Source organism: Streptacidiphilus sp. EB103A, from assembly GCF_041261405.1.
GTDB lineage: Bacteria > Actinomycetota > Actinomycetes > Streptomycetales > Streptomycetaceae > Streptacidiphilus.
Genome location: NZ_JBGCAQ010000015.1, coordinates 167,381 through 275,028 on the forward strand (window position 1 = coordinate 167,381; position 107,648 = coordinate 275,028).

Consider the following 107,648-nt stretch of genomic DNA (forward strand, 5'->3'; position numbering starts at 1 on the left):
CGCCCCGCCCAAGGTCGACCTGATCGCCGCCGATGTGCTGGCCTTCGGCGCCGACCCGACCGGGCGGCGCGACTCGGCCGACGCCATCGACCGGGCCATCGCCTTCGCCCAGCGGACCCACCTCAAGGTGTACCTCCCGCCGGGCACCTACCAGGTGAACCGCCACATCATCGTCGACAACGTCACCATCGAGGGCGCCGGCAACTGGTACACCGTCATCAAGGGCCACCAGGTCACCCTCAGCACCCCGGCCCCGGACGGTTCGGTCCACACCGGCGTCGGCTTCTACGGCAAGGACGCCTCGGTCGGAGGCAGCAGCAACGTCCATCTCTCTGGTTTCGCGATCGAGGGCGATGTCCGCGAGCGCATCGACACCGACCAGGTGAACGGCATCGGCGGCGCGCTGAGCAACTCCACCATCGACGGCCTCTACATCCAGCACACCAAGGTGGGGATGTGGTTCGACGGCCCGATGACCAACCTCAGGATCAGCGGCAACACGATCGTCGACCAGATCGCCGACGGCATCAACTTCCACACCGGGGTCACCAACTCGGTCGTGTCGAACAACTTCATCCGCAACACCGGTGACGACGGCCTGGCCATGTGGTCCGAGAAGACCGAGGACGCCAACGACACCTTCGACCACAACACCGTCCAGACCCCGGTGCTCGCCAACGGCATCGCGATCTACGGCGGCACCGACAACACCGTGTCCGACAACCTGGTCGCCGACCCGATCCGGGAGGGCAGCGGCATCCAGGTCGGCTCCCGCTTCGGCGCCGAGGCGTTCACCGGACACCTCTGGATCACCGGGAACACCACGGTCAGGGCCGGGACCTTCGAGCTGAACTGGAAGATCGGCCTGGGGGCCATCTGGTTCTACGCGCTGGAGAAGAACATCAACGCGGACATCGAAGTGACCGGGGACAACTTCCTCGACAACACCTATGACGCGATCATGCTGGTCACCGACTTCCCGGTGAAGGACCAGTACTCCATCACCAACGTCCACTTCAAGGACATCAAGGTCGACGGCACCGGCACCGATGTGGTCAGCGCCCGCACGGCCGGGTCCGCGACCTTCCAGAACGTGGTCGCCCGCAATGTCGGCGCGGTCGGCGTCAACAACTGCGGATCGTTCCACTTCACCGCCGCCGGGTCGGAGTTCTCACTGACCGACCTCGGCGGCAACACCGGCGGCGGCACCACCGGGCCCTGGCTGGCCCCCTGGGAACTGCCCAACACCATCACCTGCGACGACCGTCCGACGGTCGTCGTGCCACCGGCGCCGTCACCCTGGTGACGCGGCGTCAGTAGCCATGTGCCGCAAGGGCCCCGACCTGTCGCCGGGCAGGTCGGGGCCCTTGTGTGTGCCGCCGTCGTGTCGTCATGCGTCAGTCGGTCAGTCGGTCAGTCGGTCGGTCAGTCGGTCGGTCAGTCAGTCGGCCGAGCGTCGCAGCCGGGCCTCCAGGCCGTCGAGGATGCAGGCGAGCCCCTCGTCGAAGCTGTCGCCCCGGCTGCTGTCGGCGTCGAAGCCCTGGCGCTGCTCCGCGTAGAGCCTGCGCAGCCGCGGATGCCCCTGGACCGCCTGCTCGGCGGCCGGCCAGAAGCGCTCCACCCACTCCTGCTGACTCTGACCGCTGCGGGCGAGCAGGGTCAGCCAGGCCGCCTCGGTCGAGGCCACGCCGATCACATAGGCGCTGACCGTGTTCATCCCCTGCTCGGCGGCCTGCAGCGGGTAGCCGGCCTCCTCGAACACGCCCAGCAGCGCCTCGGACAGCCGCAGCAGGTTCGGACCGAGGGAGGCCATGCCCACCTGGCCGAGCGCCGAGACGATCCAGGGGTGCCGCAGGAATCCCTCCCGCAGGCCGTGGGCGAGCCGGGTCACGGCCGTGCGCCAGTCGGTGGACCCGTCGAGGCCGGCCAGGCTGATCTCGCCGTAGACCTGGTCCACGACCAGCTCGATCAGTTCGTCCTTGTTGGTCACATGCGAGTACATCGAGGTGGCGCCGGCGTTCAGCCGGGTGCCGAGCTTGCGCATGCTCAGGGCTTCGATGCCCTCGGCGTCCAGTAGTTCCATGGCCGCCGCCACGATCTGGTCCCGGCTGAGCGCCGGCTGGTCCCGGCGTGATCGCTGCGGACGGGTCCATACCGATGGAAGCCCCTGCTGGTCGGCCGACATGCCGCCTCCTCGTCTGTCCGCTTGCTTTCCAACGACTGCTGCCGCACAGCGTACGCCCTTGCGCACACTGTGCGGTGACCGTACAGTGTGCGGAGTAGCGAACAGTGTGCGAAGAACCGCACGCTGTGCGGTCACACTTTCGGAGGGGTTCGGTCATGGAAATGACGAAGGAAGCGCACGGAGCACAGGAAGCGGCGCGCAACCCGCGCCGCTGGGTGATCCTGGCGGTGCTCTGCCTCAGCGCACTGGTGCTGGTCATCGACAACATGGTGCTGACGGTGTCGGTCCCGACCATCGCGGACAGCCTGAAGGCGAGCGCCCAGGACATCCAGTGGATCATCGACTCCTACATCCTGGTCTTCGCCGGGATGCTGCTCACCGCCGGCAGCCTGGCCGACCGCTTCGGCCGCCGGCGGATGCTGATCATCGGGCTCTCGCTCTTCGGGGGCGCCTCGCTGCTGGCGGCCTTCGCCGCGAGCCCGGGTGAACTGATCGCCGGGCGGGTGCTGATGGGAGTCGGCGGTGCCCTGGTGATGCCCAGCACGCTGTCCATCCTGATGACCGTGTTCGACGCCGAGGAACTGCGCAAGGCCTTCGCGATCTGGGGTGGGGCGTCCATGATCGGCCTGATCGGCGGCCCGGTGGTCGGCGGGGTGGTGATCGCCCACTTCTCCTGGGGCGCGATCTTCCTGATGAACGTTCCGGTCGCCGCCGTCGCCATCGTGGCCGCGGTCGTGCTGATGCCCGAGTCCAAGGGACCGTGGCGCAAGGCCGACCCGCTGGGCATGGCGCTGTCGATGGTGGGCATGACCGCGCTGGTCTGGACGATCATCGAGGCGGCGCGGGAGGGGCTGACCCGTCCGGGCATTCTGGCGGGCGTCGGGGTGACGCTGGTGAGCCTGGTCTGCTTCGGGGTCTGGGAGACCCGGGTCGAGTCCCCGATGGCCCCGCTGAGCCTGTTCCGCAACCGGGTGTTCAGCGCCTCCAGCTTCTCGCTGGTCCTGGTGACCTTCGCCAACGGCGGGCTGATGCTGGTGCTGACCCAGTACCTGCAGTTCGTCCTGGGCTACTCGGCCGTGCGGACCGGGGTGGCCTTCGCCCCGCTGGCCGTCGCCGCGCTGGTCTTCAACTCCCTCGGCGCCACCCTGGGCGCGAAGATCGGCAACCGCACCATCACCGTCGCCGGGCTCCTGGTGATCGCCGCCGGTTTCGGCGCGCTGACCACGCTTTCGGCTCACGCCGGCTTCGGGACGGTGGCCCTGGGCATGATGCTGATCGGCGCCGGCGCCGGGCTGGCGATGCCGGCTGCGACCACGGCCCTGATGAGCGCGATCCCCACCGAGCACGCCGGGGTCGGCTCGGCTCTCAACGACACCGTTCAGCAGGCCGGGGCCGCGCTGGGGGTCGCCGTCCTGGGCACCGTCCTCTCCAGCACCTTCACCGGCTCCATGCCCGCCTCGGCCCCCGAGGGCGCACGCCACTCGGTCTCCGTCGCGCTGTCCCTGGCCGCGAGCACGGGGGACAGTGCGCTGGCCACAGCCGCCCGGGAGGCCTTCACCTCCGCGATGTCCGCCGGCTTCGTGGTCGGCGCCTGCGGCGTCCTGGTCGCGGCCGTGCTGGCGCTGGTGCTGATGCGCAACGGCAAGCCCGAGCGCGACGCGGTTGAGCGCGCGGTTGAGCCGGCGGTGGAACCCGCGAGCGTCTGAGCCCGGCTTCGGGGTGGTTCATTCGGGGTGGTTCAGGGCGCGCGGAAGTAGCCGGGGAAGGCGGGGGCGAGCTGCGGCCTGCGTCCCCAGGCGAGGATCCCGCCGCGGGCCATCGCGCCCCAGGGGGAGCACCGCCCCAGGGCGATGAGCAGGAAGGTCACCGGCTCGGTGACGATGGTGCAGTCCCGGCGCGGCGGTGCGCCCTCGGTGACGGTGAGCGCGCCCTCGTCGAAGGCGGCGCTGAACCGGGGGCCGCCGCCGCGCAGCCGCAGCTCGTAGGTGGCGCTCAGTCGGCCGACCGTCCGGTGGTCGAGCACCCGGGGCATCGCCGTGATCAGGAACGGCAGGCACAGCTCCACCCGCTGACGGTCGATCATGTGCGGTCGGCGCAGCGCCCGGGCCAGGTCCCAGCCGTGGCCGAGCATATGGGTCAGCAGGTAGGACCCCAGCGTGTCCAGGTCCAGCGGACCCATGGGTGTCACCAGCGGCAGGTCGCCGGGGCGCTCGGCAGCAGCGGTGGCGGCGGTGGCGGCGGTGACGAAGGCCTGCGCCTGTGCGACCACGGCCCCGGCCAGGACCGCGGGATCGCGTTCCGTGAACTCGGCCAGCGACTCGGCGTTGGCTGCGGCCAGGCTCTCCGGGGTCCCGTCGCCGTAGGGGCGGTCGATGCCCGCCGCCAGCTCCGCCATCAGCTCGTTGGCCAGCGCGAGGTGTGCCGCGGCCTCCCCGACGCTCCAGGTGGAGCGGGGGATGCGGGTCGCCGGGTCGGCGCCGGAGGTCAGCAGCGCGGCGATGTCCGCCGCGGTCGCGCTGATCGACTCGTACAGCTGCCGGGGTGCTGGCGGTGGGGTGGCCGTCGGGGTGGTCATGACGGAGAAGCGTGGACCAGCGGGCGGCGCGCTGTCCAGGGTTTGGTGCTCCAAGGACTTTGCCATCTCTTTACAACCTGTCCCCGGGCTGTGTCGTCTCTCCTCCCGTTCAGCAACGCAGCCCGGCGCACGCCACCACGGCGGGCCGGGCCGACGAGAGAGAAGCCGTTCATGCGTACAGCTCGTTCAACTCGTTCAGCTCGTACCGGTCGTACCGCGGTCCTCACTGCCGCGTTCCTCGCCTGCGCCGCGGTACTGGTCGGCGCGGGGTCCGCGAACGCCGCCGCCGCGACGGCGTCGCCGACCGTCTCGGCGAGCCCGAGTGCCGCCGCCGTTGCGGCTCCGAGCCCCACCCGGGACGCCACCGCCGTCCCGTCGGCCAGGCCGACCCAGCCGCCGAGGGCCGCCGCGTCGGCGGGCCAGGTCCGTACCGTGCCCAAGGGTGCGCCGGACACCGGGGTGGCCCCGGTGGCGTCCCAGGGTGGTGGCGACACGGCCGCGGTCACCGGTGCGGCGGCGGCCGGCGCGATCCTGGTCGGCGGGGCGGGTGTGGTGCTGATGCGCCGTCGGACCAGGGCCCAGGGCTGATCTTGCCGACGAAGAACGTGCGGGTCCTGCTGGCCGCCGTGGTCGCGGCGCTGCTGGTGTCCGGTTGCGGCAGCGGATCGACGGCGGTGCGGACGGCGTCCTCGGGGGGCCCGTCCACGGCCGGGTCCGCTTCGACGGCGTCGAGCGCGATACCGTCCGCCGCACCGTCCTCGACGGCGCCGCAGGCGCTCGCCGCGTCGGTCCCGGTCCGGCTGCAGATCCCCGGCATTGGGGTCGACACCTCGGTGATGCGGCTCGGCCTGGCCTCGGACGGAAGCGTGCAGGTGCCGCCGATCGAGGCGCACGCCCCGGCCGGGTGGTACCAGGGCTCCCCGACGCCGGGCCAGGTCGGCCCCTCGGTGATCCTGGCCCATGTCACGGTCGGTCAGTACGGCGACGGCGTCTTTCTGCACCTCTCCCGGCTCAGGCAGGGCGACCGCGTGGTCGCGCGGCTGCAGGACGGCAAGTCGGCGGTCTTCACCGTGTACCGGGTGCAGACGGTCGCCAAGGCGGATTTCCCGACAGCTGCCGTGTACGGGAACGTCAGCCGCCCGGAACTGCGTCTGATCACCTGCGGCGGCCCGAGGAACAGCGCCGGGAACGGCTACCTCGACAACGTGGTGGTCTACGCCGCGCTGAGCTCCGAGCAGTAACCCGCACCACACGACCCATGGAGAGCGTTGAGCCGGTCACAGGACACCGCGGCGTCCGAGCTGTTCGCTGCCCTCTACCCGGCTCTCGCCGGGTGGTGCCGTCGTCTGACCGACGACGACGGCACCGCCCACGAGATCGCCGCGGAGGCGTTCACCCGGCTGTGGGCGCGCTGGACCAACGTGGACGAGCCGCGCGGCTTCCTCTACGTCACGGCAGCCAATCTGGTCCGCGACCACTGGCGCAGGCTGGAGCGGGAGCGGCGGGCGATGCGCCGGGTGACCGCGGAGGCCGTGGTGAACGGGCAGTCGCGCGAGGGCGCCGACCCCTCGGTCCGGCTGCTGGTCCAGTCGCTCCCGCTGCGGCTGCGCACCCCGGTGCTGCTGTTCTACTACGCTGATCTGCCGATCCGGGAGGTGGCTGTGCTGACGGGGCGCAAGGAAGGGACAGTCAAGGCCGATCTCCACGCGGCACGGGAACTACTGCGCAGCAGGCTGGGGGGACACCTTGATCACACCCATTGAGGAGCCGGACGAGGAGCGTGACGACGATCTGTCGGCGCTGATCGGGTCCGGTCCGGTGGTCCTGCTGCCGCCCCCCGGCGCGTTCGAGCAGATCCGCCGCAGCGCGGCGCGTCGCCGCCGTCGGCGCACGGCGGCCGGCGGCGGGCTGGTGCTGACTGTCGCCGCCGCGGTGGTCACGCCGCTGCTGCTCTCCGGCAACCGGGTCGTCCCGGTGCGGGTGGTCCCGGCCGCGCCACCGGCGGCCGTAACCGGCCCGGCGTCGTCCTCGCCGTCGCCGTCGCCGACCCGGGACCCACGCCAGGAGGCCTCCGTGTCGGCGGCGCCGACCTCGGCGCCGTCGCAGACGCGCCGGCCCATCCGGGCGACCTCGGTGCCGACGTCCCGCACAGGCTCCGGCGCGGCGGCCTCGGCGGCTTCGGGGACGTCCCCGTCGGCGCTGTCCACCGCCTCCGCCACGTCCGCCGGGCACAGCAGTTCACCCTCGCCGAGCGCCAGCCGATAGCGACTCCGGCCGCCGATCGCCGAACAGACCGATGAGTTCCGGGCTCCGGCCCGGTCCCACTCTGCAGAAGCAGTCAGCAGAGAGGTGCAGCACCATGAGTCTGCCGGAGATCGTCACCCGCGAGCAGTGGCTGGACGCCCGCAAGGAACTGCTGGTCAGGGAGAAGGAGTTCACCAGGGCGCGGGACGCGCTGAACGCCGACCGTCGGCGGCTGCCGATGGTCAGGATCGACAAGCAGTACACCTTCGAGTCGGCGCACGGACCGGTCGGACTGGCCGACCTGTTCGGCGACGCCCGTCAACTGATCGTCCAGCATGTGATGTTCGACCCGGCCTGGGAGGACGCCTGCTCCGGCTGCACAGCCGGCGTCGACGAGATCCCCGACGCGCTCCTCGCCCATCTGCGGATCCGCGACACCGAGTTCGCCCTGGTCTCGCGCACTCCGCTGGAGAAGATCGAGAAGTACCGGGCCCGCCGGGGCTGGTCGATGCCCTGGTACTCGTCGTACGGCAGCGACTTCAACTACGACTTCCATGTCTCGCTGGATCCGGCCGTGGCACCGGTGCAGTACAACTATCGCGACGCGGCCGAGTTGGCGCGGGCCGGCGCCGACTGGATGCTGGAGGGTCCATCGGAGCAGCCCGGAATGAGCTGCTTTCTCCGGGACGGCGACGCGATCTTCCACACCTACTCGACCTTCGCCCGCGGCAGCGAGCAACTCGGCGGCTCCTACGCCTTCCTGGACATGACCGCCCTCGGCCGCCAGGAGGTCTGGGAGGAGCCCAAGGGCCGCTCGGACAAGCCGAGGGCTGCCAACCCGACCTTCGCGGAGTAGCGCCCCGCGACGCTAGGCCCGGCCGGCTCCGGCGAGCTGGGCGTCCAGCGCGGCCCGGAGCCAGTCGTGGGCGGAGCCGAGCGTCGGCTCCGCCGGGCCGGACGGCGGGGTGGTGAGTTCGCCGGCCAGCTGCCAGTAGCGGTCGACCAGCGGATCGGCGGTCAGCACCAGCAGGCCGCTGAGCTGCTGCCGGAAGCCGGGGCTGTCCCGCAGACCGCCCGCCGCGGCGTGGGCGGCGACGAAGCAGTCGAGCGACTCGCCCGGCTGCGGCGGCCGTTGGGCCCGCAGGTCCGCGGAGGCCAGGGCGTAGGCCTCGCCGAGTCCGTCGTAGAGGACGACCGGGCGGTAGCTGTCAGCGGCGCAGCGGAACTCCGGGCGGCAGAGGTCGGTGCCCAGGCGGACGTCCGAGGTGAGGGCATGCAGCCGGGCGAAGGCCAGTACCTGTGACGGCGTCGGATCGGCGGGAGGCTGCGGTACCGCCGCCTCGATGATCGCGCCCCGCAGCCGGGCCGGGAGCCGCGCGGGCAGCAGGAAGCGCCAGAAGCGGGCCAGCGGCGCCGTGCTCGGCGGCGTACCGACGGCGCCGATCAGCCGCAGCCGGTCGGCGCGTTCCTCGACGGTGCAGTCCCGCAGCAGGTGCAGGGCGGCCTCGCGCCAGCGCAGGGCCGCCAGCTGCGAGCCGAGCTCCCGCAGCCGCCCGGCGATGGCGTCCTCCAGCGCGTCCTCCCGCTCCAGGATCCGGCCCACCTCGGAGACCGGCAGGTCCAGGCTGCGCAAGGAACGGATCAGCCGGAGCTTGTCCAGGGCCTCGGGTCCGTACCGGCGGTGGCCGCCGGAACTGCGGGCGGCCTCGGGCAGCAGGCCGCGGTCGGAGTAGAAGCGGACGGTCTTGACGGTGACGCTGGCCTGCTCGGCGAGGTCCCCGATACTCCACAGGTCGTCGGGCGACAAGGCTTGAACCTCCCTCAGGGGGAGTTCCTACGGTACCGGTGAACCCAGGGAGCAGGACATCTGAGGAGGCGGTCGTGACGGCGTTTGTGCTGGTGTCGGGCAGTCATGTCGGCGGGTGGGTGTGGCCGGAGGTCGCCGCCCGGCTGCGGGAGTCGGGGGCGGAGGTGTTCCCGGCCACGCTCACCGGGCTGGGGAACCGCCGGCATCTGGCGAACCCCGGAACCGACCTGGACACCCACATCGAGGACCTGGTGCAGCTGATCGACCATGTGGACGCGCCGGAGCTGGTGATCGTCGGCCATGACACCGGCATCCACCCGGTGCTGGGCGCCACCGACCGGCGTCCGGAGCGGATCGCGAGAATCGTCCACCTGGACGCGGGCATCCCCCAGGACGGTGAGTCGGTGCTGGACCTGGTGCCCGACCAGACGGTGCGCGAGCGGCTGCTGCAGCAGGTGGGCGAGGGTGGGGGCGGCTGGCGGGTACCGCCGCCGACGCTGGAGGAGTGGGCGCTGCGCGGCAGCTTGGACGGCGTCCCCGAGGACGCGATGGCCCGGCTGACCTGCCTCGCGGCGCCGCAGCCGCTGGGCACGCTCACCCAGCCGCTTCGGCTCACCGGAGCCGGTGCCAAGCTGCCGACCAGCGGCATCCTCTGTACGTCCAACGGTTCGAGCATTGCCCTGGTGGAGACCGTGATGCAGTTCGGCGACCCGCGCTTCCAGGGGCTCAGCGACCCCAGGGTGGGTTTCTTCGAACTCGCCACCGGCCACTGGCCGATGCTCTCCTGCCCGGACGAGCTGGCCGAGATCCTGCTCCGGGCCGCGGCGGGGGAGGGCCACCGGCTGGCCACGACCGTCCGCGAGCAGTCCGCCCACCTGGGCCGCTTCCTCCTGGACGCGCCGGAGCGACCCCGGGAACGGCCCCGCGAGCGGATGGGCCGGGTCGATCTGCATCTGCCCGACGATCTTCAGGACGGCGAACACCCCCGCTCCGCCGTGGTGTTCGTCCACGGCGGCCCGATCTCCCCCGAACTGCGGCCCACCCCGCGGGACTCGGAGACCTTCCTCGGCTACGCCCGCCAGGTGGCGGCCCTGGGGGCGGTCGGCGCGACGCTGGACCACCGGCTGCACAGCCTCGCCGACTACGGGCAGGCCGCCGAGGACGTCGCCGAGGCGGTGGAGATGGTACGGGCCGATCCGCGGGTGGACGCCGAGCGCATCGCGCTGTGGTTCTTCTCCGGTGGTGGGCTGCTGTCGGCGGACTGGCTGGCGGCGCCCCCGGCCTGGCTGCGGTGCGTGGCGGCGAGCTATCCGATCCTGGCGCCGCTGCCGAACTGGGGACTGGGGCAGCCCCGGTTCCGACCGGCGGCCGCACTGAGCGGGGCAGGACGGCTGCCGATCGTGCTGACCCGGGTGGAGCTGGAGCAGCCGGTGATCGCGGCGACGGTCGCCGAGTTCCTGGCCGCGGCGGACGGCGCCGGTGCCGCCGTCGAGGTGGTGGACGTGCCGCTCGGGCACCACGGGTTCGAGACGATCGACCATACGGCTCCGGCCCGTGACGCGGTGCGCCGGGCGATCGGGTCCGTCCTGACCCATCTGCGGGCCTGACCGGGACGGGAGTCGGTCAGGATGCCTGGTCCAGGACGCCGGTGAGGGTTCCGGCCGAGGGGTCTGTCCAGGTGTGGGTGACGGTGCCGTCGGTGTTTCGGGTGAGGGTCTGCCGGGCTGCCCCGGTGGGGCAGTCGGGCGGGCTGCCTGACAGCGGGCGGCTGCGGAAGGTGAGTTGGTGGGAGTCGGCGCTCAGCAGGGTCCACGCGGTGGGGCAGAGCTCATGGTTGCCGGTCGCGGCGGTGTCCAGCACCACCTCGGTGGTGTACTCGTCGCCGATCGGCCCGGGTCGGACCGTGACCGCGTCCTCCCAGGAGCGGGATCCGTCGGCGTTCGCCAGGGTGCCCGACCAGGTGCCGTGGAAGTCGGCGGGGACGTTGTCCACCAGGGACCCGGTCGCACTGCGACCCGGCGCGGGCGGCTGGGGCGGCAGCAGCCGGGCCGACGCGGAGGGGACGGCCGCCGGGGTCGGCCCCGGCAGGCCGCCGACGACCCCGACCCGCTGGCCCCTGGTGATCAGCATGGCGACGCCGATCGTCATCACCGTGAACACGGTCGCGATGACGACGATCCCGCCGTCACGCAACCGGGCCTGACCCGCCATCACCCGTCGACCTCCCACGACCGCGGGACGGCAGCACCCGCGTCCCCTCCAGGGTGACGCGGTAACCGTCCTACAGCCAGAGGCGGGTGACGGTGGATCAGATGTCGGTGGATCAGATGTCGCGAAAAACCTCGATCTGGGCGCCGACGGAGTTGAGCCGGGCGGCCAGGTCCTCGTAGCCGCGGTTGATGACGTACACATTGCGCAGCACGGAGGTCCCCTCGGCGGCCAGCATGGCCAGCAGCAGGACCATGGCGGGACGCAGCGCCGGCGGGCACATCATCTCCGCGGCGCGCCAGCGGGTGGGGCCCTCGACCAGGACCCGGTGCGGGTCCATCAGCTGGACGTGGGCGCCGACCCGGTTGAGCTCGGTCAGGTAGACCGAACGGTTCTCGTACACCCAGTCGTGGACCAGGGTCGAGCCGTGGGCGCAGGCGGCGATGGCGGCGAAGAAGGGCAGGTTGTCGATGTTGATGCCGGGGAACGGCATCGGGTGGATCTTGTCGACCGGGGCGGTCAGCTTGGACGGGTGCACGGTGAGGTCGGTCAGCCGGGTGCGGCCGTTGTCGGCCGGGTACTCCGGGCTGCGGTCGCAGTCCAGGCCCATCTCGTCCAGGACGGCCAGCTCGATCTCGACGAACTCGATCGGGACCCGGCGGATCGTCAGCTCGGAGTTGGTGACCACCGCCGCGGTGAGCAGGCTCATCGCCTCGACCGGGTCCTCGGAGGGGGCGTAGTCGACGTCGGCGTCGATGACGGCGCGGCCGTGCACGATCAGGGTGGTGGTGCCGATGCCCTCGACATGCACGCCCAGGCGCTCCAGGAAGAAGCAGACGTCCTGCACCATGTAGTTGGCGCTGGCGTTGCGGATCACCGTGGTGCCGGGGTGCCGGGCGGCGGCGAGCAGCACGTTCTCGGTGACGGTGTCGCCGCGCTCGGTCAGCACGATCGCACGCTGCGGTTCGACCTCACGGTCGACGGTGGCCCGGTAGGTGCCGGTGGTGGCGCTGACATGGAGCCCGAAGTGGCGCAGCGCCGACAGGTGCGGCTGGACGGTGCGGGTGCCCAGGTCGCAGCCGCCGGCGTAGGGGATCTCGAAGCGGTCGGCGCGGTGCAGCAGCGGACCGAGGAACATCAGGATGCTTCGGGTGCGCCGGGCGGCTTCCTCGTCCATGGCGGAGAGGTCGAGGGTGGCCGGCGGGGTGATCTCCAGGTCGGTGCCGTCGTTGATCCAGCGGTGCCGCACGCCGATGCTGGCCAGCACCTCCAGCAGGCGGTAGACCTCCTCGATCCGGGCCGCGCCGCGCAGCGTGGTGCGGCCGGTGGTCAGCAGCGAGGCGCAGAGCAGGGCCACGCAGGCGTTCTTGCTGGTCCGTACGTCGATGGCACCGGACAGGGTGCGCCCGCCGACGACCCGCAGGTTCATCGGACCGGCGACGCCCAGCGAGACGATCTCGCTGTCGAGCGCTTCGCCGATCCGGGCGACCAGGTCCAGGCCGATGTTCTGGCCACCGGACTCGATGCGGGCCACGGCGCTCTGGGTGGTGCCGAGGGCGACGGCGAGCTGGGTCTGGGTCCAGCCCTTGTGCGTCCTGGCGGCACGGACGAGCTTGCCGATGCGGGAGAGGTAGTCGTCGGTCACCGCACGAACGTATCTCACGCGTGCGATGCAGTGCATCTCTGCTGGTCGTGCAGGGGGCCGTCCGGGTGAATCCGGCCGGACCGGTGCCTCGGTCACCCGGATGTCGAGCGGTCGCCCCATCGGGCACCTGACCTGGACCACGCCGCTCGACGGCGGCGCGGTGGCCAGGTTGCCCGCGGGCCTCGGCCCGGACGCCGACGACGGCGTGCGTGCTGGGACGATACAGCAGGGGCGCGATGCTGTACCGGTCACTTCCATTCGAACCGGTACGCCCGGTAGCTGTTCACCCCCGTGGGGAACGCGGCGTTGAAGAGCAGTTCGCCGGAACGGCTGAACTCGGAGACGTACGGCAGCGATCCCCAGCCGACGACGAGGTCGCCGTTGCGCAGCGTCTGCGCGTTCCCCTGCGAGGAGGCACTGAGCTTCGCCGGCTGGTCGGTCGAGCGCACCAGGGTCGCCTGGTGGGTCCTGGTGTTCAGGCGCACGGTGACCACGCGGCTGTACGGCAGCTCGGTGACGGCGCCGGTTCCGGTGTTCGCGACACCCGCGGACTCGTTGTCGAAGAAGGTGTACAGGCCGTTGCCGAGCGGCTGCGGGTCGTGCTGCCAGGAGAAGATCGTCCCGGCGCTGTTGAGCTCCTGGCCGGGTGCGGCCGTCAACGTGAACGAGCTCGCCTTGCCGCCGAGCTGCCAGACGATCCGGCCGGTGTGCCGGGACACCTCGTAGCTGGCCCAGGTGTTGCGAGCGTCGAGGAGCAGGTTCCCGTCGGTGTCGAGCTTGACGGCGTTGAGGTGGAACCAGTCCCACGGAGTGCTCGCCGAGGAGGGCAGTGGCTGCTCGCTCTGCGCGTACGGCACATGGTCGGCGCTGTTCCACTGGAACAGGACCTTGCCGGTGCGGATGTCGATCTCCTGCACGATCCCGTCGATCACTTTCTGGTCCGCCGGGCCGCCGATGGAAGTGAGGTCGGCGGTGGCCTCGGTGTAGGAGACGACCAGCCCGGTGTTCTGAGGCGTGATCAGGAACTCGTGGCCGTCGGCGGAGTAGCCGTTGCCGGCGCGGACCTCGGCGATCTTCCGGTAGTGGTCGTTGTAGACGTAGTCCACGCCGCTGGCCAGCCCGCCCAGACCGGTGCCCTGCCACCAGGTCAGCACCGGCTTGCCCTGGTACGTCTGCTTCCGGAAGTCGGCGTCCTGAAGGCCGGCCGGTGCCTTCTGCGACCAGACGGTCCTGGTGCCGGTCGGGTCGAGGATCTCGACGCCGCTGGCGTACTGGCTGTTGTTGGAGGACGGCGACACGAAGATGTCGCCGCTGCCGTCGGTTCCGGATGTGTCGGTCAGGACGGCCAACTTCGGCAGGGGCAGGCTTGCTGCTGCTGCTGTGGCTGAGGCTGAGGCTGAGGCTGAGGCTGTGGCTGCGGCGACCGGCAGCGAGCCGCCGAGGAGTGCGGCGGTGGCCGCGACGGTCAGGGCGGGCGTGGTCCAGGTGTTCTTGCGCATGGTGATCCTTGGGGAGGCGGCGGTACCGGGAGGCAGACTGAGAGGCAGGTGCATGCCAAATGCGCCCCGAGGCGCAGACCCGGGTCGAGTTCGTCAGTGGCCACGCGCCGTCACAGGGCGCGGGGGCGGGCCGACCGGTCAGGTACGGCGGGCATCCTGCGGGATGAGGTCTCTCAGCAGGAGCGACAGGCAGCAGAACAGACCCGCAGAAGGTCGATGTGACCGCGAGTCGTCAGGGCAAGGGAACGCTGCTGCATGCCCGGGAAGCTAGCGGGCGCGCGCCGCGAGAGTCAATGCCCCCGTCCGTATCGTGAACGACAGTTCAGGGCCGCAGAACGAGCTTCTTGCCCGGTGAGGCCGCCTGTGCGGCCCAGGCCTCGGCGACGTCGTCGAGCGGGTGGACGTCGCGGGCCAGGTCGAACCGGCCCGCCGCGGCGTGAGCGGCCACCTCGGCGTACGCGGCCGCGGACTGCTCCGGGGTGAGGGAGCCGCCGCTCAGGCCGAGCACCCTGAGCCTGGAGTGCCGCAGGGCTCCGGCATTCAGCGTGGCCTCGGCGCCGGCGCACTGGCCGACGTTGAGCAGTCGCCCGGCCGGGCGCAGCGCCGCCAGTGCGGGCTGGGCGTACGGGCCCCAGAGCGGGTCGACGACCACGTCCACCGGCCCGCCGGCCTTCTCCACGCGCGCGGCGAATCCGGCGGGGTCGGGGTCGAGCACAACGGTGCCGTCGACCAGGCCGGAGAGGTCCGAGAGCGCCGCGAGCCGGGTCTCGTCGCGTCCGGCGGCGATGATCCGTCCGGCGCCGAGCGCCCGGGCCAGATGCAGGAAGGCCTGGCCGAAGGCGCCGGTCGCGCCGAGGACGAGCACCGACTCGCCGGGGCGCAGTGCGGCCTCGTCCCGCAGACCGATCAGGGCGCTGATGCCCACCACCCCGATCGCGGCGGCCAGTTCGTCGCCGAGTGCGTCCGGGACCGGCGCGCAGGCCGGGTCCGGGACGGCGACGTACTCGGCGAGGGTGCCGTCGACGAAGCCGCCCGGTACCGAGACGCGGACCCGGGTGCCCGGGGTCAGCGTGTCGCTCTCCACCACCGTGCCTACGCCCTCGACCCCGGGAACGTGTGCGGGCTCCGGGCGGCCGAGCGGATGGCCGCCGCCGGAGATGAGCAGGTCGATCGGGTTGAGCGCCGCCGCCGTCACCCGGACCAGAGTCGCCCCCGGCGCCCGCCGCGGCTCGTCCCGTCCGCCGACCACTGGCGCCTGTCCGAGCTCGGCCACTACTGCTGCGCGCATCACGTCACTGCCCCTCACACCCCCGGCGTCGCCGCCGAGGTCGCCGCCCGCAACACCGCCTTCGCCGCCCTGGCCGAGCCGGACCTGCTGGCCATGGGCTGGCCCGAGGCACGCGCCGCAGCGCGCCTGGTGATCGCCATGTCCGCGGAGCTGGCCATGGACGAGATGGCCGACGGAAAGCGCGACGAGCGCGGCCGCGAGACGCTGTGGGCACTGCTGGCCCGGCTGGACCTGAACGCCGACCCGGCGGCCGCGACCGTCAACTGATGGCCCGGAGCCGACCGAGGGGCTGGCGGCGGAGCCGCTCGACAGCCAGGACCGTCTGCTCGTCCGCGGGGAGGAAGACGACCACCTGCTGGTCGTCGGAGGAGAGGTCGAGTGTTTCGCGGAGCAGTCTGAGCTCCTGCCCGGCCGGGTGCTTGAGGCGGAGGACCCCGCGCTGTGGAACCACGTGACGGTTCAGACGGCCGGTGAAGTCGGGACCGGCGACGGAGGCGAGTTCCGCGGTGAGCCATTCGGAGCTCTCGACGGACGGGCCGAGCCACAGGTCGAAGGCCTGCTGGTCCGCGATGTCGTCCCAGTCCGCGAAGAACTCGCGGGCGCGGGGGTCGGTGAAGACATAGCGGGTGAGGTTCGGAAAGTCGGTTTCGGCGTCGAGCAGCCCGGTTCCGCCGGTCACCGACTCGAAGCCGCTGGTGCGGGCGAGGATGTCGCCCAGCCGGTTGGTGACGACGGCGATGCCCGGTTCGAGCAGGCGGAGTGTCTCCAGGACGGAGGGCCGCACGTCCCGGCGGGGTGGTGCGGGCCGGGTCTGGGTGGGGCACTCACCGCCGGTGATCTTCGCCAGGTAGCGCATATGGCTGCGCTCCGTGGGGTCGAGGCTGAGCGCGTCGGCAAGCGCGTTCAGGATCGGCACCGAGGGATTGCGGTCGCGGCCCTGCTCGATGCGGGTCAGGTACTCGACGCTGACGCCGGCCCTCGTGGCGAGGTCCAGCCGCCGCAGACCCGGTGAGCGGCGGCGGCCGCGATCCGGCAGTCCCAGTGACTCCGGCTGGACGCTGTCGCGCTTGGCCCGGATGAAGTCCCCCAGCGGCGTACCCATGGTCCGAGGATATGGCGCTGCCCACGGACCGCGGCGTGCCCAGGCTGGCCCTGCTGGGGCCAGCCTGGGCACGGTCTGGCTGCGGCCGAGGTCCGGCCTGATCGTGAATGGGCATGGAGAACACGAACGAGCACAGGTCCAAGCCCAAGCCCAAGGCCAAGCCCAAGCTGCTGATCGTCGTCGGAAGCGTCCGGGAAGGACGGTTCGGGCCGGTTGTGGCCTCGTGGGTGGCCGAACAGGCGGACACCCACGGTGGCTTCGAGGTGGATGTCGTGGATCTGGCCGAGTACGACATCCCGTTGACGCTGCCTGCGGCGTCGCCGAAGTATGCCGGCGACGCATACCCCCGGCCGGCCGGGATGGCGGCGCTGACCTCGGCCCTGGCAGCGGCCGACGCATTCATCCTGGTGACGCCGGAGTACAACCACAGCTACCCCGCGTCGTTGAAGGCGGCCATCGACTGGCACTTCACCCAGTGGACCGCCAAGCCCGTCGCCTTCGCCAGCTACGGCGGCGCGGCCGGCGGCCGGCACGCCGTGCTGCACCTGGAGAACGTGCTGACCGAGTTGCACGCCGTGACGATCCGCGACGGTCTCACCTTCCCCAACTACTTCACGGCCTGGCAGGACGGCCGTCCGCTCGACCCTGCGGCTCCCGGATACGCCAAGACACTGCTCGACCAACTGCTCTGGTGGGCCGACGCGCTCCGCTCCGCGCGCGAGGCCGTCCCCTATCCGGCCTGACACGGCGACTCAGCGTGACCGTTGCTCCGTGATTAGGTCCGGCGTGTTACACAGGAGTTAATCAAAGGGGTATTTTGCATCGACTCAATCTCGGAATCATGGCGCAGTCGCGTAAGGAAAACGAGCACCGACTGCCGATCCACCCCGCGCATTTCGAGCGGATCGATCTCGACCTCCGTGCCCATATCCACCTTGAGCAGGGTTATGGCAAGCACTTCGGGATCTCCGACGAGCAGCTGGCGCCCTTCGTCGCCGGGCTGCTCCCACGGGCGGAGCTCATCGAGCAGAGCGATGTGGTGCTGCTGGCCAAGCCGATGCTGGAGGATGTCGCCGAACTGCGGGAGGGGCAGGTCCTGTGGGGCTGGCCGCACTGCGTCCAGGACGAGAAGGTCACCCAGACGGCGATCGACCACCACCTGACGCTCATCGCCTTCGAGGCGATGAACCACTGGACCAGCGACGGTTCGTTCAATCTGCATGTCTTCCACAAGAACAACGAGCTGGCCGGGTACTGCTCGGTGCTGCACGCCCTGCAGCTGCGCGGGTCCACCGGCGACTACGGCCGTCGGCTGCGCGCGGTCGTGATCGGCTTCGGCGCGACCGCCCGGGGGGCTGTGACCGCACTGAACTCCCTGGGCGTGCACAACGTCGACGTGCTCACCGCGCGCGGCGTCACCGCGGTCAGCTCACCGATCCACTCCGCGCGCATCGTGCAGTTCGACCACGACGAGGCGGACGACACCGCCGACCCGCGCCGTAGCCACGCCCTCACCGAGGACGGCCGGCAGCCGCTGGCGGACTTCCTCTCCGAGCACGACATCATCGTCAACTGCGTCCTGCAGGACACCAGCGCGCCGCTGACGTTCCTGATCGAGGAGGACCTCGCCCTGCTGGCGCCGGGGACCCTGGTCATCGACGTCTCCTGCGACGAGGGCATGGGATTCAGCTGGGCGCGGCCGACCACCTTCACCGAGCCGATGTTCACCGTCGGCGACAACGTGCACTACTACGGCGTGGACCACAGCCCCTCCTACCTGTGGAATTCCGCCACCTGGGAGAACAGTGAGGCGCTGATCCCATACCTGCGCGCGGTCCTGGACGGCCCCGGCAGCTGGGAGGCGGACGAGACCATCCGCCGCGCCATCGAGATCCGCGAAGGCACCATCCGCAACCCGGCGGTGCTGGCGTTCCAGCACCGGTCACCGGACTACCCCCACGCCAGGGCCTAGCGCATGACGCTTCGTCAGTAGCCGGAGCCGGCGGGGGGACCGGCGCGCCGTGGAGCGGATCCGGAGGACGGGGGCGGTGATCCGAGGGTCCCGCAAGCCGCCGGCCGGGGCGGGGCCGCTGCCAGGGGTGCACTGAGCGGGGGGAGTTCGGCCACAGCTGGGTCAGGGCAACTGGACAGCGGAGATATAGCCTGCTGGGACTGCTGGCTGCCTGCGCGCGGAGTTGAGACTTGAATTCCTCAACCTCCCCGTGCACCAGGAGAGTTCATGCACATACGTGCCCTCAGGACCCCGGCCCGCGCCCTTGCCGCGCTCGCTCTGGCCGCGCTCGGCGCGGTCACCGTCGCCGGCGGCGCCCAGGCCCAGCCGACTCACGGAGCGTCAACTCACTACGGAGTGAAGCCGATCACTTCGACGCACGGCATCCGGACGTTCGCGGCCTCCGCCGCCGCCGCCTCCGCCGACACGCTGAGCGTCGGTTCGTCGGCGAGCCAGGGTGTGGTCTCCCCGCACCCCAAGGTCTACCTGGTCTTCTGGGGCAAGCAGTGGTCCTCCTCCGACCCGGCGGGGGTGGCGACCGACCTGCAGAGCATGTTCAAGGGCCTGTACGGCAGCCAGGACACCTGGGGCACGATCCTCACCCAGTACTGCGAGGGCGTGGCGTCGGGCACCACCAACTGTGCGGGCAAGGGCATCCGCATCGCCCACCCGGCACACGCGCCGCTCGGCGGCACCTGGTTCGACAACGCCACCGCCGAGCCGACCAACGCGACCGCCGCCCAGCTCGCCGCGGAGGCCGTCAAGGCCGCCAAGCACTTCGGCAACACCAGCCAGACGCCCAACCTCAACGCGCAGTACGTCATCGTCTCGCCCACCAGGACCCACCCGGACGGCTTCCCCAGCAGCAATTTCTGTGCCTGGCACGACTTCACCGGCTCCGCGTACGGCAACCTCGCCTACACCAACCTGCCCTACGTCCCCGACCTGGGCGCGGGTTCCTGCACCACCTTCACCGACGGGCGGCTGCTCTCCGGGATCGAGTCCACCGAGACCCACGAGTACGCGGAGACCGTGACCGACTTCTGGCCGAGCAGCGGCTGGAACGGCGGCAACGGTGAGATCGGCGACGAGTGCGAGAACCTCGACGCCTATGTGAAGCTCACCACCGGCACCTTCGACCTCCAGGGTCTGTGGTCCAACCGCGCCAACGCCTGCGTCACCCACGGTTAGTCCGCCGCACCGGGCAATGTCCGGCCTGCCGCGACGTGATCGCCGTCCGGGGTCCTCCTCCTCGGACGACGGACGGCGATCACCCGGACCGCACAGCGGAGATATAGCCTCCTGAGACTGCCGGCGGCCCACGCTCCGCACGGAGACTTCAACTCCAGCGACCCCCATTCCGCAGGAGGAGAACCGGCGTGACGGCATCAGCAGTGAAGAACCGGGTGTTGCCCGTACTGGGCGCGGCGCTGGCCGCCGCGCTGCTCACCAGTGCACCGGTGGCGGCGACACCGCAGGGCCACGTGCACCCCGGCCGGTCGCACCCGGGCGTGATATCCGGCAAGAAACTGCACGAGGACAACATCTGGGGCGGGTATGTGGCCACCGGCACCAACTACCGGACGGTGAGCGCCTCCTGGGTGAACCCGCAGGTCGACTGCAGCGCCCGTGGCATCGCGTCCTGGTGGGTCGGATTCGACGGCTGGTCGACCACGACGGTCGAGCAGATCGGGGTGGACGCCGACTGCTCGAACGGAACCCTGAGCTACAACCCGTGGTGGGAGATGTATCCGCGGGACTCGAAGTACTTCTCCGAGCCGACCGCCGTCGGAGACCACATGACCGCCACCGTCACCCACAACCGGGGGCATTCCTACACCATGACGCTGGCCGACTCGACGGCCGGCTGGACCAGGTCCTTCACCTCGTCGCTGGCGGGCGCGGGCAATGACGGCGCCGAGGCCATCGTGGAACCCATAGGCAGTGCCACGGTCCCGGCGCTGCCGGACTTCGGCTCGCTGTCGTTCACCAAGGTCACCGTGGACCACAAGCCCATGGGCAGTGTCCCCACCGTCGAGAGCACCATCGGCCGTGGCTCGACCGTGCTGGCCACCACCGCGCCGCTGAGCGGCAGCACGTTCCGGATGACCTGGTTGCACAACTGATCGGGCGTGCCAGGGGAATCCGTGGACGAGGCGTTCCCCTGGCGCGGACCCCCTGGCACGGACCCCTGGCACGGACCCCTGGCAGGACGGCTCAGCTCAGCTGTCGACCCGGCCGTCGACGCGCCGGTGGTAGGCACGCACCAGGTGGGCGTGCAGCACGTGGGCGTGTGCGGCGACGGCGGACCGCGCTCGCCAGCAGAGGACGAGGTCCCGGGTCAGCGGAGTGCCGCGGAGCGGCCGGTGCACCACTCCCGTGGACGGCGGCGACAGCGGACCGGCCAGCCCGATGCCGCCGCCGGTGCGGATCAGATGGGCGATCGCCGCCGGTTCGGCCGCCTCGTGCCGGGTGGCGGGGACGAATCCGGCGAGGGTACACGCCGCCCGCAGGGACTCGTACAGTCCTCCCAGTTCACCAGGGCCACTCGGCGCCGTGACGATCCAGTCGGCGCCTGCCAACTCGGCCAGATCCAGCTCGGGTCGACCGGCGAGCGGATGGTTCTCGGGCAGGACGACGAGAACCGGCTCGCCGGTGACGATCGGCCTGGCCTCGACGCCGTCCGGCGGCGCCGCCTCCGCGCCGGGACAGTCGATGACCACGGCAAGATCGGCGCCGTCACCGGAGAGCGCGGAAAGGGCTTCGGCGGGGGAACCCTGACGGACCGACAACCGCTGTCCCGGCCACACCGCCTGGACCGCGTCCATCAGGTCGGTCAGCAACTCGGCGGGCACGGCGGCGATCCGGCAGAGCTCCGGCTCACCGGGGGCCGCCAGTTCCGCTGCCCGCCTGCGCAATGCGTCGAACCGGTCGGTCACATCACGCGCGCCGGTGACGAAATGGCTGCCGAGTTCGGACGGCCACACCGCGTCCCCCGCGCGGGCGAACAGCGGGCCGCCGACGGCCTGTTCGATCCGGCGCAGTCGTGCCTCCAGCGCGATCTGCGAAACCTGGAGCGCTGCCGCGGCCTTGCGCAGGCTGCGCTGCTCGGCCACCACGAGCACCACGGTCAGATGGCGCAACTCGATCTGCATCGTGACCTCCCTGCCGTAGTGACGAATCCTGTCATGCCCGTCACATCTGTGGGGGTTGATCCCGGTCGCTGATCATTCGTAGACTCGCCGGATGACGGCCCCTGGCCTACGCGTCGACCTGCGCCATCTGCGCGTGCTGCTGGAGATCGAACGGTCCGGCAGCATTCGCCGGGCGGCAGCCGTGCTGAGGATCGCCCAACCCGCGCTGACCGCTCAGGTGCGGCGGATCGAACAGGCGCTGGGCGGCCCGGTGTTCACCAGGACCGGTCGTGGCATCCAGCTCACCGAGCTGGGCCGGTACGTCCTCGGCGCGAGCCGCGAGATCGTCGATGCCTTCGACGGCCTGCTCACCGAAACCGCCGCGCTCGCGGACCGGACAGCCGACATCCGGCCGGTCCGGGTGGCCGCCATGCCGGAGCTGGATGTCCACACCATGCTGACCGCGCTGACCGCGCTGCTGCCCGGCGCCGTGATCGCGACCCGGCAACTCGCCACGCTGACCGCGGGCATCGACATGCTGGCCGGCGACGATGCCGATCTGGCTCTGCTGTACGACTTCCCCGGTACCCCGATCGTCCTGCCCGAGCGGGTCGGCCGCATCGATGTCGTACCGGTCGAGCCCGCCCTGCTGGCCCTGCCGAGGCGCCATCCGCTGGCCGCGCTCGATGAAGTGCCGCTGGCCGCGCTGGCCGACGAACCGTGGATCGTCGGCGACGACCCCGACGCCAGCGGCCGTCGGCTGCTGTTCCACCGGGTGTGCCAGCGCGCCGGGTTCACGCCGAGGGTGCGGCACCGGCTGATGAACTGCGAGGTCGTGCTCCCGCTGGTGCGCCGTGGCGACGGCCTCGCGATGGTGCACCCGATGTGCATCCCCCCGGCGGACGTCGTTCTCCGTCCGCTGACCGGCAGCCCGATATTCCGGTCGATCGTGCTCTGCTGGCAACGAAACTCCGTGGTCGACGAGATCGTCGCCGGCGTCGCCGCCCAACTGGTCACGGCGTACCACGCCAGACTCAGTCTCCGCCCGGCCTACCGGCGCTGGTGGCTCACCAACCAGGGCCCGCTGCTGGCCGAGGCCGAGGCGCACACCCCGCGGCCCAAACCGTGCGTGGAGCCGGAACCGGTGCCGTGAGTGACAGGGCATGTGTCGATCCGGTAGCCGCCCGGGGGCATCCGGGCGGCACCCCACCGCTCAGGCGAGCTTCGCCGCGGCCTGCTTGATCAGATCGGCGACGACTCCCGGCTGCGACACGTAGATCGCGTGGCTGCCGGGCGTCTCGGAGACGGTGGCGCCGATGCGCTGTGCCATCGAGGCCTGCGCGGCGGGCGGGATCATCCGGTCCTCGGTGACGTGCAGGTACCAGCTGGGCTTCGCGTGCCAGGCGGCCTTCGTCACCGTGCCGCCGAGCGCGTCCAGCCCCCAGGGCACCTGCGAGTCGGCCATGAACGCCGCCTCCTGGGCGGAGACGTCGCCGGCGAACGAGTCGTGGAACTTGTCGCGGTCCAGGAAGAGGTAGCCGTTGACCGGGGGCAGGATGGGCGGCTGCGGCCCGTCGGTCGGGAACGTGCCCAGCAGCGTGTTGACCGACTCGCCCTGGTCGGGCGCGAAGGCCGTGACGTAGACGAGCGCCGCGACCTTGTCGTGGTTGCCGGCCTCGGTGATCACCGCACCGCCGTACGAGTGGCCGACGAGCACGACCGGGCCGTCGGCGCCGTCGAGCACATCGCGGGTGACCGCGACGTCGTCGGCGAGCGACTTGGTCGGGTTCTGCACGATCCGCACCTCGAAGCCGTCGGCCGTCAGCGCGTCGTGGACTCCGCGCCATCCGGCACCGTCGACAAAACCGCCGTGCACGAGAACGATGGTCGCATTCATGGCGTCTCCTTCCAGATCTGGTGGACGGGAGCGAATCTACGGACGTCACGGAGGCGGCGAATCCGTCAGATGACTGTCTTCGGCGGGCCGCGCAGTAGGGTCTGCACGTGCCGGGTCGGGTGTCGAACGTGTCGAGCGGACGCCTCGTCGGGCGTGCGCGCGAGCTGGGCGTACTTCAGGGCTTCGTCGACGCCGTGGCGGCGGACGGCGGCTCCCTGCTCGTCGTCGGCGAGGCCGGCATGGGCAAGACGTCGCTCCTCGACGCCGCGGCCGCCCACGCCGCTGAGCTCGGCATACGCGTGCTGCGCGCGTCCGGCGTCGAGTTCGAGGCGGAGGTGAGCTTCGCCGGGCTCCATCAGCTGGTCGCTCCGCTGGCCGCCGAGCTGGCCGTGCTCCCACCCGATTCCCGACGCGCGATCGGGGTCGCCGTGGGCCTCGCCGAGGGGCCCGCCCCCGACCAGCTGGCGCTGACGAACGCGCTGCTCGCCCTGCTGTCCGGTGCCGCCGACCAGGCCCCGCTGCTGGTGGTGGTCGACGACCTGCAGTGGCTCGACCGGGCCAGCGCCACCCTGTTCGGCATCCTCGCGCGGCGGCTGGGCGGCACGGGCATCGGCCTGCTCGGCGTCGTGCGCACCGGTGAGGGCAGCGTGTTCGAGGACGCCGGACTCGCCGAGATCGCCATCGGACCGCTCGACGACGACGCCGCGACGGCGGTCCTCGCCGAGGCGTTCCCCGAGCTGCCGCCCCGGGCGGCCCGGCAGGTACTCACCGAGGCTCAGGGCAACCCGCTGGCGCTGATCGAGCTTCCGGCGCACGTCGGCCCGGCCGCCGCCGAATCCCCGCTCGGCCGCACCTCCGTCGGCCGACGGCTGCAGCTGGCCTTCGCCCGGCGGATCGACGGGCTCCCCGCCGGGACGCGGGCCCAACTGCTGCTCGCGGCGCTCGACGGGACCGGCGAGCTGTTCCCGTCGATCTCGGTCGGTGAGCTCGAACCGGCCGAGCGCGCCCGGCTGATCCGCATTCATCCGGTCACCCGCGGCGTCCAGTTCCGGCATCCGCTCACCCGTTCCGCGGTCGTCGAGCTGTCGACCGAGGAAGAACGCCGCGAGGCGCATCGGCGGCTGGCGGGACGGCATCCGGCGGGCTCCGAGCGGCGCGCATGGCATCTCGCGGAGGCCGCGTCGGCGCCCGACGAGCAGATCGCGCAACTGCTGGAGGAGGCCGCGCTGCGGACGAAGGGGCGCGGAGACCCGGTCGGCGCCATCGGACTGCTGCTGCGCGCGGCCGAGCTGAGCCCGGGCCCCGACGACCACTACCGCCGCGCCATGTTCGCGACCTACCTCGGCGCCGACGTCACCGGGGATCTCACCGACCCGCAGGCACTCGTCGCCGAACACGGCGGGGGCGGGCAGGGCGGGCTGGGTCACACGGTGGCGGCCGCCGTCGCCGCCGCTGCCTACATGGTGAACAGTGGGGGCGACGTCGACACCGTCCACCGGGTGCTGCTCGGCGCACTGCGCAACACCGGCCGGCCGACAGCGGCCTGGGACGCGCTGCTCAGCGAGATCGTCTACGTCCTGCAGGCGAACTCCTCCTTCGGTTCCCGCGCCGAGCTGGTGGACGACTACTGGGCCGCCCTCGACCGGCTCGGCCTCGATCCCCCGGAGGGCCTGGCCCTGCTCGGCAACACGTTCCTCGAACCCGCGCGACGGGCCGGACCGTCGCTCCCGCTGCTCGACGAGGCGATCGCCGGCATCGGCGAGCAGGCCGACCACGCCCACGCCGTGCGGCTGGGCATCGCGGCGCTGTACGTGGACCGGATCGCCGGATGCCGCAGCGCCCTCTGGCGGGTGATCGGGCACGGCCGCAGCGGCGGCGCGGTCGCGTCGGCGATCAAGGTGTTCGTGCTGCTGGGGTTCGACGGCGTGCTGAGCGGCGACTGGGACGGCGTACTGGAGCTGGCCGAGGAGGGGCTCGCCCTCACAACCCGGCACCACTACCGGCTGCTCGGCGGCTTCCTGCAGTACGACCGGGCGATGGTCGCCGCCGCCCGCGGCGACCGCGAGACCGTCCGGCAGCTCGCCGACGGCCTGGTGGCCTGGGCGGCGCCGAACCGTATCGGCTTCGTGCTCCAGCTCGCCGCGCACGCGAAGGCCGTCGACGCGCTGAGCAACGGCGAGTTCGAGACCGCCTACCGTCACGCGGTCGAGATCTGCTCGCCCGGGACGGTGCCCGCCCACAAGCCCGCGGCGCTGTGGGTCCTGCTCGACCTCGTCGAGGCGGCCGTCCGGGCCGGGCGGACGGCTGAGGCGAGAGCGCACATCGACGACATCCGTCGATCGGGCGTCGCCGACCTCTCGCCCCGGCTCGCCCTGATCGCGGGCGGCGCGACGGGGATGACCGCCCCGGCCGCGTCGTTCCGCGAAGCGTTCGACACGGCGCTGGCGACCCCGGGTGCGAGCCGCTGGCCGTTCGCCCAGGCGCGGATCCGGCTCGCGTACGCCGAACGCCTCCGCCGGGCGAAGTCCACCACCGAGGCCCGCCACCAGCTGACGAACGCCCTCGATGCCTTCGAGCGACTCGGCGCCGCCCCCTGGGCGGCCCGGGCGCGCGCCGAACTCCGCGCAAGCGGAACACCCATCGCCCACCCCCCATCCGGTCCGGCCGCCCCGCTGACCCCGCAGGAGCGCGAGATCGCCGCCCTCGCCGCCTCAGGCCTGACGAACAAACAGATCGGCGAACGCCTCAACCTCTCCCCCCGCACGGTGAGTTCCCACCTCTACCACCTGTTCCCCAAGCTCGGCATCAGCTCGCGGGCAGCACTACGGGACGCGCTCGGAGAGGCCTGACTACCCCGGTGACTGCGGGTGCCCGCCGCCCGTGCGGCGGTCGGAGGCGTCCGGGGTGACAACCCACCGCTCGCCACACGCCGCCGCCCCGTCGGCCCTGCCGCTCCCCAGCCCCAAGCGCCTCCAGGACCTTTCATGTACATCTGTTACATTGAATACATGAGCGAGCCCGTGATTGAGTCCATGGCGGAGGTCCGCAGCCACCTTGCCGATGTCATCGACCGGGCGCGTCGTGACGAGACTCCGACGATCATCACCCGGCGGGGCAAGCAGGAGGCCGTGGTGATCGACATCGAGGAGTACCAGCGCCTCCGGCGGATAGCGGACGATGCCGAGGAGTCCTGGTTGAACAGACTGGCTGACGAGTCGGAGGCAGAGGGACTGCAGGGCTCCGTCACGCTGGAGGAGATGGCGGCTCTTCTTCGCGGCAAGGAGAGCTGATGTCCGATGGGATACGTCACGCGCTTCACTCCGCATGCCCAGCGTGAGCTGTTGAAGATCGAGCGACCCGACGCCTTGCGCATTCTGCGTCGGCTCGCCGAACTGCAGAAGGCGATGGACGGCGGCGACACTACGGCGTTCGACGTCAAGGCATTGCAGGGGCATGCGGCCCGATGGCGCCTCAGGGTTGGTGACTACCGTGTGGTCTACACCGTCGAAAACGGCCGACTGATCGTCTGGGTCCTGGCCGTGGGCAACCGAGGCGACATCTACCGCCAGATCCCTTAGCAATCCAGGCTGGTTCCCGGACTCGGACGGGTGCCCACACGACGTAGGGCCCGACCGCGGTGCGGTCGGGCCCTACGTCTGCCCTGGTGGGCGGATGCGGAGGATACGAGATTCGAACTCGTGAGGGGTTGCCCCCACCACGCTTTCCTATTCTCCTCAGTGCCGTTCACCCGGATTCGCACCCGTCCTGAACCAGCCCGCCCCGCTCTGGGTTCTTCGTCAGATCCCGAGGTCGCTCAGGAACTTGTCGGTGTATCCCAGTGGTGTCGTGCTGGAGACGGAGTCGCAGGTGGGGGACGCAAAGGTGTCGGAGCAGGGCGTGTCCCGGTCCAATGACCAGTAGTGCAGGCCGGCCAGGCCGTTGCTGACCGCGTACGACGTCAGCGTGTTCACGTCCGCGGTGGTGAAGATCTCGCTGGTGGCGTCGTTCATGCCGATCATCGGCGTCACGGCGATCTTGCTCGCCGGGATTCCGTAGGTGTGTTCCAGGTTCTTCACCGCCTGGATCGCCGACTGCGCCATCTCGCAACTGCCGGAGGTGACGACGCACACGCTGCTGGACGCGTTGCCGTAGTCCATGGTCATCAGGTTGATGACGTAGTTCGTCAGGCTGGAGCCCTTCACCGCCTGGACGACCTCGTTGCCGAGCGAGTTCACCCCGCCGTAGCTCCCGTCGGATGCGCCCAGGGTGGCGAGCGTGAACGAGAACTGCAGCTTCGGATACTGCGCCTGTGCCCCCGCCGCAGCGGCGACCAGGTTCTGAATGTCCGACTGGCTCTGGCCGCCTTCGATGTCGAAGTCGATGCCGACCAGGTTCGGGCTGGCGTAGCGGGCGATGAAGGATTCCATGCCGGCCGTCGAGGCGCAGGTGAAGGTCCCCGCCGCACCGCCGGTCGAAACGACGTAGTTCAGGTTGGCGGCGTGGAGTTGGGGCACGTTCTCCGCGGCCAGGTTGGCACCCGAGACGCCTCCCCAGGTCTCGCTGCCACAGGAGCCGGTGGCGAACGCGAGCGTGAGCGCGGGCAGCTTCGGGACGTACTGCGACACCAGGCTCCCGGAACCCACTACCGGCAGGACGGAGCCGGACGCGGCCGACTGCATCTGGTAGGTGTTCCAGTTCATGTTGATGGTGACGTCCTTGTACGGGCTGAAGAGCAGGCCGCTCACCGAGCCGGTACCGGTGCCGGTCCCCCCGCCCCCTCCGCCGCCCCCTGACGATCCGCCGGTACACGCGCCGTTGGACGTCCACGGCTGCCCGGAACCGCTTCCGCCGTTGTTCGTGGCCGGGTCGTTGCCCTGGGTCCAGTAGTTGGCGGTGTAGTCGATCCCGTTCTCGCTGGCCTGCTGGCCGCCGGTGTAGACGGTGGAGGAGCTCCACGCCGCCGCGCACGTGGCGGCCGCCTGCGCGGCGGGCGCCGTGGCCACCGCGATGACCGATCCACCGACCGCCAGCCCGAAGGCCGAGCCGGCTATGAGTGCTGAGCGAAGAATCCGTCTTCCGACCTGCATGAACCCTCCAAGGGGGAGAGGAGCTATGGCGATCGCACCGTCACCTTGTCGGTGGGCTGACAAGGTGACTCACTTTGTACGTGGGGGTGAACAGATTGGTCAAGACCATTCACCAGATTGGTACAGACCATCTCGCATGCACGGTGGAGCGGGAGCGGCGAGAACGCGCCCAACGGGACGTCAAGGTCGACCGGATCGAGCGAACAGCCCCGCGGCCAGCGGGTTCCCCAAACTGCCACCTTCCATCGGGTCGGCCAGCGGGCGTCCATCGCTTGATTGCGACCGTTGAGCTGCTCTTGTTGCCGGGCCTGATCGCGGCGCACCGGCCCGGCAGCTGAAGATGACGTCGCACCGCCGATTGTGCCCCGTCGGCCCCGCTGCCCGACGAACCCGTAGCGCGGGGCGATGCGGAACGCGGACCGTTGCCCAAATATTACCGTGCGTGTCCGATCTGCACTCTGACGGCTGTCCTGAAAGCGGTGGGCCGGAGTCATTTCAGCGGGTCGGCATCGATTCGGGAAGGTGATCGATATATATGAGACGGGCGGGTTCGAGTAGGGGAATTCTCGCCCGCTAGGGGTGATTCTTTAGCTAGCCGAATATCGGCCAATATCCTGAGGCTGGGTTTTCCCGCCCGATGCTGCGCGCAGGATGGTGAGCGCGTGCCGGCGGTGGGCCGGTCGGACCGAGGGGGTTGGCACTGTGGGGACGGACGGGACCGAGACGGCTTGGTGGGTGCAAGGGGCAGTAGCGGAGTGGTTGGCCAGGGCCGATGCGAAGGCATCCTTCGTGCTGACACTGCAGTCGACGGCATTGGCGGTGCTGGGTCTGCTTGCCAGTTCGAATCACGCGGCTTCCGGGGGTGGGAGTGTTGCCGCGAAGGTCTTGATCGTCATTGGTGTGCTGTGCATGGTGGTTGGTGTGGGATTCGCCACTTCGGCAATTCTGCCGAGTCTCGGAAAAGGCAGGGAGCAGCGGGGAACGCATCGCGACTTCATGTTCTTCGGCCATGCCCGGAACCTGGATTCGGCAGTCCTGGAGCGTGCCTTCCGGGAGAGGGATCCGTTGCCCGCGCTGGCCCGACAGGTGGTGGTGCTGAGCGAACTGGCCTGGGTGAAGCACCGGCGCGTGCAGTGGTCGCTGCTCCACGCAGTCGGCGGATGCGTGGCGTTCGGCCTCGCCGCGATCGTGGGATGACGGCTCCGGTGGGCATGGTGAACTTTCGCTCCCTGGTGCCGCCGGAAGCGTGGCGAGACCTTGTCGACCGCGGGCGGAGGCGGACCTATCAGCGGGGGTCGCTGTTGCTCCGTCAGGGCGAGTCGCCGGATTCGGTTATCGCCCTGGTCGAGGGACAGGTGCGGGTGTCGCAACTCAACGAGCGCGGAGACGAGTTGGTTCTGATGCTGCGCGGGCCGGGCGAGTTGCTCGGAGAGATGGGGATCCTCGTGGGGCGGCCGCGGTCGGCCAGCGTGACGGCGGCGCAGCGCTGTGTGGGCATGGTGCTGCCAGCCCATGCGTTCCGCGGCTACGTCGACCGCCACGGACTCCAAGCGGTGATCTACCAGTTGACCGTAGAGCGGCTGAACAGCCATGAGCGGCTGCGAGTGGGGCTGCTGCACAGCAGCCCGGTGGCCCGGATTGCCAGTGTGGTGAGCTTGCTGGCCGAGGAGTTGGGGAGGCCGGATGGGGACGCGGTGGTAGTGGATCTGGGGGTGGCGCGCGCCGAGCTGGCTGCCATGGCTGCGATGAAGCGGTCCTCGGCTGCAGCGGCGCTGCGCTCCCTTCAGGCGGCCGGAGTCCTCTCGCTGGCCCGGAGGCGTCTGATCGTCACCGACCCTGGGCAGCTGGCAGCGGCTGCCCGAGGGGAGGCGTACGGGAGGGCGCCTGACGTTCTGTGACCCCGCTCACGTCCGTAGCGTCCAGCGCTGGACGTTCTTGCCAGGCCGGCTCCACGAAGGTGGCTGATGCCGCGATACGCGGTGTCAGGCACGACGAGAGGAAAACTTCGTGTTGCCGTCTTGGGAACCGCTGTGGCCCTACCGGGCCGTACTCGCGGTAGACGCAAGGAACTTCGGCACGCTGACCAGCCGGGACATGCAGCGTGTCAACGTGGACATCCCGCAGCTGCTCGCGCAGGCGCTGAGCACCAGCAACGTGAGTGCGCACTGGGAACGCAGGGTCTTTGGCCAGCACACCGGCGACGGCTACGTCGCCGGTGTGGAGCCGGAGGCCCTGCCCGCGCTGGTCGCTTACTTCCCGGGCGCTTTGCGAGACGAGTTGGCGAACCGTCGGGCGGAGCGGCCCCACGAGACGCCGCTGCAGCTGAGGGTCAGCATCCACGTCGGCCCGTTGCCGGCGAGTGGTCTCGGTGAGCCGATGGTACACACCCACCGGTTGCTGGACGACGAGGCGCTGCGGGAGCTGCTGGCGCGCGCCAATCCGGCGATCACCAGTACGGCAGTGATCATCTCGCAGCGGGTCTACGAGGACGTGTTTCAGAGCGGCTGCATCGGCGGCGACGCCCTGGCCGGGCAGTTCGTTCCGCACCTGGTGAAGGTGAAGACCTTTCAGCGCCCGGCTTGGCTGCACATCCCCGGATTTGACTGGAGGCTCGCCGACCCGGCGGTCTTCGAGCGAGGGAACGGACCCGAATCGGACCCGTTGATCGACGGAGCGGGGGAGCGACCGCCGCAGTCGGCACCGCCCGGTTCGGCCGGGGTCGCCTTCACCCAGAGCGGACGGAAGAACGTCCAGGTGCGCGGCGGAATCGAGAGGCTGGAGATTCGGTGAACCGCTTCGGAGTCGGGGTGCCCAGGGAGCCAGGGAAACCGGAGGTGCCGGCCGCGCGGACGATGGTGTCGGCCGACCTGGAACAGGAGGCCGGGGCGGTCACCCCGGGGCCATTGTCCGCGCGGCAGGAGTCGGAGCCGGATGCCCTCGCGCCGTCGTCGTCGCGGACCAGCGAGGACGCCGTCACCTTCAGCCAGAACGGCGACCGGAACGTCCAGGCGTACATCCTGTTCCTGCACGGGGACTTCGTGAATCGGGTGCAAGTGCGTCCGACGGACGCTGAGTTCCTCGCCTCGGAGGAGGGGCGGTTCGTGCCGCCGCGGAACCCGAAGCAGTGGAGGTCTGGCCATGATGCCTGTCGGCGCTTCGGGGTGGTAGTGCTGAACGCCCCGTCGGGAACCGGCAGGCGGACGCAGGCGTTGCGACTGCTTCGCGATCTGGGTCTGCAGCGAATCGACGACCTTGTCCCCGAGTGGTCCAAGGTGTCCACCGGGCCGCTGCCGGACGACCAGGATTGCGGTTTCGTGCTCGACCTCTCCAACCTCCCCGAGGCGCCCGCAGACCGGTTCGGAGCCGACCTGGCAGCCTACGGGGAGAAGCTCCGCGCCAAGGGGTCGTACCTGGTGGTACTGGCCTCACCGGACGACTGGAACGGCCACTTGGCCGACCGGACGGTCGAGTTCACTGCCTGGCCGGAGTCGCCTGACGCGCGGACGCTGGTGGAGGCGGAACTCCGGGCCGGACCGGTGGCCGACCGCATCGACTGGCTTAGCGATCCGGAACTGACCCAGATCTGGTCGGGGAATCCCTCCACCCGAGAGGCCCAGCGACTGGCCGACCTCATTTCCCGAGCGCATAAGCGGGACGAAATCTCCTTGCTGGTAGACGAGTTCAGGAACTGGCCCACCGCTGTGGAAGATCTACTGCAGAAGGGCGGGACGGAAGCCCGGGATACGGTGCTGGCGATCCGTGCGACGGTGTGGGCGGGCGCCCTGCTCGATGGCGGACAGCGCAGTTCGGTGATCCGGGCCAGCGATGCACTGCAGAGGGAACTCGCCCTGGAGCGTTCATCTGCCCACGTACTCTCCGACGCGACCAGCGCGAGCAGGCTCGAGGCCGCCGGTATCAAGCTTGACGGGGAGCGCGCCCACCATGACCGGAGCAAACCGGGTCTGGCGACAGCGATCCTGCGCAGTCTCTGGAGTGAGTTCCCCACACAGAGGGACCTGATCCGGCGTTGGGCCGTCAAAGTCGTCGACGACCGGGGCATTCCCGAGGCCGACGCACGTCTCGCCGCCGAGGCACTGCGCAGCCTGGCCGTGGACCGGCGCGACCGGTCGATCCTGGACGAGCTGGCCGACCTCCAGTCCAGCCGCCGGTCCCTGGCAGTGGAGACACTCACAGAGGCAGCCGGTGCCCCCGAACTCGGCCGCTACGTCCGGGACAGGCTGCTGCAGTGGGTCAGCAACAGCAGAACCGCCGGCCACAGGGTCGACCTGGTCGTCGAGATCTGCGGAGGGAAGTGGGGCGAGGCGAATCCCGTGCTGGCCCTCACCCGGCTCGGGAAGGCCGCGGGCCGCAAGGAACTCGGATCGGAGGTAGTGAGCCGTGCGTTCCGGCAGCTGGTCGTCAAACGTCCGGACGAGGTGCGCAAGGCGGTCGGCCAGTGGCTCGCCGACCCCCGGGTGTGGGCGGACCCGAAGCTGCAGCGGCAGGTGCTTGGCGTCTTCCTAGCCGTCATCAGTAGCGACGAGGGGACCGATCTGGTCCTGGCCGACGCCGACGATCCAGCCATCCGGGAGCAGATCGTCCGAGCGTGGAGGGGCTTGCTGCGCATCGAGGGCGGCGAGGAAGCCGGGGTGGCCCAGATGCAGCGCTGGCGAGCCCGGTTCGACCAGGGCGACGTCCGACGGGAGACGGTGCAGAGCATGCTCGCGGAAGTACTTGGAGCAAGCGGATTCCAGCGGTTCTTCGACATGGTGATGATGGACGACGGTGGAACCGTCAGCCCGTTCTGGCGCGAGACGCTGCGGCGCACCCACTGGATGCCCGAGCCGCCGAGGGAGACCTCCGCACCATGAGAACCGGCGCACCCAGCATTCGGTGGGGGCGAAGGCGGGGGCGAGTGCGCGGCCGGTGGCCGACGAAGCTCCCCGGCATCGGATTCCGAGTGTGCGGGGCCGTCGCCTTCCGGCCCCCGCCCGGACGCCGGGCTGACCGTGCTGCCGCCGAGACCGCCGCTCGGCTGGCTCTGGAACACACGGGGCGGGTGATCGCGGGTGAGCACGCGCCGGACGAGCTGGAGATTGCCCGACAGCGGCTCGCCCAGGAGACCCGGACATGGCGCGAGGCCGAGGATGGCTCGGAGGTCTGCTGGCGGGCGAGGCTCACGCTGACGTTGAGCCAGGAGGACGAGGCCAGGTGCCAAAACTATCTGGATGCCCTTCGCGACGCCCGTCTGACTGCGGAGCGGGAGCAGGTTCGGCAGGACTGGATTCGGAACGTGGTGCTCGCCGCACCGAACACCGCACGTGTTTGGTGGCTGCTCAGTCACACCGGCAGTTCTCCGGCGCCCGAGTGGGAGGAATTCAGGAAGCACATTCTGCCGCTCGTCGGCGGTGTAGACGACGCGCAATCCAAGGCGGAGCGCTTCGCGCACGGGGTAGCCCACCTGTGGGACAAGCTGGGTGACGACCCGGGCAGGCATGCCCGGTTCAGCGCCACTGTGCATGACGTCCTTGACCGGATGGGGTGGACGGATACCGAGACTTGGTGGGAACAGTCGGGACTGGCAGCGAAGACAACCGCTGGCGCTGTCGCTGGTTCCGGGGTACGGCCCCGGGGCGGCGAGTCGGGAGCGGCGACATGAGACCGTCCGTGTGGCGTTGGGTCCTGGATCCGGTGACAAGTCTCTTGGCGCTGCGGATCCGGACCCAGGAGTCGACCCGCATGTCCTTCGACGCGGCCTGGCAGAACGCTCGGCTGATGCTGCACCCCGACGAGATGGTCTATCGGGAGCCGACACTGCAGCCTGCACCTCACAGCGACGACGCTGATTAGGTCCTCAGTGCGCACTGCCCCTGGATCTTGGCGCCGCCTGCCAGGGGGTAACTGCCACCTTCGAACGACGTAGGGCCCGACCGCGGTGCGGTCGGGCCCTACGTCTGCCCTGGTGGGCGGGTGCGGAGGATACGAGATTCGAACTCGTGAGGGGTTGCCCCCAACACGCTTTCCAAGCGTGCGCCCTAGGCCACTAGGCGAATCCTCCGTGGGAGAGCTTACTAGATGTTTGGGGGTGCTCGTGCACACGTTTCGCCGGGCTGACCTGGGGCTCGGTGGTGGGGGTGGCGGGGTGGGGGTGGTCACGGGGTGGGGTCGGGATCCGCTAGGCTGTTGGTCAGCCCCTCGTGTGGCGCTATCTCGCTGAACCCCCCCAGGGCCGGAAGGCAGCAAGGGTAAGTGGGCTCTGGCGGGTGCACGGGGGGTCCTGTCGTTCCCGGGGGACCCTGCGGGAGCCTCCGCCGGAACGGATGGCATCCGTATGTCAGTGGGGACCGTTATGGTCAATGACGTGTCGCTCGCTCTCTATCGCCGCTATCGCCCCGAGACCTTCGCCGAGGTCATCGGTCAGGAGCACGTCACCGGTCCGCTCCAGCAGGCGCTGCGCAACAACCGGGTCAATCACGCGTACCTGTTCAGCGGTCCTCGCGGCTGCGGCAAGACGACCAGTGCGCGCATCCTCGCGCGCTGTCTGAACTGTGAGCAGGGGCCGACGCCCACGCCCTGCGGGGTGTGCCAGTCATGTACGGACCTGGCCCGCGGCGGTCCCGGGTCGATCGACGTCATCGAGATCGACGCCGCCTCGCACGGTGGTGTCGACGACACCCGTGACCTGCGGGAGAAGGCGTTCTTCGCGCCCGCGTCCAGCCGCTACAAGATCTACATCATCGACGAGGCCCATATGGTCTCGACGGCCGGCTTCAACGCGCTGCTGAAGGTGGTGGAGGAGCCGCCGGAGCACCTCAAGTTCATCTTCGCCACCACCGAGCCCGAGAAGGTCATCGGGACGATCCGCTCGCGGACCCACCACTACCCCTTCCGGCTGGTTCCGCCCGGGACCCTGCGCGACTACCTGGCCGAGGTCTGCGGCCGGGAGGACATCCGGGTCGAGGACACCGTCTACCCGCTGGTCGTGCGGGCCGGCGCGGGCTCGGTCCGCGACTCGATGTCGGTGATGGACCAGCTGCTGGCCGGCGCCGCCGACCAGGGTGTGACCTACGCCATGGCGACGGCGCTGCTCGGCTACACCGACGCCGGGCTGCTGGACGAGGTCGTGGACGCTTTCGCCGCACAGGACGGCGCGACGGTCTTCAGCATCGTGGACCGGGTCATCGAGGGCGGTCACGACCCGCGCCGCTTCGTCGCCGACCTGCTGGAGCGGCTGCGCGACCTGGTGATCCTCTCCGCCGTGCCGGACGCGGGGGAGAAGGGCATCATCGACGCGCCCGCCGACCGGATCGCGTTGATGGAACAGCAGGCGGCGAAGTTCGGCGCCGCCGAACTCAGCCGTGCCGCCGACATCGTGAACACCGGCCTGGCCGAGATGCGGGGGGCGACCTCGCCCCGGCTGCAGCTCGAACTGATCTGCGCCCGGGTGATGCTGCCCGGCGCCTACGACGACGAGCGGTCGACCCAGGCGCGGTTGGACCGGCTGGAGCGGCGTGGGGCGTTCGGCAGTGGACATGAGGTGGCCGCACCTCCGGTGACGGCGTCCGCGCCGGTACCGGTTCTGGAGGCGGCTCCGGTACGGCATCAGCCCGTGCAGCAGGTACCTGCGGAGGCACCACCGGCCGCTGCTGCCCCTGCTCAGCCGCCCGCGGCGGCGCCGACGCAGGGCGGTGCGCCTCGCGGGGCCTGGCCGGTGCCGCGCAGCTTCCCCGCGACGGGGGGTGCGCCCAGCGCGGACCCCAGCCCCCCCGCGCCGACGGCTGCTCCCGCGCCTGCCGCCCAGCCCGCGCCGGCGCCCCCGGCCGCCCAGCAGCCGCAGACCCAGCCGCCGACCCCGCAGCAGCAGGGCGGCGCCGGGCAGGTCCGGCAGATGTGGCCGCAGATCCTGGACGCCGTGAAGGGCCGCCGCCGGGTCACCTGGATGTTGGTCCAGCAGGCGCAGGTGGCCGGTTTTGACGGCAGCACCCTCCAACTCTCGTTCGAGCACGCCGGTACCCGCGACGGGTTCGTCAACGGCGGCCATGACGAGATCCTGCGACAGGCGATCTCGGACTCCTTCGGGATGGCCTGGCGGATCGACTGCATCATCGATCCGTCGGTGGGGCGCGGCCCGGGGCCCGGTTCGGGCGGCGGGCAGCCGGCCCAGCAGTCGCAGCCGATGCAGCAGGCCGCGCAACAGCCGCAGCCGCCGCAGCAGCAGTACCAGGCGCCGCCGGCCCAGCAGTTCACGCCGCCGCCGACGCAGTCCGCCCCCCCGGTTCCGCAGCCCGCGGCGCCTGCGCAGCCGTCGCCGGCACCGCCGCCCGCGGCGCCCGTGCCGGATCCGGTCCCGCTTTCACCGGACGACGAGACGATCCCCGAGGAGGAGGCCGGCTACGGCCAAGGCATGGTCTCGGGCCCGGAGTTGATCATGAGGGAGCTGGGTGCGACCGTCATCCAGGAGATCGACCACGACCGGTGAACCCGTCGCGGGCCGAGTGCGAGGGTCGAGTGCGAGGGCGGAATGCAAGGGCCGAGTGCAAGGGTCGGGTGCAAGCGCCAAGCACGTGGGCCGAGCACGTAGGCTCAGCGGTGGAAGCCCCAGCGGATTCAGCGAGGCGAGTCAGCAAGCCGATTCAGCAGGCGGACCCAGCAACACCTCAGACAGGAGCGAACCATGTTCCCCGGTGGTGGACAGCCCGACATGCAGGCCCTGCTCCAGCAGGCCCAGCAGATGCAGCAGCAGCTTGCCCGGACCCAGGCCGAGCTGGCCCAGGCGACGGTGCAGGGTACGGCGGGCGGCGGCCTGGTGCAGGCCACCGTCAGCGGTACCGGTGAGCTGAAAGCCCTGGTTATCGACCCCAAGGCGGTGGACCCCGACGACACCGAGACCCTCGCCGACCTGGTCCTCGCGGCCGTAAGGGACGCCAACGCCGCCGCGCAGAAGCTCGCGGCCGAGCGGCTCGGCCCGCTGGCGCAGGGCCTCGGCGGCGGTGGGATCCCCGGTCTGCCGTTCTGACGCACCCCTGCGCGGACGGTGCGGACGGTGCGGACGGCCGGGTCGACGGCGCAAGGCGGTCCACCGCCTCGGACATCCATGCGCCCCCGGCGTGAATACGCCGGGTGTGTCGTGAGGCTGTGGAGGGGACCTCGGCCAGAGGATGATGGCATCCGCACCGCGCACAGCCAGCACGGCCAGCACGGCCAGTACGAGGACAGCCAGACCGAAAGGACAGGAGCGGAAGCGTGTACGAAGGCGTGGTCCAGGACCTTATCGACGAGTTGGGCAGGCTGCCCGGCGTCGGTCCCAAGAGCGCGCAGCGGATCGCCTTCCACATCCTGCAGTCCGACCCGGTGGACGTGCGCCGGCTCGCGCACGCCCTCAACGAGGTCAAGGAGAAGGTCCGCTTCTGTGCGGTCTGCGGCAATGTCTCCGAGTCGGAGCGCTGCCGGGTCTGCCTGGACCCGCGCCGGGACCCCACCGTGATCTGCGTCGTCGAGGAGCCCAAGGACGTGGTCGCGGTGGAGCGGACCCGCGAGTTCCGCGGCCGGTACCACGTGCTCGGCGGGGCGATCAGCCCGATCGAGGGCGTCGGCCCGGACGACCTGCGGATCAGGGAGCTGATGACCCGTCTCGCCGACGGCGTCGTCACCGAGCTGATCCTGGCGACCGACCCCAACCTGGAGGGGGAGGCGACCGCGACGTACCTGGCCCGGCTGCTCAAGCCGATGGGCCTGCGAGTGACCCGCCTGGCCAGTGGCCTGCCGGTCGGGGGAGACCTGGAGTACGCCGACGAGGTCACCCTCGGACGGGCCTTTGAAGGGAGACGACTTCTCGATGTCTGACACCACCACCGCCGCCATGGCGGCGCAGCGACCCGAGGAACCCGACGACTTCGCGGTGCAGATCGCGGACTCGATCGACAGCTTCGTGCTGTCCGTCCACGAGATCGCCAAGGGCGACGAGCCGGGCAGCGCCATCTCCCTGCTGCTACTGGAGGTCTCGCAGCTGCTGCTGGCCGGCGGCCGCCTCGGCGCGATCGAGGACGTGCTGCCCGAGGACCGCTACGAGCCCGACACCGGCCCGGACGCCGACGAGGACGAGCTGCGCCAGAAGCTGGCCGCGCTGCTCGCGCCGATCGACGTCTACCACGAGGTCTTCGACCCCTACGGCCCCGCGGACAAGCCCGTCCCGTGCCGGATCTCCGACGACGTCGCCGGCGTGGTCACCGACCTCCAGCACGGACTGGTGCACTACCGGGCCGGCCGGGTCTCCGAGGCGCTGTGGTGGTGGCAGTTCTCCTACCTGGCCAACTGGGGCTCCAACACCACCGCCGTGCTGCGCGCGCTGCAGTCCCTGGTCGCCCATGTCCGGCTGGACAGCCCGATCGGCGCTCCGGTCGACGGCGCGGACACCGACGACGACGGTCTGACGGACGAGCAGCTGGAGCAGCAGGCGGGCGAGCTGATGGCCGCCGAGCTGGGGATCAAGGATCTCTCGTAGCCGGATCTGTCGTGGCTGCGGCCCTGTGCCGCAGAAAGCGCGGTGATCTCGGCAGGTGAGCATCATATCCCACCATCTGGAATACCCGGGGAGCTTCCCTGCTGCTCGTTAGACTGAGCTGACCGCGCAGTAGCAGACGTGTGCCACCAGACATGCGTCGCAGTACCGGAAGATTCGAGGAGCGCACGTGGGCCTTGTCGTGCAGAAGTACGGCGGCTCCTCCGTCGCTGATGCCGAGGGCATCAAGCGCGTCGCCAGGCGGATCGTCGACACCAAGAAGGCCGGCCATGAGGTCGTCGTCGTGGTGTCCGCGATGGGTGACACGACGGACGAGCTCATCGATCTCGCGGAGCAGGTGTCGCCCTTCCCTGCGGGCCGCGAGCTCGACATGCTGCTGACCTCCGGAGAGCGCATCTCCATGGCCCTGCTGGCGATGGCGATCAAATCCCTGGGCCACGAGGCCCAGTCGTTCACCGGAAGCCAGGCCGGGGTCATCACCGACTCCGTCCACAACAAGGCGCGCATCATCGATGTGACGCCGGGCCGGATCCGTACCGCCCTGGACGGCGGCAACATCGCGATCGTGGCCGGCTTCCAGGGGGTGTCCCTGGACAGCAAGGACATCACCACGCTGGGCCGCGGCGGGTCCGACACCACGGCCGTCGCCCTCGCGGCCGCGCTGAACGCCGAGGTCTGCGAGATCTACACCGACGTGGACGGCGTCTTCACCGCCGACCCGCGGGTGGTCAGGAAGGCCCGCAAGATCGAGGAGATCGGCTACGAGGACATGCTGGAGCTGGCCTCGTCCGGCTCCAAGGTGCTTCTCGCCCGTTGCGTCGAGTACGCCCGCCGGTACAACATGCCCATCCACGTGCGGTCGTCCTTCTCGGGGCATGTCGGCACGTGGGTCCGTAACCAGCCCACAGAAGGGGGCGAAATGGAGCACGCCATCATCTCCGGGGTCGCCCACGACACGTCGGAGGCCAAGGTCACCGTCGTCGGCGTGCCCGACAAGCCGGGCGAGGCGGCGCGGATCTTCCGTGCCATCGCCGATGCCGAGATCAACATCGACATGGTGGTGCAGAACGTCTCCGCCGCCTCCACCGGGCTGACCGACATCTCCTTCACCGCGCCCAAGACCGAGGGCCGCAAGGCCATCGAGGCGCTGGAGCGGGTGCAGGAGGGCATCGGCTTCGAGTCGCTCCGCTACGACGACCAGATCGGCAAGATCTCGCTGGTCGGCGCCGGGATGCGGTCCAACCCCGGGGTCACCGCGACCTTCTTCGAGGCGCTGTCCGCCGCGAGCGTCAACATCGAGCTGATCTCCACCTCGGAGATCCGCATCTCGGTGGTGACGCGCGCCGACGACGTCAACGAGGCGGTCCGCGCCGTCCACACGGCCTTCGGCCTGGACAGCGAGAGCGACGAGGCGGTCGTCTACGGCGGCACCGGCCGCTGAGCCGGCCCTCGGCTGTATGGCAGTCAGCACTCGGCCCGCCCCTGATCCACGGACCTGATCCACGGACCAGGGGCGGGCTTTGTGTCGGTTGGGAGTAGGCGCTGACGCGGCCGCCACCGCCCCGTACCGTTGGACCGAGCCGTTGGAACGGCATGAGCAGCGAGTCGGGGGAGGGCAGCGGGATGAGGGGGCTGCTGCTCTTTTACAACCAGCACGGCCCGTACAACCATCGCCAGGGGTTGTCCGTCCAACCTTCGTGGCGGAAACGACGGGGAGCGTACTCACGGTCAGGGGCGGCCTCATGACCGCGCCCTTTCCCAATGTCCGCCGCACGGTCGAGCAGGTGGTCGAGAGCGCCGTCGACCGGGCCGGGCAGGCCGCCGCTGCCGTGGCCGCCGAGGGCACCAGCGTCGACCAGCTCACCGAGACCTACCAGGCCCACTACCGCTCGCTGCTGGGTCTGGCCGCGATGCTGCTGGACGACACCGCCTCCTGCGAGGACGTGGTCCAGGAGGCGTTCATCCGGGTCCACGCGGCCCGCCGCCGAGTGCGCGACCCGGAGAAGACCCTGGCCTACCTGCGGCAGACCGTGGTCAACCTGTCCAGGTCCACGCTGCGCCGCCGGATCATGGGGCTGCGGCTGCTGCCGAAGCCCATGCCGGACATGGCCAGCGCGGAGGAGGGCGCCTACGACGCCCTGGAGCGCGACCAGCTGCGGAAGGCGCTGCGGGGACTGCAGCGACGGCAGCGGGAGGTGCTGGTGCTCCGCTACCTGGCCGATATGACGGAGGCTCAGGTCGCGGACAGCCTCGGCATCTCGATCGGATCAGTGAAGGCGTACGGTTCGCGGGGTCTGGCGGCGCTGCGGATCGCGATGGAGAGCACGTCATGAGCACCATCAACAGCGGGGACGGCGACCGCGAGGGCCCGGAGCCCCGCGCGGACAGCGGCCGGGACGCACCCACCGACAGGGCATCCGATGCCGGGACGGGCGGAGCCGGCACGGGCGGCGGGCGGGGACCCGGGCCAGAGCCAGGCCCCGGCCCCGAGCCCCGGGCCCGGGTCCGGGTGGTCCGTCCCGGCGGAGGCAGCGCCGGAGCCCCGCCGATGCCGGTCGCACCCCCGACCGCCCTCCCGCCCTGGCTCGACCCGGCCACCGCGGCCGGACCCCCGGCAGCCGGATCAGGACCTGGATCCAGCTACTCCGAAACGGGCAGCCGCTACCCGGCGGGCCCCCGCGGCGACGCCTTCGACCCGGACCCGTACCTGGGCCCCGACGAGCGCGAGATCCGCGAGCTGCTGCACCGTGCCGTCGGCGGGCTCCAGCCCGCGCCCGGCGCGCTGGAGCAGCTGCGCCGGGCCGTCCCGCAGCGGCGGCAGCGCCGGCGGCGGATCTACGGCTCGGCCGCGCTGACCGCGGCCCTGTGCCTGATCGGCGGCCTCGCCCTGCACTCGGCGGCCGGTGAGGTGCTGTCCGTTTCAGGCCCGCAGACCACCCGGAGCTACGGGGACGCCGCCAGCAACCACTCCGCCTCCGGCGGCGCCGGGATCAGTTCCAGCCCCAGCTACTCGCCCCTGCTGCCCTATCCGAGCCTGGACTCCGGGGGCACCCTCGGCGGAGCGGGGACCTCGGGGGGCGGCAGCACCAACGCCGTCTCACCGGTGCCGGGTTCTCCGGGCAGCGGCCGGCTCCAGCCGACCGGCCAGTCCTCGGGGCAGGGCGGTACCGCCGCGCGGTACACCACGCCGTCCCCCGGCGCCCCGATCGTGCCGACCACGTCCGCGGTCACCGGTTCCTCCTCGGTGGCGAACTCGGCGTCGACCGCCCCGGCCGCGGCCGAGTGCGTCCAGTCCCAACTCGGCGCGGGCACCGCCACCGTCGCCGCCGCGGACTCCGCCGGGATCGTCTACGGCACGTTCCTGGTCACCAATGTCTCCGCGAAGACGTGCGTGGTCTCGCAGCCGGGCACGGTCGCGGTGCTGTCGGTCAACGGCACCGATCCGTCCTGGATCACCATCACCCAGCACACCGCGGGGGACCCGGCCGGCGGCCTCCCGACCCCTGTTGCCACGCCGGCGCCGGTGGTGCTGGCCCCGGGCAAGGCGTACGCGGTCGGCTTCGCCTGGGTGCCGACGACCGGTACCGGTGCGCCGAGCTGCGTCACGACCAGTCCCAGCGCCTCCGCTTCGACCGCCGGGAGCGGCGGAACGTCCGCCGCACTAAGTACGCAGTCGCAGTCGAACGACCCCAGCAGCACCACCGGGCAGCCGTCGGTGGTGCTCGGGCACACGCCGGGCGCCGGGGGCAGCGCGGTGTCGGCGGTCGTGCCGAACGCCTGCGGCGGCACCGTGTACCGTACGGCGCCGCTGGCCACAGTCGGCTGACCAGGGCCTCGACGGCGGCGGGGACAGGCCGGGGGCCCGGTCGGAGCGGCCAGGTCCGCGCTGGTTACCGTGGTGGTGTGTACCGGTTCCTCCTGACCCCCCGCTGGCTCGGCATCAATGTGTTCGCCCTGCTGGCCATCCCGGTGTGCATCTGGCTCGGCGTCTGGCAGCTGAGCCGATTCGAGCAGCGCACCCATGCGGGCGAGCACCGCACCGCCGCCGCGCTCGCCGCGGCGGAGCGGTCCGTGCCGCTGGCCCCGCTGCTCCAGGGCGCGGATCGGGAGACCGTGATCGCCAGCGACGTGGGTCGCGAGATCACCTTCACCGGGACCTATGACACCGCGCACCAACTGCTGGTGCCGCAGCGGACGGTCGACGGCAGGAGCGGCTACTACGTGCTCACGCCGCTGCGTCCGGAGGGCGGGGGCCTGGCCGTCCCGGTCGTCCGGGGCTGGACCGCGAGCCCCGCCTCCGTCCCGGCCGCGCCCGCCGGGCTGGTGGACTTGCGCGGACGGCTGCAGACCTCGGAGGACGCGAGCTCGCCCGAGGTCATCAGCAGCGGCAATCTGCCGACCGGGCAGGTGGGCATGATCAGCCCGTCCACCCTGGTCAACCTGCTGCCCTACTCGGTCTACGACGGCTGGATCGCCCTGGACGCGGGCAAGGGCGGCAACGGCGGCGCGGACGGCCCGGACGGGCTCACGGCCGTGCCGACGTACCAGCCCTCCGGCGGCAACGGGCTGACCCTGCAGGCGTTCCAGAACCTCGGCTACACCTGTCAGTGGTTCGTCTTCGCCGGGTTCGTCGTCTTCATGTGGGCCCGGTTCGCGCGCCGGGAAGTCGAGATGGCCCGGGACCGCGCCCTCGGTCTCGTCGAGGTCTGATTCGCGGTCTGAGGCGCGGTCTGATTCGCGGTCTGAGGCGCGGCCCGACGCAGGATGCGAGCGCCGCCAGCGCGAAGCCCAGCAGCACCAGCACGGCGGCGCGGGTGCCGTCCGGGCCGGGGACCAGGTGCAGGGTCAGCGTGACCGCGGCCACGCCGAGGGCGGTGCCGACGCCCCGGCCCATGTTGACCATCCCGCCGCCGGTGCCCGCCGCGGACGGCGGTACAGCGCGCATCACCAGGGTGTTGTTGGCGGGGGTGAACACCCCGAGGGAGAGTCCGAGCAGGCCCAGCGGCAGCGGGAGGACCGGGGCGGTGGCCGGCAGCACGGCCATCAGCGCCAGCGCGGCCACACAGCCCGCCATGCCGAGCCTGGACCGCACCCCGTCGTCCCAGCCCGACGGCAGCAGCCGTTCGGCCAGCGTGGCGGCGAGCGCGAAGCCCAGCGGGAGGGCCGTCAGCACCAGCCCGGCGAACAGGGCGGATTCGCCCCTGCGGCCGAGCTCCACGGGCACCAGCACCAGCGGGCCGAACAGGATCAGGTAGCCGCAGAGCCCGCTGAACAGGCCGGGGGCGATCCCGCCGGGACGCAGCAGGCTCAGGTCCAGCAGCGGTTCCGCGCGGCCGGACTGCCGTCGGACGAAGGCCCGGCCCGCCGCCACCGCTGCCGCGAGCAGCACGGCGGCGGTCCACAGCGGCAGCCCCAGCCCGGAGCCGACGGACAGGGCGAGCAGCGCGGCGGCACTGGCGGCGGCAAGCAGCAGCACGCTGTACCCGTCCACGCCGGAGCCGCCGCAGCGCTGCCGGGTGCGCGGCAGCAGGAAGTGCCCGGCGAGCAGGGCGAACACCCCGACCGGGACGTTGACGAGGAACACCCAGCGCCAGCCGACGGTGGCGACCAGCGCGCCGCCGACCGTGGGTCCGAGAGCCAGGCCGATGGCCTGTCCCGCGGCCTGCATGCCGAGCGCCGAGCGCATCCGTCCGGGCGGGGCGCTGGTGGTGACCAGGGCCACGCTGTTGGCCTGCATCAGCGCGGCGCCGAGGGCCTGGACCACCCGGAACGCGACCAGCGCGGCGAGGCCGGGCGCCAGTCCGCAGGCCGCGGAGGCGGCGGTGAACACCGCGAAGCCGTACAGGTACATCAGCTTGCGGCCGTGCCCGTCGGAGAACCGTCCGGCCGGGACGAGCAGGGCGACCAGCGCCAGCAGGTAGGCGAGGGAGACCCACTCGACGGCGGCCGGTCCGGCGTGGAACTCGGTGCCCAGCGGCTGGTAGGTGAGCGTGACGATGCTGGCGTCGAGCTGGCCCATGAACGCCCCGAAGCACACCGTCGCCACGGCCAGCCGCCAGGCCCAGGGGCGGTCCCTGAGCCGGCCGGGGCGGGGACGCTCCTGCGTCAGCAGGTCCCAGCCGCGGGGGATCGGCCCCGGCGGCAGCGGGGTGAGGTGGCCGCTGCCGGTCATGGGGTCGCTCCGGGGGGAGTCATGGGTCCATCTTATATCGGTCACAGATATAATCGGAATGCGATGTGTTCGGTAACAGACTCAGGGCCCGGGACGTGCGAAGCCCTCCCACGCGGCCGGGAGCAGATGTGCTGCCGGCCGCAACGCCGCTCTGACCCTGGCTGCCCCGCGAGCTGTCGCGGCCGCGCCTCCGCCGACCGCCACCGCTCGGGCGCCCAGGCCCGCGCAGGCGCGGCAGATTCCCGCCTGGGGGACGGGATCACCGCACTTCCCGCACTCGCGCAGTCGAGCCATGGCCGTGACCGGCGGCAGGACGGGCGGCAGTTTGCGGATCAGCCGATCACGCAGGAGGGCGACGGGGGAGTGCACCTGTGCGGGTAGGCCCGGCAACAGGGCCTGGGCGAGGTCCTGCTGGGTGCATCCTCGCTCCAGCCACTGTGCCACCAGCGGTGCGAGTGACGCCGCCTCGGGAAAGCCGAGCCGTAGTCGGGGCTCGGGGCGGAGCACCCGGAACAGCAGGGCAACGACCGAGGGCTCCCCACCGCTGCTCGGCTGCGGCTGCGGCTGCCGCTTCGTCTCGGCCTCCGGGGGGAGGGTGGGTTCTTTCTCTTGGTTCTTTGGGAGGGCGTCAGGGATTCCGGCGCCTGGCGGACCGGAACCTGGACGGGTGAGCTCCGGTGCGACCTGCTGAGGTGTGTCCCAGACGTGCGACACGCTGAGGATGGTGCCGTTCTCCTGACGGACCTTTTCGACCCGGTAGTAACCGAGCTTCGCCAGTTCCCTGAGTGCCTTGCCGACCGCCCCGCGCCCCTGTGGGCTGCGGTCGGCCATCTGCCGCCCGTCCTCGCGCCAGTCGTCCGGCCGCGACAGCAGGTCGGCGAGCAGGCCCCGGGCGGTGTAGCTCAGCCGCCGGTCCTGAAGAGTCGTGTTGGGCAGAACGGTGAAGTTGTGGGTGTGGCCGCTACGATGGATGTGCATGGGAGTTGCTGCTCCTGGTGCCGGACCCCGGGGTGTTGGTAGCACCGCCGGGGTCACCTTTTTATGGGTGAGATCTCGGACGATAGCCCACAAACCAGGTCGGTCGCCATCGAACAAACGTGGCTTTGACTATGCGTCATATTGACGAATTCAGGCCGGGGTTCACCCAGGAACAACTCCGGTCCGAGGTGTCTTCTCTCCGTGGACAGCGGTGTACTCGGCCGCCAGCCAGGGGCCGAGGTCGTCGATCAGCATGGCGAGCACGGCCGGGTCGGCGGTCGGGGTGCGGGCGGTGGCCGCGGCCAGGCGCATCTGTGCGGCACGTTCGGGGTAGTAGCGGCCGAAGACCTCGGCGGATCGGGTGAGGTCGCTGGTCCACCCACCCCAGCGAGGCATCACCAGGGTGAGCCCGCTCCGGACGATTCGACGGGCCGCGCCACGGCTGAGCGCGCGCAGGCGGTCCTCGTCCAGGTGGTCCGCTTCCCGTCGTTCGCGCCAGCGGGGAAGTGCCAGGCCCAGATCCCCGTTGGTCTCGCGGGCCAGCAGAGGGGTGGGGCGGTAGCGGGGCAGTTCGTCGGCGAGATCGTCCCCGAGCAGGGGTGTGCACAGACAGGCGACGAACCAACCGAGGTCATGGCGTTCGAGTTCGCTCAGCAGCGTGCACGTACTGAAGAGCAGCACGCCGACCCCATTGACCTGCGAAAACTCCTCGTCGATGGCAGCTTCGAGCCTGTCCGCCGCAGCCCGGTCGTCCGGGGTCGGCTCGCGTCGCAGGGCGAGCAGCAGATCGAGGTCGGACACCCCGGGGACTGCGTTGCCACGCGGAATGCTGCCGTAGAGGTAGGCGCTGTGCAGCCGGTGCCCGCGATCGAAGTTTTCCTCGATCAGCTGGCGCGCGAAGTCCACCACCGGCGCGAACTCACCCTGCACACGCCTGAGCGAGCCCTCCCGGGCGATGCATCCGTCGTCGTCCAGCCCTTCACCAGCCATAGTGGTCACTCTGGCCGAGTGGTGTCCACCGGGCGAACCCATTTAACGATCGCGCTCCGCGCCGCCCTGACCGAATGGGCGGAACCGCGGCCGGAACCTGAGCGTCGATCAGCAGCAGCGCCCCCTGGTGATCTGTGCCCGGCTCCCTGAGTATTGTTCAGATCTTCGACCACCGAGGCAGCGGGAACCGGGTCGACGCGTCAACTCCCGTCCCAGCGCAGGAGTACCGCCCGATGTCCGCAGTTCCCGGCCGCCACGCCCGTCCCCGCACGCCCTTCGGGCACCGGACCGCCGCGATCTCGGCGGCCACCTCGCTGGGCGGTCTCACCGCCGCACTGCTCGGCGGCACCGCCGCGCAGGCGGCCACGGTGACCACGGCGGGCACCACCGAGACCCCGGTGAGCAGCTACACCGTGGTCTCCGGCGACACCCTGTCCGGCGTCGCAGCCAAGGAGCCCGTGCCCGGGGGCTGGAGCGCGCTGGCGAAGGACAACAGGATCAGCTCGCCGTATGTGATCCGCCCCGGAGAGAAGCTGGCGCTTCCCGCGGGCTCGTACGTGCTCACCCCGGTCAAGGCCCAGACGTCGCCGTTCCCGGTCGCGGTGACGGTCGGCAGTGCCACCGAGGTGATCACGGTCAAGGCCAGCGGCTCCTATGCGACCGTGACCGCCTGGCAGAAGAGCGGCAGCACCTGGAAGGCCGTCTACAGCACCAGGAGCGCACGGATCGGCGCGAAGGGCATCACCAACGGCGCCACCCGCGTCCAGAACACCAACACCACCCCGACCGGGACCTACTCCATCACCCAGGGCTTCGGCGTCGGAGCCAACCCCGGCACCGCCATGCCCTACCACCAGGTCACCAGCCACGACTGGTGGGTCGAGGACCCGACCTCGTCCTACTACAACCAGATGCGCACCGACACCCAGGGCGGCTTCCACCTCACCCAGTCCGGCGCGGACGGCAGCGAGCACCTGATCGAGTACCCCACGCAGTATCACAACGCCCTGGTCATCAACTTCAACATGAACCCCGCCGTCAAGGGCAGCGGCGCCGGCATCTTCCTGCACGACCTCGGCCCCCAGGCCGGCCCCACCGGCGGCTGCGTCGCCCTGCCCGCCACCGTTATGACTCAGATCATCAAGTGGGTCAAGCCGACGGCCCATCCCGTCATCGCGATCGGCTGAAGCTCTGCGAGGCGTGGCGCGCGCCCGCTGTCGCCACAGGGAGTCGTCGGTCCGGCCGGCCGTAAGAATTCCCTCGTCGCCGACTGGGCGGTCATGGAACCTTGGACGTCATGACTTCTGACGCTGTCGTCCGGGCCCGCCATCTCGTGGCCGAGTATGTCCCCGGTGCGTTGGTCGCGATCCTCGCCGGATCGAGCGCACGAGGGCAGGCGACCAGTACCAGTGACCTGGACATCGCCGTGCTCGTCCCCGACGGTGCCGGGACCAGGCGTGAGACGCTCCGCTACAAGGGTCTACCGGTGGAGCTCTTCGTCCACACCCGGGCAGGGCTCGCGGAGCTCTTCTCCGCGGATGCTGCCTCGCGCCGGGGGACCATGCAGCACATGTACGCCGAAGGCGTCGTCGTCATCGACCAGGACGGAGCGGCGGTGCGGCTGCAGGCATGGGCGCAGGAGCTCCTGGCCGAAGGGCCGGCTGCGCTCGGCCCCGAGGCAGTCGAGACCGCCAGGTACGCCCTGACCGACGCCATCGACGATCTCGCCGACGCAGCGGACCGGTTCGAGCAACTCGCTGTGGCGGCAGTCGTTCTGCAATCCGCTGCCGACCTTCTCCTCGACCACCACCACGCCTGGTACGGAGCAGGAAAATGGTTCCCCCGCCGACTCCTCGCAGTCGACGCCGAGCGAGGAACCGCGCTGCTCGAAGGCCACCTCCGGCTCTGCGAGACCGCCGACCCGACACCTCTCCTCCTTGCCGCCACCCAGGTCCTGAACCTCGTCGGCAGCCCCCTCTCCGAGGGCTACCACCGCACTTGGCCCGGGGCCGGCCAATAACCGACCCTGAAAGCGGTATCGGCATTGCCGGTTCAGAGCCGCCAATCGAAAACGCTCAGGTTCTTGTAACCGACAGCGGACTTGCTCGAGAGCTCCGGATGAAGCGCCGCGATCTGTGGTGCAAGAGCCAACGCATGTGGGGCCACGGCAATCGGGTGCTGCTCCCCGAGAACCACGGCGTCCCAGCCGACACATTCATCGTCGCCGGTCCAGCCACTGCCGGCTGCGTAGCAGCACCGTAGCGTCGGAGGTCCGCTCAGTAGATCGTTTCCTGACAAGTCGTCACCCAGGAGGCTGAACGGCCGGTCGTCGCCTTCATCGTCGGCGCTGGGCTCCGACCTTGGTCGCGGACGTGCGCAGCCGCTTGGCCGGCACCGTGTCCCGGACCTTCAGGAGTCGGCCGGCGGCTTCCAGGACGGCACCGGTGGCGTGGCGGTCGCAGCGCCACAGTTGGGCACGGGCACGGGCACGGGCACGGGCACGGGCACGGGTGCGGGCACGGCGGTCACGGCGAAGGGTTCCCTCGTCGCCCGCGGTGGGTGCCGTTGCCACCTCTCGCACCGCGCCGAGTCCGACTTGGGACGCGGACGCGTCCGCGTGCTGCTTCTCGGCCTTCTCTCCACCCGCGATGGGACCCTCCGCTTCCGCAGCCCGCGGTGCCTGGAACCGTAGCTCACGGCGCTTCCGTCGCACCGGCCCCAGCGGCTGCCATGTAGAGGCCGCACTGCATGGGCGCACCGGGCTCGAGACCGGCTGGCGGCCCGGCCGATCGGTGGCCTGTTCTCGACGACGGACCAGTTGGTGCACGGTCAATTGTCGGTGCCTGGTGCTGTTCTGGTGGACGACACGGAAGCCGTCCGCCAACGCAACACCCTGGGGGTTGCCATGAAGTACACCCGCGTCAGGTCGCACTACCGCAATGGTCGTCGCGTGCGCGCGCACCAGCGCCGGGTCCAGAATGCCGTTCCGGCGATCGGCCTCGGCTGGCTCGCTGTCGCCGTCATAGTCGCCGTCGTGCTGTTCGGACACTGACCGGCCGCCTGCGCCAGCAGGCCCCGCGGCAAAACGGCCTGGCGCTGTTGTCCGTGTTGAGGCGGTGCCCGGCCAGGTTCGGACCCGTCCCATCCACAGGCGCGGGGTGCCGTCATGGACAGGATTGATCGACTGGCAGGGGGATAAGACGTGTTGCTGATACTGGCTGCGCTCTGGGCGCTCGGTGCTTCCCTGACCGCGCGATGCGGCGCACGCACACGCGCCGAGGGAAGCTGCAGGAACCCCGCCAAGGGTTGGTTGGCCCGCTGCCACCTGCACGGTTGGCGGCTGTTCACCGCCGCTGACCTGGGCGGAGCGGCCCGGCATTCCTGGGCTACCTCGTGGTGACCCACCACCACACGGGACGTCACGCATGAGCCCGGCCCAACGCCGCAGGCGCCGCTCACGCGGCAGCGACGAGGCGACGCTCTGGATCGTCGGCCTGATCATCGCGGCGGCACTCGCGGTAACCGTGCTGCACTGGATCGCCGCGAACTGGTGGGTCCTGGTCGTAGTCGCCGCGCTCGGCACCGCAGGTGGCGGCGGCTGGCTCTACTCGGTCCGTGCCAAGGCCCGGCTGCGTGCGGATCACCAGCAGAATCTGCGTCTGACGATGCAGGGCCCCGGCGGCCTGGACGCCATGCACCACCAGCAGTTCGAATACGCGATACGCGACCTGCTGCTACGCGACGGCTTCTCCGGCGCCCGCCGGATCGGCGGAGCCAACGACCAGGCCGTCGACGTCCTGGGCACCGACCCCAACGGCCGCGTGTGGGCCCTTCAGTGCAAGCACAAGGACAACCCGCTGCACGGCAGCAAGGTCGGCGCACCCGTGCTCTACCAACTCGCGGGCACGGCCGGGCGCGCCTACGGAGCCACTGTCCCCGTGGTCGTCACCAACGGGCTGTTCTCCACCCCGGCCAAGGAGTGGGGCCGCCTGCACGGCATCCACCTCGTCGACCGCGACGTCCTCGCCCGATGGGCCGCCGGCCCCTGGCCACTGTGGAACCTGCTCCAACGCCTCCCGCCTCCGGGACGGCTGCCGTAAGCAGACAGCACGACATCGCCGAGCGGATCAGGGCCACGATCCTGCACGCTCCCAGAAGAGTTGACACATTGTCAGTCAGCATACGTCCGCTTCCGCTTCCGGTTACGCTGATGCCTAGCGATCACGGCAACACCGCGAGAGGGAGGTCGGGCCCATCCGTGTCCGAGAACTGGATGACCGAAGTCAGCGGGGGCTTCACGGCGCCGACCAACCTGCACCCCGAGGTGCCGCATCCCGCGCGCGTGTACGACTTCCTGCTCGGCGGCAAAGACCATTTCCCGTCCGACCGCGAGGCCGGTGAGGCGATCCTGGCCATGGGCGAGGGTGGCCGCACCGCAGTGCGCGCCAACCGGGCCTTCCTGCAGCGTGCCGTGCGCACGCTGGCCGAGCTTGGCATCGACCAGTTCCTGGACATAGGAACGGGCATCCCCACTGCGGGCAACACCCACGAGATCGCACAGAAGGCCAACCCCGAGGCCCGGGTGGTCTACGTCGACAACGACCCGATCGTGCTGACCCACGCTCGCGCGCTGATGTCGGGTCCGGGCCATGGCGTCACCAGGGTCCTGCAGGCCGACCTGCGCGAGCCCGAGAAGATCCTGGTCGCACCGGAGGTGACCGAGACCCTTGACTTCTCCCGCCCCGTCGCCCTGCTGCTGGTCGCGGTGCTGCACTTCCTCAAGGACAGCGAACAGCCGGGCGAGATCGTGGCCAGGCTCATCGACGCCCTGCCGTCCGGCAGTTACGTCGTCCTCAGCCACGTCACCGGTGAAGTTCTGACGGACGACGAGGTGGCCGGCGTCGGGGTGGCCTACAGCAAGGTCCCCGCCGGGATGAACCTGCGCACCCGCGAGCAGGTGTCCGAGTTCCTGGCCGGGGTGGACCTGCTGGAACCCGGCCTCGTACTGTGCCCGTTCTGGCGCCCCGAGGGAGACCCCGCACCGGACGGTGACCGCGTCAGCATCCTAGCCGCCGTTGGCAAGAAGTCCTGAGCAGACGTGTGAGCGAGTTCCGTCGGAGGTAGTCGGACTGAGGAAGTCCCCGCGGCGATCCCTGGTCAGCGTCGCGATGAAGGCGCACGCCTGTCATCGTCCGCCGATGCCTGTCGTCGGCCGGCGGACCCGCCCAGTGGCGCCGGTGAACGCGTCGTTCGCAGCGTGCGGGCGTGACTCCGGCTACCGGAGGTACGCGATGGCGGTGATATGTCCCTGGAACCAGCGGCTTGTGCGGAGCCCGCACCCTGTTCCCGGTCCACTGCCTCAACCGTGCAGCGCGCTCCAGCCCGTCCATGGCCGGGGAGCATAGCCCTGAAATCGCTCTGACCACGGATGGTCGGCGAGGCATGCTGTAGCGATGCCCCGGCGGCGGGCGATCCAAGCGACGCGTATGAGTGTCAGGTCTGGTGCACGCAGCAGGTCAGCCAGGAGAACGCACGCAGTCGTGCGCGGTCGACGAGGGCTGCGGTGGCGCCGTAGGTGGTGTTGAGGTGTCTTCCGAGGACCACTGCGACGACCTGGCCGGCCCCTGACGCCTTCAGCGCGGCGACGGCGGACTGTACGTGGCCCCCGTGGTCCAGGTGTCGTCGATCAGCAGGACTGGTTCGCCGGACAACGGCAATGAGATGAATCGCTGTGCCGAGGCGGCCCGCCCCAGCAGGTCGGCGCGGGGAGCAGTGGTCAGTAGGTCGCGGTAACGGTCCCGGGTCACCTCGACCACGCGGGCCACTATGGTGCGTAGGCTGTACGCGGGCGCTGTAGCGCAGTTAGACACTCAACGGCTCAGTGTTCGTTCGACCCGTTACTTCTTCTTCCTCTTCTGCCTGAGCTTGCGGATCTTGTCGGGTTGATGCTGTTCGCATCGCGCCTTGCCGATCATGGCGGGCTTTTGGCAGAGTCTTCCGCTGGTAGTCCTCCAACCACACTTGCGCAGTGCCATGTCATCCCCTTTTGGCGGGCTACGCCTTGCGGCGTTGGCGTTCGCCTCAGCGTGCCCGAAGGCTCTCCACGCAGGGAGGCGCACAACCGGATCAGACGGTGCACGCGGGTGCACAGCTCCGGAGAGCGTCTGCGCTGAGAACGTTGATGCAGGTGAAGGGCTGGTTTCAGGACCAACAGGCTGCGCTTGGCCGCGAATAGGCCGCGCCGCCGCTGGTAAGTCGCATGCCCGGCCCTGGCTCTCGGCCAGCGCTTGCATTTGGACGCCGATGCCGCCACACAGCCGGACAGCCTGTCGAGGGCTCGTCGGGAGTGGGCGCTTCAGAGGAAACCTCGCTGATCTTCTCCAGAGATTCTCCACAGAGCCTCCGGAGAACGAATCAGGGCCGGCACTCCCGCAGGAGTACCGGCCCTGACCTGCTGCTTTACCGTCGGGGTGGCGGGATTTGAACCCACGGCCTCTTCGTCCCGAACGAAGCGCGCTACCAAGCTGCGCCACACCCCGGTGCAACGAGGATTACTCTAGCGGACCCGGGGCGTGGGACGAAATCCGGTTATCTGGGGGGTCCGGCGACGGTGCAGGTCAGGAGGTGACCAGAGGACGGCGTTGCCGCGGATGCGGCGGGTGCCGTGGGCGGTGATGGCGGCGGCGGGGGTGTGGGACTCCAGCACGAGGTCGAAGGGGTCGGCCGTCTTCTCCAGGTCCGTGAGGGCCTCGGTCACGCCGAGCTCCAGGAGGCGTACCCCGCGCTCCTCGGTCGTGCTCACGAGGGGGAACGTTTCGTCGCGGTTGACCGAGGGTCCGGGGCCTCGCCGAATTCCACGGCGTTGGAAATGTCGCCGGTGGGAAGCATGGCTTTCATGTCGGTTTCCTCGTCCCCGTGCGATATGTCAGGCGGCGAAAAGGACGCGGCGGGCGTGGTCGGTGTCGAAGTACTCGCGGACGGCGGTGATGAGGCCGTCGTTCACGATGAAGAAGCCGGCGCACTGCTGGTGGTAGTGGCCGCCGTCGCGGGTGGTGGCGTCCGAGGTCCACTCGACCACCACGGTGTCGCCGGCGGCGACCAGGTTGGTGGTCTTCAGGGCGACGGTGGAGGCGTCGAGGCGGCCGAAGGCGAGTCCGAGGAAGTCCTCGAAGATGCCCTTGCGGCCGTGCCAGGTGCCCGACATCGGCAGGTCGCCGCCGAGCGTCCAGGTGGCGTCCTCGGCGAACATCGCCTTGGCGTCGTCGATACGTCCGGAGCTCAGCGCCTCGATATATGCCTCGACAGCGTTCCGGCTGATTTCGGTGGTGTTCATTTCCGCCCCTTCGCAATTCCTTCTCGCTGCTGTCGACTCGAATCTACTGAGCGGCCTCCGGGGCAGGGAAAGACTTGATTTCCATCGGTCCATGCCGACACGGCATGACCGCACGCCTAGGATGGGTGCATGTCCGAACTGCGTCGCTTGCGTTACTTCCTCGCTGTCGCGGAGGAGCGGAACTTCACCCGCGCCGCCGAGCGGCTGCATATCGCCCAGCCCGCTCTCAGCCGCCAAGTGCGGGAGCTGGAGCGGGAGTTGGGCGTGGAGCTGCTCAGCAGAACCACGCACAAGGTGGAGCCGACCGAGGCCGGTCTGATGCTGCTGGAGCGCGGGCCCGCGCTGCTGGACGCCGCCGACAGTCTCTGGCGCGGGGTCCGCGGCTTCGCCGACGGCAGCCTGGGCAGCATCAGCCTCGGCTACGGCATGAGCGCCGGGTACGAGACCGCGCCGCAGCTGCTGCTCGCGATGAGCGAGGAGGCGCCGGGCATCGAGGTGTCGGCCCGGGTGATGTCCTTCGCGGACATCGTGGCCGGGGTCGCGGCCGGCACTCTGGACGTCGGGCTGGTGCGCTGCGCGCCGCCGCAGCAGGAGCTGGTGCTCACCCTGCTGCGCCTGGAGCGGCAGGGCCTCATCGTCAGCCGTGACCACCCGCTCGCCAAGGGCGGGGCGGCCGTCGGCGTGGACCCGGCCGAGCTGGACGGCGTCAAGCTGCTGCTGCACGCCCGGGACCACAATCCAGGCCACTACGACCAGATCATGGACATCTGCGCCAGGGCCGGGGCCAAGCCCGAGGTGCTGGTGCGGGGCCTGGACTTCGACGCGTCCTACACCCCGGTCGCCTCCGGCGCGGCGGTCACCATCGTCGGCGAGACCGGGCGGGTGGGTCTGCCCGCCGGGCTGCTCTGGCTGCCGCTGCTCCCCGCGACCACGGTGGAGATCCACCTGATCACCCGGGGCCCGAACCGCTCGCCCGCGATCGAGCGGCTGCTGAAGGTGGCCGCGGACACCGCCCGCCAGCAGGGATGGCTGCAGCCGCCGGTTTAGGCCGGTCTAGGTCCTGGCCACAGTGGGGGCCGCGGTAAGGGTCAGCAGGGTGGCCTCGGGCGGGCAGGCGAAGCGCACCGGGGTGTAGCGGTTGGTGCCGCAGCCGGCCGAGACATGGAGGTAGGAGTCGTGGCCGCCGGCGGAGTGCCCGGACAGGCCCTTGACCCGGCCCCGGTCCAGATCGCAGTTGGTGACCAGAGCACCGTAGAAGGGCACGCAGAGCTGCCCGCCGTGGGTGTGCCCGGCCAGCACCAGCGGATAGCCGTCGGCGGTGAAGGCGTCCAGGACCCGCAGGTACGGGGCGTGGACGACGCCGATGGACACGTCGGCGTCGGGATCGGGTCCGCCGGCGACCCGGGCGTAGCGGTCGCGGCGGATGTGCGGGTCGTCCAGGCCGGTGAACTCCAGGTCGAGGCCCTCGATCTTGAGTCGGCCGCGGGTGTTGGTGAGGTCCAGCCAGCCGGCCCCGTCGAAGCCGTCCCGCAGGTCCTCCCACGGATTGTGGATCGCGCCGACGATGCCGCGTCGGGCCGTGCCGTCCGACCGGTTCATGCCGTGGTCGCCGCTGAACATCGCGCCCAGGTAGCGGGTCGGGCTCTTCGGGACCGGGCCGTAGTAGTCGTTGGAGCCGAAGACGTAGACGCCGGGGAAGTCCATCAGCGGGCCGAGGGCGTCCAGGGTCTGCGGGATCGCCTCCGGGTCGGAGAGGTTGTCGCCGGTGTTGACGACCAGGTCCGGCTTGAGCGCGGCCAGCTCGCGCAGCCAGCGCTGCTTCCTGTCCTGGCCGTTGACCATGTGGATGTCCGACAGCTGCAGCACGCGCAGCGGTGGCGCCCCGGCCGGCAGCACGGGCACGGTCACCCGGCGCAGCCGGAACGAGCGCACTTCGTAACCGGCGGCGTAGGCCACGCAGGCCGCGCCGGTGGCGGCGATTCCCAGGGGTACGGCGTAGAGCGGTCGCATCCGTCCATGGTCGCAGAGTGCCCGCGGGAGTCGGGCACCGGTCTTGGCGACAGGCTGCGACCGCTGGTGCTCATTGGCAGGGCGTCGGCTTGTCGGGGATGCGAGACTTGCGTACATGACCACGACGCTCAAGAAGCAGCTGCAGGAGGACCTCACGGCCTCGATCCGGGCCAGGGACGAGCTGCGCTCCGGCACGATCCGGCTCACCCTGTCCGCCATCACCACCGAGGAGGTGGCCGGAAAGGTGGCGCGCGAGCTCTCCGACGAGGAGGTGCTCAAGGTGATCACCCGTGAGGCGAAGAAGCGCCGTGAGGCCGCCGAGGCGTTCGAGGCCGGCGGTCGTTCCGAGTCGGCGGCGCGCGAGCGGGCCGAGGGCGAGCTGCTGGCGGCGTACCTGCCGAAGCAGCTGACGGACGAGGAGCTGACGGAGATCGTTGCCACGGCCGTCGCCGAGGCCCGGGCCGCCGGCGCCGAGGGACCGCGCGCGATGGGTGCGGTGATGAAGCTGGTGAACCCGAAGGTGGCCGGGCTGGCCGAGGGCGGCCGGGTGGCTGCGGCGGTGCGGCAGGCCCTGGCGGGCTGAGGGTCGCGTGAACGCGCCGGAGGGGCGCCCGATGGTATCGGGCGCCCCTCCGGCGTTGCTGCGGGCGTGCGGGTCCGCGGACGGGACTCAGTGGGTGGTGATGCCGGTGGTCCCGGCGGTGAGCCCGATGATGCCCGTGGTTCCGGTGGTCGTGGTCCCCGTGGTCCCCGTGGTGGCCGTCCCGGTGGTCCCCGTGGTCGTGGTCCCGGTGCCCGCCGTGGTCCCGGCGGTGGTGCCCGTGGTGGTCCCGCCGGTCTTGTTCTTGTTCTTGTCCTTGGCCTGCTGGGCCTTGGTCTTGACCGGGGCAGGAAGGCTGACGGTGTGGAAGTACTCGAAGCCGACGCCGCTGAGCGCGTCGTTCATGGCGTCGTGCCAGATCGGGCCGGCGATCGTGCTGCCGAAGACCTCGTTCTTGCCGTAGGCGGTGCCGCCGATGGTCTGGCCGTCGTAGAGCGGGGTGATCGTGCTGCCGGTGTCGCTGACCACGGTGGCGCCGGACAGCTGCGGGGTGAAGCCGACGAACCAGACCTGCTTGTGGTAATCGGTGGTGCCGGTCTTGCCGGCGCTGGGGCGGCCGTCGGTGAAGCCGTCCGCCGCGCCGGTGCCGTCCTCGACCACACCCTTGAGCATGGTGGTGATGGCGTCGGCGGTGCTCTGCTGCATCACCGAGTGGCAGTTGGCGGAGGGGACCGCCAGGCTCTTGTGGTTCACGTCGGTGATCGCGGTGATCGCGGTCGGGGAGCAGTAGACGCCCCGGGCGGCGAAGGTGGCGTAGACGTTGGCCATCTGCAGCGGGGTGAGGCTGTTGGTGCCCAGCGTCAGCGACTGGACCTGCTGGATCGGGGCCAGGGTGTGCGTACCCGTGCTGTAGGTCGCCTGGCTGGTGATGCCCATCTTGGCCATCATCTGCACGACGTTGCAGAGCCCCGCGTCCTTCTCCAGCGGCACGAAGTAGGTGTTGACCGACTTGGCCATCGCGGTCGGCATGTTGAACGGGCCGACCAGGGTGGTGGAGTCGTTCTGGTCCGGCGGGTTGGTCACCGCGCGCAGATTGTTGCCCTTGCAGTCCGTCATCGCCGGGTACGGCTCCTGGAACGGGGCGTCGTAGGTCTGGTCCATGCCGATGCCGTTCTCCAGCGCGGCGGCCGCGGTGATCGGCTTGACGGTCGATCCGGTCGGGAAGCCGCCGCCTCCGCCCATGGTGCGGTCGACGTTGTAGTTCAGCGTGGTGACGCCGGCGCCGGAGCCGTTGCCGTACGGGCGGCTCTGGCCCATGCCCATGATCTTGCCGGTGCCCGGCTGGATGATGGACATCGCCGTCGCGGCCTTCTCGTCGGCGTGGACATGGGAGCTGACCGACCGCTGCAGGGCCGTCTGGACCTTGGGGTCGATCGTGGTGTGGATGTTCAGGCCGCCGCGGTCCCACAGGGCCTGCCGGGCCGACGAGGTCTTGCCGAAGACGGGGTCGCTCAGGAAGATGTGCTCGACGTAGTCGCAGAAGAACTGCTCGCCGTTCTTGGCGGTGATGCAGCCCTCCTTGGGCCGGCTCACCTTGAGCCCCAGCGGCTTGGCCTTGTAGACCGTGGCCTGCGCCGCGGTGATGGAGCCGTACTTCGCCATCGCGTCCAGGACCTCGTTGCGGCGCGTGGTGGCCACGGTCGGGTATTCCATCGGGTCGTAGTTGCTCGGCGACTGCACCATGCCCGCCAGCATGGCGGCCTGGGGGACGGTCAGCTCGCTGGCGTGGACGCTGTAGTAGCGCTCGGACGCGGCCTCGATGCCGTAGGCCTGCTCGCCCCAGAAGGTGATGTTGAGGTAGTCGGCGAGGATCTGGTCCTTGGTGAGGGTCTCCTCCAGCTTGATGGCGACCTTCAGCTCGGAGATCTTGCGCCCGATGGTCTGTGCCTGGGCCTCGCGCACCTTGGTCGGGTCGTTGCCGGCCAGCTCGACGTTCTCGTTCTTCACCAGCTGCTGGGTCAGCGTCGACCCGCCCTGGGAGGCGCCGGAGGAGGCGTTCTTGGTGAGCGCGCGCAGGGTGCCCTTGAGGTCGATCGCGCCGTGCTGGTAGAAGCGGTTGTCCTCGATGTCGATCAGGGCCTGCCGCATCACCGGGGCGATCCTGCTGAGCGGCACCACGGTGCGGTCGCGGGCGTAGACCTTGGCGATCACCCCGCCGTTGGCGTCGTAGATGGTGGACGCCTGGGACAGGGTCGGTGCGGTGAATTCCGCGGGGATCCCGTTGAACGAGGTCGCCGCCGACTTGGCGCTGAACCCGAGGGCCCCCACGGCGGGCAGGGCAAGCCCGGCCACCAGTGTGCCGGCCAGCACACTCGCGCCGACCAGGTTCAGACCGAGACCCACCTTGTACAACGGAGACCGAGAGCGCTTCGCCATGGGGAGCACCTTACGACGCGTTACCCGGACAGGCGGGCATCTGTTCGCCTACTCTTGTCACAAGCTTGCGACAAGTTCCCGAGCGCTCACTCAATTCACTCGTGTGGGTGATGAGATCTGTCCGGATCGCGGTCATATGCCAGGAACTGAGCCAGGAAGGGCAGTGTCGTCCAGGTCCCCGAAGCCTGTACGGCCCTCCAACCTGCACTCACTCCAGTGGGTGATCTATTCCGCACGCATAGTCCGAACGGGCCATACAGGATTGGGCCCCAAGGGGCTGTTGCAACCTGCTCTTCTTCCGTAACGTCCTCAACTGGCAACAGCGAATATGCCGTTGCCGCCGTGGGGGAGCCTCGATTCGGGAGAGGACGGCACCAGCATGGGCTGGGTTGACGACTGGAGTGCGCAGGCAGCCTGCCGCACCAGTGATCCGGACGAACTGTTCGTTCAGGGGGCGGCACAGAACCGCGCCAAGGCGGTGTGCACCGGTTGCCCGGTGCGTACCGAGTGCCTGGCGGATGCCCTCGACAATCGCGTCGAGTTCGGCGTGTGGGGGGGAATGACGGAGCGCGAGCGCAGGGCACTGCTGCGCCGCAGACCAACGGTGATCTCCTGGCGGAGATTGCTGGAGACCGCTCGTACCGAGTACGAGCAGACGTTCTCCATCGGAGATCCGGACTACGCCGAAGCAGGCTGAGCCGCGTTCTGCCGCTCCGGCGGTACGAGCAGGCGCAGTCCCGCACGGCTACTCCACGCCCCGTGTCCGGCCGCAATGGGCCGGGCCACGGGCGGCGTTCGTCCTGCCGGCGTCCGCGTTCTGCCGGCGTTCGTCCTACCGGGGTTCGGCGACGGACCGGCGGCGCGTTCAGCCGCGGTCTCAGCCTGCCGCCAGACGCTCGCCGATTTCCCGCAGACCCTCCAGGTCGTGCACGTCCCCGGCCAGCGCGGGCACCTCCACCAGCGGCACGTCCGGGTAGATCGATACGAAGCGGTCCCGCATCCGGCGTTCGTGGGTGATGGTCCTGACCCGGTCCGCGTGCAGCCTGAGCAGCCCGGCGGCCAGAACCTCCGACTCCTGGGCGGAGGCACTCCCCCCTGCCTCGCCGTCGGTCTCGCCCTCCGTAGCGTCGCCCTCCAGAGTCTCCGCAGCCGCCAGCGCCCGCTCCGCCGTCAGCTGCGGCGCACCGGTACGGTGCACCCGGTTCAGCACCAGGCCGGCCAGCGGCATCCGGTCCGTCTCCAGCCGGTCCACGAAGTACGCCGCCTCGCGCAGCGCGTCCCGCTCGGGTGCGGCCACCACCAGGAACGCCGTGCCCGGCGCCTGGAGCAGCTGGTACGTACGGTCGGCCCGCTCGCGGAAACCGCCGAACATCGAGTCCATCGCCGCGACGAAGGTCGACACGTCCTGCAGCACATTGGCGCCGAGGATCTTGCCCAGCACGCCGGTGAACATGTTCATCCCGACGTTGAGGAACTTCATCGCGCTGCGCCCGCCGACCTTCGCCGGCGCCATCAGCACCCGGATCAGCTTGCCGTCGAGGAAGGAGCCGAGCCGGTTGGGCGCGTCCAGGAAGTCCAGCGCCGAGCGGCTCGGCGGGGTGTCCACGACGATCAGGTCCCAGCTGCCGGCGGCCTGGAGCTGGCCCAGCTTCTCCATGGCCATGTACTCCTGGGTCCCGGCGAAGCCGGAGGAGAGCGACTGGTAGAAGGGGTTCTCCATGATCTGCCGGGCCCGCTCGGGGTCGGCGTGGGCGAGCACGACCTCGTCGAAGGTCCGCTTCATGTCCAGCATCATCGCCTGCAGCTCGCCGGGCCCCGCGACGTCCTTGACGACCCGTGGGGTGTTGTCCAGCTCGGTCAGGCCCATGGACTGGGCAAGCCTGCGGGCCGGGTCGATGGTCAGCACGACGACCTTGCGGCCGCGCTCGGCCGCGCGCAGCCCCAGCGCGGCGGCGGTGGTGGTCTTGCCCACGCCGCCCGAGCCGCAGCACACCACGATCGCCGTCGAGGGGTCGTCGATCAGCGCGTCCACGTCCAGCGCCACACCTGCCAGCGGGTCCGTCTTCTTGGTCGGTGCCGTCATGCCGCCCCCTCCTCCTTCAGCGCCGCCGCGAGCCGGTAGAGCCCGCCCAGGTCCACCCCGCCGCTCAGCAGCGGGAGTTCGTAGGTGGGCAGTTTCAGCGCCTGGACGTCGGCCCGCTGCTCGCGCTCCAGCAGCACCCGGGCCGCGTGCTCGCGGCCCTGCGCCAGCAGCGGCTCCACCAGCTTCCTCGTCGCGGCGGGCACGGTCCTCCTGGCTCCGCCGCCGGGACGGGCGCCGACACCGGCGTCGGCCAGGGCCAGCCCCAGCTCCTCGCGGTGGTCGCCCGCCCGTCGCCCACCACCACCCTTGTCCGAGGCGCTTCGCGCCGCACCTACGTCTGCCGCGAGTATCGCCGCTTCGTCCAGCATCGGGGGCCGGACCATGTTGACGAACACCCCGCCGACCGGCAGTCCGGCGGCACGCAGCTCCGCGACGCCGTCCACGGTCTCCTGGACCGGCATCTCCTCCAGCAGGGTGACCAGGTGGACCGCCGTCTCCGGGGACTGGATCACCCGCATCACTGCCTGCGACTGGGTGAAGACCGGCCCGAACCTGGCCAGCCCCGCGACCTCGGTGTTGATGTTGAGGAAGCGGCTCACCCGCCCGGTCGGCGGCGCGTCCATCACCACCGCGTCGTAGTGCCGCCGCCCGTCCGGCCCCTTGCGGCGAACGGCCTCGCAGGCCTTGCCGGTGAGCAGGACGTCGCGGAGCCCGGGCGCGATGGTGGTGGCGAAGTCGATGAAGCCGACCTTGCGCAGGGCCTTCCCGGCGCGGCCGAGCTTGTAGAACATCTCCAGGTACTCGAGCAGAGCCTGCTCGATGTCGATGGCCAGCGCGAAGACCTCTCCCTCGCGCCCGCCCTCGCGCCCGCCCTTGGCCGTGCCGCCGCGCGCTCCGCTACGGCCGAGGGCGCCAGGGCCGACGCTCGCGACCCTGCGCTCCTCGTAGGGCAGCGCGGAGATGCCGAACAGTTCGGCGATGCCCTGCCGCTCCTCGACCTCGATCAGCAGGGTGCGCTTGCCGTCGGCGGCCAGGGCCATGGCCAGGGCGGCGGCGACGGTGGTCTTCCCCGTCCCGCCCTTCCCGCTGACGACATGCAGCCGTACCCCTTCCCAGTCCGGCATGTGCGTCTCCGTCCGCTGGCTGTTCCCGGGCAAATCGATGGCTCTGGGTCCGTGCGTCTTCTGGCGAGCGTAACCAGGCGCCGTCCCGACCGTCGGGAGACGCCTTGCCACGGTGAGACGTTTGCACCTCTTTGTGTCGCAGATCACAAGGCATGGGCGGGGGCGGCGACCCGTTAGAGTCCCCTCATGACCAAGTGGGAATACGTGACCGTGCCGCTGCTGGTGCATGCGACGAAGCAGATCCTGGACACCTGGGGCGAGGACGGCTACGAGCTCGTCCAGGTCGTGCCCGGGCCCAACCCCGAGCAGCTCGTCGCCTACCTCAAGCGCGAGAAGCCGGAGAAGTCCTGATGGCCGGCCGGGTCGAGGCGAAGCTCGCCGAGCTCGGGCTGGAGCTGCCGCAGGTGGTGCCGCCGCTGGCCGCGTACGTCCCCGCCGTGCAGGCGGGGGAGTTCGTCTTCACCTCGGGCCAGCTGCCCATGGTGGACGGCAAGCTCGCACTGACCGGGAAGGTCGGCGCGGAGGTCACCGCGGAGGAGGCCAAGGCACAGGCGCGGATCTGCGCGCTGAACGCGCTGGCCGCGGTGAAGTCCGTGATCGGTGACCTGGACCGGATCGAGCAGGTCGTCAAGGTCGTCGGCTTCGTGGCCTCGGCAGCGGACTTCACCGGGCAGCCGGGCGTCGTCAACGGGGCGAGCGAGCTGCTCGGCGAGGCGCTGGGTGCCGCCGGGGTGCACGCGCGGTCTGCGGTGGGGGTGGCTGTGCTGCCTCTGGACGCGCCTGTTGAGGTGGAGATTCAGGTTCGGGTTTCGGAGTAGCGCTCACGTTTGTGGTGGGCTGATGTTCGCGCAGTTCCCCGCGCCCCTCAAGAGGGGCCCGTACGATCCCGCCCATGAGTGCTGAGTTGCCTCCGGGCTGGGCCGAGCGGATTGCCGCGTTGGGGCGTGGGGAGCTGGAGCCGGTGCTGCCCAGGCCCGCGGCGACGGTGGTGCTGCTGCGGGCGGGCGCCGCGGGCGCGGAGGGGTACCTGCTGCGGCGCCGGACGTCGATGGCCTTCGCCGGGGGGATGTACGCGTTCCCCGGCGGCGGCGTCGACCTGCATGACGGCACGTCGGACCTGGGCTGGGCCGGTCCGACGGCTGCGGAGTGGGGCGCGCGGCTGGGCTGCGCGCCGGAGCTGGCGCGGGCCGTGGTCTGCGCCGCGGTGCGGGAGACCTTCGAGGAGTCCGGTGTGCTGCTGGCCGGCGCCGACCCGTCGTCCGTGGTCGTCGATGTCAGCGGCGACGAGTGGCGCCGGGACCGGGAGGCGCTGGAGGGACACCGGCTGACCTTCGCCGAGTTCCTCACACGCCGGCGGCTGGTGCTGCGCAGCGATCTGCTGCGCGGCTGGGCTCGCTGGGTGACCCCGGAGTTTGAGGAGCGCCGCTACGACACCTGGTTCTTCGTCGCGGCCGTGCCTCAGGGGCAGCGGACCGCGGAGGTGCCGGGGGAGGCCGACCGGGTGGAGTGGCTGGCCCCCGGCGAGGCGGTGCGGCGGGTGGAGAGCGGCGCCTACCGCATGCTGCCGCCGACCATCACGACGCTGCGCGAGCTGTCCGCGTACGCCGATCCCGGCGCGGCGCTGGCGGCGGCGGACCGGCGGCGGGTCGAGACGGTGATGGCCGAGGCGTCGTTGACGGAGGGCGGACGGGTGACCATCCGCTGGCCGGGGTATCCGGAGCTGACCATGGGAGCGGGGAAATGAGCGGGACCGTAAACGGCGCTTCGGGCGGTGTTTCGGGCGGCATCGCAGGTCAGGCCACGGAGCGGGCGTTCTGCGTGCTGGCCCCCAACGCCTCGCCGATGACCCTGGACGGCACCAACACCTGGATCCTCGCCGAGCCCGGCTCCGAGCTGGCCGTGGTGGTCGATCCGGGGCCGCTGGACGAGGGCCATCTGCGCGCCGTCCTGGACCGGGTCGAGCAGAGCGGTCGCCGGGTGGCGGCCACCCTGCTGACCCACGGCCACCCGGACCACGCCGAGGGCGCCGCGCGCTTCGCCGAGCTGACGGGCACCGGGGTGCGCGCCCTCGACCCCGCGCTGCGGCTCGGCGACGAGGGGTTGCGGGACGGCCAGGTGCTGGAGATCGGCGGCCTGGAGCTGCGGATCGTCGGCACGCCGGGGCACACCTCCGACTCGCTGTGCTTCCAGCTCCCGGCGGACGGGGCGGTGCTGACCGGCGACACCGTCCTGGGCCGCGGGACGACGGTGGTGGCTCACCCGGACGGGCGGCTCGGCGACTACCTGGACTCACTGCGCCGGCTGCGGACGCTCGCGGCCGAGCACGGCGTGGGCACGGTGCTGCCGGGGCACGGACCCGTGCTCGCCGACGCGCTGGCGACCGTCGAGTATTACCTGGCCCACCGGGCGGCGCGGCTGGCCCAGGTGGAGACGGCTGTCGAGGCCGGCCTGCGGACCCCGGCGGAGATCGTCGCCCGGGTGTACGCGGACGTGGACCGGGCGCTGTGGCCTGCGGCGGAGTGGTCGGTGCGGGCGCAGCTGGAGTACCTCAACGAGCACGGGCTGATCTGACCCGGTCCGACAGCCCGGTCCGACAGTACGAGGAACTACTCGAACAGGTGAAGGGGTGCGGCCGAGTGGCCGCACCCCTTCTGCGTTCCTGAGGACTGCGTCGTCAGCGCGAGCGCCGGGCCAGCCGCTCCACGTCCAGCAGGATCACCGCGCGGGCCTCCAGCCGCAGCCAGCCGCGGCCGGCGAAGTCGGCGAGAGCCTTGTTGACGGTCTCCCGGGAGGCGCCGACGAGCTGCGCCAGCTCCTCCTGGGTCAGGTCGTGGACCACGTGGATGCCCTCGTCGGACTGGACGCCGAAGCGGCGCGACAGGTCCAGCAGCGCCTTGGCGACACGCCCGGGGACGTCCGAGAAGACCAGGTCCGACATGACGTCGTTGGTCCGCCGCAGGCGGCGGGCGATGGCCCGGAGCAGCGAGATGGCCACCTCGGGGCGGGTCGTCAGCCAGGGCTGCAGGTCGCCGTGGCCCAGGCCCAGCAGCTTGACCTCGGTCAGCGCGGAGGCCGTGGCCGTGCGCGGTCCGGGGTCGAACAGCGACAGCTCGCCGATCATCTCGCTGGGGCCGACCACGGCCAGCATGTTCTCCCGCCCGTCCGCCGAGGTGCGGTGCAGCTTCACCTTGCCCTCGACGATGACGTACAGCCGGTCGCCCGGGTCGCCCTCGTGGAACAGGGATTCGCCGCGCGCGAGCGTGGTCTCCGTCATGGAGGCGCGCAGTTCGGCAGCCTGCTCGTCGTCCAGAGCAGTGAAGAGCGGGGCGCGCCGCAGAACGTCGTCCACTCGGTCCTCCTTGTCGGCCGTGCAGGCTTGAGGTGCGATCCCCATCATGCCCGACCGGGAAACAGTGCGATCAATCACAACAAGTGTGGCGTATGGACACCGGGGATTTGCACCGGGGTGCTCGTCGGAGCGCCCACGAGTCATGATCGGGCATGGTGGCGCGGTGCGGCGGGACTTTGCCGGGACTCGCGGCGCCGGGGGTCAGAGGCGGTCGTGGACGGGACGGAAGCGCGCCGGGGCGGCCGGGGTGGGGGTGGCGTCGGCGCTGGGGGACGGGGCCGGGGGCCGCGACGGGGACGGGGACGGGGTCGCCGACAGCGCGGGGGGAGTCGGACGGGATGAGGACGGGGACGGAGCAGGTGGCGGGGAGGCGCTGGGGGACGGCGACGGTTTGGGGCTGGGCGAAGGACTCGTGCTCGGGCTCGGGGCGGCGGCGGACGGGCTGGGGCTCGGCGACGGGCTGGGGCTGGGGCTCGGACTCGGACTCGGGCTGGGGCTCGGGCTGGCGATCGCGGAGAGGAAGGAGCGGTATGCCTCGCTCGACCACGGGTTGGAATCGCACTCCCAGACGCCGTGCGGACAGTAGTCCGTGACCGTCTGGTAAAGCGTGTCGTGCGTGGCCATCCAGGCGAGCATCTGCCGCATGTAGTCGGGGTCGTCGCCGTAGTGGTAGAGGCCCCACTCGGGGTACGAGACCGGCTTGTGGTGTGCGGCGGCGAACGTCACCTGCTGCTGGAGCCCGTAAGGCTCCGTCACGAAATCCTGGAAGCTGGAGCCCGGCTCCATGTCGTAGCTGTCCATCCCGATCACGTCGGTGACGTCGTCGCCCGGGTAGCACTCGGTCCAGGGGTTGTCGTCGGGCCCGCGGGTCGGGTCGAAGTCGAAGCGGAACCGCTGGCCGGGGACGCTGCGCATGGCGGTGACGATGCGGCGCCAGTAGGTCCGCCAGTTGGCCGGGTCGGGGTGGCAGCGGCTGCTGTACGTGGTGCCGTTCATCTCCCAGCCGAGGGTGATGACGGTGTCGGGGGCGCCCAGCGCGACCAGGCGCCGGGCCAGCTCCAGGAAGTGCCCGTCGAAGGCGCCTGCCGCACCCTGGGCGAGCAGGTAGCGCACGGTGTCGTCGTCGAGGTCGCCTTCGTTGGCCTGCTGCATGGGGACACCGAGGATGAGCATCCGGTCGGGCGCCGACGTCCGCCATTCCGCCCAGGGCGCGAGCAGGGTGATGCTGCCGTCGATGTCCTGCCAGTGGTTGCCCGGGAGATAGGTGTGGCCGACCTGGACGTGGGCGTGGTTGAGCCAGCTCGAGAACTGGTCGATCCGGTCGTCCGACTGGTCCGAACCGAGGAACGCCCCGAACGGGACGGGATGGGACGGCAGCACGATCGGCTGCGGGGGAGCGGGAGCGGGGGCGCTCGGTGAGGGGGAGGGGGTCGGCGACGGTGAGGGCGACGGCGTTGGTGAGGGCGAGGGGGACGAGGAAGCTGAAGGCGACGGCGATGCGGGTACGGACGGGGGCGATGCCGGCGACGGTGACGGGCTGGCGCTGGTCACCACGCTGGGACTGGCTGCCACGCTCGGGACGGGGACCGGGACCGGGACGGGGATGGGGACCGGGACGGGGACGGGGATGGGGACCGGGACGGGGACGGGGATGGGGATCTGGCTCGGGCTGAGGCTGGATGTCGGGATGAGGCTGAGGGTCGGGATGGGGCTGGGGGGCGGCGTAGGGCTGGGGGTCGGCGTAGGTTCTGTGCTGGCACTGGCTACGGGGTTGGCGCTGAACCCCGCACTCGGCCCGGGCCCCGGGCCGGGCACTGCGCTCGGCACCGGACTGGGGCTCACCCCCGCAACAGGCACAGCGCCCTGACCCCCGCCCGCGCTCGGACTCGCGCTGGCGGCCGCACTCGGACCCGCACTGGCACTCGCGATCGCACTCGGACCGACACCCGGGCTCGCGCTGGCGCTAGCACTAGCGCTGGCCGTCGCCCCCGCCCCGGCGCTCGCACTGCTGCTTGCGCTCCCACTGCTCTCCGCGCTCGCGCTCACACCTCCGCCGGTCCCCCCGCCCGCGCTCACACTGGCCCCCGTGCCGGCCGAGGCCCCCGTGCCGGCCGAGGCCCCCGTGCCGGCCGAGGCCCCCGCGCCGGCCGAGGCCCCCGCGGTGGGGGCCTCTCCCGCCGTGAGCGCGTCGCCGTGCGACGGCCGCCAGGCGCCCACCTCCCGCAGGTACGGGGCGTGCAGCAGTACGGCGATCACCGGCAGGGCGATCGTCAGCATCGCGATCGCGAGACAGGCGAGAGGTGCCAGGCGGCGCTGCGACATAAGACCGAGCCTAAGTTATGACGAATTGTCAGTAATTGCGGCGCGCCGAAACTCTGACGATCACTCTGCCCGACCTCTTCGCCCAGAGCTGACACGCCGTGCCGGGACCCCGGTCCAGGGGGAGGATGGAGCCATGGCCAATCTGCGCGCAGCGCTGACGCGTCCGCACTCCTCCGATTCGCCGCTCTCGCTGTGGTCCAAGGACTCGGTGCTCTCCATCGGCTCGGTCGGATCCGTCCTGTCCATCGGCTCGGTGGGGTCGGTGCTCTCCGTCGGGTCCGTCGGGAGCGCGGTGTCACTGCTCTCGGTGGGCTCCTGGCTCAGCACCGGATCGCTGCTGTCCGCGCAGTCGCGGTGGTCGATCATGTCCTGGCGTTCCACCCTGGGCCTGATGGCGGCCGGGGCCGCCGTGACCGCGGTCAGCCGGCGCGGAGCTGACGCAACGTCCACCCCGACCCGGACGGGTCGAGGGAACGGGTGGCGTCGGTGAACACCTCGGCGGCCCGGCGGTAGGACAGCCTGGCCCGACCGGTGAGCGGGCAGCGGTCCGTCGCGGGGGTGCCGGCCGGGGCGCGGCGGTCGGTGAGGAACACCGGCCCCGCCGTCCGGCTGAGCAGCAACAGCGACAGTAGCCGTCCGGTGCGGGGCCCCCAGCGCAGTTCGGGGCGATCCGCCCTGCCGCGACGACGGTCGAGGTCGAGATTGGCGATGTTCAGGGCGAGCACCCGCTCGATCGGGGCGCCGGTGTCGTGCAGCAAGTGCCACAGGGCCTGCTCGCGCAGCGGTGCGCGGAGCGCGAGCACCGCGCGGATCTCGTCCTCGCTCAGGCGGGCCGGTGCCGCAACAGGCGCGCTGGGGAGGGGTTCGGCCCCGGCGAGCGGATCGGTGGTGATCCACCCCTGCTCGCGCCACCAGCGCAGGGCGCCGCGCAGGATCGACAGCTCGCGGTTCAGCGTGCGCGGATCGGTCACCGCCGCGCGCTCCGCGCAGGCGTCGCGCAGCCGGGCCGCGCAGGCGGGGTCGTCCAGCAGGTTCAGCGGTACGACCGGCGGGCTGGCCTTGCGTCGCGCGGCGCCGGTGGGCGTGGTCCGGCCGACGATCGGCCAGGCCCAGCTGACGAGGGCGATCCGGTAGATCCGGCGGGAGCCCTCGGACAGGCCAGCGGCCTCCAGCCGCCGCTCCACGGCGACGGCGTATTCGACCGGGTGAACCATCAATCCTCCGCAGTAAAAAAGAGTCGCCGATATTCTGCTCCGGCGCAGTAAATACCCAGTTCAGAGCCATATTCCTGGCTATTTACTGCGATAGAGCGCAGCTGCCTCAGAATTGCCTCTACTTGGCTCAACTTTAGACCCGGAAAGCCTTGTGGGACCCGCATCCGCCGAGGCAGTCTGCTGCGTGTGACCACTGACCTCCGGGGCCGTCCTGGCCCTCTCTTCGGGCTGCGCCGACGGCTGCTCGTGCTCGGTGAACGCGGCTTTCGCCGCTTCTTCATCGGCTACACCACCTCGGTCCTCGGCTCGTCCATGGCCGGGGTGGCGGTGGCCTTCGCCGTCCTCGCGACCGGGGGCGGGGGTTCCGCGCTCGGCGCGGTGATGACGGCGAGGATCCTGCCGCTGGTGCTTCTGCTGCTGCTCGGTGGGGTGGCGGCGGACCGGTTCGGCAGCCGGATCGTCATGATCGTCGCGGATGTGCTCCGTTGCGGTGCTCAAGCCGCCTTCGCAGGACTACTGCTGACGGGTCGTCCGGCGCTCTGGACGATGCTGGTGCTGGCCGCGCTGGCCGGGATCGGCGAGGGCCTGTTCGGTCCGGCGCTGTCCGCGCTGATCCCCCGGCTGTCGCCCGAGGAGGGGCTCACCCAGGCCAACTCGCTCCTGCAGATCGCCCGTTCGGGCGCGACCGTGGCCGGACCGGCACTCGCGGGGGTGCTGGTGGCGACGGGAGGGCCCGCCCTGGTGCTGGCGCTGGACGCGGCCAGCTACGCGGTGAGCGTGCTCGTCGTCGTCGGCCTGCCCGCCGCCGGTCCTGCCCTGCGTCGCGACGAGGCGGCGCGCAGCTCGCTGTTGGCCGACCTCAGGGCGGGCTGGTCGCTGTTCCGTTCGCAGACCTGGCTGTGGCTCACCACGCTGCACATCTGCCTTTTCAACTTCCTGCTCTGGGGGCCATTCCTGGTCCTCGGCCCGGTGGTCTCCGCCACCCGCCTCGGCGGAGCGGGCGCCTGGGGCGCGATCATGGCCTGCTACGGCTGCGGTGCCATCGCCGGCGGCTTCGTCCTGCTGGGCCGCCGGCCTTCCCGTCCGCTGCTCGTCGCCGTGGTCGCCTCGCTGGGCTGGTCCTTCCCCAGCGGGGCGCTGGCCGTCGGGCTGCCGCTGCTCTGCGTCTGCGCGGGCGCGCTGGTCGCGGGCGTCGGCTCGTCCCTCTACGGGACCCTGCTCAGCACCTTGCAACAGCAGGCGATCCCGGTCGAGTTCCGGGGCCGCGTCGCCGCCTACGGCACCCTCGGGGCCTTCGGCCTCGGCCCCCTCGGCCTGGCCGCCGCGGGCCCGGTCGCCGCCGCCGTCGGCACCGGTCCGGTCCTCGGCGGCGGATCGCTCTGGCTGATCGCGGCCGTTGCTGTCCTGATCCTGCTGCCGGCGATCCGCCGTCCCGGGTTCTCTACAAGTCGGCAGCGCGGGCCGGTAGTTCGTCACGGCTGATGGCGTCGGTCGCGGTGGCCGGCACCGTGCAGGCGAGGGCGCCGGCGGCGATGACCACCTGGGCCGGCCCCGCTCGACGATCTGCCGCTGGATGAACCGACGGCCGCCGCCCCCAATTGTTTGCTCGACCGTTTATCAATGTTCGTTCAACAGTTGATTGCCTTGGTGAACTTCGTATGCCGATCACCGTGTGCCGGACATCGCATCGAGGAAGATCACGGAGTGGACGGCAGTGTAGACGGTGTCACTTGGCGACGTGAAGTCCTTTCCGTCGTCGTCGGCGAATCTGGAAACTCGCCTAGTCCTGTGACGCCGGCTCGCCCCAGTCTCGAATGTTGAGATGCGCAGTGGCGCGGAGCTCTCTGTGCCGCCTCGTCATTGCGAGAGCCATCCGCTTGCTGTGGTCGTTTTGGCGGCATATGGGTGGGTTTAGAAGCCGGAAAGCAGACCAGGAGTGCAGAATCCGGATATGCCCTGATCAACCACGACTGATCGGGATGGATGGGGCGCAGACGGTCTCGATTTCCTCTTGATGTCCGGCCCATGTCCATGCCAGGATCCTCTGGGCGCAGCCGATCTGACGACAGAGCAGTCGGTATGGGCGCAAAGGTGATTCGCTTGAAGATCATCCATGTGAGTGCGACCGGGGGGATCGGACTGAACAGCGCGCGAGTTGTTGGCCAGAAGCACGACGACAATGGCGATCCTATTCAATTCGGACACAGACGAACGAAGGAAAGCGGTGGTCGCCGGGCCCTGGGCGGGGAGTTCCCGCCCGTACAGCTCGCGAGGTACGCGCCGCGCCTGGTCAAGGCACTTCCACTGGTCGACGTCCAGGGGCGGACGCTGAAGGCGTACGCGATGTTCGCGCAGCCGGAGGGACCGCACACCCCACCGGAGCCGGAGTGGCTGCGGCAGCAGGCCGCCTCGGTGCTGACCGGACCCCCGCAGGAGGGGGACCACCCCGCCGGGTTGCTGATTCTGCATCATGGCGCGGACGGCACCTACCTGTTGGTGAGTCAGTGGTACGGCGGCGACATGCTCAAGCACTGGGTGCGCGGGTCGGTCGTCGACGCCGACGGGAGCACGACGTTCGCCCGCCTGGACCAGCGGGACCTCGTCGCCTGCGTCTGGGAGCTGGAGATCGTCAGGTTCGAGCGTGACGCCTGGGTGAACACCGTGCTGGTGCCCGGCCGACTGGATCAGGACTCGCTCGACGCGTACCTGGCCACGACCTTCTCTGGATGGGTATGAACCGCGACATACGAGTGCAGCCGATCGAGCCGCACCACCTGGACGCGCTGCTGGAGCTGTGCCGCGAGCACGCCGCGTACGAGCAGGCGGACTTCCAGGAGAACGGCCAAGTGGAGCGCTGGCATGCGGCGTTGTTCTCCGAGCAGCCGGCCCTGTACGGCTGGGTTGCGACCGACGCGGGGACGCCCTGTGGCTTCATGACCGCCACCGTCGACTTCGCCACCTGGGGTGCCGAGCCGTTCGCCTACATGGACTGCCTCTATCTCCAGGAGCCGTACCGCGGCCTGGGGATCGGCCGGGTGCTCTTCGAGCGGCTGCGGGAGTTCGCCGCGGCCAAGGGATGCGGCCGGGTCGAGTGGCAGACCCCTCCCCACAACGAGCTCGGCATCGGCTTCTACCGGCGCATGGGTGCCGGCGACAAGTCAAAGGTCCGCTTCCACTTCCAGGTTGAAGGGCAGGGCGTCTCATGACGCGGAGTGCTGGCGCGACAGCGGCCCCGGCCGCGATGCCGCCGTGGTCGATCGACCCGGCCGACCAGGCGTGCCCCGCGCCGGCGCTCGGCGACCTGGTCCGGGCCGCGGCGAGCAACTGGCCGGACCGGCCGGCTCTCCACGACGGGCAGCTCGGCCTCGCCTTTGCCGAGCTGGAACAGCAGGCGGGAGCCTGCGCCGCCTGGCTGCGCGAGCAGGGCGTCGGTGCCGGGGACCGGGTCGCCGTCCTGGCGGAGAAGTCCGCGATCATGCCGGTGCTTGCCATTGGGATCTGGAAGTGCGGCGCCGTCTACGTCCCGCTGGACGCGACGCAGCCCCTCCCGCGCCTGCGGAGCCTGCTCGGCCGGCTGCAGCCGCGCGCCGTGCTCGCCCTGGACGACCGGGAGCCGTCGGTCGACGACGTCCACTGGACAGGCCGCACGGAGCTGGACGCGGTCCTGGCGGGCCCCGCCGGCGACGGACCGTCGGTGCCGCACGGTCCCGAGGACACGGCCTACATCATCTTCACTTCGGGGTCCACCGGAGCCCCCAAGGGCGTCGAGATCAGCGCCGGCAGCCTGGTCGCGTACTTCGGGAACCACAACGAGGTGCTCCGGTTCACGCCCGATTCACGGGTGTTCAGCCTGTCCCCGTTCCATTTCGACGTGTCGATCGAGGACACGCTGCTGCCGCTGTCCCTGGGCGCGTTCGTCTACCAGTTCCGGGGCGTCCACGCCGGCGCCATCATGCGGGCAGTCATCAAGCGCGAGCGGATCACCCATCTGATCGCCGTCTCCACGCTGCTCACCATGATCACCGAAGGCGGTCGTCAGGTCTCCAGGGAGAACTTCCCCTTCCTGGAGATGGTGATGACGGGCGCTGAGGTCTGCGACCCCGGCGTGATCAACGTCTGGAAGGACGCCCTGCCCCAACTGCGAGTCATCAACGTGTACGGGCCGACCGAGGCGACGATCGTCTGTGTCGCGCACGAGATCCTGACGGCGGATCCGGAGCGGCGGAGCTCGTACCCCATCGGTCGGCCGCTTCATGGCGTTGCCGCGCGCCTCGTGGACGACGATGTCGAGGTCCACGAGCCGGGCCGGGTCGGCGAACTGTGGATCGGCGGAGAGCAGGTGATGCGCGGGTACTTCGGTCAGCCGGAGGAGACCGCCCGGCGCATGGTCGAGGTGGACGGGGTCCGCTACTACCGCACGGGCGACCTGTGCAGCTACGACGAGAACGGCGACCTCGTGTTCTGCGGCCGGAACGACGACGAGGTGAAGCTGGCCGGGCGGCGGATCCACCTGGGCGAGATCCGGCAGACCGTGCTGAGCTGCCCGGGCGTCGAGCGGGCGGCTGTGGCACTGGTCCCGCGGCACGGCCACGACGTGATCGCTCTCGTGGTGCTGGCGCCGGACCGGGCCGTGGTGGCGGAGGTGCAGCAGCTCCTCGCGGACCTGCTGCCGGAGTACATGCGCCCAACGGTGGTGGCCTGGTCGCCGGTGCTCGCGGTCGCCTCGACCGGCAAGACGGACGAGGGCCGGCTGATGCGCGCACTCGCCGAGGCCACCGGGCAGTCGAGCGCGACTCACTTCGTGCTCTCGGCCGAGGGGCAGTTCGAGGCCGTCGACGGGGGCGTCCGTGTCTGACCTTGCAGAGCCGCTGCTGAACGTCGAGTTCGGTCGGCTTGCCGCCGCCAGGAAGATCATGGCGGTGCGGTTCTCCACCGGCTCGCCGGCGGAGGACCGGGCCAACGCTGAGCGCTGGATCTCCCGCTTCGGGGGCACGACCCAGCCGGACGACGGCGCGTCGGTCGAGGCCGGCGAGCACTCGGTGACCATCCGACCGGCAGTGGAGGACCCGGACAGCCCGTGGGTCCTCTACATCCACGGCGGCGGGTTGGTCTACTACTCGACGGCCGTCTTCCAGCCCTTCCTGCGCATCCTGGCGAACACCCTGCGGGCTCCGGTGGAGGCGTTCGACTATCTGAAGGCGCCGGAGCACACCGCTGAGCAGTCGGTCGAGCAGCTGCAGCGCCACATCGAGGCACGCTGCCACGCCCTGGCGGGCCGGCCGCTCGTCCTCGCCGGCGACAGCGTCGGCGGACTGCTCGCGCTCTACCTCGGCCTGCGCGCACTGCCCGAGGTCTTCTCCCGCCTCGTGCTGATCTACCCGGTCCTCGACCTGGGGACGGAGCGCGAGTCCTACCGGACCTTCGGCGAGGGCTATTTCCTCGACCAGGACAGCATGCGGCAGTTCCGGTCGGTGCTGCGGCCCTTCTTCTCGGGACGCGGCTTCGACCCGTTCACGCTGACGGACAGTGAGCTGGCCCGGCTGCCGGACTGCTCGGTCGTGACCGCCGGCTGCGACGTGCTCCGTGACGAAGGATTCGCCTGGGTGGAGCAGTTGGCCGACCGGTCGGTCCGGCCGCGCCACCAGCACTTCAGCGATCTGCCGCACGACTTCTGTCTGTACGCCGGAAAGCTCGAATCTGCCAGGAGCGCCGTGCTCCGGATCGCCGCCTCGGCCTTTTCCACGGAGGCGCGCCGCAGTTGACGAACCGCAGGTGACGCTGCGCACGTGCTGATCCGAACACGAGTGAGAGAGTGGAACTGAGAATGGCAGTCACAGCCGAGGCGGCAGCGCTCCCACCGTGGTCCGTCGATCCTGCCGACGCGGACAACCCGTCGCCCGCTCTCGGTGACCTGCTGGCGGTTCCGGCCCGCAGGTGGCCGGACCGGACGGCGGTCAACGACGGGGACGCCGGCTACACGTTCGCCCAACTGGAGGAGGGCGCCCGGACAGTGGCGGCCCGGCTGGCGGTCCGGGGCGTCGGCGCGGGGGACCGCGTCGTGATCCTGGCCCAGAAGCGAGCGGTGATTCCAATGCTCGCCCTCGCGGTCTGGAAGTGCGGCGCCGTCTACGTCCCGCTCGACGCCGCCGAGCCGGAGGCCCGGCTGCGCGGACTGCTCACCCGGCTGCGGCCGGCGCTGGTGGTCGCCCTGGACGACCGGGATCCGCTCGTGCCCGCCGACCGCTGGCTCGGCGGGCCGGAGCTGACCGGGATCCTGTCCGGGCCGGCTGCGACGCATGCCACCGTGCCGCACGAGCCCGGGCAGGCGGCCTACATCATCTTCGCCTCCGGTCCGACGGGTGAGCCCCAGGGGGTCGAGAACAGCGCCGCCGCCCTGCTCGCCTACTTCGGCAACCACAACCAGGTGCTCCGCTTCACTTCGGAGTCCCGGGTGCTGAGCCTGTCGCCGTTCCACGTCGACGTCTCCTTCGAGGACACGCTGCTCCCGCTGTCGCTGGGCGCCTTCGTCTACCAGTTCCGCAATCTCCCGGCCGGCGCCGTGGTGCGCGCCGTGCTCTCCCGGGAGCGGATCACCCATCTGATCGCGGTCTCGATGCTGCTGACCATGATCACGGGTGACGGGCGACAGGTCACCCGGGCGAAGCTGCCCGATCTGGAGCTGGTGATGACCGGCGCCCAGGTCTGCGACCCGGAGGTGCTCGATGTCTGGGTCCGGCAGCTGCCGGACCTTCGCGTCGTCCACGCGTTCGGGCCCCCCGAGGCCACGGTGTTCAGCCTGAGCCTCGAAGTCGGGCAGGACGGGCTCGGGCGGGACAAGCCGGAGCGCGGTGCCACCGGTCCGGTCGGTCGGCCGCTGCGGGGCCTCCGGGCCAGGCTCGTCCAGGACGGAGTGGAGCTCCAGCAGCCAGGCGTCGAGGGCGAGCTGTGGGTCGGCGGCGACCAGGTCATGCGCGGCTACTTCGACCAGCCGGAGGAGACGGCCCGCGTGGTCGTCGAGTCGGACGGGACCAGGTACTTCCGCACCGGGGACATCTGCAGCCTGGACGACGCGGGCAGCCTGGTGCTGCACCGTCACGGTGACACGGACATCCGGTGGTTGGCGGGTCGCCGGACCCACCTGAGCGAGATCCGCCGGGCGGCTCGGGGTTTTCCCGGCGTCGAGCGGACTCTGGTGGCGGTGTTCCCGCGCAACCGTCGGGACACGATCGCACTCGTCATCCTCACGGAGGCGGCGCGGGTACCGCTGGCCCCAGCCGAGTTGGACGCGTACCTGCGCGGCCTGTTGCCCGACTACATGCGGCCGACCGTGCTGGCCTGGGCGCCGGCGGCCGCTGCCCCCTCGACTTCGCCGGACGCCGAACGGCGTCCGGTCGAGCAGAGACTGGTCGAGCAGAGTCTGGTCGAGCAGCGTCTGGTCGAGCAGCTCACCACGGCGGCTCAGCAGTCCAATTCCCCCTACTTCGTACTGTCGGCCGACGGTGCCGTCGAGACCATTGATTGAGGTGGAGCAATGTCTGTTGCAGTGAAGGACAAGGTCGCCGAATACCTGGAGGCGGCGCTGGGCAGCCCGGTGAACCTGGTCCCCCTCCCCGACGACACGGCGCTCAGCAGCCTGGGTCTGGACTCCCTCCTGACCATCAGCGTGCTGGTCACGCTGCTCGAGGACTGCGGCGTCGACCTGGGCGAGCACGCCGACTCCCTGGTGACCCCGAGCACCCTCGAGGATCTGTACGCCATCGCCAACCGGTTCACGGAGCCGGAGGAGCCCGTCGCGAGCGAGAGCGGGCTGTCCCGGGAGCAGCGCTCCCAGCTGGACTTCTACCAGGAGAAGCTGGCCTACGAGATCGACTCGGCGGATCTGCAGGCGGCGCTGGACGACGGCGAGGACCTGGTGGTCGTCGACGGCCGCAGCAGCGAGTCCTACGCGTGGGAGCACATCCCCGGGGCGATCAGCATTCCGCACCGGTCGATCTCCCAGGAGTCGCTGGCCGGTCTCTCCAAGGCGCCGCTGTACGTGGCGTACTGCGACGGCATCGGCTGCAACGCCTCGACCAAGACGGCGATCAAGTTCGCCTCCGCCGGCTTCCGGGTGAAGGAGCTGATCGGCGGACTCGACTGGTGGAAGCGCGACGGCCACGCCACGGCGGGGGAGGCGGGGCAGCACGCCGGCCACGCCCTGGTCGCCTGCGGGTGCGCGGGCTGATCGGCGGCGAACGAGCCGGCACGAGCCCGCGCCGAGAGTTGCCCGAGCAGAGGATGGGAAGTCACACGGTGAGTACGACAGAGATAGACCAGTCGCAGCTGGACGTCGCGGTGGTGGGCGGGAGCATCGCCGGCTGCGCCACCGCGATCCGCTTCAGTCAGATGGGTTACCAGGTCGGCATCTTCGACAAGAAGCCGATGAACGACGAGTTCTACAAGCGGCTCTGCACCCACTTCATCCAGCCTCACTCGGTGCCGCTGCTGGCCGGGCTCGGGCTGGTTCATCTCACCGAGCCCGCCTGGTCGGTGCGGACCAAGGCTGTCTTCGTCACACCCGGCGGCATGATCGACGGTCCCGGCGGCTACGTCGCCGGACCGCCGGACTCCTACGCGCTCAATCTGGAACGGCGTGTGCTCGATCCGGCCCTGCGCGCGTCCGCTCGCGAGCAGGGCGTCCGGTACCTCGACTCCACCATGGTGGAGTCGGCGGTGGAGGACGAGTCCGGCTGGATTCTCGACACCCGCGGCGAAAGCGGATCCCAGCGCTTCCGGGCCCGCATGGTGGTGGCCGCGGACGGCCGCCGGTCGAGCCTGGCCAAGGAGCTGGGCAACCCGACCGAGAGCCACCCGAACGACCGCGCGGCCCTGTTCGGCTACTTCACCGGGATCACGACCCGGGAGGACAACCGCTCGATCTTCATCATGAACGAGCGGGACCTGGCCTGCGTCTACCCACTCGTCGGGGGCCGGACCCAGCTCGTCCTGTTCGCCGAGAAGTCGCGGGTCGAGGGGTGGTCGGGCCAGGACGGCCGGCTCCGGCAGTTCCTGCAGTACTTCGACGACCTGGCGGACGCGCCGTCGATGGCCGACGCGGTCCCTGAGTCCGGCCTGCTGGGCTACACCGACTACCCGAGCCAGGTCCGCCACCCGGTGGCGGGCTCGGTCCCGTTCGTGGGGGACGCCGCCCTCTCGGTGGACGCCATGAGCGGGGTCGGCTGCGGATTCGCGCTGGTCACGGCCGATCTCCTGGCCCAGTCCTTCGCCGACCGCTCGCTGGACAAGGCCGACCTCGCGGACGGTCTGGAGGAGTACCGGCGGCGGTTCGCCGAGGTGGTGCGGCCTCACATCGAAGGCATCTACGGGGACTCCCTCGTGGACAAGAACGAGGCGACCAGGAAGCGGATGTTCCAGACGATCTGCGGCAACGAGGATCTGAGCCAGAAGTACCTGTCCCTCAGCGGACGCCTGCTCATGCCGGCTGAGTTCCAGCGGGACCTCATGCGGGCGCTGATGACCCGGGGCTCCGCCGGGCTCAGGCGCTGAGCGGAGCCGCTGCCGCTGCTGTGCCGGCCGTACCGGTGTCATCCGGACGCCAGGAAGAGGATGGAAACGTATGTCCCGTATCGCGTTCACGACCTTCGCGATCCTTACGAAGCCCTACGGGAACTCCGAGGTACAGGAGTTCGACGACCTGACGCCGCCCACCTTCGAACAGGCGGAGAACAGCGCGGGGTTCGTGGCCCGGGCGAAAGAGGCAGCCGAGCAGGGCCATCTCACCAACTTCGAGCGCGACTGGGGTCAGTGGGGCAGGTTCGAGGTGCCGCGCTTCTACACCGGCGGCCGGACCGGCGACACCGACAGCCGCGCCTCCACCCTGTCGCTCTGGCAGGACCTGGAGTCCGTCTCCGCCTTCGTCTACGCCGGCCTGCACCGCTCGACCCTGAGCCGGCGGCACGAGTGGTTCCTGAAGCCCGAGTGGCCCACCTACGCGGCGTGGTGGGTCGCCGACGACGAGGTCCCGACCTGGTCGGACGCCTGCAGCCGGCTGGAGCACCTGCACGACCACGGTTCCTCGCCGGTCTCGTTCACGTTCCGTCAGCCCTTCGCCGCCGACGGTACTCCGACGCAGCTGCGCCGCCCGGCCGAGCGGCGCGCGGCCCGTTCCTGAACGGCGGTTCGCCGACCGGCGCGGCCGCCCTGCCTGCCCTGTCCATCTCACACCACCTGGGGTTTCTCCGTGATCTCGCGAGCCTTCGACCGATCGGCGATGAGCTGGTCCTACGAGATGCACCTTCAGCCGATGCTGTCCGCAACGGACATCGAGGGCCTGCCCTTCGGCTCTGTCTTCGGCAGCGTGCCCGCGCACACCGTCTCGAAGCGACACGCCCACCACGACGGCGAGATGTTCATCGTGCTGGCAGGCAAGGCCGTCGTCGTACTCGGGGACGAGGAGCGTGAGTTCGGCCCCGGTGAGGTGGTCCACCTGTCGCCCTTCGGCTACCACGAGATCCGCAACGAGTCCGACGAGCCGTTCGACATCGTCTCCGTCTACTGGGAGCACATCCCGAGCGCCGTCGCGGCCCTCGACAAGCTCCCTCCGCACGAGCGGCTCCCCGAGCGGGCGCTGGTCTTCTGCCCGCCGCCCACGCCCAACGGCGGCCTGCACCTGGGCCACCTCTCGGGCCCGTACGTCCGCGCCGACATGCTGGTGCGCGCGCTGCGCAGCATGGGCCGCGACGCCCGGTACGTCACCGGCACCGACGACCACCAGTCGTACGTGGCCGCGGCCGCCCGGTTGCGGGGCACCGACCCGGCCGCCGTCGCGAAGGCTGAGGGCGACGCCATCATCGCCACCCTGCGCGCGGCCGGCGTCGGCTGCGACCGGCTCACCCGGCCCTCGGCCGACCCGGAGCACGCCGACCGGATCCGGGTGCTGCTCGACCGGGTCGTCTCCTCGCCCGCCGTCGCGGAGGAGGAGCGCCCGACGGCCTACTGCCCGACCTGCGACCTCTCGGTGCACCAGGCCTTCGCCCGCGGCTTCTGCGCGCACTGCGGCGCCTCCAGCGACGGTGAGATCTGCGAGGCCTGCGGCCGGCCCAACGAGGCCCGTGAGCTGACCGAACTGCACTGCCGGATCTGCGGCACCCCGGCGGTCACCCGTCCGGAGCGGGCGCTGTGGCTGGACCTCAACGCCTACACCGAGCAGCTGCGCGAGTACCTGCGCGGCGCGTACACCTCGCCCGACCTGCAGGCGCTGGTGGAGCGGCTGCTGGACGAGGGGCTGCCCGGCTACCGGCTGGGGCGCACCACCGAGTGGGGCGTCGCCCTGGGCGACGGCCAGGCCCTCGACGCCTGGGCGGATCTCGCGCTGACCTTCCTGGACGCGGCCCGGTCCGAGTCCGAGCAGGGGGGGCCGGCGAAGATCACGCTCCTCCTCGGCTACGACAACAGCTTCTACTACGCGGTCCTGCTGCCGATCCTGGCCTTCGCGGCCGGACTGGCCGAGTACCTGCCCGCCTCGTTCGTCACCAACCAGTTCCTGCACCTGGAGGGCGAGAAGTTCTCGACCAGCCGCGGCCACGCGGTCTGGGCCGACGACGCCCTCGCCGCGGCCGGACCGGACGCGGTGCGGCTGGCCCTGCTCAGGAACGCCCCCGAGGGCCGCGTCACGCAGCTCAGCCACGAGAGCGCCGGGCACCTGGCGGAGGACCCGTTGTACCGCGGCGCCCAGGAGTGGCTGGGAGGCTTCGCTGCTCTGGACGAGGAGTGCGCCGGCAAGGTGCCGGGCACCGGCGCCTGGACCGACGCGCACCGCGAGTTCTACCGGCACCTCAACCTGATCACCCGGCAGCTCGACGGCCTGCTGCTGCCGGAGTCGTTCAGCGCGCGCGGCTACGTCCGGCTGCTGGAGTCCTTCGTGGCCCGCGCCGCCGAGTTCCGGGCGACGGACACGCCGACGCGCCGGGTCCCCTCGCTGGCGGAGGAGGCGCGCACGAGCCTGGCCCTCGAGTACCTGGCGGCCAAGGCGTTCGCGGCGCTGGCCTGGCCGGTCACCCCGGATCTTGCCCAGCAGGTCTGGGACTGGCTGGGCCTGTCCGGCCACCCGGTGCGCGAGGCCGACTGGTCCTTCCTGCCCACCGGCGCCGCCTGCCTGTCGCCCGCGCCCGAGCTCACCACGGTCGCGCTCGCCGCTGCCGGCGACCGGTCGTGAGCCCGGACCGCATCCTGTCCTCCGGTGGCGGGGAGCTCCCCGCCCGCGTGGACGTCGTGGTGGTGGGCGCCGGAATCACCGGCGCCTCCGTCGCACACCAGCTGGCCCGCCGCGGGGTCTCCGTCGTCGTGCTCGAGCAGGCCCGGCGGCCGGGCGCCGGGGCCACCGGCGCCTCCGGCGGCATGGTGCGCGCCTACGACCAGGACCCGGTGGTCGCCGAGCTGGCACTGCCGAGCCTGGCCGTCTACCGGGATCCCGCGTGCTGGGCGTCCGGACGGGCCCCACTGCACGCCGTCGGCGCGGTGAGCGTCGCCGATCCCGGCCAGGCGCTCGCCCTCGGGGAGGCCGCCGTGCGGATCAACGGTGCGCTGGGCACCTCGGCGCGGCTGGTCGCCGACCGGGCCGAGGTCTGCGGGATCCGGCTGGCCGGCGGTGTCGCCCTGGTCGAGCCGGAGGCGGGCTGGGTGGCGCCGACCGAGGTCACTGGGGACTGGCTGCTCCAGGCAGGCGCCGACGGCGCGGTGGTCCGCCACGGCGTCCGGGTGCACGAGGTCGCGGCACGCGGCGGACGCCCGGTGGTGGTCACGGACGCGGGCGAGGTCAGCGCCGGGGCCGTGGTCGCGGCGGTCGGGCCCTGGGCGGCCGACCCGGTGCCCGGCCTGCGGTCGGTCACACCGGTTCGGTCGCGCTCCATCCAGGTGACCATCGTCGAGCGGCGTCCGCCCGCACCGCATCACGCGACCTTCGTCGACCTGCGCACCGGGCTCTACGCCAAGCCGGTCGGCGCGGACCGGACGCTCATCGGCATGCCGCACCTCGTCTGGGGCTCCCCGGTCGACGCCGAGCCGGACCCGGTGCACGCGCGCGCCACCGTCTCCGCGCTCACCGCCCACCTCCCGTGGCTCGCCACGGCGGCGCAGCTCACCGCGGTCCGCGCCGCCGACGCCTACGGCGGGCCCGCAGCCCACGGTCGAGCAGCGGCGCTGCTGGAGCCCACCGGAGTGCCGCACACCTGGTCGGTGCGGGGCTGGAACGGCGGCGGTGTCAAGACGGCACCGGAGGCCGGCCGTCGCATCGCGGACGCATGCCTGGCCGACGCGCTCACCGAGCTCGCCTGACCGACCTCACGCGGCGGACGCATCCGCCCCACGATCCATGCCCGCTCTTCGTCAAGGGGGAACAATGACCCACGTCCACGATGTCATCGGCATCGGCTTCGGCCCGGCCAACCTCGCGCTTGCCATCGCCCTGGAGGAAGAGGGCTACGACCTCGACGCGCGCTTCCTCGAAGCCAGGCCGGGCCCGTCCTGGCAGAGCGCCATGATGCTCGACGGGTCGGACATCCAGAACCACCCCGTGCGGGACCTGGTGTCCCTGCGCAATCCGCGCAGCCGCTACAGCTTCATCAACTTCCTCTTCGAGACCGGGCGCCTGCTCGAACACCTCAACGTCCCGATGGAGTTCCCGCTGCGCAAGGAGTACGCGCAGTACGTCACCTGGGCCGCCGGCCACTTCGGCCGACTGGTCGACTACGGCGTGCACGCCACCGGCGTCACCGTCGACCGTGACGCCGGGGGAAACCCGCTCCACACCGTCACCACCTCGGCCGGGGAGACCCTCCAGGGCCGCGCGCTCGTGATCGGCACCGGGCGCACCCCCTTCATCCCCGAACCGTTCGACGCGGTCGACTCCCCCCGGGTCTTCCACCTGACCCGCTACCTGCCCGCACTGCGCGAGCTGGAGGAACTGAGCCTGGCCGCGCGGGGCGAGAGGTCGCCCCGCGCCGTGACGGTCGTCGGCGGCAGCCAGAGCGCCGTCGAGCTCACCCTCGACCTCGCCCGGCGCTACCCCGAGGCCCAGGTGACCACCCTCGCCCGGTCGCTGACGCTGCGCCAGAAGGACACCAGCCCGTTCAGCGAGGAGGGCTACTTCCCCGAATTCACCGACTACTACTACCGGGCGCCCCGCGACCGCAAGAACGCCATCGACGCGTTCATGCGGCTGACCAACTACTCGTCGGCCGACGGCGACGTGCTCCGCGAGCTGTACCGGCTCGTCTACGAGCAGCGCCTGGACGGGGACCAGAAGGTGTTCGTCAGCGGCAGCCGCCAGGTGCGCGGCATCGAGGCGGGCGAGGACGGCGTCCGGCTCGGCGTCGAGGAGCTCAACACCGGAGCGGTGGAGGAAAGCCGGGCCGACTTCGTCGTCCTCGCCACCGGATTCCGCGACCTCGGCCCGGCGGCCCATCAGGAGCGGGTCCCCGCGCTCATGCGCGGCATCGCCGACGAGTTCGCCTTCGACAGCGACGGCTACCTGTCCGTCGCTGCGGACTACGAGGTGCAGCCGCTGGGCGCCGGCACGCCTGCGCTCTACCTCAACGGCCTGTGCGAGTCGAGCCACGGGATCGGCGACGCCGGTTCGTTCAGCCTGCTGTCGCTGCGGGCCAAGACCATCGCCGAGGGCCTGCGGAAGCGTCTCAGCTGATGGAACCGGACGGAACGGCCGACGTCAGGGTGGCCGTCGCGTCGCGCGGACCAGGGTCGACGGCAGGCGACCTGACGACGCGGAAGCCGGAGCTGAGCATCGCCGCCGGTCTGGCCGGCGGTGTCCTCGGCGCCGGGATGCTGGTCATGCCGCCCGTGGTCGCGGCCCTGGCGGGCGGCGACAGTCTCCCGGTCTGGGCGGCCCACATCCTGCTCGGCGGATCGGTCAGCCTGCTGCTGTCCGTGCTGGTCCGTGCGCGGCTGCGGCCGGCCTCGCTGGCGGGGGCCGTCGGGGCCCTGCTGGGCCCGTGGGCCGAACGGGCGGTGGACGGCGTCTTCGCGGTCGCCTTCACCGCCGGGCAGGCGGCGATCGCCTGGTTCGCCGCCACCTGCCTGCTGACGGCTGCCGACGGTACGGTGCCGCGTCCGGGGACGGCCGGTCTCCTGCTCGCGCTCGGCATGCTGGCGGTGGCGGTGGTCGCGGCACTCGGTCCGCTGTCCCTCTCCCCCTCCGTGCTCCGGCTCCGTCCCTGGGCGGCCGGGGCGCTGGCGCTGCTCGACGCCGTGTGGGTGTGGCCGGCCGGGCCCGCGGTGGGCCCGCCCACGCCGCTGGCCGTGACCGGACTGTCCCCCGGAGGGGCCCGGTGGCTGGCCTTCGCGGCACTGTTCTTCGCCGGCGTGGGCTGGGAGGCGGTCACCCACGTCGTGCCGACGGCCGCTGCCGGAGCGCGCCGCACGGCCGCCGGCGTGGCCCTGGGCACGGCCGCGGTGGCCGTCGTCTACCTGGGCCTGGCCGAGGTCGAATGGCTGGCGGCCAGGGCGCCGACGGCTCAGGGCTCGGCGTCCGTGCCGCTGCGCTGGGTGCTCGCCGGTGCGACGGCTGCCGTGCTGACCTCCTACTGCCTCACCAATGTGCGCACCGCCGCCCGGATCGCCACCCGGCTGCGCCGCACCGGGCCGGACCGCGCCGGACAGGACCGCGCCGGACAGGATCGCGCCGGACAGGACCGCCGAGGACCGGGCAAGGCGGTCATCGGCTCCGTAGGCGCCGCGTGCTGCGCCTTCGCCTGTGCCGGAGCGCGGGACGGCGCGGTGCCGTTGCTGCTGCTGGGCCCGGCCGCGGCCGCGCTGACCGGCTACGCCCTGGCGGCGGTCGCAGCCGTACGCCGCGGGGGGCCGCTGCTGCGCGGCGCCGCGGCCGCGGTCCTGCTCGTGCTCGTGACCACGGCGGCCCTCGCCGTGCCCGCCCTGTTCGGTGGTTGACCGGAGGGCAGCCCGCCCGTACCACTCCCCGCCCTGTCCTTCCCCTACGCATAACTGATCCAGCCCCAGCTCGGAGGAGAGACCATGAACGTCCCTACCATCGAATCCGAAGTCCGCTCCTACTGCAGGAACTGGCCGGTGGAGTTCGAACGGGCGGCCGGGAGCCGCATGTTCGACCGCGACGGTCGCGCCTACCTGGACTTCTTCGCCGGCGCCGGCGCCCTGAACTACGGCCACAACCACCCTGTGCTCAAGCGGGCGCTGATCTCGTACCTGGAGCAGGACGGGGTCACCCACAGCCTGGACATGCTGACCCTCGCCAAGCAGGATTTCCTTGCCGAGTTCGCGGGCCGGGTGCTCGGCCCGCGCCGGCTCGACTACCGGGTGCAGTTCCCCGGCCCCACCGGGACCAACAGTGTGGAGGCCGCGCTGAAGCTGGCCCGCAAGGTGACGGGCCGTCAGACCGTGGTCGCCTTCACCGGCGGATTCCACGGCATGTCGCTGGGGTCGCTGGCCGTCACGGGCAACGCGTCCAAGCGGGGCGGAGCCGGCGTCCCGCTCGGACACACCTGGCGCCTCCCCTACGACGGGTTCGCCGGGGGCGAGGTGTCCGGGCTCAAGCTGCTGGACGCGATGCTGGCCGACAGCAGTAGCGGCATGGACCTCCCGGCGGCCGTCATCGTGGAGACGGTCCAGGGCGAGGGCGGCGTCAACGCGGCCGGCCCGGTCTGGCTCGCCGACCTCGCTGAGATCTGCCGGCGCCGGGGGATCCTCCTGATCATCGACGACATCCAGATGGGCTGCGGTCGCACCGGGCCCTTCTTCAGCTTCGAGTCCGCCGGGATCATCCCGGACATCGTCTGCCTGTCCAAGTCCATCAGCGGCTACGGCCTCCCGATGGCCCTCACGCTCTTCCGTACCGAGCTGGACGTGTGGGAGCCGGGCGAGCACAACGGCACTTTCCGCGGCAACAACCCGGCGTTCGTGACGGCAGCCGCCGCACTGCGCGAGTTCTGGGCCGACAGCACTCTGGAGAAGCAGACCGCGGGACGGGGCCTGCTGTTCGAGGAGACGTTGCGGGAGCTCGCCGATCAGTACCCGGCGCACGTGTCGGAGCTGCGTGGCCGCGGCCTCGTCTGGGGCCTGGCCTTCCGGGAGCCGGACCTGGCCGGGCGGGTCGCCGAGGCGGCGTTCGCCGCCGGGCTGCTGGTGGAGACGGCGGGTTCCAGCGACGAGGTGGTCAAGCTCCTGCCGCCGCTGACCTCGACGGACGCGGAGCTCGCCGAGGGGCTCGGCATTCTGCGGGAGTCCGTACGGTCCGCCGTGAACGCTTCTTGATCGGTACTGGTACCGCCCGTATGCTGCGTCGTGCACGGACCGACGCGTATGAAATGTCCAGTAGGAAAGCCGAATTGACCTTTGGAGGGGTTCTGTTGGACCGTCAGTCCGGGCGCACGCCCGCCGTTGTCGTGATGAGCGACCTGGCCGCGCTGGCCCGCCAGCACCGTCTGATCGTCGACATCGCCGAACGCGGGTTGACGCCGCTGGTCGTTGTCGGACCGTCGACCGACCTGGTGAAGCTGACCGGGCACATCGAGGACAGCGGGCACCCGCTGTCCCGGATAGCGGCCGTCCTGCAGCTCCCCGACGCCGCGATCGGCGCTGTGCTGGCCTCGGTGCAGGACTGGATCACGGACTACGACGTGCGCGGCGTGATCTGCGCCGGCGAGGTCTTCGTCGACGCGACGGCGGTCCTGGCCGAGGTGCTGGGTCTGCCGAGCACCGGTACCTGGGCGGCCCGGGTGTGCCGGGACAAGGTCATGCAGCGCGTCATCCTGCGCGAACACGGACCCAGGTGGCGTGCCTACGCTCCCCATGACCGGCACCGCGCGGCCTCCGAGGCGTACCCGTGCGTCGTCAAGCCGGCCGGGCGGATGTTCAGTTCGGGTGTCGTCCGGGTCGACGACGCCGCGCAGCTGCAGGACTCGCTGGCCCAGTACGGGCCGGACGAGACGATCCTCGTGGAGGAGCTCGTCACGGGTCCGGAGTTCTCGGTCGAGGCCCTGGTCCACCGCGGTGAACTGCTGTGGAGCGGTGTCACCGGCAAGACCACGAACGAGGACAGCGGCCGCTTCTTCACGGAGATCGGCCACACCAGCCCGGCCAAGCTGCCGCCGGCCGAGTCGGAGGCGCTCCTCGCGGCGAACGCGGCCATCCTGAAGGCGCTGCGCTTCGAGAGCGGCATCACCCACGCGGAGTTCCGACTGCGCGACGGGCAGCCGGTGTTGATGGAGATCGCCGCTCGACTGCCCGGCGACGCGATCACCATGCTCTGGAACCTCGCCACTGGTCTGCCCCTGGAGCCGGCCATCGTCGACCTCGCCCTCGGGGTGCGGCCGGAGTACCCGGCGCCGACGCGGCGGGCGGTGCAGCGCTTCGCCGAGCACCGTCCCGGCCGATTGGTGGACGTCCGGTGCACGGAGGCGCCGGTGTCCTGGATCGCGGAGGACGCCTACTGGCCGACCGCGGAGCCGTCCACGGACGCGCAGGCTCCCGCCCGGTGCGTGTCGGTCATGGTCGGCCTTCCGCGTGGCGCCGAGCTCGGGCCGCTGAACGACTCCTACGGGCGCTCGGCGTCCGTGGTCGTCGACCTCCCCTGGGAGGCGGATCCGGACAGCGAGGCGCTCGCCTACGCGGGCCAGGTCGACCTGGTGATCGAGGGGGTGTGACCCTCCGTTCGGCTGCGCAGGTGCGGCCCGGCGTCAGCGCTGTTAGCTGACGCCGGGCCGCACCTGTTCTCGGCGTGGTTTCGGTCGGCGCAGTGTCAGACAGCAGCCGACTCGGACTCCGGGTGGATCGGTGCCGCGGCCGCGATCCGCCGGTCCAGACTCGTGCCGATGCGCAGTTGGGCCGCGGCGGCGACCAGGCCGGCGATGAGGCAGCCGCTCCAGAGCGGCGCCGCGCCCCAGGCATGGATCACCCATCCGCCGAGCAGTGGTGCCAGCACCGCGGAGCCCGTCCAGGCGACCTGGTAGAGGCCCTGGTAGCGGCCGCGCAGGTGGTCGGGGGAGAGGCGCGCCACGAGCGCGAAGCCGGTCGGCGTGTTGCCGATCTCGCCCAGCGTCCACACCACGACGGAGAGTGCGTAGACCCCGGCCGAGTGGCCGAGCAGCAGCACGGAGTAGCCGATCCCGATCACCGCCGACGAGGCGGCGAGCACGCGCGACTCGGGGAACTTCTGGTAGAGCCGGGTGAGCGGAAGCTGTGCGAGGGCGACCACGATCCCGTTGAGCGCGACCACGCGTCCGAACGCGCTCGGCGAGAAGCCGTCGACGCCCATGGAGATCGGCAGACCGCTGTCGGCCTGCGCCAGGATCGTGAGGACCAGGAAGCCGGCGACGACGAACGCCACGAAGGTCCGGTCGCGCAGCACGGCCCCCATGCCGCGGCCGTCCGCGGCGTCGCCGGCCGCGGCTGCGGCCCGGGGCGGTATGGCGACCAGGGTCGCGATCAGCAGGGCGCTGAGCACGGTGGTGCCGGCGTCCAGCCAGAACAGCGCGGTGTAGCCGATGACGGTGACCAGACCGACCGAGAACATGGCCACCGAGTAACCGATGTTGATCGCCCAGAAGTTGAGCGAGTAGGCCCTGGTCCGGTCCGGCTCCGGGATGACCTCGGCGATGAGCGCGTTGTTCGCGGGCCGCGTCGCGTTGTTGGCCAGGCCGACGGCGAAGCCGCCGAGCAGCAGCGCCGAGGGTGAACGGGCGTAGGCGAGGGTCACCATACAGGCCGCGGTGGCGAGTTGTGCGCCCACCAGCGTCGGCTTGTGCCCGAGACGGTCGGCCAGCACCCCGCCGAAGGGCCCTGAGACGAGCGATCCGATGCCGATCGCCGAGACGACGGCGCCGGCGAGGACCGTGCCGCGGTGCAGCTCGCCGGTGACGTAGTAGGCGAGCAGCGGCATCACGAAACCGCCCGCGCGGTTCACCAGTTGAGCGGTCCAGAGCCACCAGAAGTCGCCGGGCAGCCCGCCGAAGGTCGCAGCGGCCGCGGACCGTGCTCGTGTCACTGCGCTCGACTGCATGAATTCCACCCCGTCAGAACCATGTTGCAGGTGATTGGATCTTACGAGACCACCGGTCCGGTGAACCAGTGCTGGCGGACCGCTTCGGTCGGACGCGGCTCCCCCAGGGTGTCCAGGCCCCAGGCGGCGAGGGCCTCGACGACCTGGCGCAGTCCCCGCCCGCGTGCGGTCAGCTCGTAGACCGTCGCGCTCGCGGGCGGCTCCAGCCGACGGCGCGCGACCACGCCCTCGGCCTCCAGCTGCTTGAGCCGGGCGGCCAGGATGTCGGTGGAGACGCCGGGCAGGTCGGCGTGCAGATCAGTGTAGCGCCGGGCCCCGTGGAGCAGTTCACGGACGATCAGGAGGCTCCAGCGCTCTCCCACCGCATCCAGGGCGCGGGCGACGGCGCAGTACTGATCGTAGCTTCGGCGTGACATGGCGGCCAGCATAGCCAAAAGGTTGGACTTTCCAAGTGCGAACTTGGTAGAACAAAGCAATCACGACGGTTCGGGTCGGCAGCAGCAGTGACGGTCGGGAGGCCGCTGATGGAGTTTCGACAGTCCAGCAAGCTGAAGGACGTGTGCTACGAGATACGTGGCCCGGTCGTGGATCAGGCCAATGCCCTTGAGGAGGCAGGCCACAGTGTCCTGCGTCTGAACACCGGCAATCCGGCGCCGTTCGGCTTCGAGGCGCCGGAGGAGATCATCCAGGACATCATCCGCAATCTCCCCAACGCGCACGGCTACAGCGACGCTCGCGGCATCCTGCCCGCCCGGCGCGCGGTGGTTCAGTACTACCAGCAGCGCGGCGTCACCGGCGTGGCCGTCGACGACGTCTACCTCGGCAACGGCGCCTCCGAGTTGATCCAGATGGCCGTTCAGGCGCTGGTGGACGACGGCGACGAGGTGCTGGTGCCCGCTCCCGACTTCCCGCTGTGGACGGCCGTGGTCCGCTTCGCCGGCGGCAAGGCCGTGCACTACCTGTGCGACGAGGAGGCCGACTGGTTCCCCGACCTCGACGACATCGCCGCGAAGATCACCGATCGCACCAAGGCGATCGTCGTCATCAACCCCAACAACCCGACCGGCGCGGTGTACTCACGGGAGCTGCTCGAAGGCATCCTGCAACTCGCCCGCCGGCACGACCTGATGGTGTTCGCCGACGAGATCTACGACAAGATCCTTTATGACGGCGTCGAGCACCACTGCCTGGCCGCGCTGGCCGACGACGTGGTGACGCTGACCTTCAACGGTCTGTCCAAGGCCTACCGGGTGGCTGGTTTCCGCAGCGGCTGGCTGGTCGTCTCCGGGCCCAAGGAACAGGCCAGGGACTACCTGGAGGGCCTCACCATGCTGGCCGCCATGCGGCTGTGCCCGAACGTCCCGGCGCAGTACGCCGTCCAGGCCGCGCTCGGCGGGCGCCAGTCGATCTACGACCTCACCCTGCCGAACGGCAGGCTCACCGAGCAGCGCGACATCGCCTGGCGGACCCTGAACGACATCCCGGGGGTGAGCTGCGTCAAACCCAAGGGTGCGCTCTACGCCTTCGCCAGGATCGATCCGGCCGTGCACAAGATCGTCGACGACGAGCGCTTCGTGCTGGACCTGCTACTGCGCGAGAAGATCCACGTCGTCCAGGGCACCGGTTTCAACTGGCCGACCCCGGACCACTTCCGCTTCGTCACCCTGCCCCGGGCCGACGAGCTGGAGACCGCCGTCAACCGCATCGGCCGCTTCCTCGCCACGTACCGTCAGTAGCCGGGGCCCGCCCCTGGCCGGCCGTGGCGGCCCGCCCTGGCCGGATCTGCGGTCCGGTGTCGGTGTCGAGCCGTAGGCTGATCGGTATGGCAGAGAGTGATGGGGCTGCGGTCGTGGGTGGGCCGGGCTTCAAGAAGGCGAAGGTCCCGACGACGCATACCGGCCTGGTGCGGCAGGCGCGGAAGATCAACAGGGCGCTGGCGGAGGTCTACCCGTACGCGCACCCGGAGCTGGACTTCAGGAACCCGTTCGAGCTGCTGGTCGCGACCGTGCTGTCGGCCCAGACCACCGACCTGCGGGTGAACCAGACCACACCGGCGCTGTTCGCGAAGTTCCCCACGCCGGAGGCGATGGCGGCGGCGGACCCCGAGGAACTGGAGGAGATCCTGCGGCCGACGGGCTTCTTCCGGGCCAAGGCGAAGTCGGTGCTGGGCCTGTCCGCGGCGCTGCGGGACCGGTTCGACGGTGAGGTGCCGGGGCGGCTGGAGGATCTGGTGACGCTGCCGGGGGTGGGCCGGAAGACCGCCAACGTTGTCCTCGGCAACGCTTTCGGGGTGCCCGGGATCACGGTGGACACGCACTTCGGGCGGCTGGCCCGCCGGTTCGGGTGGACCGAGTCGGACGATCCGGTGAAGGTCGAGCACGAGGTCGGCGAGCTGATCCCGAAGAGCGAGTGGACCATGCTGTCGCACCGGGTGGTGTTCCACGGGCGGCGGATCTGCCATGCCCGCCGTCCCGCCTGCGGGGCCTGCCCGATCGCCGAGCTGTGCCCCTCCTACGGGGAGGGCGAGATCGACCCGGTGAAGGCCGAGAAGCTGCTCAAGTACGAGAAGGGCGGCCAGCCGGGACAGCGGCTGAGCCCGCCGCCGGACTACCCCGGCAAGCCTGCCCCGGCGGCGGGCGGGGCGGCCTGATGGCAGAGGAGGGAAGAGGGGAGCAGGCGACAGGGGAGCAGGGGACCGCCGAACGGCTCCGGTTCGAGCCGGTACTGCGGCGGGACGGTCTGCCGGAGTGGCTGCTGCCGGTGCGGGACGCCGCCGAGCAGATCGAACCCAGGCAGCTCAGCCGGTTCCTGCCGCCGGCCGAGGGCGGCCGGCGCTCCGCGGTGCTGGTGCTCTTCGGCACCGGCGCCGACGGCCGTCCCGACCTGCTGCTGATCGAGCGGGCCCGCTCGCTGCGCTCGCACGCGGGACAGCCGTCCTTCCCCGGCGGCGCGCTGGACCCGGAGGACGGCGACCCGCGCGGTCCGGGGCCGGTCAACGCCGCCCTGCGCGAGGCCTGGGAGGAGACCGGTCTCGACCCGTCCGGGGTTCAGGTGTTCGGGGTGCTGCCCGACCTCTACATCCCGGTCAGCGACTTCGTGGTCACCCCGGTGCTGGGCTGGTGGCGTACCCCGAGCCCGGTGGGGCCGGTGGACCCGGCCGAGGTCGCGGCGGTGTTCCGGGTTCCGGTCGACGAGCTGGTCGACCCCGACCGCCGGGCCAGGCTGCGCCACCCCAGCGGCTTCCGCGGGCCCGCCTTCCTGGTCGAGGGCCGTCTGGTCTGGGGCTTCACCGCCGGAGTGATCGACCGGCTGCTGCACCACTCGGGGCTGGAGCGGCCCTGGGACACCAGCCGGGAGATCGAGCTGTCGGACGACGCGGTGGTGGTCGCCGCGGAGGACCGCGCCCGGGCACGGCAGCGTACCGGCGTGGACCCCGCAGGAGCGGACGAAGGAACCATTTCGGGCCACCCCGCGTGAGAAGGAGACAAGGTCCTCCCTAGGAGTCACGTTCCTGCAGCGCCCACGTGGGAAGGTTGACCGTCACTGTTCACCCCCACCAGGAAGCCGCTGTGAACGTCCTCGACATCCTGCTCGTCGCTGCCGCTGTCGGATTCGCCGTCTCCGGCTACCGGCAGGGTTTCGTCGTCGGTGCGCTCTCCCTGGTCGGCTTCCTCGGCGGGGGCCTGATCGCGGTCCAGGTGCTGCCGCTGCTGCTGCAGCACCTCTCCCCGGGAACGATGTCCTCGGTCATAGCCGTGGTCGTCGTGATCGTCTTCGCCTCGGTGGGACAGGCCGTCACCACGCACTGGGGGTGGAAGCTGCGCGGCCCGATCGACCGCAGTCGCGCCCGGATCTGGGACGCGGCGGGCGGCGCGGTCGTCAACGTGGTGTCGATGCTGCTGGTCGCCTGGCTGATCGGGACGGCCCTGGCGGGCACCTCGCTGCCCACCATCGCCCATGAGGTCCGCACCTCGAAGGTGCTCGGCGATGTGCAGAAGGCGCTGCCGGCCGACGCGCCCGAGTGGTTCTCCGACTTCACCTCGGTCCTGGCCCGCAACGGCTTCCCGCAGGTGTTCAACCCGTTCCAGAGCGAGCCGATCACCGACGTCCCGGCCCCGGACCCGGCGCTGGCGAGCAGCGACGCGGTGGTGCGGGCCCACCGGAGCATCGTCAAGGTGGTCGGCACCGCCCCCAGCTGCGGCAAGGTCATCGAGGGCAGCGGCTTCGTCTACGCGCCGCAGCGGGTGATGACCAACGCCCATGTCGTCGGCGGCGTCTCCGCGCCCACGGTGAACCTCGGCGGGAAGATCTACGGCGCCAAGGTGGTGCTGTACGACTGGAAGCGGGACATCGCGGTGCTGGACGTCCCCGGTCTGAACGCCACCCCGCTGGTGTTCGGCGGTGAGGCCAGGACCAGCGCGGACGCCATCGTGGCCGGCTTCCCGGAGAACGGCCCCTTCAACGTCCAGGCGGCCCGGGTCCGCGGCCGGATCCAGGCCAGCGGCCCGGACATCTACCACCGGGGCACGGTCAGCCGGGACGTCTACTCGCTGCGTTCGACGGTGCGTCAGGGCAACTCCGGCGGCCCGCTGCTCACCCCTGACGGTGACGTGTACGGAGTGGTCTTCGCCAAGTCACTTGACGACGCCCAGACCGGGTATGCGCTCACTGCCGACGAGGTCCGCTCGGACGCCCAGCAGGGCGCGGCCGCGACCCAGAAGGTGGACAGCGAGTCCTGCGCGCTCTGAGCGCGGGTGCACCGAGCACCGCCGTCACCCTCTCCAGCAGTTGATCCTCCGTCGGGTGGTGTCGGTGTCTGCTGGTACCGTCTGGGACGTTTCAGTCGGACGGATCTTGACGGCCGTCATCACGCGTCATCGCGCGTCATCAAGAGGGGGAGGACGTCCACGCCATGATGGGTCACTCGCACGCGGTCAGTGGGGCGCTGCTCTTCGCAGCCACCGCGCCGTATCTGCCACCGCTGGTGATGCACCATCACCTCAGCCCGCAGGAGATCCTGATGGGCACGGTGCTGACCGCGGGCGCCGCGCTGCTGCCCGACCTGGACCACCACGACGGCACGATCGCCAACTTCCTGGGCCCGGTCTCCAAGCTGCTGTGCCGCTTCGTCGCCTGGATCTCCGGCGGGCACCGGCACGCCACCCACTCGATCTTCTTCATCGCCTTCATGACGGCGGGGACCTGGGCGGGGGTGACCTACGTCGGCCGCTGGTTCACCCTGGGCATGACCTTCTTCCTGCTGGCCATGGCCGTGCGGGCGCTCAACGTCTGTCCGCCCGGGCACGGCTTCTCGGCCTGGGGCACCATCGTGGCGCTGGCCCTGCTCGGGACAGGCGTCATCGCCAAGTTCATCCCCTCGGCGCCGGGCTGGCTGCCGTACGCGGTCGGCCTGGGCTGCCTGGCGCACCTGCTCGGCGACTCGATCACCAAGCAGGGCGCGCCGTGGCTGTGGCCGATCAAGACCCGCTACGAGATCGTGCTGATCCAGAGCAGCGGCAACAAGCTGGAGACGGAGATACTGGTCCCGATCATGGGAATAGCGACCGTCGTCCTGCTGTGGTTCACCGCGCTCTCGCCGCACACGCTCTGACCGGCGGGCCGGGGGGCCGCAGACTCAGCGCTGGCGGAGTCTGGACGTGACCCAGCGCGCCCGGCGGGTGATGATGTGCGGGATCCCCACATGGACGAGGAAGTCGCCGCTGTCCGCGGGGGCTTCGGGGGCGGCGCCCGTGATGCCGTTGAACGAGCTTGTGGCCGCTGTCCGCTGAGGCGAGCGGCGACGGGTACGTGGCGCGAAAGCGCGGTCGTGCATCCAGCTCATAGGTAGAGGACTGCCCGCACGGGACGCGGTGTAATCCCGTGCGGGGCGGGCAATCGGCCCGTTTCTGGCATATTTTCACTTCATCGGATTCCGCTTATGACGCCGTCATGACGACGGGTCAGCGGCGGTCCGGCTCCGGGTCGCGGAGCCAGTTCACCAGCTCCCGGGAGAACCCCTCCGGGTCCTCCTCCTGGGGGTAGTGCCCGATCCCGTCCAGCAGCCGCCAGCGGTACGGCGCCTCCACGTACTCGCCGGACCCGGCGGCCGTCCTGGCGAGCAGCACCGGGTCCGCGGCGCCGTGCAGATGCAGCGTGGGCACCCGTACCGGCCTGCGCATCCGGCGCGCGTACTGGAGTCCGTCCGGGCGGCCCATGGAGCGCATCAGCCAGCGGTACGGCTCGATCGAGCAGTGCCTGGTGTTGGACAGCTGCATGGCGTGACGGTAGGTCAGCAGCGCCTTCTCGTCCGGCTGGTGCCCGGGGGCGGTCCAGTCCGTCAGGTACTCGCCGACCAGGGCCGCGTCGTCGGCGACCAGCTGCCGCTCGGGCACCCAGGGGCGCTGCAGGCCGAGCAGGTGGTCCGCCGCGGCGATCTGCTTGCGGTCGGTCATCAGCGCCCGGCGGTAGCGGCGCGGGTGCGCGCTGGAGGCCACGGCCAGTCGGCGGACCAGGGCCGGGCGCATCACGGCGGCCGTCCAGGCGAGGAAGCCGCCGAGGTCGTGCCCGACCAGGACCGCGTTCGGGGCGCCGAGCGAGCGGATGATCCCGGTCAGGTCCAGGGCCATGTTGGAGGGCTCGTACCCGCGCGGGGTGCGGTCGCTGCCGCCGACGCCGCGAAGGTCGACGGCGACGGCGCGGAAACCGGCGTCGGCGAGGGCGGTCAGCTGGTGCCGCCAGGTCCACCAGAACTGCGGCCAGCCGTGCACCAGCAGCACCAGCGGTCCCTCGCCCAGCTCGGCGATGTGGAAGCGGCCGCCGTTGGCGGACACGTCGCGGTGGCTCCAGGGGCCCTCGATGCGCGGATCGAAGGAGTCGGTGGATCTGTGGGCCCCACCGGGGGTTCTGTCAGACGACATGAGGAGAGCGTGTCACATCCGAGCCTTGATCAGGTTTCCGCCACTGGTCAGCGGTCCGGCCGGTCAGCGGGTCAGCACCTTGTGACCGTCGGCGGTGATCGGCGCGGCCGCGTGCGGCTTGGTGTTCTTCAGCACGTCGACGGTGGCCTTGGTGGAGGCGATGGTCCGCTCCGGCGGCGAGATCTTCTTGAACGCGCGCACCGCCAGCAGCGCGGCCAGGAGGGCGATCGCCACGAAGGCCCAGCCGACGATGAAGAAGCACCAGACGAGCCCGAGCCCGGTGGAGTGGATGCCGTAGGCCGCGGCGAAGCTGAACATGGGGATCGAGGCCAGGGCGATCACCGCGGCGACCGCGCCGGCGCCGCCGCCGGTCGCCCCCCGGATGACGTCCTTCTTGATCTCCCGCTTCGCCAGCGCGATCTCGTCGTGCACCAGTGCGGACAGGTCGGCGGTGGCGGCGGCGAACAGCTGGCCCACCGTACGGTCGGCTCCGCCGTTCGGGGGGCTGTCCTCGTACCTGTCAGCAGCTGACATCGGGGGTCTCCTCGCGTGTGTGGGTCCACGGCATCATGTCACTGTCTCAGATCATGCCTCGTGCCTGCGGTAGCGCACCACTCGGCTTCGCCGGGCGGGTTGGGGCCGACGCAGGCTGGGCCGTCGCCGGGTTTCGCAGGGGTACGGGGAGTCGCGCCCCGGAACATTGGAGTACTCGGCTTCTGCCGGGGCGTCATACCGCCACTGCCTGCTCCTCGGCCAGCTCCTCCTCGCGCAGCTTCCGGTACGTGCGGTTGCGCCCTCGCAGCAGCACCGCGGCCACCACCGCGCAGATCACCGAGCCGGCCAGCACCGCGGCCTTGTCGCGTTCGGACAGTCCGTGGTCGTCGGCGAAGGCCAGCTCGGCGATCAGCAGCGAGACGGTGAAGCCGATCCCGGCCAGCACCGAGACGGCGAAGAGGTCGCCCCACTCCAGGTCCGGATTGAGCTCGGCCCTGGTGAACCGCGCCGCCAGCCAGGTGCCGCCGAAGATCCCCAGGCATTTGCCGACGACCAGGCCGAGCACCACGCCCAGCGGCGAGGCCTGGGTGAACACTTCGCCGAGGGCCCGGGGGCTCACCGAGACCCCGGCCGCGAACAGGGCGAACACCGGGACGCAGAACCCGGCCGAGAACGGCCGCACCAGGTGCTCGATGTGCTCGGCGGGGGAGTGCTCCTCGCCGGGGTCCTTGGTGCAGCGCAGCAGCAGGCCCATGGCGACGCCGGCCACCGTCGCGTGGATGCCGCTCTCGTGCATCAGCGCCCAGACGACCACGGCCAGCGGGACGTAGAGGTACCAGCCGCGCACCCGCATCCGGTGCAGCGCGTAGAACAGGACCAGCCCCAGCAGGGAGAGGCCCAGCGCCCAGAGCTTGACCCCGCTGCTGTAGAAGATCGCGATGATCAGGATCGCGATCAGGTCGTCCACCACCGCCAGGGTGAGCAGGAAGGCCCGCAGCGCCGAGGGCAGGTGCGAGCCGACGACGGCCAGCACGCCCAGGGCGAAGGCGATGTCGGTGGCGGTGGGGATGGCCCAGCCGGCGGGGTGGCCCCCAGGACCGCTGTTGACGATCGCGTAGACGGCGGCGGGCACGGCGACCCCGCAGACGGCGGCGACCACCGGCAGCGCCGCGGCCCTCGGGTCGCGCAGCTCTCCGGCGACCAGCTCGCGTTTGAGCTCGATCCCGGCCACGAAGAAGAAGACCGCGAGCAGCCCGTCCTTGGCCCAGGCGTCCAGCGGGAGGTCCAGGTGCAGCGGCGAGGAGGGGCCGACGGTGGTGTCCAGCACGCTCCGGTACGCGGCCGGCCAGGCGTTCGCCCAGACGAGTGCCACCACGGCCGCGCCGAGCAGCAGGATGCCGCCGACGGTCTCGGCGCGCAGCGCGTCCGCGAGGAACTTCCGTTCGGGGAGCGGGAGCCGGCCCAGGAACGGGCGGCGGGGCGTGGGGCTGTCACTCACGCGCTGGCTCCTCCGGAAGCTGACGGACGGATTGTCACATTTGTCCGATGCTAGCCGGTGGACGGACGAGAGGCCGTCCCCGCGCCTGTGCGGGAACGGCCTCGCCTGCCTGACTGCCGGAGGGTCAGTCCTCCTCGCCCGCCGAGGGCAGCTGGCTCTGGATCAGGTCCATCACCGTGGAGTCGGCCAGGGTGGTGGTGTCGCCCACCGCCCGGCCCTCGGCGATGTCGCGCAGCAGCCGGCGCATGATCTTGCCGGAGCGGGTCTTCGGCAGCTCGCTGACCACCTTGATCATCTTGGGCTTGGCGATCGGGCCGAGCACCTTGGCGACATGGTTGCGCAGCTCGGCGACCAGCTCGGAGTCGTCATGGGCGGTGCCGCGCAGGATCACGAAGGCCGCGATGGCCTGCCCGGTGGTGGCGTCGGTCGCGCCGACCACGGCCGCCTCGGCGACCTTGGGGTGCGACACCAGCGCCGACTCGACCTCGGTGGTCGAGATGTTGTGCCCGGACACCAGCATCACGTCGTCGACTCGGCCGAGCAGCCAGAGGTCGCCGTCGTCGTCCTTCTTGGCGCCGTCGCCGGCGAAGTAGCGCCAGTCGGTCTCGGAGGGGTCATGTCCGGCGCCGAAGCGGGACCAGTAGGTGTCCAGGTAGCGCTGGTCGTCGCCCCAGATGGTGCGCAGCATCGACGGCCACGGCTCGGTGAGGATGAGGTAGCCGCCCCCGCCGTCGGGCACCTCGTTGGCCTCGTCGTCGACCACGGTGGCGGCGATGCCGGGCAGCGGGGTCTGCGCCGAGCCCGGCTTGGTGGCGGTGACCCCGGGCAGCGGGCTGATCATCATGGCGCCGGTCTCGGTCTGCCACCAGGTGTCCACGATCGGGCAGTGGTCGCCGCCGATGTGCTCGCGGTACCACATCCACGCCTCGGGGTTGATCGGCTCGCCGACGCTGCCCAGGATCCGCAGCGAGGACAGGTCGAACTTGGCGGGGATGTCGTCGCCCCACTTCATGAACGTGCGGATGGCGGTGGGCGCGGTGTAGAGGATGGTCACCCCGTACTTCTGGATGATCTCCCAGAACCGGCCCTGGTGCGGGGTGTCCGGGGTGCCCTCGTACATGACCTGGGTGGCGCCGTTGGCCAGCGGCCCGTAGACGATGTAGGAGTGCCCGGTGACCCAGCCGATGTCGGCGGTGCACCAGTAGACGTCGGTCTCCGGCTTGAGGTCGAAGACCGCGTGGTGGGTGTAGCTGGCCTGGGTGAGGTAGCCGCCGGTGGTGTGCAGGATGCCCTTGGGCTTACCCGTGGTCCCCGAGGTGTAGAGGATGAACAGCGGGTGCTCGGCGTTCATCGGCTGCGGGACGTGCTCGGTGGACTGACGGTCCGTGATCTCGTGCCACCAGACGTCCTTGGCGTCGTCCCAGGCGGTGTCCTGGCCGGTGCGGCGGACCACCAGGACGTGCTCGACGGTGGGACAGCTGAGCACGGCCTCGTCGATGGCCGGCTTGAGCGCGGTGGGCTTGCCGCGGCGGTAGCCGCCGTCCGCGGTGATGATCAGCTTGGCGTCGGCGTCCTGCACCCGGGAGGCGACGGCCTCGGCGGAGAAGCCGCCGAAGACCACGGAGTGCGCGGCGCCGATCCGGGCGCAGGCGAGCATCGCCACCGCCGCCTCGGGGATCATCGGCAGGTAGACGGCGACCCGGTCGCCCTTCTGCACGCCCAGCTCGGTAAGGGCGTTGGCGGCCTTGGCGACCTCGTCCTTGAGCTCGGCGTAGGTGATGGCGCGGCTGTCGCCGGGCTCGCCCTCGAAGTGGATGGCGACCCGGTCGCCGTGGCCGGCCTCGACATGGCGGTCGACGCAGTTGTAGGCGACGTTGAGCTCGCCGTCGGCGAACCACGTGGCGAACGGCGGGTTGGACCAGTCGAGGGTCTCGGTGGGCTCGGTGGCCCAGCTCAGTCGGCGGGCCTGCTTCGCCCAGAAGGCGAGCCGGTCCTCCTTGGCCTCGGCATAGGCCTCGGCGGTCACGTTCGCGGCGGCGGCGAGCTCAGCAGGCGGGGCGAATCGACGCTCTTCCTTGAGCAGGTTGGCCAGGCTCTCATTGCTGCTCAACGCGCACTCCTCATCAAGATCTGGGTGCGGGCGTCCCGATCATCCCCGCCGACCCGTTATGTCGGGACCTAGCTCACCAGGATGCGGGCGTGCTGACAAGGGGCCTCGGGAAATTGGTGTAGACCTATTTGGATGCCGCCCGGCGGCCGACATTCGGGCAGGTCAAGCCGCTGAGGCCAGGCGCGGTCGGACGGGGCTGAAGGTACGACCGTTGCGAGCGAGTCGGTACGCCTGTGCCGTGGCGAAGTCGAAGTAGAGCCCGGTCAGCCGGAGCCTGCCGGAGTCCATCGCGCGGCGCACCGAGGGGTGCGCCCGCAGGTTGTCCAGCTGCTGCGCCACATTGGTGAGGCAGAGTCGCTCCAGCGGGTCCTCGGACAGGGCGGAGCCGCGGATCCGGGCCGGCGCGTGGCGCACCCGCTGCAGCGAGTCCTGGCCGTGGCGTAGCCAGCGGGTGAGCGGCGTGCCCGCCTGGCCCTCGCGCCGGTGCGCCCCGCGCAGCAACGACTGCATCGCCCCGCAGCCGGAATGCCCGCACACCACGACGGTGCTCACCTCCAGGATGTCCACGGCGTACTCGATGGCGGCGGCCGCCGAGTCGTCGGGCCGCGAGGCATCGGGCTGCGAGACGTTCGGCTGCGGGACCAAGTTGCCGATGTTGCGGACCGTGAACAGGTCACCGGGCCCGCTGCTGGTGATCACGTTGGGCACCAGGCGCGAGTCGGCGCAGGTGATGAAGAGCTGCGAGGGCGACTGCCCCTCCCGGGCCAGCCGGGCCAGTTCGGGGCGCAGTCCGGGAGCGGTGTGCTGCTGGAAGTCCCGCACCCCGCGCAGGTGGTCATGGATCATCGCGCCTCCCAAGATCAGGTAAATGAAGAGTAATGAATCCTTTACCTGAAGCAGAGACGTAAACCTCGAACTTCACCCGACCGAGTGTCAGAGCGAGTGTCAGACGGTCATCGCCACGGCCTCCCCGAGCACGAAGTCGGGGTCGACCTGCCCGGCGAGGTCGGTCCCGGTCCTGGCGTTCCCCCAGCTCTCGGCGTTGCGCAGATGGAAGTGCACCATCTGCCGGGTGTAGCGGTCCCAGTCCCGCAGCCGGTACGAGGCGTCCACGGCCGCCAGCAGGGTGTCCAGCGCGGCCAGGTTCTCCGGCTCCAGGGCGTCCAGCCGGGGCGCGCGGCCCTGCTCGGTGCGCCGCACCCAGTCCGACTGGCCGAAGACCGTGAGCAGGTCCTCGCCGACGGCCCCGCGCAGGTAGTCCACGTCGTCCTGGCTCTGCACCTTGTTGCCGACCACCCGCAGGTTCACGCCGAAGTCGGCGGCGTAGTCCTTGTACTGCCGGTAGACCGAGATGCCCTTGCGGGTCGGCTCGGCGACCAGGAAGGTGATGTCGAAGCGGGTGAACAGGCCGGAGGCGAAGGAGTCGGAGCCGGCCGTCATGTCGACGGCCAGGTACTCGCCGGGGCCGTCGGCCAGATGGTTGAGGCAGAGCTCCACCGCGCCGACCTTGGAGTGATAGCAGGCCACCCCGAGGTCCTCCTCGGTGAACGCGCCGGTGGCCATCAGCCGCAGCGGCGCCCCGTCCACCTGGAACTCCCGGGCGCACAGCGCGTACACCGGGTTGTCCTCGGCGATCCGCAGCAGCCGCGAACCGCTGCCGGGGGGAGTGGTCTTGATCATTGACTGGGCGTCGGCGATCCGCGGATTGGCGCCGCGCAGGTACTCCTTGATCTCCGGCAGGTGCGCCCCCATCGACGGCATGGCCGCCGCCTCCTGCTCGCTCAGCCCGATCGCCGTGCCCAGGTGCTGGTTGATGTCGGCGTCGACTGCCAGTACCGGGGCGCCGGTCCGGGCGAGGTGTCGGACGAAGAGGGAGGACAGGGTGGTCTTGCCGCTGCCTCCCTTGCCGACGAAGGCGATCTTCATGTCGTGCTCCATGCGAAGGGGCGCACCGGGCGGCGCGCTTATTGGTAATCGTTATCGTCACCGATATGTGGTCATGCTAGCGACTCGCGACCCTCGCGTGATCGGGTTTGGTGCACTGTTGACTCTTTCGGGTGAGAGCGCCCCGGGGCGCACCCTCACTCATGTGTTACGTACGCTCGGTCCCGTGAGCACACCAACCCCGGCCCAGCCGTCCGACGACCCGCTGGCCCCGCTCGGGCTGCTGCCCGGCGTGCCCGAGGCGGTCGCCGACGCCCGCCGTGCCGTCGACCGCCTCTACGGACACCGGGTCATGCGCCGCCGTGCCGCCGAGGTCACCTCGGAGTCCGCGCTGCGCGGGGCCCGCGCCTCCGCCGCGCTGGAGGACGCGGACTGGCCGCTGGAGGAGGTCCGCCGGCGCACCGACTTCGGCACCGATCCGGAGGCCCGCACCGTCGGCGGGGCGCTGCGGGTCAACGCCGAGGCCGGGCAGCTGCTCGGCACCTGGCGGCACTCGCCGCTCCAGGTCCTGGCCCGGCTGCACCTGCTGGCCTGCGGTGACGACGACGCCGCGGCGGGCCGCCCGCGCCGGTCGGGCGAGCCGCCGGCCGAGCGCTTCGGCAAGGTGCTGCCGACCGCCCTGACCGACGAGCCGACCGACCCCTCCGCCCAACCCCCGGCCCCGGTCCCGGTCTTCGACCTGGTCCCGCCGCCGGCGGCCGACGAGGCCGTCGCGCGGCTGGAGGGGCTCGCCCACCTGCTGGCCGGCCGGGGCGGCAAGAAGAACCCCAATGAGCGCACCGCCCCGGCGCTGGTCGTCGCCGCCGTGGTGCACGGCGAACTGATGACCCTGCAGCCCTTCGCCCGGCACAGCGGCCTGGTCGCCCGCGCGGCCCAGCGCATCGTGCTGATCGCCGAGGGCATGGACCCGCAGGCGATCTGCCCGGTCGAGGTCGGACTGGCCGAGCTGGGCACCGACGCCTACCGCAACGCCCTCGGCGGCTACGCCTCGGGCACGGCGGAGGGGATGGCGCTGTGGATCACCCACTGCGGCGCGGCGCTGCGGCTCGGCGTGCGGGAGAGCACGGCGGTGTGCGAGGCGATGCAGCGCGGGATGGCCTGACGGCTGAGGGCTCTCGTTCCGAGCGGCCCGGGCACAGTAGTGCGGCGGCACCTGCGTACCGGTGCCGCCGCTGGCACAGCTTCCCAGTGACCATGCATGCGCCATTTCTTTGCGCATCCGGCTGGAACCATGTCCGTGGGCCGGGTGCGGCGGCCCGATCGCGGGTCGGCTGCATGTGGGTGCTGAGTTGTTGTGCTCGGTCCGTGGGGCCTGATACTCCGATGGATCCTGGCTGCTGATCCACCCGGTCTCGCGGGCCGTCTCCTACCTTTGTAGTCCTGTTTCGGGAAAAGCGGAACTCGGGGGCTCATTTTTGTTGGGAACGGCCAGGTCAGGCGGGAGCGTTCCGGCGCCGTGCCGCGTACCAGACGATCCCCGCCGCGGTGGCCGCCGCGCCCACCGCGGCCGCGGCGAGCACCGGTCGACTGCTGACCCGCAGCGCGGGGCTTCGCTGCTTCAGCTGGACCGGGCGGTCGAACACCAGCACCGGCCACTCCCGTGCCGCCGCCTCTCGTCGTAGCGCCCGGTCCGGGTTGACCGCGAAGGGGTGGCCCACGGCCTCCAGCAGCGGCAGGTCGGTGACCGAGTCGCTGTAGGCGTAGCTGTGTTCCAGGTCGTAGCCCTCGGCGGCGGCCAGCTCGCGGATCGCGGTCGCCTTGTTCCCGGCGTAGGCGTAGAAGTCGATCTCGCCGGTGTAGCAGCCGTCGGCCTCGGCCATCCGGGTCGCGATGACATGGTCGGCGCCGAGCATCTCCCCGATGGGCTCGACCAGTTCGGAGCCCGAGCTGCTGACGATCACCACGTCCCGACCGGCCAGGTGGTGCTCCTCGATGAGCGAGGCCGCCTCGTCGTAGATCAGCGGGTCGATGAGGTCGTGCAGGGTCTCCGCGACGATCTCCCGGACCAGTTGCACGTTCCAGCCGCGGCTGAGCGAGGAGAGGTACTCACGCATCTTCTCCATCTGGTCGTGGTCGGCGCCGCCGGCCAGGAACACGAACTGCGCATAGGCGCTCTTGAGCACGGCGCGACGGTTGATCAGGCCGCCCCGGTACAGCGGGCGGCTGAATGCGAGCGCGCTGGACTTGGCGATCACGGTCTTGTCGAGGTCGAAGAACGCGGCGGTCCGCAGCGGCCTGGGCGGCTGGAACGAGGGCGTGGGGGAGGGCTGCCGGTGGTTGTCCACAAGGACGAGGATATGCGCCCACCATTCGGCCCAAGGGCAGGCGCGTGGGTTTGCTTGAGAAGGGGCTCGGGTACACCATGGAAGTCACGGCTCGTTCGCGACCGTGCTGCCCCGGTCTGGCTCCTCCCCCCCGAGTCAGGCTGTGGAGGACGACCCCCGCTCTCCCCCCCGGCGGGGGTCGTCGCATGTCCGGGTGCATTTCTCCCGATGGCGGTACCGGTCTCCCCCGATGGCGGTCGTAGCGGGTCCCCTTTTCGCTGTTGCGTCAATCTGACGCCGCATAAGTCATTCCCCGGAGTGGCCGGATTTTCCACACCCTCCGAGTTCTCCACAGTTCACGGCACTTTGCGCTGCCCCCTGCCGCAAAAGCGGCACCGTTGCTGCCACGAAGCAATCAGCGCGGCCCGACGCACCGCGCGCCGCACCGCTCGAAAACGGGGAGGCAGTCATGGCCGGGACGTCGTCCGCGGAACCGCCGACGGGGGAGGCAGGGCCCGCGAGCCGGGTCGAGGGGCTCACCCCCGGACCGCTGCTGGTCACCGAGAACGAGCGCCTGATCGAGCAGCTGCTGCGGATCTGCGCGGCCGCGGGAGCCGAGCCAGAGCTGGTCTGCGGTGCCCCACCGCCCCGTCAGCTGTGGGAGTCGGCGCCGCTGGTGGTGGTCGGCGACGACGTCGCGGACCGGATGGCCGGGCTCAGCCGCCGGTCCGACGTCCTGCTGGTCGGCGACGACCTGGACGATGTCGACGTCTGGCGGCGGGCCGTGGTGATCGGCGCCCGGCAGGTGGTCTTCCTGCCGGACGCCGAGTCCTGGCTGCTGGACCGGATCGCCGACGCCGCCGAGGGGGTCGGGGTGCAGGCGCTCACCGTCGCGGTGCTGGGCGGCCGGGGCGGCGCCGGCGCCTCCACCCTGGCCTGTGCGCTGGCGGTCACCGCAGCCCGGGAGGGGATGCGGGCCGTGCTCATCGACGGCGACCCGCTGGGCGGCGGCCTCGACGTGCTGCTCGGCGGGGAGGCGGCGGCCGGGCTCCGCTGGCCGGATCTGGCCGGCTCCCGGGGCCGGGTGAACGCGGTGGAGCTGGAGCGTTCGCTGCCGAGGCTGCACGCCCTCTCCGCGCTCAGCTGGGACCGCGGCGACGCGCTCACCATCCCGCCCGAGGCGATGCGGACGGTCCTCGGCGCGGCCCGCAGACGCGGCGGGGTGGTGGTGCTGGATCTTCCCCGCCGGATCGACGACTCGGCCGGCGAGGCCCTGGACCAGAGCGATCTCGGGCTGCTGGTGATCCCGGCCGAGCTGCGGGCGATGGCGGCGTCGGGGCGGGTCGCGGCGGCGGCGCGAATGCGGCTCACGGACCTTCGGGCGGTGGTGCGCGGACCTGCCCCCAGCGGGATGGACGGCGCCGAGATCGCCCGGGGGCTGCGGCTGCCGCTCGCCGGGGAGCTCGCCGCCGAACCGGGCCTGGTCGCCGACCTGGAGCGCGGACGGCCGCCGGGGCTGCGGGCCAGAGGGCCGCTCGGCCGGTTCTGCTCCGCCTTCCTGACGGAGGCTCTGGCCGGCAGCGGGTCGGCCGCATGAGCCCGGCACAGGACCCGGGCCGGGGCGGGGCTCGGGCCGGGGCTCGGGCCGGGGCTTCTGGGCCGACGTACGCGCAGGCGGCGGCGCTGCTGGACGCGGTCCGGCTGAGGCTCGCCGAGGCAGGTGCGGAGCCGACCACCACCCGGGTGGCCGAGGCCCTGCGGGCCCAGGGTCGCCCCTACGGGGACGCCGAGGTGCTGGAGTTGGTCCGGCAGCTCCGCTCGGACATGGTCGGCGCGGGCCCGCTGGACCGGCTGCTCGCCGACCCCAGGGTCACCGACGTCCTGGTGAACGGTCCGGACGAGGTCTGGGTGGACCGCGGCGCGGGTCTCGAACCGGTGCCCGGCATCCGCTTCCCGGACCGGCAGGCGGTGCGCAGGCTGGCCCAGCGGCTGGCCACCGCGGCGGGCCGACGGCTGGACGACGCCAGACCCTGGGCCGACGCCAGGCTCCCCGGCGGGACCAGGTTCCACGCCGTGCTGCCGCCGGTCGCGGTCGGCTGCACCCACATCTCGCTGCGGACCAGCAGGGCCCGGGCGTTCACCCTGGCCGAGCTGGTCGGCGCGGGCACGGTGACCGAGCAGGGCGCGGCGCTGCTGCGCGGCATGGTCCGGGCCCGGCTGTCCTACCTGGTCAGCGGCAGCACCGGAAGCGGCAAGACCACGCTGCTGGCGGCGCTGCTCGGGCTGGTGGGGCCCGCCGAGCGGCTGGTCGTCGTCGAGGACTCGGCCGAACTGCGCCCCGATCACCCGCATGTCGTCCGGCTTGAGGCCCGGCTGCCGAACCAGGAGGGGGCGGGCGCCGTCGACCTTCGCGACCTGGTCCGGCAGGCGCTGCGGATGCGGCCGGACCGGCTGGTGGTGGGCGAGGTCAGAGGCGTCGAGATCCTGGAGCTGCTGGCTGCCCTGAACACGGGTCATGAGGGCGGCAGCGGTGTGTTGACCGAACTAACTTCGCTGTTTATGCAGGTCAGGGGCTATGTCTGCTAGCGTCCCGCCATGCCCGATGAACGCCGTCCCGGAAGGG

At 71.0% G+C, this 107,648-nt stretch carries 99 protein-coding genes, 3 tRNA genes, 1 other RNA gene and 1 pseudogene (1 of these 104 cut by a window edge); 67 read left to right on the forward strand and 37 right to left on the reverse strand.

The features are described from left to right. Positions 1-1,306 carry the 3' portion of a glycosyl hydrolase family 28-related protein gene (locus tag ABH941_RS24985; protein WP_370131708.1) on the forward strand. It extends 701 nt beyond the left edge of the window, so the window shows 1,306 of its 2,007 coding nt (coding positions 702-2,007); its start codon lies beyond the left edge, outside the window; its stop codon occupies positions 1,304-1,306. A gap of 135 nt (positions 1,307-1,441) precedes the next feature. On the opposite strand, the gene ABH941_RS24990 is transcribed toward ABH941_RS24985, so the two are convergent. Further along, positions 1,442-2,185, reverse strand: coding sequence for a TetR/AcrR family transcriptional regulator (locus ABH941_RS24990; RefSeq protein ID WP_370131709.1), 744 nt, complete (start codon positions 2,183-2,185; stop codon positions 1,442-1,444). Between the two features lie 155 nt (positions 2,186-2,340). Here ABH941_RS24990 and ABH941_RS24995 point away from each other — a divergent pair, with 155 nt between their 5' ends. Further along, positions 2,341-3,891 (forward strand): MFS transporter, encoded by a 1,551-nt coding sequence (locus ABH941_RS24995; protein ID WP_370131710.1) that lies wholly within the window; start codon positions 2,341-2,343, stop codon positions 3,889-3,891. A 32-nt stretch (positions 3,892-3,923) separates the two neighbouring features. Here ABH941_RS24995 and ABH941_RS25000 read toward each other — a convergent pair whose 3' ends face one another. Then, positions 3,924-4,760, reverse strand: coding sequence for a maleylpyruvate isomerase family mycothiol-dependent enzyme (locus ABH941_RS25000; protein WP_370131712.1), 837 nt, complete (start codon positions 4,758-4,760; stop codon positions 3,924-3,926). Between the two features lie 171 nt (positions 4,761-4,931). On the opposite strand from ABH941_RS25000, the gene ABH941_RS25005 reads away from it, so the two are divergent. From ABH941_RS25005 to ABH941_RS25025, 5 genes are all read left to right on the forward strand, one after another. Beyond that, positions 4,932-5,348, forward strand: coding sequence for a sortase-dependent protein (locus tag ABH941_RS25005; protein WP_370131714.1), 417 nt, complete (start codon positions 4,932-4,934; stop codon positions 5,346-5,348). 2 nt (positions 5,349-5,350) lie between these two features. Then, a complete protein-coding gene (locus ABH941_RS25010) occupies positions 5,351-6,001 on the forward strand; it encodes a class F sortase (RefSeq protein ID WP_370131715.1) in 651 nt (216 codons plus the stop codon). A gap of 27 nt (positions 6,002-6,028) precedes the next feature. Next, positions 6,029-6,523 (forward strand): RNA polymerase sigma factor, encoded by a 495-nt coding sequence (locus tag ABH941_RS25015; RefSeq protein WP_370131716.1) that lies wholly within the window; start codon positions 6,029-6,031, stop codon positions 6,521-6,523. Continuing rightward, positions 6,507-7,025 carry a hypothetical protein gene (locus ABH941_RS25020; protein ID WP_370131717.1) on the forward strand — a complete coding sequence of 173 codons (519 nt, stop codon included), beginning with the start codon at positions 6,507-6,509 and terminating at the stop codon, positions 7,023-7,025. The genes ABH941_RS25015 and ABH941_RS25020 overlap by 17 nt, the downstream gene beginning before the upstream one ends. A 94-nt stretch (positions 7,026-7,119) precedes the next feature. After that, positions 7,120-7,860: a DUF899 domain-containing protein gene (locus ABH941_RS25025; protein ID WP_370131718.1), complete on the forward strand. Its 741-nt coding sequence runs from the start codon at positions 7,120-7,122 to the stop codon at positions 7,858-7,860. Positions 7,861-7,872: 12 nt separating this feature from the next. Here ABH941_RS25025 and ABH941_RS25030 read toward each other — a convergent pair whose 3' ends face one another. Next, the gene (locus ABH941_RS25030; RefSeq protein ID WP_370131719.1) at positions 7,873-8,811 is read right to left on the reverse strand and encodes a MerR family transcriptional regulator; all 939 of its coding nucleotides are present in this window, start codon (positions 8,809-8,811) and stop codon (positions 7,873-7,875) included. Positions 8,812-8,885: 74 nt separating this feature from the next. Between ABH941_RS25030 and ABH941_RS25035 the strand changes: the two genes are divergently transcribed. Next, entirely contained in the window at positions 8,886-10,418 is a 1,533-nt protein-coding gene (locus ABH941_RS25035; protein ID WP_370131720.1) for an alpha/beta hydrolase, read from the forward strand. A gap of 16 nt (positions 10,419-10,434) precedes the next feature. Here the strand turns inward: ABH941_RS25035 and ABH941_RS25040 are convergent, their stop codons facing one another. The 4 genes from ABH941_RS25040 to ABH941_RS25055 all read right to left on the reverse strand — a co-directional run bounded on the left by ABH941_RS25040 (position 10,435) and on the right by ABH941_RS25055 (position 15,358). Further along, positions 10,435-11,022, reverse strand: coding sequence for a hypothetical protein (locus ABH941_RS25040; RefSeq protein ID WP_370131721.1), 588 nt, complete (start codon positions 11,020-11,022; stop codon positions 10,435-10,437). A gap of 112 nt (positions 11,023-11,134) precedes the next feature. After that, positions 11,135-12,664, reverse strand: coding sequence for a UDP-N-acetylglucosamine 1-carboxyvinyltransferase (locus ABH941_RS25045; RefSeq protein WP_134003034.1), 1,530 nt, complete (start codon positions 12,662-12,664; stop codon positions 11,135-11,137). Positions 12,665-12,912: 248 nt separating this feature from the next. Further along, positions 12,913-14,163, reverse strand: a complete 1,251-nt coding sequence (locus ABH941_RS25050) for an arylsulfotransferase family protein (RefSeq protein WP_370131722.1) — start codon at positions 14,161-14,163, stop codon at positions 12,913-12,915. 322 nt (positions 14,164-14,485) lie between these two features. After that, entirely contained in the window at positions 14,486-15,358 is an 873-nt protein-coding gene (locus ABH941_RS25055; protein WP_370131723.1) for a zinc-binding alcohol dehydrogenase family protein, read from the reverse strand. On the opposite strand from ABH941_RS25055, the gene ABH941_RS25060 reads away from it, so the two are divergent. Then, positions 15,305-15,718 carry a hypothetical protein gene (locus ABH941_RS25060; RefSeq protein WP_370131724.1) on the forward strand — a complete coding sequence of 138 codons (414 nt, stop codon included), beginning with the start codon at positions 15,305-15,307 and terminating at the stop codon, positions 15,716-15,718. The genes ABH941_RS25055 and ABH941_RS25060 overlap by 54 nt on opposite strands. Here the strand turns inward: ABH941_RS25060 and ABH941_RS25065 are convergent. Further along, positions 15,711-16,553, reverse strand: coding sequence for a helix-turn-helix domain-containing protein (locus ABH941_RS25065; protein WP_370131725.1), 843 nt, complete (start codon positions 16,551-16,553; stop codon positions 15,711-15,713). The two genes, ABH941_RS25060 and ABH941_RS25065, sit on opposite strands and share 8 nt — an antisense overlap. 113 nt (positions 16,554-16,666) lie before the next feature. Between ABH941_RS25065 and ABH941_RS25070 the strand changes: the two genes are divergently transcribed. The 4 genes from ABH941_RS25070 (at position 16,667) to ABH941_RS25085 (ending at position 20,690) form a co-directional block, all read left to right on the forward strand. Further along, entirely contained in the window at positions 16,667-17,296 is a 630-nt protein-coding gene (locus tag ABH941_RS25070) for an NADPH-dependent FMN reductase (RefSeq protein ID WP_370131726.1), read from the forward strand. Positions 17,297-17,370: 74 nt separating this feature from the next. After that, positions 17,371-18,525 (forward strand): N(5)-(carboxyethyl)ornithine synthase, encoded by a 1,155-nt coding sequence (locus ABH941_RS25075; protein WP_370131727.1) that lies wholly within the window; start codon positions 17,371-17,373, stop codon positions 18,523-18,525. A gap of 267 nt (positions 18,526-18,792) precedes the next feature. Beyond that, positions 18,793-19,755 carry a hypothetical protein gene (locus tag ABH941_RS25080; RefSeq protein WP_370131728.1) on the forward strand — a complete coding sequence of 321 codons (963 nt, stop codon included), beginning with the start codon at positions 18,793-18,795 and terminating at the stop codon, positions 19,753-19,755. A gap of 188 nt (positions 19,756-19,943) precedes the next feature. Then, positions 19,944-20,690 carry a G1 family glutamic endopeptidase gene (locus ABH941_RS25085; RefSeq protein WP_370131729.1) on the forward strand — a complete coding sequence of 249 codons (747 nt, stop codon included), beginning with the start codon at positions 19,944-19,946 and terminating at the stop codon, positions 20,688-20,690. A gap of 96 nt (positions 20,691-20,786) precedes the next feature. Here the strand turns inward: ABH941_RS25085 and ABH941_RS25090 are convergent, their stop codons facing one another. Then, positions 20,787-21,719: a LysR family transcriptional regulator gene (locus ABH941_RS25090; protein WP_370131730.1), complete on the reverse strand. Its 933-nt coding sequence runs from the start codon at positions 21,717-21,719 to the stop codon at positions 20,787-20,789. Positions 21,720-21,810: 91 nt separating this feature from the next. On the opposite strand from ABH941_RS25090, the gene ABH941_RS25095 reads away from it, so the two are divergent. Further along, complete coding sequence (locus ABH941_RS25095; protein ID WP_370131731.1) at positions 21,811-22,851, forward strand: LysR family transcriptional regulator; 1,041 nt, start codon at positions 21,811-21,813, stop codon at positions 22,849-22,851. A 60-nt stretch (positions 22,852-22,911) separates the two neighbouring features. On the opposite strand, the gene ABH941_RS25100 is transcribed toward ABH941_RS25095, so the two are convergent. Continuing rightward, positions 22,912-23,595 (reverse strand): alpha/beta fold hydrolase, encoded by a 684-nt coding sequence (locus tag ABH941_RS25100; protein ID WP_370131732.1) that lies wholly within the window; start codon positions 23,593-23,595, stop codon positions 22,912-22,914. A 128-nt stretch (positions 23,596-23,723) separates the two neighbouring features. Here ABH941_RS25100 and ABH941_RS25105 point away from each other — a divergent pair, with 128 nt between their 5' ends. The 3 genes from ABH941_RS25105 (at position 23,724) to ABH941_RS25115 (ending at position 27,173) form a co-directional block, all read left to right on the forward strand. Further along, complete coding sequence (locus ABH941_RS25105) at positions 23,724-26,444, forward strand: AAA family ATPase (RefSeq protein WP_370131733.1); 2,721 nt, start codon at positions 23,724-23,726, stop codon at positions 26,442-26,444. Positions 26,445-26,603: 159 nt separating this feature from the next. Beyond that, positions 26,604-26,885: a type II toxin-antitoxin system Phd/YefM family antitoxin gene (locus ABH941_RS25110; protein ID WP_370131734.1), complete on the forward strand. Its 282-nt coding sequence runs from the start codon at positions 26,604-26,606 to the stop codon at positions 26,883-26,885. Positions 26,886-26,891: 6 nt separating this feature from the next. Then, the gene (locus ABH941_RS25115) at positions 26,892-27,173 is read left to right on the forward strand and encodes a type II toxin-antitoxin system RelE/ParE family toxin (RefSeq protein WP_370131735.1); all 282 of its coding nucleotides are present in this window, start codon (positions 26,892-26,894) and stop codon (positions 27,171-27,173) included. Between the two features lie 95 nt (positions 27,174-27,268). Here the strand turns inward: ABH941_RS25115 and ABH941_RS25120 are convergent. Together ABH941_RS25120 and ABH941_RS25125 are read right to left on the reverse strand one after the other, a co-directional pair. After that, a tRNA-OTHER gene (locus tag ABH941_RS25120) sits at positions 27,269-27,379 on the reverse strand. Positions 27,380-27,392: 13 nt separating this feature from the next. Further along, entirely contained in the window at positions 27,393-28,682 is a 1,290-nt protein-coding gene (locus ABH941_RS25125; RefSeq protein WP_370131736.1) for a carbohydrate-binding protein, read from the reverse strand. Positions 28,683-29,471: 789 nt separating this feature from the next. Between ABH941_RS25125 and ABH941_RS25130 the strand changes: the two genes are divergently transcribed. From ABH941_RS25130 to ABH941_RS25150, 5 genes are all read left to right on the forward strand, one after another. Beyond that, positions 29,472-29,879, forward strand: coding sequence for a Pycsar system effector family protein (locus tag ABH941_RS25130; protein ID WP_370131737.1), 408 nt, complete (start codon positions 29,472-29,474; stop codon positions 29,877-29,879). Further along, positions 29,876-30,580, forward strand: a complete 705-nt coding sequence (locus ABH941_RS25135; RefSeq protein ID WP_370131738.1) for a Crp/Fnr family transcriptional regulator — start codon at positions 29,876-29,878, stop codon at positions 30,578-30,580. Before ABH941_RS25130 ends, ABH941_RS25135 begins: the two co-directional genes overlap by 4 nt. 109 nt (positions 30,581-30,689) lie before the next feature. Beyond that, positions 30,690-31,472, forward strand: a complete 783-nt coding sequence (locus ABH941_RS25140; protein ID WP_370131739.1) for a hypothetical protein — start codon at positions 30,690-30,692, stop codon at positions 31,470-31,472. Further along, a complete protein-coding gene (locus ABH941_RS25145) occupies positions 31,469-33,553 on the forward strand; it encodes a hypothetical protein (protein WP_370131740.1) in 2,085 nt (694 codons plus the stop codon). Before ABH941_RS25140 ends, ABH941_RS25145 begins: the two co-directional genes overlap by 4 nt. Positions 33,554-33,741: 188 nt before the next feature. Continuing rightward, complete coding sequence (locus tag ABH941_RS25150) at positions 33,742-34,341, forward strand: hypothetical protein (RefSeq protein WP_370131741.1); 600 nt, start codon at positions 33,742-33,744, stop codon at positions 34,339-34,341. Positions 34,342-34,655: 314 nt separating this feature from the next. Here ABH941_RS25150 and ABH941_RS25155 read toward each other — a convergent pair. Beyond that, a tRNA-Ser gene (locus ABH941_RS25155) sits at positions 34,656-34,740 on the reverse strand. A 128-nt stretch (positions 34,741-34,868) separates the two neighbouring features. On the opposite strand from ABH941_RS25155, the gene ffs reads away from it, so the two are divergent. From ffs to ABH941_RS25200, 9 genes are all read left to right on the forward strand, one after another. After that, an RNA gene (ffs, locus tag ABH941_RS25160) (signal recognition particle sRNA small type) lies at positions 34,869-34,965 on the forward strand. 78 nt (positions 34,966-35,043) lie between these two features. Then, entirely contained in the window at positions 35,044-37,161 is a 2,118-nt protein-coding gene (locus tag ABH941_RS25165; protein ID WP_370131742.1) for a DNA polymerase III subunit gamma and tau, read from the forward strand. Positions 37,162-37,356: 195 nt separating this feature from the next. Beyond that, on the forward strand, positions 37,357-37,698 hold the full coding sequence (locus ABH941_RS25170) for a YbaB/EbfC family nucleoid-associated protein (RefSeq protein WP_370131744.1): 342 nt from the start codon (positions 37,357-37,359) through the stop codon (positions 37,696-37,698). Between the two features lie 227 nt (positions 37,699-37,925). Continuing rightward, entirely contained in the window at positions 37,926-38,525 is a 600-nt protein-coding gene (recR, locus tag ABH941_RS25175) for a recombination mediator RecR (RefSeq protein WP_134003084.1), read from the forward strand. Continuing rightward, positions 38,518-39,183, forward strand: coding sequence for a DUF5063 domain-containing protein (locus ABH941_RS25180; protein WP_208329329.1), 666 nt, complete (start codon positions 38,518-38,520; stop codon positions 39,181-39,183). The genes recR and ABH941_RS25180 overlap by 8 nt, the downstream gene beginning before the upstream one ends. Before the next feature lie 187 nt (positions 39,184-39,370). After that, positions 39,371-40,642: an aspartate kinase gene (locus ABH941_RS25185; RefSeq protein WP_370131745.1), complete on the forward strand. Its 1,272-nt coding sequence runs from the start codon at positions 39,371-39,373 to the stop codon at positions 40,640-40,642. Between the two features lie 301 nt (positions 40,643-40,943). Continuing rightward, positions 40,944-41,534 (forward strand): SigE family RNA polymerase sigma factor, encoded by a 591-nt coding sequence (locus tag ABH941_RS25190; protein ID WP_084714108.1) that lies wholly within the window; start codon positions 40,944-40,946, stop codon positions 41,532-41,534. After that, positions 41,531-43,027 (forward strand): hypothetical protein, encoded by a 1,497-nt coding sequence (locus ABH941_RS25195; protein WP_370131746.1) that lies wholly within the window; start codon positions 41,531-41,533, stop codon positions 43,025-43,027. The genes ABH941_RS25190 and ABH941_RS25195 overlap by 4 nt, the downstream gene beginning before the upstream one ends. Positions 43,028-43,104: 77 nt before the next feature. Beyond that, positions 43,105-43,911 (forward strand): SURF1 family protein, encoded by an 807-nt coding sequence (locus ABH941_RS25200; protein WP_370131747.1) that lies wholly within the window; start codon positions 43,105-43,107, stop codon positions 43,909-43,911. Here ABH941_RS25200 and ABH941_RS25205 read toward each other — a convergent pair. The 3 genes from ABH941_RS25205 to ABH941_RS25215 all read right to left on the reverse strand — a co-directional run bounded on the left by ABH941_RS25205 (position 43,838) and on the right by ABH941_RS25215 (position 47,341). After that, on the reverse strand, positions 43,838-45,373 hold the full coding sequence (locus ABH941_RS25205; protein WP_370131748.1) for an MFS transporter: 1,536 nt from the start codon (positions 45,371-45,373) through the stop codon (positions 43,838-43,840). The genes ABH941_RS25200 and ABH941_RS25205 overlap by 74 nt on opposite strands. 81 nt (positions 45,374-45,454) lie before the next feature. Next, complete coding sequence (locus ABH941_RS25210) at positions 45,455-46,351, reverse strand: hypothetical protein (RefSeq protein ID WP_370131749.1); 897 nt, start codon at positions 46,349-46,351, stop codon at positions 45,455-45,457. 162 nt (positions 46,352-46,513) lie between these two features. Beyond that, a complete protein-coding gene (locus tag ABH941_RS25215) occupies positions 46,514-47,341 on the reverse strand; it encodes a nucleotidyltransferase (protein WP_370131750.1) in 828 nt (275 codons plus the stop codon). A 233-nt stretch (positions 47,342-47,574) separates the two neighbouring features. On the opposite strand from ABH941_RS25215, the gene ABH941_RS25220 reads away from it, so the two are divergent. Together ABH941_RS25220 and ABH941_RS25225 are read left to right on the forward strand one after the other, a co-directional pair. Further along, the gene (locus ABH941_RS25220) at positions 47,575-48,528 is read left to right on the forward strand and encodes a L,D-transpeptidase family protein (protein ID WP_370131751.1); all 954 of its coding nucleotides are present in this window, start codon (positions 47,575-47,577) and stop codon (positions 48,526-48,528) included. Between the two features lie 110 nt (positions 48,529-48,638). Then, positions 48,639-49,361, forward strand: a complete 723-nt coding sequence (locus ABH941_RS25225) for a nucleotidyltransferase domain-containing protein (protein ID WP_370131752.1) — start codon at positions 48,639-48,641, stop codon at positions 49,359-49,361. 315 nt (positions 49,362-49,676) lie between these two features. Here the strand turns inward: ABH941_RS25225 and ABH941_RS25230 are convergent, their stop codons facing one another. Further along, entirely contained in the window at positions 49,677-49,913 is a 237-nt protein-coding gene (locus ABH941_RS25230) for a hypothetical protein (protein WP_370131753.1), read from the reverse strand. Between the two features lie 285 nt (positions 49,914-50,198). Here ABH941_RS25230 and ABH941_RS25235 point away from each other — a divergent pair, with 285 nt between their 5' ends. From ABH941_RS25235 to ABH941_RS25245, 3 genes are all read left to right on the forward strand, one after another. Beyond that, entirely contained in the window at positions 50,199-50,393 is a 195-nt protein-coding gene (locus ABH941_RS25235) for a hypothetical protein (protein WP_370131754.1), read from the forward strand. 373 nt (positions 50,394-50,766) lie between these two features. Then, a complete protein-coding gene (locus ABH941_RS25240; protein WP_370131755.1) occupies positions 50,767-51,441 on the forward strand; it encodes a restriction endonuclease in 675 nt (224 codons plus the stop codon). A gap of 158 nt (positions 51,442-51,599) precedes the next feature. After that, the gene (locus ABH941_RS25245; protein WP_370131756.1) at positions 51,600-52,433 is read left to right on the forward strand and encodes an SAM-dependent methyltransferase; all 834 of its coding nucleotides are present in this window, start codon (positions 51,600-51,602) and stop codon (positions 52,431-52,433) included. Between the two features lie 541 nt (positions 52,434-52,974). On the opposite strand, the gene ABH941_RS25250 is transcribed toward ABH941_RS25245, so the two are convergent. The 4 genes from ABH941_RS25250 to ABH941_RS25265 all read right to left on the reverse strand — a co-directional run bounded on the left by ABH941_RS25250 (position 52,975) and on the right by ABH941_RS25265 (position 54,674). Beyond that, positions 52,975-53,157, reverse strand: coding sequence for a hypothetical protein (locus ABH941_RS25250; RefSeq protein WP_370131757.1), 183 nt, complete (start codon positions 53,155-53,157; stop codon positions 52,975-52,977). 649 nt (positions 53,158-53,806) lie between these two features. Then, a tRNA-Pro gene (locus ABH941_RS25255) sits at positions 53,807-53,880 on the reverse strand. 17 nt (positions 53,881-53,897) lie between these two features. Next, positions 53,898-54,143, reverse strand: a complete 246-nt coding sequence (locus ABH941_RS25260; protein WP_370131758.1) for a hypothetical protein — start codon at positions 54,141-54,143, stop codon at positions 53,898-53,900. 123 nt (positions 54,144-54,266) lie between these two features. Continuing rightward, complete coding sequence (locus tag ABH941_RS25265; protein ID WP_370131759.1) at positions 54,267-54,674, reverse strand: nuclear transport factor 2 family protein; 408 nt, start codon at positions 54,672-54,674, stop codon at positions 54,267-54,269. Between the two features lie 129 nt (positions 54,675-54,803). On the opposite strand from ABH941_RS25265, the gene ABH941_RS25270 reads away from it, so the two are divergent. After that, the gene (locus ABH941_RS25270) at positions 54,804-55,721 is read left to right on the forward strand and encodes a LysR substrate-binding domain-containing protein (RefSeq protein WP_370131760.1); all 918 of its coding nucleotides are present in this window, start codon (positions 54,804-54,806) and stop codon (positions 55,719-55,721) included. A 6-nt stretch (positions 55,722-55,727) separates the two neighbouring features. On the opposite strand, the gene ABH941_RS25275 is transcribed toward ABH941_RS25270, so the two are convergent. Then, entirely contained in the window at positions 55,728-56,684 is a 957-nt protein-coding gene (locus ABH941_RS25275; protein ID WP_370131762.1) for a metallophosphoesterase, read from the reverse strand. A gap of 115 nt (positions 56,685-56,799) precedes the next feature. On the opposite strand from ABH941_RS25275, the gene ABH941_RS25280 reads away from it, so the two are divergent. Next, entirely contained in the window at positions 56,800-57,267 is a 468-nt protein-coding gene (locus ABH941_RS25280; protein ID WP_370131763.1) for a GatB/YqeY domain-containing protein, read from the forward strand. A gap of 87 nt (positions 57,268-57,354) precedes the next feature. Here ABH941_RS25280 and ABH941_RS25285 read toward each other — a convergent pair whose 3' ends face one another. Further along, a complete protein-coding gene (locus ABH941_RS25285) occupies positions 57,355-59,661 on the reverse strand; it encodes a transglycosylase domain-containing protein (RefSeq protein ID WP_370131764.1) in 2,307 nt (768 codons plus the stop codon). A gap of 379 nt (positions 59,662-60,040) precedes the next feature. Here ABH941_RS25285 and ABH941_RS25290 point away from each other — a divergent pair, with 379 nt between their 5' ends. Then, a complete protein-coding gene (locus tag ABH941_RS25290; RefSeq protein WP_037595132.1) occupies positions 60,041-60,358 on the forward strand; it encodes a WhiB family transcriptional regulator in 318 nt (105 codons plus the stop codon). 180 nt (positions 60,359-60,538) lie between these two features. Here the strand turns inward: ABH941_RS25290 and ABH941_RS25295 are convergent, their stop codons facing one another. Beyond that, positions 60,539-61,744: an ArsA family ATPase gene (locus tag ABH941_RS25295; protein ID WP_370131765.1), complete on the reverse strand. Its 1,206-nt coding sequence runs from the start codon at positions 61,742-61,744 to the stop codon at positions 60,539-60,541. Beyond that, entirely contained in the window at positions 61,741-62,868 is a 1,128-nt protein-coding gene (locus ABH941_RS25300; protein ID WP_370131766.1) for an ArsA-related P-loop ATPase, read from the reverse strand. The genes ABH941_RS25295 and ABH941_RS25300 overlap by 4 nt, the downstream gene beginning before the upstream one ends. Positions 62,869-63,054: 186 nt before the next feature. On the opposite strand from ABH941_RS25300, the gene ABH941_RS25305 reads away from it, so the two are divergent. From ABH941_RS25305 to ABH941_RS25320, 4 genes are all read left to right on the forward strand, one after another. Further along, positions 63,055-63,219, forward strand: coding sequence for a hypothetical protein (locus ABH941_RS25305; protein WP_166682467.1), 165 nt, complete (start codon positions 63,055-63,057; stop codon positions 63,217-63,219). Beyond that, the gene (locus tag ABH941_RS25310; RefSeq protein WP_370131767.1) at positions 63,219-63,686 is read left to right on the forward strand and encodes a RidA family protein; all 468 of its coding nucleotides are present in this window, start codon (positions 63,219-63,221) and stop codon (positions 63,684-63,686) included. The genes ABH941_RS25305 and ABH941_RS25310 overlap by 1 nt, the downstream gene beginning before the upstream one ends. Positions 63,687-63,760: 74 nt before the next feature. Beyond that, positions 63,761-64,612 carry an NUDIX hydrolase gene (locus ABH941_RS25315; RefSeq protein WP_370131768.1) on the forward strand — a complete coding sequence of 284 codons (852 nt, stop codon included), beginning with the start codon at positions 63,761-63,763 and terminating at the stop codon, positions 64,610-64,612. Beyond that, the gene (locus ABH941_RS25320) at positions 64,609-65,439 is read left to right on the forward strand and encodes an MBL fold metallo-hydrolase (protein WP_370131769.1); all 831 of its coding nucleotides are present in this window, start codon (positions 64,609-64,611) and stop codon (positions 65,437-65,439) included. Before ABH941_RS25315 ends, ABH941_RS25320 begins: the two co-directional genes overlap by 4 nt. 103 nt (positions 65,440-65,542) lie before the next feature. On the opposite strand, the gene ABH941_RS25325 is transcribed toward ABH941_RS25320, so the two are convergent. Then, positions 65,543-66,217 carry a Crp/Fnr family transcriptional regulator gene (locus ABH941_RS25325; protein ID WP_030253884.1) on the reverse strand — a complete coding sequence of 225 codons (675 nt, stop codon included), beginning with the start codon at positions 66,215-66,217 and terminating at the stop codon, positions 65,543-65,545. 201 nt (positions 66,218-66,418) lie between these two features. Further along, a complete protein-coding gene (locus tag ABH941_RS25330) occupies positions 66,419-67,597 on the reverse strand; it encodes a glycoside hydrolase family 26 protein (protein WP_370131770.1) in 1,179 nt (392 codons plus the stop codon). Between the two features lie 1,075 nt (positions 67,598-68,672). On the opposite strand from ABH941_RS25330, the gene ABH941_RS25335 reads away from it, so the two are divergent. Further along, positions 68,673-69,029 (forward strand): hypothetical protein, encoded by a 357-nt coding sequence (locus ABH941_RS25335; RefSeq protein ID WP_370131771.1) that lies wholly within the window; start codon positions 68,673-68,675, stop codon positions 69,027-69,029. On the opposite strand, the gene ABH941_RS25340 is transcribed toward ABH941_RS25335, so the two are convergent. Next, on the reverse strand, positions 68,959-69,753 hold the full coding sequence (locus tag ABH941_RS25340) for a hypothetical protein (RefSeq protein ID WP_370131772.1): 795 nt from the start codon (positions 69,751-69,753) through the stop codon (positions 68,959-68,961). The genes ABH941_RS25335 and ABH941_RS25340 overlap by 71 nt on opposite strands. Before the next feature lie 186 nt (positions 69,754-69,939). Here ABH941_RS25340 and ABH941_RS25345 point away from each other — a divergent pair, with 186 nt between their 5' ends. From ABH941_RS25345 to ABH941_RS25415, 15 genes are all read left to right on the forward strand, one after another. Further along, entirely contained in the window at positions 69,940-71,235 is a 1,296-nt protein-coding gene (locus ABH941_RS25345; protein ID WP_370131773.1) for an MFS transporter, read from the forward strand. A gap of 597 nt (positions 71,236-71,832) precedes the next feature. Beyond that, positions 71,833-72,489 carry a hypothetical protein gene (locus ABH941_RS25350; RefSeq protein WP_370131774.1) on the forward strand — a complete coding sequence of 219 codons (657 nt, stop codon included), beginning with the start codon at positions 71,833-71,835 and terminating at the stop codon, positions 72,487-72,489. Then, positions 72,486-72,959, forward strand: a complete 474-nt coding sequence (locus ABH941_RS25355) for an N-acetyltransferase family protein (protein ID WP_370131775.1) — start codon at positions 72,486-72,488, stop codon at positions 72,957-72,959. Before ABH941_RS25350 ends, ABH941_RS25355 begins: the two co-directional genes overlap by 4 nt. After that, complete coding sequence (locus tag ABH941_RS25360; protein ID WP_370131776.1) at positions 72,956-74,608, forward strand: amino acid adenylation domain-containing protein; 1,653 nt, start codon at positions 72,956-72,958, stop codon at positions 74,606-74,608. The genes ABH941_RS25355 and ABH941_RS25360 overlap by 4 nt, the downstream gene beginning before the upstream one ends. Then, on the forward strand, positions 74,601-75,515 hold the full coding sequence (locus tag ABH941_RS25365; protein WP_370131777.1) for an alpha/beta hydrolase fold domain-containing protein: 915 nt from the start codon (positions 74,601-74,603) through the stop codon (positions 75,513-75,515). Before ABH941_RS25360 ends, ABH941_RS25365 begins: the two co-directional genes overlap by 8 nt. A gap of 62 nt (positions 75,516-75,577) precedes the next feature. Next, positions 75,578-77,275, forward strand: coding sequence for an AMP-binding protein (locus ABH941_RS25370; protein ID WP_370131778.1), 1,698 nt, complete (start codon positions 75,578-75,580; stop codon positions 77,273-77,275). A 9-nt stretch (positions 77,276-77,284) separates the two neighbouring features. Continuing rightward, complete coding sequence (locus tag ABH941_RS25375) at positions 77,285-77,977, forward strand: rhodanese-like domain-containing protein (RefSeq protein WP_370131779.1); 693 nt, start codon at positions 77,285-77,287, stop codon at positions 77,975-77,977. A gap of 68 nt (positions 77,978-78,045) precedes the next feature. Continuing rightward, entirely contained in the window at positions 78,046-79,299 is a 1,254-nt protein-coding gene (locus ABH941_RS25380; protein WP_370131780.1) for an NAD(P)/FAD-dependent oxidoreductase, read from the forward strand. A gap of 70 nt (positions 79,300-79,369) precedes the next feature. Continuing rightward, positions 79,370-79,924, forward strand: a complete 555-nt coding sequence (locus ABH941_RS25385; RefSeq protein WP_370131781.1) for a DUF3291 domain-containing protein — start codon at positions 79,370-79,372, stop codon at positions 79,922-79,924. A gap of 69 nt (positions 79,925-79,993) precedes the next feature. Further along, positions 79,994-81,967 (forward strand): class I tRNA ligase family protein, encoded by a 1,974-nt coding sequence (locus tag ABH941_RS25390; RefSeq protein ID WP_370131782.1) that lies wholly within the window; start codon positions 79,994-79,996, stop codon positions 81,965-81,967. Next, positions 81,964-83,085: an NAD(P)/FAD-dependent oxidoreductase gene (locus ABH941_RS25395; protein ID WP_370131783.1), complete on the forward strand. Its 1,122-nt coding sequence runs from the start codon at positions 81,964-81,966 to the stop codon at positions 83,083-83,085. The genes ABH941_RS25390 and ABH941_RS25395 overlap by 4 nt, the downstream gene beginning before the upstream one ends. Positions 83,086-83,149: 64 nt before the next feature. Continuing rightward, a complete protein-coding gene (locus tag ABH941_RS25400) occupies positions 83,150-84,451 on the forward strand; it encodes a lysine N(6)-hydroxylase/L-ornithine N(5)-oxygenase family protein (protein ID WP_370131784.1) in 1,302 nt (433 codons plus the stop codon). Next, entirely contained in the window at positions 84,451-85,713 is a 1,263-nt protein-coding gene (locus ABH941_RS25405; protein WP_370131785.1) for an amino acid:polyamine antiporter, read from the forward strand. The genes ABH941_RS25400 and ABH941_RS25405 overlap by 1 nt, the downstream gene beginning before the upstream one ends. Before the next feature lie 84 nt (positions 85,714-85,797). Then, positions 85,798-87,051, forward strand: a complete 1,254-nt coding sequence (gene ectB / locus ABH941_RS25410; protein WP_370131786.1) for a diaminobutyrate--2-oxoglutarate transaminase — start codon at positions 85,798-85,800, stop codon at positions 87,049-87,051. A gap of 95 nt (positions 87,052-87,146) precedes the next feature. Next, positions 87,147-88,442 carry an acetyl-CoA carboxylase biotin carboxylase subunit family protein gene (locus ABH941_RS25415; protein WP_370131787.1) on the forward strand — a complete coding sequence of 432 codons (1,296 nt, stop codon included), beginning with the start codon at positions 87,147-87,149 and terminating at the stop codon, positions 88,440-88,442. A 95-nt stretch (positions 88,443-88,537) separates the two neighbouring features. Here the strand turns inward: ABH941_RS25415 and ABH941_RS25420 are convergent, their stop codons facing one another. Both ABH941_RS25420 and ABH941_RS25425 read right to left on the reverse strand, forming a co-directional pair. Further along, on the reverse strand, positions 88,538-89,782 hold the full coding sequence (locus ABH941_RS25420) for an MDR family MFS transporter (protein ID WP_370131788.1): 1,245 nt from the start codon (positions 89,780-89,782) through the stop codon (positions 88,538-88,540). 56 nt (positions 89,783-89,838) lie between these two features. Continuing rightward, entirely contained in the window at positions 89,839-90,213 is a 375-nt protein-coding gene (locus tag ABH941_RS25425) for a winged helix-turn-helix transcriptional regulator (protein WP_370131789.1), read from the reverse strand. Between the two features lie 108 nt (positions 90,214-90,321). On the opposite strand from ABH941_RS25425, the gene ABH941_RS25430 reads away from it, so the two are divergent. The 5 genes from ABH941_RS25430 to ABH941_RS25450 all read left to right on the forward strand — a co-directional run bounded on the left by ABH941_RS25430 (position 90,322) and on the right by ABH941_RS25450 (position 95,408). Beyond that, on the forward strand, positions 90,322-91,533 hold the full coding sequence (locus ABH941_RS25430; protein WP_370131790.1) for a pyridoxal phosphate-dependent aminotransferase: 1,212 nt from the start codon (positions 90,322-90,324) through the stop codon (positions 91,531-91,533). A gap of 86 nt (positions 91,534-91,619) precedes the next feature. Beyond that, entirely contained in the window at positions 91,620-92,447 is an 828-nt protein-coding gene (gene nth, locus ABH941_RS25435) for an endonuclease III (RefSeq protein ID WP_370131791.1), read from the forward strand. Further along, on the forward strand, positions 92,447-93,274 hold the full coding sequence (locus ABH941_RS25440; RefSeq protein WP_370131792.1) for a CoA pyrophosphatase: 828 nt from the start codon (positions 92,447-92,449) through the stop codon (positions 93,272-93,274). The genes nth and ABH941_RS25440 overlap by 1 nt, the downstream gene beginning before the upstream one ends. A 92-nt stretch (positions 93,275-93,366) precedes the next feature. After that, positions 93,367-94,545 carry a MarP family serine protease gene (locus ABH941_RS25445; protein ID WP_370131793.1) on the forward strand — a complete coding sequence of 393 codons (1,179 nt, stop codon included), beginning with the start codon at positions 93,367-93,369 and terminating at the stop codon, positions 94,543-94,545. Between the two features lie 164 nt (positions 94,546-94,709). Next, entirely contained in the window at positions 94,710-95,408 is a 699-nt protein-coding gene (locus ABH941_RS25450; RefSeq protein WP_370131794.1) for a metal-dependent hydrolase, read from the forward strand. A 349-nt stretch (positions 95,409-95,757) separates the two neighbouring features. On the opposite strand, the gene ABH941_RS25455 is transcribed toward ABH941_RS25450, so the two are convergent. The 6 genes from ABH941_RS25455 to ABH941_RS25480 all read right to left on the reverse strand — a co-directional run bounded on the left by ABH941_RS25455 (position 95,758) and on the right by ABH941_RS25480 (position 102,743). Further along, positions 95,758-96,714, reverse strand: coding sequence for an alpha/beta fold hydrolase (locus ABH941_RS25455; RefSeq protein ID WP_370131795.1), 957 nt, complete (start codon positions 96,712-96,714; stop codon positions 95,758-95,760). A gap of 63 nt (positions 96,715-96,777) precedes the next feature. After that, a complete protein-coding gene (locus tag ABH941_RS25460) occupies positions 96,778-97,248 on the reverse strand; it encodes a phage holin family protein (protein ID WP_370131796.1) in 471 nt (156 codons plus the stop codon). A 193-nt stretch (positions 97,249-97,441) separates the two neighbouring features. Then, the gene (nhaA, locus tag ABH941_RS25465; RefSeq protein WP_370131797.1) at positions 97,442-98,707 is read right to left on the reverse strand and encodes a Na+/H+ antiporter NhaA; all 1,266 of its coding nucleotides are present in this window, start codon (positions 98,705-98,707) and stop codon (positions 97,442-97,444) included. A 124-nt stretch (positions 98,708-98,831) separates the two neighbouring features. Then, positions 98,832-100,817: an acetate--CoA ligase gene (gene acs, locus ABH941_RS25470; RefSeq protein ID WP_370131798.1), complete on the reverse strand. Its 1,986-nt coding sequence runs from the start codon at positions 100,815-100,817 to the stop codon at positions 98,832-98,834. Between the two features lie 162 nt (positions 100,818-100,979). Next, positions 100,980-101,663: a carbonic anhydrase gene (locus ABH941_RS25475; RefSeq protein WP_370131799.1), complete on the reverse strand. Its 684-nt coding sequence runs from the start codon at positions 101,661-101,663 to the stop codon at positions 100,980-100,982. Between the two features lie 99 nt (positions 101,664-101,762). Further along, positions 101,763-102,743 carry an AAA family ATPase gene (locus ABH941_RS25480; protein WP_370131800.1) on the reverse strand — a complete coding sequence of 327 codons (981 nt, stop codon included), beginning with the start codon at positions 102,741-102,743 and terminating at the stop codon, positions 101,763-101,765. A 184-nt stretch (positions 102,744-102,927) separates the two neighbouring features. Here ABH941_RS25480 and ABH941_RS25485 point away from each other — a divergent pair, with 184 nt between their 5' ends. After that, positions 102,928-103,863, forward strand: coding sequence for an oxidoreductase (locus tag ABH941_RS25485; protein ID WP_370131801.1), 936 nt, complete (start codon positions 102,928-102,930; stop codon positions 103,861-103,863). A 331-nt stretch (positions 103,864-104,194) separates the two neighbouring features. Here ABH941_RS25485 and ABH941_RS25490 read toward each other — a convergent pair whose 3' ends face one another. Continuing rightward, complete coding sequence (locus ABH941_RS25490; protein ID WP_370131808.1) at positions 104,195-105,058, reverse strand: HAD-IB family hydrolase; 864 nt, start codon at positions 105,056-105,058, stop codon at positions 104,195-104,197. 436 nt (positions 105,059-105,494) lie between these two features. On the opposite strand from ABH941_RS25490, the gene ssd reads away from it, so the two are divergent. Both ssd and ABH941_RS25500 read left to right on the forward strand, forming a co-directional pair. Further along, complete coding sequence (ssd, locus tag ABH941_RS25495; protein ID WP_370131802.1) at positions 105,495-106,622, forward strand: septum site-determining protein Ssd; 1,128 nt, start codon at positions 105,495-105,497, stop codon at positions 106,620-106,622. Next, positions 106,619-107,563, forward strand: a pseudogene (locus tag ABH941_RS25500) (TadA family conjugal transfer-associated ATPase); the annotation flags it as partial. The gene ssd and the pseudogene ABH941_RS25500, both read left to right, overlap by 4 nt. Positions 107,564-107,648: the final 85 nt, after the last annotated feature.

Coding starts and splice junctions, on each gene's coding strand:
- ABH941_RS24990 (WP_370131709.1), bottom strand. CDS start 2,185: ATGTCGGCCGACCAGCAGGGGCTTCCATCGGTATGGACCCGTCCGCAG.
- ABH941_RS24995 (WP_370131710.1), top strand. CDS start 2,341: ATGGAAATGACGAAGGAAGCGCACGGAGCACAGGAAGCGGCGCGCAAC.
- ABH941_RS25000 (WP_370131712.1), bottom strand. CDS start 4,760: ATGACCACCCCGACGGCCACCCCACCGCCAGCACCCCGGCAGCTGTAC.
- ABH941_RS25005 (WP_370131714.1), top strand. CDS start 4,932: ATGCGTACAGCTCGTTCAACTCGTTCAGCTCGTACCGGTCGTACCGCG.
- ABH941_RS25025 (WP_370131718.1), top strand. CDS start 7,120: ATGAGTCTGCCGGAGATCGTCACCCGCGAGCAGTGGCTGGACGCCCGC.
- ABH941_RS25040 (WP_370131721.1), bottom strand. CDS start 11,022: ATGGCGGGTCAGGCCCGGTTGCGTGACGGCGGGATCGTCGTCATCGCG.
- ABH941_RS25050 (WP_370131722.1), bottom strand. CDS start 14,163: ATGCGCAAGAACACCTGGACCACGCCCGCCCTGACCGTCGCGGCCACC.
- ABH941_RS25060 (WP_370131724.1), top strand. CDS start 15,305: ATGGCCGCCGCCGGAGATGAGCAGGTCGATCGGGTTGAGCGCCGCCGC.
- ABH941_RS25065 (WP_370131725.1), bottom strand. CDS start 16,553: ATGGGTACGCCGCTGGGGGACTTCATCCGGGCCAAGCGCGACAGCGTC.
- ABH941_RS25070 (WP_370131726.1), top strand. CDS start 16,667: ATGGAGAACACGAACGAGCACAGGTCCAAGCCCAAGCCCAAGGCCAAG.
- ABH941_RS25080 (WP_370131728.1), top strand. CDS start 18,793: ATGCACATACGTGCCCTCAGGACCCCGGCCCGCGCCCTTGCCGCGCTC.
- ABH941_RS25090 (WP_370131730.1), bottom strand. CDS start 21,719: ATGCAGATCGAGTTGCGCCATCTGACCGTGGTGCTCGTGGTGGCCGAG.
- ABH941_RS25095 (WP_370131731.1), top strand. CDS start 21,811: ATGACGGCCCCTGGCCTACGCGTCGACCTGCGCCATCTGCGCGTGCTG.
- ABH941_RS25100 (WP_370131732.1), bottom strand. CDS start 23,595: ATGAATGCGACCATCGTTCTCGTGCACGGCGGTTTTGTCGACGGTGCC.
- ABH941_RS25110 (WP_370131734.1), top strand. CDS start 26,604: ATGAGCGAGCCCGTGATTGAGTCCATGGCGGAGGTCCGCAGCCACCTT.
- ABH941_RS25115 (WP_370131735.1), top strand. CDS start 26,892: ATGGGATACGTCACGCGCTTCACTCCGCATGCCCAGCGTGAGCTGTTG.
- ABH941_RS25125 (WP_370131736.1), bottom strand. CDS start 28,682: ATGCAGGTCGGAAGACGGATTCTTCGCTCAGCACTCATAGCCGGCTCG.
- ABH941_RS25135 (WP_370131738.1), top strand. CDS start 29,876: ATGACGGCTCCGGTGGGCATGGTGAACTTTCGCTCCCTGGTGCCGCCG.
- ABH941_RS25170 (WP_370131744.1), top strand. CDS start 37,357: ATGTTCCCCGGTGGTGGACAGCCCGACATGCAGGCCCTGCTCCAGCAG.
- ABH941_RS25180 (WP_208329329.1), top strand. CDS start 38,518: ATGTCTGACACCACCACCGCCGCCATGGCGGCGCAGCGACCCGAGGAA.
- ABH941_RS25190 (WP_084714108.1), top strand. CDS start 40,944: ATGACCGCGCCCTTTCCCAATGTCCGCCGCACGGTCGAGCAGGTGGTC.
- ABH941_RS25195 (WP_370131746.1), top strand. CDS start 41,531: ATGAGCACCATCAACAGCGGGGACGGCGACCGCGAGGGCCCGGAGCCC.
- ABH941_RS25205 (WP_370131748.1), bottom strand. CDS start 45,373: ATGACCGGCAGCGGCCACCTCACCCCGCTGCCGCCGGGGCCGATCCCC.
- ABH941_RS25210 (WP_370131749.1), bottom strand. CDS start 46,351: ATGCACATCCATCGTAGCGGCCACACCCACAACTTCACCGTTCTGCCC.
- ABH941_RS25215 (WP_370131750.1), bottom strand. CDS start 47,341: ATGGCTGGTGAAGGGCTGGACGACGACGGATGCATCGCCCGGGAGGGC.
- ABH941_RS25220 (WP_370131751.1), top strand. CDS start 47,575: ATGTCCGCAGTTCCCGGCCGCCACGCCCGTCCCCGCACGCCCTTCGGG.
- ABH941_RS25225 (WP_370131752.1), top strand. CDS start 48,639: ATGACTTCTGACGCTGTCGTCCGGGCCCGCCATCTCGTGGCCGAGTAT.
- ABH941_RS25240 (WP_370131755.1), top strand. CDS start 50,767: ATGAGCCCGGCCCAACGCCGCAGGCGCCGCTCACGCGGCAGCGACGAG.
- ABH941_RS25265 (WP_370131759.1), bottom strand. CDS start 54,674: ATGAACACCACCGAAATCAGCCGGAACGCTGTCGAGGCATATATCGAG.
- ABH941_RS25270 (WP_370131760.1), top strand. CDS start 54,804: ATGTCCGAACTGCGTCGCTTGCGTTACTTCCTCGCTGTCGCGGAGGAG.
- ABH941_RS25275 (WP_370131762.1), bottom strand. CDS start 56,684: ATGCGACCGCTCTACGCCGTACCCCTGGGAATCGCCGCCACCGGCGCG.
- ABH941_RS25280 (WP_370131763.1), top strand. CDS start 56,800: ATGACCACGACGCTCAAGAAGCAGCTGCAGGAGGACCTCACGGCCTCG.
- ABH941_RS25285 (WP_370131764.1), bottom strand. CDS start 59,661: ATGGCGAAGCGCTCTCGGTCTCCGTTGTACAAGGTGGGTCTCGGTCTG.
- ABH941_RS25290 (WP_037595132.1), top strand. CDS start 60,041: ATGGGCTGGGTTGACGACTGGAGTGCGCAGGCAGCCTGCCGCACCAGT.
- ABH941_RS25295 (WP_370131765.1), bottom strand. CDS start 61,744: ATGACGGCACCGACCAAGAAGACGGACCCGCTGGCAGGTGTGGCGCTG.
- ABH941_RS25300 (WP_370131766.1), bottom strand. CDS start 62,868: ATGCCGGACTGGGAAGGGGTACGGCTGCATGTCGTCAGCGGGAAGGGC.
- ABH941_RS25305 (WP_166682467.1), top strand. CDS start 63,055: ATGACCAAGTGGGAATACGTGACCGTGCCGCTGCTGGTGCATGCGACG.
- ABH941_RS25310 (WP_370131767.1), top strand. CDS start 63,219: ATGGCCGGCCGGGTCGAGGCGAAGCTCGCCGAGCTCGGGCTGGAGCTG.
- ABH941_RS25315 (WP_370131768.1), top strand. CDS start 63,761: ATGAGTGCTGAGTTGCCTCCGGGCTGGGCCGAGCGGATTGCCGCGTTG.
- ABH941_RS25320 (WP_370131769.1), top strand. CDS start 64,609: ATGAGCGGGACCGTAAACGGCGCTTCGGGCGGTGTTTCGGGCGGCATC.
- ABH941_RS25335 (WP_370131771.1), top strand. CDS start 68,673: ATGGCCAATCTGCGCGCAGCGCTGACGCGTCCGCACTCCTCCGATTCG.
- ABH941_RS25340 (WP_370131772.1), bottom strand. CDS start 69,753: ATGGTTCACCCGGTCGAATACGCCGTCGCCGTGGAGCGGCGGCTGGAG.
- ABH941_RS25350 (WP_370131774.1), top strand. CDS start 71,833: ATGGGCGCAAAGGTGATTCGCTTGAAGATCATCCATGTGAGTGCGACC.
- ABH941_RS25355 (WP_370131775.1), top strand. CDS start 72,486: ATGAACCGCGACATACGAGTGCAGCCGATCGAGCCGCACCACCTGGAC.
- ABH941_RS25360 (WP_370131776.1), top strand. CDS start 72,956: ATGACGCGGAGTGCTGGCGCGACAGCGGCCCCGGCCGCGATGCCGCCG.
- ABH941_RS25370 (WP_370131778.1), top strand. CDS start 75,578: ATGGCAGTCACAGCCGAGGCGGCAGCGCTCCCACCGTGGTCCGTCGAT.
- ABH941_RS25375 (WP_370131779.1), top strand. CDS start 77,285: ATGTCTGTTGCAGTGAAGGACAAGGTCGCCGAATACCTGGAGGCGGCG.
- ABH941_RS25385 (WP_370131781.1), top strand. CDS start 79,370: ATGTCCCGTATCGCGTTCACGACCTTCGCGATCCTTACGAAGCCCTAC.
- ABH941_RS25400 (WP_370131784.1), top strand. CDS start 83,150: ATGACCCACGTCCACGATGTCATCGGCATCGGCTTCGGCCCGGCCAAC.
- ABH941_RS25405 (WP_370131785.1), top strand. CDS start 84,451: ATGGAACCGGACGGAACGGCCGACGTCAGGGTGGCCGTCGCGTCGCGC.
- ectB (WP_370131786.1), top strand. CDS start 85,798: ATGAACGTCCCTACCATCGAATCCGAAGTCCGCTCCTACTGCAGGAAC.
- ABH941_RS25425 (WP_370131789.1), bottom strand. CDS start 90,213: ATGTCACGCCGAAGCTACGATCAGTACTGCGCCGTCGCCCGCGCCCTG.
- ABH941_RS25430 (WP_370131790.1), top strand. CDS start 90,322: ATGGAGTTTCGACAGTCCAGCAAGCTGAAGGACGTGTGCTACGAGATA.
- nth (WP_370131791.1), top strand. CDS start 91,620: ATGGCAGAGAGTGATGGGGCTGCGGTCGTGGGTGGGCCGGGCTTCAAG.
- ABH941_RS25440 (WP_370131792.1), top strand. CDS start 92,447: ATGGCAGAGGAGGGAAGAGGGGAGCAGGCGACAGGGGAGCAGGGGACC.
- ABH941_RS25450 (WP_370131794.1), top strand. CDS start 94,710: ATGATGGGTCACTCGCACGCGGTCAGTGGGGCGCTGCTCTTCGCAGCC.
- ABH941_RS25455 (WP_370131795.1), bottom strand. CDS start 96,714: ATGTCGTCTGACAGAACCCCCGGTGGGGCCCACAGATCCACCGACTCC.
- ABH941_RS25460 (WP_370131796.1), bottom strand. CDS start 97,248: ATGTCAGCTGCTGACAGGTACGAGGACAGCCCCCCGAACGGCGGAGCC.
- ABH941_RS25475 (WP_370131799.1), bottom strand. CDS start 101,663: ATGATCCATGACCACCTGCGCGGGGTGCGGGACTTCCAGCAGCACACC.
- ABH941_RS25480 (WP_370131800.1), bottom strand. CDS start 102,743: ATGAAGATCGCCTTCGTCGGCAAGGGAGGCAGCGGCAAGACCACCCTG.
- ssd (WP_370131802.1), top strand. CDS start 105,495: ATGGCCGGGACGTCGTCCGCGGAACCGCCGACGGGGGAGGCAGGGCCC.